The sequence below is a fragment of the Nocardia sp. NPDC058518 genome, assembly GCF_042719655.1.
Lineage (GTDB): Bacteria > Actinomycetota > Actinomycetes > Mycobacteriales > Mycobacteriaceae > Nocardia.
Genome location: NZ_JBHXNJ010000006.1, coordinates 102432 through 188922, shown reverse-complemented (window position 1 = coordinate 188922; position 86491 = coordinate 102432). Strand labels below are relative to the sequence as shown.

Annotated in this window: 85 protein-coding genes and 1 tRNA gene; 44 read left to right on the top strand and 42 right to left on the bottom strand. The window is 66.8% G+C overall.

Translation table 11 applies throughout. From position 1 onward, the window contains the following. Positions 1 to 35: 35 nt before the first annotated feature. From ACFWPX_RS13595 to ACFWPX_RS13575, 5 genes are all read right to left on the bottom strand, one after another. Entirely contained in the window at positions 36 to 3572 is a 3537-nt protein-coding gene (locus ACFWPX_RS13595; protein ID WP_378927664.1) for a TIR domain-containing protein, read from the bottom strand. Between the two features lie 5 nt (positions 3573 to 3577). Further along, a complete protein-coding gene (locus ACFWPX_RS13590; RefSeq protein WP_378927663.1) occupies positions 3578 to 4732 on the bottom strand; it encodes a S8 family serine peptidase in 1155 nt (384 codons plus the stop codon). A gap of 341 nt (positions 4733 to 5073) precedes the next feature. Next, on the bottom strand, positions 5074 to 5328 hold the full coding sequence (locus ACFWPX_RS13585; RefSeq protein ID WP_378921132.1) for a Txe/YoeB family addiction module toxin: 255 nt from the start codon (positions 5326 to 5328) through the stop codon (positions 5074 to 5076). Further along, positions 5325 to 5582 carry a type II toxin-antitoxin system Phd/YefM family antitoxin gene (locus ACFWPX_RS13580; protein ID WP_378921130.1) on the bottom strand — a complete coding sequence of 86 codons (258 nt, stop codon included), beginning with the start codon at positions 5580 to 5582 and terminating at the stop codon, positions 5325 to 5327. The genes ACFWPX_RS13585 and ACFWPX_RS13580 overlap by 4 nt, the downstream gene beginning before the upstream one ends. Positions 5583 to 5699: 117 nt before the next feature. Beyond that, positions 5700 to 5945 (bottom strand): hypothetical protein, encoded by a 246-nt coding sequence (locus ACFWPX_RS13575; protein WP_194828634.1) that lies wholly within the window; start codon positions 5943 to 5945, stop codon positions 5700 to 5702. A gap of 211 nt (positions 5946 to 6156) precedes the next feature. Here ACFWPX_RS13575 and ACFWPX_RS13570 point away from each other — a divergent pair. Next, positions 6157 to 6229 (top strand) — tRNA-Asn (locus ACFWPX_RS13570). A gap of 78 nt (positions 6230 to 6307) precedes the next feature. Here ACFWPX_RS13570 and ACFWPX_RS13565 read toward each other — a convergent pair. Continuing rightward, a complete protein-coding gene (locus ACFWPX_RS13565; RefSeq protein WP_378927662.1) occupies positions 6308 to 6448 on the bottom strand; it encodes a hypothetical protein in 141 nt (46 codons plus the stop codon). After that, positions 6445 to 7521: a hypothetical protein gene (locus ACFWPX_RS13560; RefSeq protein ID WP_378927661.1), complete on the bottom strand. Its 1077-nt coding sequence runs from the start codon at positions 7519 to 7521 to the stop codon at positions 6445 to 6447. Before ACFWPX_RS13560 ends, ACFWPX_RS13565 begins: the two co-directional genes overlap by 4 nt. 892 nt (positions 7522 to 8413) lie before the next feature. On the opposite strand from ACFWPX_RS13560, the gene ACFWPX_RS13555 reads away from it, so the two are divergent. The 10 genes from ACFWPX_RS13555 (at position 8414) to ACFWPX_RS13510 (ending at position 14671) form a co-directional block, all read left to right on the top strand. Beyond that, a complete protein-coding gene (locus ACFWPX_RS13555) occupies positions 8414 to 9913 on the top strand; it encodes a hypothetical protein (RefSeq protein WP_378927660.1) in 1500 nt (499 codons plus the stop codon). A gap of 148 nt (positions 9914 to 10061) precedes the next feature. Next, positions 10062 to 10832, top strand: coding sequence for a phosphotransferase enzyme family protein (locus ACFWPX_RS13550; RefSeq protein WP_378927659.1), 771 nt, complete (start codon positions 10062 to 10064; stop codon positions 10830 to 10832). 190 nt (positions 10833 to 11022) lie between these two features. Further along, the gene (locus ACFWPX_RS13545) at positions 11023 to 11208 is read left to right on the top strand and encodes a hypothetical protein (protein WP_378927658.1); all 186 of its coding nucleotides are present in this window, start codon (positions 11023 to 11025) and stop codon (positions 11206 to 11208) included. A gap of 232 nt (positions 11209 to 11440) precedes the next feature. Continuing rightward, the gene (locus ACFWPX_RS13540) at positions 11441 to 12061 is read left to right on the top strand and encodes a hypothetical protein (protein ID WP_378927657.1); all 621 of its coding nucleotides are present in this window, start codon (positions 11441 to 11443) and stop codon (positions 12059 to 12061) included. Beyond that, positions 12058 to 12315, top strand: coding sequence for a hypothetical protein (locus ACFWPX_RS13535; RefSeq protein WP_378927656.1), 258 nt, complete (start codon positions 12058 to 12060; stop codon positions 12313 to 12315). Before ACFWPX_RS13540 ends, ACFWPX_RS13535 begins: the two co-directional genes overlap by 4 nt. Next, positions 12315 to 12812 carry a hypothetical protein gene (locus ACFWPX_RS13530; RefSeq protein ID WP_378927655.1) on the top strand — a complete coding sequence of 166 codons (498 nt, stop codon included), beginning with the start codon at positions 12315 to 12317 and terminating at the stop codon, positions 12810 to 12812. The genes ACFWPX_RS13535 and ACFWPX_RS13530 overlap by 1 nt, the downstream gene beginning before the upstream one ends. Next, on the top strand, positions 12809 to 13270 hold the full coding sequence (locus tag ACFWPX_RS13525; RefSeq protein ID WP_378927654.1) for a hypothetical protein: 462 nt from the start codon (positions 12809 to 12811) through the stop codon (positions 13268 to 13270). The genes ACFWPX_RS13530 and ACFWPX_RS13525 overlap by 4 nt, the downstream gene beginning before the upstream one ends. A 192-nt stretch (positions 13271 to 13462) precedes the next feature. Next, positions 13463 to 13705, top strand: a complete 243-nt coding sequence (locus tag ACFWPX_RS13520; protein WP_378927653.1) for a hypothetical protein — start codon at positions 13463 to 13465, stop codon at positions 13703 to 13705. Further along, positions 13675 to 14139 (top strand): hypothetical protein, encoded by a 465-nt coding sequence (locus ACFWPX_RS13515; protein WP_378927652.1) that lies wholly within the window; start codon positions 13675 to 13677, stop codon positions 14137 to 14139. Before ACFWPX_RS13520 ends, ACFWPX_RS13515 begins: the two co-directional genes overlap by 31 nt. 187 nt (positions 14140 to 14326) lie before the next feature. Next, positions 14327 to 14671 carry an Lsr2 family protein gene (locus ACFWPX_RS13510; protein ID WP_378927651.1) on the top strand — a complete coding sequence of 115 codons (345 nt, stop codon included), beginning with the start codon at positions 14327 to 14329 and terminating at the stop codon, positions 14669 to 14671. 282 nt (positions 14672 to 14953) lie between these two features. Here the strand turns inward: ACFWPX_RS13510 and ACFWPX_RS13505 are convergent, their stop codons facing one another. Next, positions 14954 to 15214, bottom strand: coding sequence for a hypothetical protein (locus tag ACFWPX_RS13505; RefSeq protein WP_378927650.1), 261 nt, complete (start codon positions 15212 to 15214; stop codon positions 14954 to 14956). A gap of 52 nt (positions 15215 to 15266) precedes the next feature. Further along, positions 15267 to 15518: a nucleotide pyrophosphohydrolase gene (locus tag ACFWPX_RS13500; protein WP_378927649.1), complete on the bottom strand. Its 252-nt coding sequence runs from the start codon at positions 15516 to 15518 to the stop codon at positions 15267 to 15269. A gap of 313 nt (positions 15519 to 15831) precedes the next feature. Between ACFWPX_RS13500 and ACFWPX_RS13495 the strand changes: the two genes are divergently transcribed. The 3 genes from ACFWPX_RS13495 to ACFWPX_RS13485 all read left to right on the top strand — a co-directional run bounded on the left by ACFWPX_RS13495 (position 15832) and on the right by ACFWPX_RS13485 (position 21087). Beyond that, positions 15832 to 17745 (top strand): DNA/RNA helicase domain-containing protein, encoded by a 1914-nt coding sequence (locus tag ACFWPX_RS13495; protein WP_378927648.1) that lies wholly within the window; start codon positions 15832 to 15834, stop codon positions 17743 to 17745. 705 nt (positions 17746 to 18450) lie between these two features. Next, positions 18451 to 19173, top strand: coding sequence for a hypothetical protein (locus ACFWPX_RS13490; protein ID WP_378927647.1), 723 nt, complete (start codon positions 18451 to 18453; stop codon positions 19171 to 19173). Positions 19174 to 19197: 24 nt separating this feature from the next. Continuing rightward, complete coding sequence (locus ACFWPX_RS13485; protein ID WP_378927646.1) at positions 19198 to 21087, top strand: endonuclease/exonuclease/phosphatase family protein; 1890 nt, start codon at positions 19198 to 19200, stop codon at positions 21085 to 21087. Here ACFWPX_RS13485 and ACFWPX_RS13480 read toward each other — a convergent pair. Continuing rightward, entirely contained in the window at positions 21084 to 22019 is a 936-nt protein-coding gene (locus ACFWPX_RS13480) for a LysR family transcriptional regulator (protein ID WP_378927645.1), read from the bottom strand. The two genes, ACFWPX_RS13485 and ACFWPX_RS13480, sit on opposite strands and share 4 nt — an antisense overlap. Before the next feature lie 358 nt (positions 22020 to 22377). Between ACFWPX_RS13480 and ACFWPX_RS13475 the strand changes: the two genes are divergently transcribed. Next, positions 22378 to 23550, top strand: coding sequence for an MFS transporter (locus tag ACFWPX_RS13475; protein WP_378927644.1), 1173 nt, complete (start codon positions 22378 to 22380; stop codon positions 23548 to 23550). Positions 23551 to 23610: 60 nt separating this feature from the next. On the opposite strand, the gene dnaG is transcribed toward ACFWPX_RS13475, so the two are convergent. From dnaG to ACFWPX_RS13455, 4 genes are all read right to left on the bottom strand, one after another. Beyond that, a complete protein-coding gene (dnaG, locus tag ACFWPX_RS13470) occupies positions 23611 to 25536 on the bottom strand; it encodes a DNA primase (protein WP_378927643.1) in 1926 nt (641 codons plus the stop codon). A 25-nt stretch (positions 25537 to 25561) separates the two neighbouring features. Further along, positions 25562 to 26815 (bottom strand): deoxyguanosinetriphosphate triphosphohydrolase, encoded by a 1254-nt coding sequence (locus ACFWPX_RS13465; protein WP_378927642.1) that lies wholly within the window; start codon positions 26813 to 26815, stop codon positions 25562 to 25564. A 1-nt stretch (position 26816) separates the two neighbouring features. Next, positions 26817 to 27395 carry a YdcF family protein gene (locus ACFWPX_RS13460; protein ID WP_378918934.1) on the bottom strand — a complete coding sequence of 193 codons (579 nt, stop codon included), beginning with the start codon at positions 27393 to 27395 and terminating at the stop codon, positions 26817 to 26819. A gap of 119 nt (positions 27396 to 27514) precedes the next feature. Further along, positions 27515 to 28435 (bottom strand): LysR family transcriptional regulator, encoded by a 921-nt coding sequence (locus tag ACFWPX_RS13455; protein WP_378927641.1) that lies wholly within the window; start codon positions 28433 to 28435, stop codon positions 27515 to 27517. Positions 28436 to 28518: 83 nt separating this feature from the next. Here ACFWPX_RS13455 and ACFWPX_RS13450 point away from each other — a divergent pair, with 83 nt between their 5' ends. After that, the gene (locus ACFWPX_RS13450) at positions 28519 to 28935 is read left to right on the top strand and encodes a DoxX family protein (protein WP_378918890.1); all 417 of its coding nucleotides are present in this window, start codon (positions 28519 to 28521) and stop codon (positions 28933 to 28935) included. Between the two features lie 46 nt (positions 28936 to 28981). Here the strand turns inward: ACFWPX_RS13450 and ACFWPX_RS13445 are convergent, their stop codons facing one another. After that, positions 28982 to 29659 (bottom strand): MBL fold metallo-hydrolase, encoded by a 678-nt coding sequence (locus ACFWPX_RS13445; RefSeq protein ID WP_378927640.1) that lies wholly within the window; start codon positions 29657 to 29659, stop codon positions 28982 to 28984. 69 nt (positions 29660 to 29728) lie between these two features. Between ACFWPX_RS13445 and ACFWPX_RS13440 the strand changes: the two genes are divergently transcribed. Next, complete coding sequence (locus ACFWPX_RS13440; RefSeq protein WP_378927639.1) at positions 29729 to 31729, top strand: TPM domain-containing protein; 2001 nt, start codon at positions 29729 to 29731, stop codon at positions 31727 to 31729. An 80-nt stretch (positions 31730 to 31809) separates the two neighbouring features. On the opposite strand, the gene ACFWPX_RS13435 is transcribed toward ACFWPX_RS13440, so the two are convergent. Then, entirely contained in the window at positions 31810 to 33126 is a 1317-nt protein-coding gene (locus ACFWPX_RS13435; protein WP_378927638.1) for an acyltransferase, read from the bottom strand. A gap of 128 nt (positions 33127 to 33254) precedes the next feature. Continuing rightward, on the bottom strand, positions 33255 to 34655 hold the full coding sequence (locus ACFWPX_RS13430; protein WP_378918882.1) for a glycine--tRNA ligase: 1401 nt from the start codon (positions 34653 to 34655) through the stop codon (positions 33255 to 33257). Positions 34656 to 34843: 188 nt separating this feature from the next. Here ACFWPX_RS13430 and ACFWPX_RS13425 point away from each other — a divergent pair, with 188 nt between their 5' ends. The 11 genes from ACFWPX_RS13425 (at position 34844) to ACFWPX_RS13375 (ending at position 42238) form a co-directional block, all read left to right on the top strand. Further along, positions 34844 to 35194 (top strand): helix-turn-helix transcriptional regulator, encoded by a 351-nt coding sequence (locus ACFWPX_RS13425; RefSeq protein WP_067456316.1) that lies wholly within the window; start codon positions 34844 to 34846, stop codon positions 35192 to 35194. Continuing rightward, a complete protein-coding gene (locus ACFWPX_RS13420) occupies positions 35178 to 35648 on the top strand; it encodes a Fur family transcriptional regulator (protein ID WP_378927637.1) in 471 nt (156 codons plus the stop codon). The genes ACFWPX_RS13425 and ACFWPX_RS13420 overlap by 17 nt, the downstream gene beginning before the upstream one ends. Positions 35649 to 35755: 107 nt before the next feature. Continuing rightward, entirely contained in the window at positions 35756 to 36049 is a 294-nt protein-coding gene (locus ACFWPX_RS13415) for a type VII secretion target (RefSeq protein WP_378918878.1), read from the top strand. Next, a complete protein-coding gene (locus tag ACFWPX_RS13410; protein ID WP_378927636.1) occupies positions 36049 to 37908 on the top strand; it encodes an alpha/beta hydrolase in 1860 nt (619 codons plus the stop codon). The genes ACFWPX_RS13415 and ACFWPX_RS13410 overlap by 1 nt, the downstream gene beginning before the upstream one ends. Further along, on the top strand, positions 37905 to 38417 hold the full coding sequence (locus ACFWPX_RS13405; protein ID WP_378927635.1) for a hypothetical protein: 513 nt from the start codon (positions 37905 to 37907) through the stop codon (positions 38415 to 38417). Before ACFWPX_RS13410 ends, ACFWPX_RS13405 begins: the two co-directional genes overlap by 4 nt. 3 nt (positions 38418 to 38420) lie before the next feature. Beyond that, a complete protein-coding gene (locus tag ACFWPX_RS13400; protein ID WP_378927634.1) occupies positions 38421 to 39089 on the top strand; it encodes a DUF3558 domain-containing protein in 669 nt (222 codons plus the stop codon). Positions 39090 to 39099: 10 nt separating this feature from the next. Beyond that, on the top strand, positions 39100 to 39480 hold the full coding sequence (locus ACFWPX_RS13395) for a hypothetical protein (RefSeq protein ID WP_378927633.1): 381 nt from the start codon (positions 39100 to 39102) through the stop codon (positions 39478 to 39480). Beyond that, positions 39477 to 40811: a hypothetical protein gene (locus tag ACFWPX_RS13390; protein ID WP_378927632.1), complete on the top strand. Its 1335-nt coding sequence runs from the start codon at positions 39477 to 39479 to the stop codon at positions 40809 to 40811. The genes ACFWPX_RS13395 and ACFWPX_RS13390 overlap by 4 nt, the downstream gene beginning before the upstream one ends. Beyond that, the gene (locus ACFWPX_RS13385; RefSeq protein ID WP_378927631.1) at positions 40798 to 41550 is read left to right on the top strand and encodes an ESX secretion-associated protein EspG; all 753 of its coding nucleotides are present in this window, start codon (positions 40798 to 40800) and stop codon (positions 41548 to 41550) included. Before ACFWPX_RS13390 ends, ACFWPX_RS13385 begins: the two co-directional genes overlap by 14 nt. Before the next feature lie 41 nt (positions 41551 to 41591). Continuing rightward, complete coding sequence (locus tag ACFWPX_RS13380; RefSeq protein ID WP_378918865.1) at positions 41592 to 41855, top strand: type II toxin-antitoxin system Phd/YefM family antitoxin; 264 nt, start codon at positions 41592 to 41594, stop codon at positions 41853 to 41855. Beyond that, a complete protein-coding gene (locus ACFWPX_RS13375) occupies positions 41840 to 42238 on the top strand; it encodes a PIN domain-containing protein (RefSeq protein ID WP_378918864.1) in 399 nt (132 codons plus the stop codon). The genes ACFWPX_RS13380 and ACFWPX_RS13375 overlap by 16 nt, the downstream gene beginning before the upstream one ends. Before the next feature lie 121 nt (positions 42239 to 42359). On the opposite strand, the gene ACFWPX_RS13370 is transcribed toward ACFWPX_RS13375, so the two are convergent. Beyond that, on the bottom strand, positions 42360 to 43334 hold the full coding sequence (locus ACFWPX_RS13370) for a hypothetical protein (protein WP_378927630.1): 975 nt from the start codon (positions 43332 to 43334) through the stop codon (positions 42360 to 42362). 104 nt (positions 43335 to 43438) lie between these two features. Between ACFWPX_RS13370 and ACFWPX_RS13365 the strand changes: the two genes are divergently transcribed. Continuing rightward, the gene (locus tag ACFWPX_RS13365) at positions 43439 to 44047 is read left to right on the top strand and encodes a TetR/AcrR family transcriptional regulator (protein WP_378927629.1); all 609 of its coding nucleotides are present in this window, start codon (positions 43439 to 43441) and stop codon (positions 44045 to 44047) included. A 109-nt stretch (positions 44048 to 44156) separates the two neighbouring features. After that, positions 44157 to 44909 carry an LGFP repeat-containing protein gene (locus tag ACFWPX_RS13360; protein WP_378927628.1) on the top strand — a complete coding sequence of 251 codons (753 nt, stop codon included), beginning with the start codon at positions 44157 to 44159 and terminating at the stop codon, positions 44907 to 44909. Between the two features lie 4 nt (positions 44910 to 44913). On the opposite strand, the gene ACFWPX_RS13355 is transcribed toward ACFWPX_RS13360, so the two are convergent. From ACFWPX_RS13355 to ACFWPX_RS13335, 5 genes are all read right to left on the bottom strand, one after another. Beyond that, complete coding sequence (locus ACFWPX_RS13355; RefSeq protein WP_378918932.1) at positions 44914 to 45267, bottom strand: YbjN domain-containing protein; 354 nt, start codon at positions 45265 to 45267, stop codon at positions 44914 to 44916. 83 nt (positions 45268 to 45350) lie between these two features. Beyond that, positions 45351 to 46169, bottom strand: coding sequence for an isoprenyl transferase (locus ACFWPX_RS13350; RefSeq protein ID WP_378918857.1), 819 nt, complete (start codon positions 46167 to 46169; stop codon positions 45351 to 45353). A 116-nt stretch (positions 46170 to 46285) separates the two neighbouring features. Then, entirely contained in the window at positions 46286 to 47074 is a 789-nt protein-coding gene (gene recO / locus ACFWPX_RS13345; protein WP_378927627.1) for a DNA repair protein RecO, read from the bottom strand. 47 nt (positions 47075 to 47121) lie between these two features. Further along, on the bottom strand, positions 47122 to 47721 hold the full coding sequence (locus tag ACFWPX_RS13340) for a TetR/AcrR family transcriptional regulator (RefSeq protein WP_378918853.1): 600 nt from the start codon (positions 47719 to 47721) through the stop codon (positions 47122 to 47124). After that, complete coding sequence (locus ACFWPX_RS13335; RefSeq protein WP_378927626.1) at positions 47708 to 48574, bottom strand: alpha/beta fold hydrolase; 867 nt, start codon at positions 48572 to 48574, stop codon at positions 47708 to 47710. The genes ACFWPX_RS13340 and ACFWPX_RS13335 overlap by 14 nt, the downstream gene beginning before the upstream one ends. Positions 48575 to 48716: 142 nt before the next feature. On the opposite strand from ACFWPX_RS13335, the gene ACFWPX_RS13330 reads away from it, so the two are divergent. Then, positions 48717 to 50144 carry an amidase gene (locus ACFWPX_RS13330; RefSeq protein WP_378927625.1) on the top strand — a complete coding sequence of 476 codons (1428 nt, stop codon included), beginning with the start codon at positions 48717 to 48719 and terminating at the stop codon, positions 50142 to 50144. Between the two features lie 21 nt (positions 50145 to 50165). On the opposite strand, the gene ACFWPX_RS13325 is transcribed toward ACFWPX_RS13330, so the two are convergent. From ACFWPX_RS13325 to hrcA, 9 genes are all read right to left on the bottom strand, one after another. Then, on the bottom strand, positions 50166 to 53012 hold the full coding sequence (locus ACFWPX_RS13325; protein ID WP_378927624.1) for an ABC transporter substrate-binding protein: 2847 nt from the start codon (positions 53010 to 53012) through the stop codon (positions 50166 to 50168). Positions 53013 to 53096: 84 nt separating this feature from the next. Next, positions 53097 to 54008, bottom strand: a complete 912-nt coding sequence (gene era, locus ACFWPX_RS13320) for a GTPase Era (protein ID WP_378918846.1) — start codon at positions 54006 to 54008, stop codon at positions 53097 to 53099. Further along, positions 54001 to 54336: a cytidine deaminase gene (locus ACFWPX_RS13315; protein WP_378918844.1), complete on the bottom strand. Its 336-nt coding sequence runs from the start codon at positions 54334 to 54336 to the stop codon at positions 54001 to 54003. The genes era and ACFWPX_RS13315 overlap by 8 nt, the downstream gene beginning before the upstream one ends. After that, entirely contained in the window at positions 54329 to 55687 is a 1359-nt protein-coding gene (locus ACFWPX_RS13310) for a hemolysin family protein (RefSeq protein WP_378918842.1), read from the bottom strand. The genes ACFWPX_RS13315 and ACFWPX_RS13310 overlap by 8 nt, the downstream gene beginning before the upstream one ends. Beyond that, positions 55684 to 56232: an rRNA maturation RNase YbeY gene (gene ybeY, locus ACFWPX_RS13305; RefSeq protein ID WP_364410399.1), complete on the bottom strand. Its 549-nt coding sequence runs from the start codon at positions 56230 to 56232 to the stop codon at positions 55684 to 55686. Before ybeY ends, ACFWPX_RS13310 begins: the two co-directional genes overlap by 4 nt. 63 nt (positions 56233 to 56295) lie before the next feature. Further along, positions 56296 to 57360: a PhoH family protein gene (locus ACFWPX_RS13300; RefSeq protein ID WP_378918930.1), complete on the bottom strand. Its 1065-nt coding sequence runs from the start codon at positions 57358 to 57360 to the stop codon at positions 56296 to 56298. Positions 57361 to 57560: 200 nt separating this feature from the next. Continuing rightward, positions 57561 to 58301, bottom strand: a complete 741-nt coding sequence (locus ACFWPX_RS13295; protein WP_378927623.1) for a 16S rRNA (uracil(1498)-N(3))-methyltransferase — start codon at positions 58299 to 58301, stop codon at positions 57561 to 57563. Positions 58302 to 58305: 4 nt separating this feature from the next. Continuing rightward, positions 58306 to 59460, bottom strand: a complete 1155-nt coding sequence (dnaJ, locus tag ACFWPX_RS13290) for a molecular chaperone DnaJ (protein ID WP_378918838.1) — start codon at positions 59458 to 59460, stop codon at positions 58306 to 58308. Between the two features lie 130 nt (positions 59461 to 59590). After that, positions 59591 to 60625, bottom strand: coding sequence for a heat-inducible transcriptional repressor HrcA (hrcA, locus tag ACFWPX_RS13285; protein WP_101463915.1), 1035 nt, complete (start codon positions 60623 to 60625; stop codon positions 59591 to 59593). A gap of 352 nt (positions 60626 to 60977) precedes the next feature. Between hrcA and ACFWPX_RS13280 the strand changes: the two genes are divergently transcribed. Both ACFWPX_RS13280 and ACFWPX_RS13275 read left to right on the top strand, forming a co-directional pair. Then, the gene (locus tag ACFWPX_RS13280) at positions 60978 to 61391 is read left to right on the top strand and encodes a hypothetical protein (RefSeq protein ID WP_378927622.1); all 414 of its coding nucleotides are present in this window, start codon (positions 60978 to 60980) and stop codon (positions 61389 to 61391) included. Beyond that, positions 61388 to 62773, top strand: coding sequence for a hypothetical protein (locus ACFWPX_RS13275; protein ID WP_378927621.1), 1386 nt, complete (start codon positions 61388 to 61390; stop codon positions 62771 to 62773). The genes ACFWPX_RS13280 and ACFWPX_RS13275 overlap by 4 nt, the downstream gene beginning before the upstream one ends. A 66-nt stretch (positions 62774 to 62839) precedes the next feature. Here the strand turns inward: ACFWPX_RS13275 and ACFWPX_RS13270 are convergent, their stop codons facing one another. The 3 genes from ACFWPX_RS13270 to ACFWPX_RS13260 form a co-directional block, all read right to left on the bottom strand. After that, on the bottom strand, positions 62840 to 63082 hold the full coding sequence (locus ACFWPX_RS13270; protein ID WP_378918832.1) for a hypothetical protein: 243 nt from the start codon (positions 63080 to 63082) through the stop codon (positions 62840 to 62842). Positions 63083 to 63316: 234 nt separating this feature from the next. After that, entirely contained in the window at positions 63317 to 64504 is a 1188-nt protein-coding gene (gene hemW / locus ACFWPX_RS13265) for a radical SAM family heme chaperone HemW (RefSeq protein WP_378927819.1), read from the bottom strand. 84 nt (positions 64505 to 64588) lie between these two features. After that, entirely contained in the window at positions 64589 to 65017 is a 429-nt protein-coding gene (locus ACFWPX_RS13260) for an SgcJ/EcaC family oxidoreductase (RefSeq protein ID WP_378927620.1), read from the bottom strand. Positions 65018 to 65450: 433 nt separating this feature from the next. Here ACFWPX_RS13260 and ACFWPX_RS13255 point away from each other — a divergent pair, with 433 nt between their 5' ends. The 5 genes from ACFWPX_RS13255 to ACFWPX_RS13235 are packed head-to-tail and all read left to right on the top strand — an operon-like array spanning position 65451 to position 71011. After that, positions 65451 to 67235, top strand: coding sequence for a nitrite/sulfite reductase (locus ACFWPX_RS13255; RefSeq protein WP_378927619.1), 1785 nt, complete (start codon positions 65451 to 65453; stop codon positions 67233 to 67235). 20 nt (positions 67236 to 67255) lie between these two features. Beyond that, positions 67256 to 67975 (top strand): phosphoadenylyl-sulfate reductase, encoded by a 720-nt coding sequence (locus tag ACFWPX_RS13250; RefSeq protein ID WP_378918824.1) that lies wholly within the window; start codon positions 67256 to 67258, stop codon positions 67973 to 67975. Further along, positions 67954 to 68931, top strand: a complete 978-nt coding sequence (gene cysD / locus ACFWPX_RS13245; protein ID WP_266298608.1) for a sulfate adenylyltransferase subunit CysD — start codon at positions 67954 to 67956, stop codon at positions 68929 to 68931. Before ACFWPX_RS13250 ends, cysD begins: the two co-directional genes overlap by 22 nt. Next, positions 68931 to 70226 carry a sulfate adenylyltransferase subunit 1 gene (locus ACFWPX_RS13240; RefSeq protein ID WP_378918822.1) on the top strand — a complete coding sequence of 432 codons (1296 nt, stop codon included), beginning with the start codon at positions 68931 to 68933 and terminating at the stop codon, positions 70224 to 70226. Before cysD ends, ACFWPX_RS13240 begins: the two co-directional genes overlap by 1 nt. Continuing rightward, entirely contained in the window at positions 70226 to 71011 is a 786-nt protein-coding gene (locus ACFWPX_RS13235; protein WP_378918820.1) for a sirohydrochlorin chelatase, read from the top strand. Before ACFWPX_RS13240 ends, ACFWPX_RS13235 begins: the two co-directional genes overlap by 1 nt. Here ACFWPX_RS13235 and ACFWPX_RS13230 read toward each other — a convergent pair. Further along, the gene (locus tag ACFWPX_RS13230; RefSeq protein WP_378927618.1) at positions 70969 to 72585 is read right to left on the bottom strand and encodes an FGGY-family carbohydrate kinase; all 1617 of its coding nucleotides are present in this window, start codon (positions 72583 to 72585) and stop codon (positions 70969 to 70971) included. The genes ACFWPX_RS13235 and ACFWPX_RS13230 overlap by 43 nt on opposite strands. 111 nt (positions 72586 to 72696) lie before the next feature. Here ACFWPX_RS13230 and ACFWPX_RS13225 point away from each other — a divergent pair, with 111 nt between their 5' ends. Both ACFWPX_RS13225 and ACFWPX_RS13220 read left to right on the top strand, forming a co-directional pair. After that, entirely contained in the window at positions 72697 to 73347 is a 651-nt protein-coding gene (locus ACFWPX_RS13225) for a hypothetical protein (protein ID WP_378927617.1), read from the top strand. Positions 73348 to 73468: 121 nt separating this feature from the next. Continuing rightward, complete coding sequence (locus tag ACFWPX_RS13220; RefSeq protein WP_378927616.1) at positions 73469 to 74458, top strand: hypothetical protein; 990 nt, start codon at positions 73469 to 73471, stop codon at positions 74456 to 74458. Positions 74459 to 74558: 100 nt separating this feature from the next. Here ACFWPX_RS13220 and ACFWPX_RS13215 read toward each other — a convergent pair whose 3' ends face one another. Then, positions 74559 to 75182, bottom strand: a complete 624-nt coding sequence (locus ACFWPX_RS13215; protein WP_378927615.1) for a TetR/AcrR family transcriptional regulator — start codon at positions 75180 to 75182, stop codon at positions 74559 to 74561. Positions 75183 to 75284: 102 nt separating this feature from the next. Between ACFWPX_RS13215 and ACFWPX_RS13210 the strand changes: the two genes are divergently transcribed. Both ACFWPX_RS13210 and ACFWPX_RS13205 read left to right on the top strand, forming a co-directional pair. Next, a complete protein-coding gene (locus ACFWPX_RS13210) occupies positions 75285 to 76703 on the top strand; it encodes an MFS transporter (RefSeq protein ID WP_378927614.1) in 1419 nt (472 codons plus the stop codon). 13 nt (positions 76704 to 76716) lie between these two features. After that, the gene (locus tag ACFWPX_RS13205; protein WP_378927613.1) at positions 76717 to 77412 is read left to right on the top strand and encodes an SGNH/GDSL hydrolase family protein; all 696 of its coding nucleotides are present in this window, start codon (positions 76717 to 76719) and stop codon (positions 77410 to 77412) included. Positions 77413 to 77471: 59 nt separating this feature from the next. Here ACFWPX_RS13205 and ACFWPX_RS13200 read toward each other — a convergent pair whose 3' ends face one another. Next, positions 77472 to 78410: a helix-turn-helix transcriptional regulator gene (locus ACFWPX_RS13200; RefSeq protein WP_378927612.1), complete on the bottom strand. Its 939-nt coding sequence runs from the start codon at positions 78408 to 78410 to the stop codon at positions 77472 to 77474. A gap of 94 nt (positions 78411 to 78504) precedes the next feature. On the opposite strand from ACFWPX_RS13200, the gene ACFWPX_RS13195 reads away from it, so the two are divergent. Continuing rightward, complete coding sequence (locus ACFWPX_RS13195; RefSeq protein ID WP_378927611.1) at positions 78505 to 78903, top strand: VOC family protein; 399 nt, start codon at positions 78505 to 78507, stop codon at positions 78901 to 78903. Positions 78904 to 78907: 4 nt separating this feature from the next. On the opposite strand, the gene ACFWPX_RS13190 is transcribed toward ACFWPX_RS13195, so the two are convergent. Beyond that, complete coding sequence (locus ACFWPX_RS13190) at positions 78908 to 79705, bottom strand: HAD family hydrolase (protein WP_378918803.1); 798 nt, start codon at positions 79703 to 79705, stop codon at positions 78908 to 78910. Positions 79706 to 79820: 115 nt separating this feature from the next. Further along, positions 79821 to 82139, bottom strand: a complete 2319-nt coding sequence (locus tag ACFWPX_RS13185) for an Hsp70 family protein (protein ID WP_378927610.1) — start codon at positions 82137 to 82139, stop codon at positions 79821 to 79823. A 524-nt stretch (positions 82140 to 82663) separates the two neighbouring features. Here ACFWPX_RS13185 and ACFWPX_RS13180 point away from each other — a divergent pair. After that, positions 82664 to 83425 (top strand): glucose 1-dehydrogenase, encoded by a 762-nt coding sequence (locus ACFWPX_RS13180; protein WP_378918799.1) that lies wholly within the window; start codon positions 82664 to 82666, stop codon positions 83423 to 83425. A 58-nt stretch (positions 83426 to 83483) separates the two neighbouring features. On the opposite strand, the gene ACFWPX_RS13175 is transcribed toward ACFWPX_RS13180, so the two are convergent. Together ACFWPX_RS13175 and ACFWPX_RS13170 are read right to left on the bottom strand one after the other, a co-directional pair. Next, positions 83484 to 85070 (bottom strand): FAD-dependent oxidoreductase, encoded by a 1587-nt coding sequence (locus ACFWPX_RS13175; protein ID WP_378927609.1) that lies wholly within the window; start codon positions 85068 to 85070, stop codon positions 83484 to 83486. A gap of 12 nt (positions 85071 to 85082) precedes the next feature. Continuing rightward, complete coding sequence (locus ACFWPX_RS13170; RefSeq protein WP_378927608.1) at positions 85083 to 86096, bottom strand: diiron oxygenase; 1014 nt, start codon at positions 86094 to 86096, stop codon at positions 85083 to 85085. Positions 86097 to 86491 lie beyond the last annotated feature (395 nt).

Sequence of the window (86491 nt, the reverse complement as noted above, 5' to 3'; positions counted from 1 at the left end):
TCTCCCACTCTAGTGGGGCGGGCTGCTGATTTTGTTTATACTATCCCGGGGGTCTGGTGTGGTGTTGGGTTGTTTGGGGGGGCGGGGGCGTCGGCCCCCCCCATCGCCGCGCCCGATGTGGCATCCCAGAACCGAATTTCGGTCCAGGCGAGGGCTTGGGGGCTGAACCCGAGGGACTCCACCTGTGTGCCTTCGATTGTGTATTCGGTGGACTGGAAATTGCCGTGTTCGCCGCGGATCAGGGGACCGATCTGTGCCCCGGTGGCGATATCCCATTGCCGGACAGTGCCGTCCGCACCGCCAGAGACGATATGACTGCCGTTCGGGCTCACGTCCGCGCCCAACACCTTGGCGCCGTGGTGCATTGTTCGCCCGCCGCCTACCTCCCACTCGCGGAGGGTGGAGTCCAGACTGCCGGACAGGATTCGACCTGAGTCGGGGTGAAATGCGACGCTGGACACGACGAGTTCGTGCCCTTCCAGCGGCTCTCCGAGTTGCCGACCCGTCGTGGCATCCCACAGCCGGATCGTTTTGTCATCGCTTGCCGAGGCGATCTCAGTGCCGTCGCGACTGTAGGTCACTTGTTCTACAGCTGCGGTATGGCCGCGTAGCGGCTCCCCGATCGGCCGGTGGGTCCTGGTATCCCATTGCTGGAGATCGAATCCCGCGACCACGAGCCGGTCACCGCTCCGGTCGAAGGCAATGCTGTTCACCGCACTATCGGTGTACGCGGTCAACGGCTCGCCCGAGGGCAGTCCAGACTGAGCGTCCCACAGACGGACGGTGCCGCCGATGTCGCCCGAGGCGATCAGCCCGCCCTCGCCGAACGCCACCGATGTCACCGGGCTGGTGTGCCCGGTCATCTCACCGACCTGCTGGTGCGTCTCGGTATCCCAGAGCAGGAGGGTTTTGTCCCAGCTTGCCGACACGATGTGGCGGCCGTCCGGGCTGAATGCGGCGCCGACGATCGCTTCGGTGTGGCCGCGCATTTCGGCACCGATCTGCTGCTGGGACCCGGTGTCCCACAACCTCACTGTTCCATCGCGGCCCGCGGACACGAGGCGAGCACCGTCCGGACTGAACGCGATGCGTGTCACCTCGGACGCGTGACCCGTCAGCAGAGCACCAATCGGCTTCCAGGTAGTGGCGTCGAGCAGCTGGATCGCGGTACCACGGGTGGCCGCGATCCGTGTCCCGTCCGGACTGTAGGTGACACTGGCGACGTCGGCCTCGTTCATGTGGACGATTTTTCGGAGTTTTCCTTGCTGGTGAACAGCGTTGAGCAGAGCGAACTCCCGCTTGGTTTCTGTAGGAATGCGATACGCGGCCATGGCCATCTGCATTCCCAGAATGTCGTTGCTCTTGCCCGGCCACCTTCCCGAGAGCATGAGCTGCGAATTCGCCGACAACGCCAGCACTGTCGCGTGGCGGCTCTCCGCTACAGCGCGCTCCTGCGCCCGATCGGCACGCACCCACAGGAACCCCGCGACCAGCGCGGCAACCATGGTCAACGCCAGCGCCGCCCGCAGAATCCGCGACCGCCGCCGCAATGCCCGCGCGCTGCGCTGCGCGTCCTCCTTGGCCCGACTTTCCGTGGCCGCCAACGTTTCCGCCGCCTGCTGGCGTTCCCTGGCCGCCTTCAGCTCGCCCTCCCGGTGCCTGCGTTCCTCGTCGAATCGCTGGTCCTCAGCACGTCGCGAGGCCAGCAACAAACCGCTGACAGGGTTGAGTCGCTCCCGAAAGCCCGGCGTGGCCGCGAGCGCTTCGGCGTCGGTGAGCCGCGACCCCGACAACAGCCATTCGCCGCGCCGCCCGTTCTGTTCCCACGCCTGCGCGGCCCGCTCGATGTTGTCGGCGGCCTCCAGATCGGCAGCCTCCACCCGCAGCCAGTCGGCGAGCGTATCCCATTGGCGCAGCAGGCTTTCCAACGCGACCTCGACGACAACCGCCCCGTCACGCTCGTCCTTGACCAGCAGCCTGCGCGCGACGAACTCCTCGAGCAGCGGATGACTCTCCGGCGGCAGATCGAACCAGCGGGCAGGCCGGCGCATCGGCTGGTCGTTGCCGGAGTTGATCGTCGCCAGCCATGGCACGAATGCCCGTCGCAAGATCGCCAGCTGACCGGCACGGACCTCGGGATCGGTGTCGAGGAGTTCGTCGACCTCACGCTGCACGACCCGCCGCAACCCGCCCAGGGATTCGTAGTGCGCGAGAGTGATCTCCCCGTCCCCGTAGTCCCGATACAGCCGGGCGAGGGTGAGCGAGAGCAGCGGCAGGGTGTCGGCGCCGCGTGACCAGTCGTCGAGCAGACGTTCCACCAGGTCCGGGGCGAACGACAACGCCGCGCCCGCTTCCCTCGCCCGCCGCACCGGCCCGACGATGACCTCCTTGAACTGGGCCTGCGGCATCGGTTTCAGATCGTCGAACGGCCGCACCGCGACCGAGGCCAGCATGGGTGCGGTCTGCAGCGGTTCGTAGCGGTCGGAGCGGATGGTGGCGATCGCGACCATCGCGATCCCGCGCTCGCGGTCGAGCAGGCCGCCGAGCAGGGTGAGCAGCACCCCCGCCTGTTCACCCGCCTCGGGGCCGAACAGCTCCTCGGCCTGGTCGATCGGCAGGATCAGCGTCGGCGCCGGGTCCTCGGCCGAGTCGAGGAGACGCTCCCGCGCGGCCTGCTGGGCTTCGATCAGCCAGGCCCGCACCTGTTCGATGTCGCGGACGCCGTCCTCGATCTCGGTGAGACCGGGCCGGCGCAGTCCGACGCCCACGCGCAGCGCGTGGACAGACCGCGCGAATCCGGCGTCGCCGGTGAGCGCTTTACGGTGTGGCCGAACGATTTCCATGGTGAGGAAGTGGCGATCGTCGCGGGCCAAGCGCGGCAGCAACCCGGCGCGCACGAACGACGACTTGCCCACCCCGGACGGACCGAGCACGACGAACAGGTGGCCGCCACCGACGTTGCGCAGCCCGCGCACCGTGTCGATCGCCCGCCCGATCTGCGCGTCGCGGCCGAAATAGACTGCGGCGTCGACGGATTCGAGCGGTTCCCATCCGCGGTAAGGTGCGCGGCCCGGGTCGCCCGGCGGTGGCCAGCCGAAGGTGTCGGCGCCGATGCCCGCGGCCCGCAGGCCGTGCCGGAGCCGCTGCAACCCCTCGGTCAGGAACTCGACCGTTTCCCCGTCCACCGATATCGCCGTCTTGGGCCCGTCCCCGAACAGGTCGCAACGCTGCCATTCACTGGTCATGTCGCGCCCGGTCAACGGTTCGAGGCGGACGGTGAAGATCGGCTTGTTCAGGGTCTCGGCATGGCGGTATTCGACCTTGCACTCATGAGAACTGTCCCAATTGTTCGACAACAGGCAGATGACCGCCTCGCAGCGGTCGCCCGCCCGGCGCAAGGCGTCCTTCCATCGGACGCCGCCCGGAATCCCGGTATCCGGGTCGAGATCGAGGAAGATCTCGCCCGCCAGACCCGGCTCCGCCTCGATCAGCCACGCCCGCAGCGCGACCGCTTCGCGGCTGTCCCGGCTCGAATGACTGAGGAACAGCCTGGCCGACCGCGCGGCGTTCATCGCAACTACACCCGCGACCGGTCGATGCCCGCTTCGATCAGCGCCGACCTCGCGACATCCTTCGCGCAGGCGGTGAGCGCACCGAACGCGCTGATCCGGCTGAACGTCTGCCCGGTGTGAACGACATTGTCGTGCTCGTCGTCGCCATCCACGATCGGCACGGCGCCCGCCAGCAACCATTTGCGCACCTGCGCGACCGACGGCATCGTCCCCGCCACCCGCAGATGGAATTGCTGAATCAGCAACACGACGCCGGCGACCACGGGCGTGGCCTGACTGGTGCCGTGCTGGATCGACTCGCCGCTGTCGTTGCGGATTCCCGACGAGGTCGTCGGGGCGCCGGGCGCGAAGACATCGGTCGCGCAATCGCCACCCACGTTCGAGTGCAAGCGCTGCGAGAACGGCGTGATCCGGTCCGGAGCCGTCGACAGGGCGGTCGCCCCGGAGCCGTAGCTGAACGATCCTTCGTCGGCGTCGTAGACCGCGCCGACACTGATCGTCTCGCGGAAGATCGCCGGGTAACTCATGCCTTGACCACTGTTGTGGCCGAAGTAGTCGTTGCCCGCCGCGACACAGCAGGCGACCCCGGCGTCGGTGAGTTCCCGCATGGCGTCGCCGATGCCGTCACCCGCGAAATTCGCGTCCGAGGTGTTGTTGTCCGAGGCGCCGAGGGACATGCACACGACGGAAATGCCGAGCGATGTTCGATTGGCCAGCACCCAGCGCAGTGCGTCGCGGATCGCGAGGAAACTGCCACCGCCGGTGTTGCCGAGGACTTTGACGGGCACGATATGCGCGCGCGGTGCCATCCCGGTGTGCACGCCGCCGGCGCAGATGATGCCCGCGACGTTGGTTCCATGGCCCTGACCGTCGCCCGGATCGTCGGGCGAACCGTTGTTGTCCGAGGTGAAGTTCCGGCCCGCACGTACCCGGCCCGCGAAATCGACGTGCGTCGTGCGGAGCCCCGTGTCGAGAACGGCAACGGTCATACCGGACCCGTCGACGTTGAACTTGGCGCGAGCCTCCGCCGCACGCACCAGCAGATCGACCTCGAGCAGTTCCGGCATGAACGACAGGTCGGTCTGCAACGGCTTCTCGACGGGTACCACCGATTCGAACGCGACGCCGGCCGCCCGCTCGGCAGAGATGGTGTCGGACATGATGATTCCTTTCCTACAGAGCCGTGGCTACTCCTACAGACCAGTGGCTGCCGAAGGGCATCGATGTCGAGTCCTCGCGATCGGTGCGGGGTGCGACAGATGCGGTGGACATCCGTGCTCCTCGATTCCCGAGCGGCTCCGAACGCCGACGTCAGCCGCAGATTTTCTGTCCACTCTGAACGTACGAGGATGTGTGCGCGCCCGACGCGAGTACCCGGCTACCCCAATTTCCGGGGCGGTACTACGTCCTCGGATACACGGAACTGTCGGGGAGCCGATTCGCCATCAACGAACCGGTCGCACCGTCGAGTCGGGCGATGAACGCCACGAGTTCGGAAAGTTCAGTAGTGGTACCTGGCCTGCACGACCGTGACAGTCTCCCCCGAGACCGAATAGACCAACCTGTGTTCACTGTCGATGCGACGTGACCAGTAGTCCGACTTGTCGCCTCGCAGCGACTCAGGCTTGCCGAGACCGTTGAACGGATCGCGGGCGATGTCGTCGATCAGGCGGTTGATGCGGATCGCGACCTTGCGGTCGGTACTGACCCAATGTGTGTAATCTTCCCAAGCGACCTTGACGAAGACGACTCTCACTGGTCCCCTTCTGGCTGGAATTCCACAACATCGCCCGACTCCGCCTGCGCGATTCCCTGCGCCAACCGGGCCGCATTGGCAGGCGAGCGCAGCAGATACAGGGTTTCCTGCATCGAGTTGAACTCCTCTTCACTCAGCAGGACGGCGTTGCCCTTCTTGCTGGTGATGTGGATCGCGGTGCGGTCGTTGTTGACCTCTTCGATGAGCGGGAACAGCCTGTTCCGCGCTTCACTGGCAGACACGGTATCTGTCATTGGATTCCCATCCTTGTACGAGATACCTGTACTGTACCGCTTTTCCGTACAACTCGAGGTGCCCGGAACCGAAAACAGCCGCGCCTCATCACCGCCCAGCCCGCAGCAGGAGAGGGCTCAGCGCCGCAGTTGGTTGTGCGGGATCAGTACCGTGGTGCGCTCGTCGATCGGCTCCATCGGTTCCAGCTTCGGCTGCGTGCTCAACTTGTCCGACAGCTTCTGCCGACCCACCGACACCAGCTTGCGCGTCACCGGACTACCCGCGACCGCTCTCGAGGCCGCGGTGATCTGTTCGTAGCGTGCCCGACCGGCCTTCGTGCCAAGCACATAACCGGCCGCTACGCCGATGATCAACCGCAGCATCTCCTGGAGCTCCTCCCACGTCTGTGTGCGGGCTCCATCCTGCCCCAGCGGCCCCACCCCTGTCGATCCGGCCACCGTTCGACAGCACATCGTTATACGCCGCATGTCCGCAGGTAGCGCCCCGATTTGGGTTCCCGCGACACGATGCGCTAAAGTTTCATCTCGGTCAGCCCGCCAAGGCCGACCGCCTGAGTCTAACCACTCAGGGCAATCCCCTATAGCTCAATTGGCAGAGCAGCCGACTGTTAATCGGCAGGTTTCTGGTTCGAGTCCAGATGGGGGAGCATCTACCAGGGCAAACGTCACCGTTTGACCCTGGTTTTCTGCTTTTGAGGGCACCGCGTCACGGAAACGTCACGCTTTCATCGTTTCAGCTGCTCCAAAGTCTCCGTGAAGTCGGGGGCCTGAGTCGGTTGATCGATGTAGTGGCGGCGGGTCACCGCGTCGCCTGAGTGGCCGAGTTGGCGGGCTGCGTCCTCGGGACTGTGCACGGTCGCGATCATTGTGGCAACTGTCTTGCGGAAGGTCTTGGCGGTGATCCAGGCGAACTTCTCGCCCCGGGCCTGCTTCCACAAGCGGTTGAAGTTGTGCGGGTCCCAGATGCCACCGTCGCGGTTGGGAACACCAAGTCGAGATCGTTGGGAACCGCTTCGGATAGAACACGGCGCAGGGTCTCGACGACGAATGGCGGGATCAACACGGTCCGATAGCCCGAATCGGTCTTCGTTCGCGGTTGGCGGATCAGGCCCTTACCTTTGAGGCGAACGATGGTGCCGGCGAAGGTGATTCGCGGGGGCTGCGATTCGAGGTCGACATCGCACCAGCGGAGCGCCAGAGTTTCGCCCGGGCGCGGACCGGTACCGAGTTCGACGTCGACGACATCGAGGACTCGTTGGTTGCGCTTGGGGCCATACGTATAGCCCGCCGATCCGTCGAGTGGAGCACCATTGACCCAATCGGTGAGCTGAGCCCGCAATTGGGCAAGAGTCGCCATGTCGGCAGACCGGGGCTTGGCGTGCTTGCGCGGCAGGTCAGCGACCTCACGGACGGGGTTGCGGTCGATCGCGTCATGCCGGACGGCCATCCCCATCATTTCTGACAGGATGACTCGCTGACGGCGCGCCTTCTCGCGGTGACCGTTGAGCGCGATGCGTTTGATATGGGCATCCAGCCGCGAGGTCGATGCTTCCCAGATACGCAGACCACCTAGCGCTGATTTGATCTTGATGGCATCAGGCTTGGCGCGTTTGTCGGTCGAGACATCGATTTCTCGACGGTAGAGATCCAGAGTCTGTGGAGTCACACCCTCTTGTAGTGCCTTCTCTGCGAGCCAGAGGTCGGCGAGTTCAGTGAGCTTCGTTTCGCGGGTTATCAGCGTGCCGCGCGCGCCGGTGCGTTCTGCCAGTGCGCGGCGGAGCGCATCCTCGGCGAGGCCTTTCGTTGGGCCGAAGCGGTGAACAAGACGAGTTGCCCCATCCTCGTCGCGGTAGCGGGTCGCTGACCGCCAGCTGCCGTTGGGTTGCCGCTTGGAGCTGATCTTGCCGTATGTGCCGATCGGCAGGGCATGGCGAGGCATCGGGGTCAAAACCTCCTATCGGGGCATTGGATGTGACGAGGGCTCCCCGTGACCGCGAAACCGCCTGGGCATGCATCACCCACAGACAGGCACAACCGGGAGTGATCGAACGGTGGTCCGTGCAGTCAATGGCCAACGCTGGGCGGCGACTCAGGCCGGTTAGCGTCGAGCTGCGCCTGCTCCCATCGCTGGACGTCACGCAGTAAGTAGCGGCGGTACCGACCGATCTTGGCGAACCGCGGTCCGCGATTGGCAGATGCCTACGTAGCCAATGTCTTTGGTGGAATCTTCAGCCTCGCGGCGACCTCGTCGGTGGTCAGCCAGACCTCTTCGCTGGTCATTGGATCGCACCTCGCGCCTGTCCGTTCGGAATGGCGCGGTGCAGCTGGGACCGCTTCGGCGTATCAGGTGGGTAGCCCGCACAGAGGGCGGAATCGAGAGAGTCTTGCTGTTGACCGTTGTTCATAACGCAGCCTTAAGTAGGCCCGATCAGCGACTCTTCCCCTTACATGAAACCTCAAAAGGCGAGTTTTCGCCACAAGAATGTACTGGCATCGACTCACGTATCTGCACATCGGATCGAAAACTGTTAGTGCGCATATACTTTCAGTATCCGCATCGAAACGGACTCATCCGCCATCGCTCACGGTACGGATACATCCAGCCGCGCGAGGTCCGAGCTGCGCCGTGGGACAACCTGTCGGACGGGTCGGGGGGCGAGCGCGCCGCCTGAACAGCCGAAGGCAATCCAAGCACGCGCGAGTCACAATCCCGAATCCTGTTTGACGACAACGACCTTGGTATGGGTTGATTGCGATCGACATCGGGGACATCCCAGAGCGATCAGCCGACGGCAACCCCCTGAGAAGCAGGACTTCACGGAGCGTGCCGGATGCAATGCTGCACAGCGTGTGGCGCTGGACTTACCACTGACAACCTGATCAGTTGCGTAATCTGCGGCTCACCCCAACTGGTACCTGGTGAACAACCTAAGACCACCGAAGGGTTTCGCATAAGCTTCACCATTTTCGGATGCGAGGGCTGCGGGCAGGTCGTTGGCGTCGCGGGCCCGGCCGAGCAATGCTCGACGTGTGGTTCGGACCTGCAGCTTGTCGATGGCCAAGCAGAAGTTCGTGCACAGCATTACGCCACTGATCTGGTTTGGCTACAGGAACGACTCGAGTTCGTGCAGAATCTGGCGTTCACCGATAGCGGTGACCGCATGGCTGTCGACGAATTCCGGCAGGGGCTGGTGACAGCAATCGAAGCGACCTTGGGATGGGCTGATCGACTTCCACTGCATATGGGAGAAGGCGACTTCGACGATCCCGCCGACTCCGACACTGCGGTCGCTTGGTCAAACCTCCTAGCCCTGGCCAACGAGATGCTCGATCTCACAGTGGATCTCAAGTCGAGCCCTGCTCACCCAACTCTTCTCTCAACACATCGGGCGTTGACCGCCGGCGTATCGCTCTTCGGTGCTGCGGCGGTGGGGTTCTTTACGACGTTGACCGCGCCGACCGCTGAGGTGGCCCGCCAGCGGATGCATGACGGTCAAGACATGTTGGACGCCGCCTGCGAGGTGATTATCAAAGCGGCCAGCTTGATGACGCCGCTGGATACCGACGCGATTACCGCCACGAGCGGATCCTCGCTGGCATCGGTGTTTCCCGAACTCGCCGACGTTGCCAAGCGAGACCCGGTGATGCTTCGCCCTTTGATCCCTCTGGTAGCGGTCTCGAGAGGGATGCACGATCAACAGCGCCGAGCACGTCGAGCTGCGGCAGTCCAGACCGCGTTTGATGCTGCCGCCGCCGCGCATCCGCAATGGATTGATGACTTCGACTTCTTGTTGTCGACATGCTCGGCCGCCTGGCGGAAGCTCATCGTCCAGCATCAGCGGCTAACTCAACTGCTGGATACCGACGATCGGCTGCGCCCCGGATGGGTCGATGACCTACTCGATGTGGGAGCAAAGATGGTGGAGGGCCCGTATCGCGCGTACGGAAACGCCGTCCTAGACGCACTAAAAGTAGCGCGCAGCACGATCACTGTCCTCGACACCACCACGGCCGGAAGAGCGCCATTCGGCAAGGTAAGCAAGGATCTAGCTGTCGAGTGCCCCGAGTTGGCTGAGAATATTCGCCCGATTATCCGGAATGCTTCCGCGCACTACGACTACGAGGTTCAAGGCGAAGTTGTTCAGATACGACACATCTACGGCGGCAAACCGCCGATAGTCGAGACCCACACCTTCGACGATCTACTCGCTACCGTTTCGAACCTGTCCGAGCACACCATCGCGATGGCGATCGGCGTGACTGGGTGGGTATGGTCGCACAGCCCAGTTCCGGACCGCGAGCGATTTCGGCGGGACTGGCTGACCGCCTGACGCTTGATGGGTGTCTGGGTAGGCATCGTCGGGAACCAGACCGTGCGCGCGGGCGGCCTGCTTCGTAGTCTCGATCTGCCGACCGACTTCATCGCGACCTCCGATGACTGGGGAGTGTCGAAGCCTGACGTCGCGTTCTTCGACAAGGTTGTCGAGGCTGCGCACCGACACCGCCACCATCATCCGCATACACCAGCGCGGGGAACTCGCGACGGCGGTCCGGGAGCTACGCACCGCGGATTGGTTGCGTTCCCACCACGTTCGTGCACCCGAACCGCTGGTGCCCGACCCGGTAGTGGTGGCCGACCGGCCTGTCACCTTCTGGGAAGATCTCGGATCGGGTGGTCCAGCCGATGCTGCCGAAACCGGGACGATGCTCGCACGGCTCCACACGCTGCGCGTGCCCAACCACCTCGGGCTGCCCCGCTTCACCCTGCCCGACTTCACCGAGCACATTGACCAATGCCTTACCGACAACACGGAAAAGGCGTGGCTGCGGCGCTATGCCGCAGACCTCGCGACATGGTGGAACGCGCTGGAATGGCAGAGCCCGTGGTGTGTCATCCACGGCGACCCGTCCCCAGCCAACACCATGGCCGCCGCCACCGGTGGACACGTCGTCGACCTGGAACGCTGCTGCATCGGACCCCCGCAATGGGACCAAGCCACCGTCGCCTTCCAATCCGAGACCCTCTCGGACCCACTAGACCGATGGGAACGGTTTGCCAACGCCTACGGCTCCGGCGTCACCGATTGGAAGGGCTACCCGGTGATCCGCGACATCCGATCCTTCGAGCTGTGCCTGTCCGCGCTACGCCACGCCGAGGTCTCCGACCACGCCCGCCGCCAAGCCGACTATCGGCTGGGCTGCTTGCGCGGGCAACGAGGCCAGCGACCATGGGGATGGACCGCACCCTGAAGGAGTAGACAGCGCCGGAGTCGGGAACGTCGGAGCGAAAGTTCGCGCGATAATCGGGCACCTCCCCACGAAATCCCCTGCTCGCACATGGTTTTCGTGTCCGAATGGTGTGGCAGCCAGGGAAACTGTCGGTGGCCACCGCTACGCTCACCGAAACCGCAGCTCAGCCAACCATTCAGGGGGAACGACCATGGCCGACTTTTACCCGGACCATCCCGCATCGGTGCCGCTGTTCAGCGCCGAACGTCACGCTGACACCACGAAGGCGCACCCGAACCCCGTCGCCGCCAACCAGTTCCCGGTCTTCCTTGCCGCCGACGGCGCCGCAGCTCTTGAGCGAGCCGAGAGCGCATGGCCTGTCGCACCACGGCAGTGAAGGACAAGTACCGCGATCGCCCGCGAGTGTGAGCTGACCGTGCACTTCCTCGACTTCCTCAGAGTCCTGTTGGGCCAGTGGGCCGCCCGTACCCCGGACGACTGCCGCGATGAGGCCCGCATGCACGCCGGACAGCGCGCGCTGGGCTTTTCGACAACGCCCTGACCCAGCTCGCGCCGATCCGTGGCGCCCTCGCCGCTGACCTCGCCGCACGCCGCATCGGAGACCCCGCATGACCACATCCACGACCCACGATGCTGCGCGCGCGGCCACGCCGGGTTATCTGCCCAGCGAAGCCGAAGCACTCTGTGCGGCAATCGAGTCGATCGGACGACGCGCAGTGGGCACACTGACATCCGCGGTCGACGAAGTCCACTACGAAGCCTGCCATCGCCATCGCCCCTGGGACTTCGACTACGCCGAACGCACTCTCACCGGCGCCGATGACCCTAACGTCTGGGATCCCCGAGCGCTGATGTGGCTGCGGCACACTGGGGCATGGCTCAACCGCCGACCGCACCCCGCCGACCCGCCTCGACCAAACACCGGACCGAAACCGTCGCGGGTCGACCTCGGCGCCCGCGAGCAGATCGCGACCGTGCTGCGCGCCTGGACTGCGCCGGAACGTGGTGTGCCGGTCGCCGAATCACTGGCCCGCATCGTCAGCAGGTACGCCGATGAGACTCACGGTCCCGACAGTTGGCGACGCATCGCCGACCAGTGGCTGCCGCTCGTCAGCGCCCGCCCCTCCTGGGGGCCGGAATGTCACCGCTTGCTGATGGCCTGCTCGATCTACCTCTCTCCGCTCGACGACACCGCAGATCAGACACCAATCTCAGGGTGGCGACAGTGACCGATGCACCCAAGCCCGACGACCCGCGCGATATCGCGCCGTGGTCGCCGCAGACCCTGTTCTCCGAACTTCACAGTGCGACAACCGGTCTGGATCCGGGGCAGGTTCCTGGTTACGAGCTGCCGACCTTCTCTGCCGCACGCGATCGCGACCGCCGCCGAGCCCGCCGCATCAACACCGGCAACGGACACCGCTACCCGGCCACCCGCGCGTGGTTCCAGCAGACCCGGACCGTGCTCACCGAGGATCTCTGATGCGCTGCGCCACGCCATCACCGGCCCAAAACAGCCCCGAGCAGCGGCGCGATCTGCTGTTTCGAGGCTGGCCGACCGATGACCGGTCACACCGGTGCGAGCGTGCGGCCCTGCATCTGCTCGATACTGCGGGCCTGCTCGAGCACCCCGCGGTGCGCGAGCACACCGATATCGATTTCCTCAGCACCGGGGGATGGCCATGGTGGTACGCGAAGGTGAACTGGACGGCACTGCGCAGCGAGCCCACCGTCGCCGACCCCGACGGGGCGACCGGGCGCCTGCTGCGCTTGGCGGTAAGCCTCGCCACCGACAACCTGATCGACCCACACGATGTACTGGTCAACCTGGGCCCCGAGCATGCCCAGATCGTAGCTACCGCCCTCGCCCGCGCCACCGGTGTCGGCGCCGATCTTGCGATCGCCGCCAGCCCGTCCCGCTGCGACCACCGCTTCACGTACCGGTTCACGTCCACCAGCCCAGGAGAGCTCACCTCATGACCGATCCCATCACCGCCTCCACCGACAAGCTTCGCGCCTGGCTCATCACCGGCGGTGACCTCGCCGAGGGCCGACATCAGCGTGCCGCGGTCGAGCTGCTCGATTCTGCCGGGCTGCTCGACCGTCGCGGCCTCCGCGCCCACATCACCACCCGCCTGGTCACCGACAACGACGACAGGCACCACCTCATCGCCCGCGTGGGCTGGAGGGCGCTGAGCGCCGCCGACCTCGGCCCGCTCGACCGCGCCCAGCGCCGATTTCTGGACTTGGCCGTCAGCCTCGGCGGCGGTATCCCGGTCGACCTCCGCTTGGTGGTCTGCGCCGAACTCGGTGACGCCCACGTCCGCGCCGTCCTCGCTGCGGTCGCCCGGGCCCTCGGACTAACCGACGCCGTGCAGATCAGCGACACCCCCACCGACCTGCTCACCACCGGCGCACCCGGGACCGGACCCCGATGAGTACCGCGGCCGGGCGGCTACGTCGGTGGCGGTGATCACCCCGACCTGATCGACGCCGAGGCAGCCCCTGACTACTTCGCAGCATGGGAGGAATTCCATACCTGCTGCGGCGTCACCCGCGAGCTGACGTCGCAATGGCTGGGCGCGGAGGAGACAGAGGGCGACCTGTTCTACGCGCTCGGTCACTACGACGTGGCAGTCGGAAGCGACACCACCGTCACCGAGGTGGATGGTGGCCTGCAGGCAGAGATCATCTACAAGGTCTACGTCTACGACTTCTACAACTTCGACAAGCTGCAGAGAGAAGCGCTCAGCCTCAATATCGGGACCGATATCAACAACGAGATGCGCCAGCTCGAGGAGGCTGGATGGGCGCGCAGCTTTCGTTCCCGAGGTGAAGCGACATGGCTACTACGATGGATCGGAAAGCTGTGAGGCACGCCGTCACCCGAGTCCTCGGGCTCTGCGTATCCGTCTGCGCCACCACGATCGCCTTGAGCGGGTGCTCACAGGAAGCAGAAGGCCTGCGCAATATGTCCGAGTGCTCAGGTGTCATCTTCCCAGAGGGATCGAACACAGTCTGGTTCGACCGCGACGGCGGCTTCAATACATGGACCTCTGTAGCGGTGGTTGACATACCCCGCAGCTCGGTCGACGAGTTCAAACAGCGCTCCGGCTTCGCCCCGTTCGCTCCGGGTGTTCCATCGTCGTGGAAGTCGTACTGGGACGCGACAGGCATGGTCGATGCGCTGGCGAACAACGCCGTCAACGAACATTCGGCGAAAGACGACAAGGAACCTCGGCGGTACGTAGTCATCCATGACAGCGGCGGCGAGACGCGAAGGCTCTTCGTCCGCGCGAACTGCTGAGCACAATGCCAGTGCCAAGCGGTGTCGACACGAGCGCAGATCGAGGCGCTGACGAGCCCCGGGACTGCCCGGCGCACGCCGAACCTCTCGTCGAGCCGAACAGCATTACGATTGCCGACGACCGCGCTCAACCAGTTCGGGCGACGCGCACGCAATTCCTCGTACACAACGAACAGGACGTATAGCTATGGCGTGCAAAGTTGTTGTCACCCTTATCGACGACTACGACCGCGCCTCCGTCGCCGAAGATACCGGCGCCTTCGAAATCGATGGTGCTGCTTACGAAATCGACCTGTCCGAGGCCAACGCAGCCAAGCTGCGTAAATCATTCGACCAGTGGCTGCCTTACGCCCGACGGATCGGTCGGGGGAGGATCTCCGGTCGCCGAACGGCCGTGACAGCGGGTCCGTCCGCTCGCCGCGACGATCTCGCCGCCATTCGCGCCTGGGCAAAAGAGAATGGACACACGGTTTCGAGCCGCGGCAGGATCTCCGCCGAGGTCGTCGCGGCCTACGACGCAGCAGCGGTGTAATCGCAAGAGCGGTGACCAGGCCTCCCGCCGCGATCGAGATGAGCTCGGTCTTGTGCACGGTGTAAGCATCGTTTCGCGTCTACGCCAGAGCTCGCAATGTGACGCTGACAGGCCAAACTTCACCTGCGGCCAATGTCGCTGACATGGTCATTCCCCCGCATCCGGCTTGTGTCCGATCCATGCGAGCGGGTGAACGCAACTGCCCAATGCCCACCACGGAGACACCAAACGAGCACCGCCAGACAAGGCGCGACAGGGAAAGCCAACTCCCACATCAGCGCCTCACCAACCAGGAATCGACACCTCGAAACGCGTCAATGTCCCTCCACCGGAGAGAATTTGACGGTGCACTTTCACTCCCGAGGCGCGGACCGGATGTAGGGCAGCATCCAAGGTTGCGTCGCCGTGCTCGTGAGTTTCGACCACCTCGACGAGCAAGACACCCAAGTCCACAGGTCGAATCAGCCGCACCACCAACTGCTCGCCGAGCATGTCGACGTCACCACTCCACCTTCGCTCGGCCGGTCCGACGATCGCCACCATCTTGAGGTCTCTCGGAAACAGTGGACTAGCAGAGGTGGCTCAGGCCCCAGGGTTATTTGACAGCTCGGCCGTAGACCTCGGAAACAGGGTATCGATCAGCGTTCCTCCGAATCTTCGCTTCGACCACACCCGCTAGGTCCACCTCGAGGACATCCGCGAGGCGAAGCAAGTAGATGGGGATGTCGGCGACCTCGTCTTCGACGCGGGCTCGTTGACCCGGAGCTGCCATGATGGCCTGGCCTTGTTCGGGGGTCAGCCATTGAAAGAGCTCGGACAACTCACCGACCTCTCCGGTCAGCGCCATGACGAGATTCTTGGGCGTATGGAAGTTCTCTCACGCCCGTTCGGTCGCGAAGTCAGCGACCATGCGCTGGAGTCTGTCGAATGTCATGGGGGACGTTTCAGCAGGCGAGGTGATCCCACCGTCACGCAACCATCTGACAGGGTGGGGCGCGAATCAGCGGCGTACCCCTCACTCGATCCTCGGCCGACCAGCATCCTCGAGGTGAAGAGCTGTGACGCGCTAGCATGCTGATGTTCATCGGCGTACTCGGCGCACACGTCATGACAGAATGCTCAGCGCTGCAAACGATTTCAGGAATTAGGGGGCGGTCAAGGTGAAGCGTGGCGAGAGTGCCGCAAGACTTCGGACGTTTCGTTCGACGGCTCGGGAGGTAGTCGCGCTTTCCAAGAAGGCGAAGCTGGTGCCGGCCATCGTCGAAAACGCGGGGAAGAAGGGCAATCCGGCGGAGCGGCGGTCCTGGGAGGTCAGTCTTCCAGCGCTTGCCAAGGTGCTGATCAAGGCAGGCTTAGGGGAGGTTGCCATGCTGATCGAGTGTTCGCTGCCTGGCTCGAGCCAGCGGGTGGATGCGCTCTTGGCTGGGGTACACCCCAAGACTGGCGCGGACAACTACGTCCTCGTGGAGTTGAAGCAGTGGAGTCATGCGGAGTTGGGGTGGGGAAGCGACCGGCTCGTATGGTCGTTGCACACACGCGGGGACCAGCTGCATCCGGTCGACCAGGTACGGGGCTACTGCCGATACCTTCAACGGGACGTAGCTCTGCTTCATGATCGTCCCGAGGCTCTGCACGGAGTTGCCTACCTACACAACGCCGAAGAGAAGCTCGTGCGGCCACTTTTCGAACTCCCACCTGACCAGTTCGGACGCTTGTACACAGGCGACCAACGTGAGGGTTTCATAGAATTTCTGCGTTCCCAGCTCACCCCTACATCGGGTTTGTCTGCGGCCGAGCGACTGTTGGACAGTGAGATCCGGCAGAGGACGACACTGCTGAGGTCGACGCCAGCCGAGCTCTACGCTGCTGGCGATTCGTTGGTAGATAATCAGAGACTAGCGTTCGAAGCAGTCCTGAACCGAGTAACTCTCGCTTACCGGTCGAACCAGAAGTGCGTTGTACTTGTGACCGGCGGACCAGGCAGTGGCAAGAGCATCATCGCGATGTCGCTGCTTATGCGTCTACATAAAGACCGACGCAGGGTACGTTATGCGACCGGGTCGGAGGCAATTACAAAGACAATGCGAAGGGTATACGGTCGTCAGGAACGCGGGCTAGAGAAGCTGATCACCTACTACAAGAACCTGACCACGATGCAGGACCAGTGGCTAGATGTGGTCATCTGCGACGAGGCCCATCGCATTCGCAGAACCTCAACCGACAGGTTTACTCGAGCGATTGCCAATACGAAGCGCCCCCAAGTCGACGAGTTGATCGAGATCGCAAATGTCCCAGTCTTTCTACTCGATGAGAATCAAGTGGTTCGCCCCGATGAAGTCGGAACAGTAGACCTGATCCGAGACCACGCGGCGCGCGCGGGGAGGACAGTTTTTCAAATCAACCTCGACGGGCAGTTCCGCTGCGGCGGGAGCGCGGCATATGACGAATGGGTATTGAACCTTCTCGGACTTCGGCCTTTGGGCCCGACGCCTTGGAAGGGCGATGACAACTTCACCGTTAGGGTAGCAAACTCACCACAGCAGATGGAAGACTTCTTACGCTCTCAAATCACTGACAAGGTGAGCGCGAGAATAATGGCTGGGTATTGCTGGGAATGGACCATCGACCCGGATGCCGACGGCGCGCTCGTGGACGACATCAAAATCGGCAACTGGTCCAAGCCGTGGAACAGTTTTCAGAACAAAATCGGCGGTGCCGGAGATCCCCCACCGAAGTGGCTATGGGCAAATGATCCCCGCGGTTTCGAGCAGGTTGGCTGCGTCTATACGGCGCAGGGATTTGAGTTCGACTGGGCAGGTATCATTCTTGGTCCAGAGATCGTCGTAGAGGACCAAGCGCTCGTAATACGACGGGATGCTAACAAGGATAGAAAATTAAGAAGTCGGACACTCTTCGACGAGGAATTCGATATCCTTATACGAAATACATACAAGGTCCTATTGACCAGGGGTATGAGAGGGGTCGTCCTCTATGCCGTCGATGCGGCAACTCAGGAGTTCCTCTCCAGCCTCGTTGACAGACTCGAGTTCGTCGAACCGGGGGTTGCGGATTAAGTGCGAGTGTCGGCAGTCGGGCTGAATCCGGACCCCGTCAGACTGCAGGCGTCGCCCTCCTCGTCGTAGTTAGTTGCGTCAGCGCGAGCGCACTGGACGGAACCGGCACCGCTGCCGGGACACTGTCTTTTCGGATGTCCACGTACGCATCTGCCGAGCTTCGGCGCACGGGGAGTATTCAAACTGCGCACAATTCAGCAGAAATGCCGTTCGAATACTACAGCTCAGTCTCATCAGGATGTGTTGGTAGAGGTCAGGGCGGCTACACCGCCCGGCCCTCGGCTCGGCGCAGTTCCGCTGGTGGCGGGCCAGATCGCGCTCGACGGCGATGAGCTTTGCGCGAGTGATGACGCCGTTGAAGCGCATGGCACGAGCCGGATCCTTGGCGAGTTCGCCCTGTTCGTCGGCGGATGCCCACCGGTAGAAGAGCTCGTTGGGGACAGCGATCAGGTCGCCTCCGGTGATCCATTCCCGCGCGCGGACTTGCCGCAACAGCACTGCCTCCGGCGATGTCCGCGCCCATGCCGCGCTCGCCGTGCGCGCACTGCCGTAGGCGGTGGGCGCGGAATCGAGTACCGCACTACTCGCGCCGAGTGCCCAGCCCCGGACCGACAATCGGAGTCATCACCTGAAAGCGGCGTGTACCTCTCACGATGAGGTCCGGGGTGCACCGTCGCCGGCCGGGTGCGACCGAGGAGGTGCGCGATGCCGAACTTCAACGAAGATGTCGTCATCAAGGGTCATGATCTGGTGCTGAAACACGCGGGCGGCGACGTCATGGCCCGGCTCGACGAGAACGGCAGCCTGACCATGCACCGGGAGATCGCCGGGAAGGCCGTCCAGGTTCTTCAGTTCGCCGCGGGCCAGGTCTTCGGCGTCCCGTTCACCCTGCTGCTCGTCGGCGCGGAGCAGGCACCGGGCACCATTCAGGTCCGCGGCAGCATCGTCGTCAAGGACGGGAAGAACGAGGAACGGATCAAACTCGACGGCGACAAGGGCGACATAATTCTCAGCAATGCCGACGCGGCCGAGGATTTCGAGGTCGCCACCGGCACGGACGTGGCTGCCGGAATGGTCATGGTGCTGGGTGAGGACGGCAAGCTCACCCCGTGTACCAGCGCCTACGATCAATCGGTGGTCGGCGTGATTTCCGGTGCCGGTCGGTATCGCCCCGGACTCGTGTTCGACCGTGGCGCCGAACCCGACGACCATCGAGTGCCCATCTCGGTCATGGGCAAAGTGTCGTGCCGGGCGGACGCGAGCTTCGGCAGCATCCGGGTGGGCGATCTGCTCACGACATCACACAGCCCCGGCTGCGCGATGAAGGCCACCGAGCCGACGCGTGCGTTCGGCACCATCATCGGAAAGGCGTTGGGCCCCTTGACCGATGGCCGGGGTCTCGTCCCGATCCTGATCAGTCTGCAATAGCGCAGCTACGGCGGAGGCTCTGCCATGTCCATCAGTGTTCGTTCGAAGCTGTCGACGGCGACGTATCCCGTCAGTCTGAAGAAGCTCGCCGGGTGGTACGGCGTCACCGGCCTCCGCGCGATCCTCGACCACGTGTGGCTCGGCGAGGCGACCAGCGATGCCGCTTCGACCGACAGTATCGGTGGCACCTACCGCCGTTTCACCAACGGCGTTCTGTACCGCTACACCCACGACAACGGCAAACGCGTCGTCGGCGCGGTCCCGAAGGGCGGCGTGTACGGGCTGTGGACGAGGTCGCATCGGCAGCGCGGGCCGTTCGGCTATCCCGTCGGGCTGCCCGAGTTCAGCGAGAACAAGACGGTATGCCAATTCGAGGGCGGCACAATTACTTCGAGGGCGGAGAAACCTCGCCAGGTCATGTTCTACAACACCGCGCTGATCGGGGTGGACGTCCTCGGCGTCACGCAGGACCGGTTCACGGGGAAGATGTGGGGCGTCTCGATCGTCGACGAGAAGGTCTACGGGGGTCGCGGCCGCGCCAAGCAGCTGAAGGTGCTGATCGACAGGGTGTCCGAATCGACCGCCGATGTGGTGGTGCTCGCCGAGATGATGGGCAACAGCGACCGCGCGCAGCTCATCAGGGCGGTCAGGGCGAAGTTCCCGCACAACGTGGAAGGCCCCGACGAGAAGGACCCCGAAGAGGACAGTGGGCTGCTCATCCTCAGCCGCCACCCCCTCTCACCCCCGCTCGCCGACGCACGGCACAAGGGTGATGTGTGGGGCACCGTCTACCGGTCGTGCTGCGGCGTCGACTGCTGGGCCAACAAGGGCGCGTCGATGGTGCGTGTCTCGCCGAGCGACGGACCGGCGTTCTACGTGGTCGGCACCCACGTGCAGAACGGCAACTTCGACTGCGCCTGGCCGACCAACGCCGGCGTCGGCACCGGCGCGGCCGAGAAACGCGAGGCCCAGCTGCGCCACCTCGACTCCTGGATCATGGGAGTGCGCGACCTCGACCTGCCGGTCGTCATCGTCGGCGACTTCAATATCGACGCCAATGCGGCGACGGGCCGAGAGATCCTGTCGAAGAACCTGCCCGACGCCGACGACCTGTGGCTCGAACACAAGCGATGGCTGCCCGCGACCGCGGACCACACCGACCCGATCACCAGCCCCCACGACAGCGACAGCAATTACGAACCAGGCCGCCCCCGCCGCACCGGAGTATCGACGCGAAAGGGAGCGCGGATCGATCTGGCGTTGCTCGACCAGGGTGAACGCATCACCGCCCACGTCACCGGGATGGCGGTGGAGCCCTACGAGCTCGAGCGCGGCATCGACCTGTCGGACCACTTCGCGATCACCGCCGACCTCGGCATGTCGACGGTGACCCACAAGCTGACCAGGAAGGTCCGCACCACCACCGCCCGGTTGAAGTACCTGCACGCACTGGAACTGTCCGACGGCCTGTTCACCGGCGGCGTGCTGCAGCACTGGTCGAAGAAGGACCCGGACGAAATCGACGTCGCCGGGCGGATCTACAAAGGCAAGCCGGGTACCGCAGGCCGCCCGAGCGCCCGCGTCGGAGACACCGAGATCACCTTCTCGATGGGTGAGCGCCACAAGTTCGCTTCCGACAAGACGCTGGTCTTCGACGGCACCGACGACGTCCACCTGGAAATCACCGTCGAAGAAGTCGACACCGCGGGCCCTATCACCACGGACCGCACCGCGATCGGCCGAGACCGCGACGTAGTTGCCCCCAAGTCCTCCCAACTCCTCCACGCCGCCGCCGGCGGCCGCCGCTACGCCCCCCACGTGATGTACGGAAACGGCGCCGAATACGTAGCCATCATGGAGGTCGACGTCGCCCTTGACCCCTTCCCGCACCGCCGCGAGCGCCCTACCTCCTAGTCCGCGCAGCCGTTGACGACCTTTTGCAGGACGGCCAACTTCGCCGGAGCCGGGTTGCCCGGGTGCCAGGCGATGCCGAATGTGCATTCGGTGAGGTCTTCGACGTCGAGGTAGCGCAGGTCGGGTCGGGGGTAGAGATCGGCCGCGGACGCCGGTACGAAGGCGACCGATCCGCCGAGGGACACGGTGGACAGCAGTGACTCGAAGCTCGAGCCCGGGTGCGCGGAGTAGCGGACCGGGGAGCCGTCAGGCCGCGGATTCACCGACCAGAAGTCGTGGCCTGCCCGGAATGTCGGTGATACCAGGCTGATCACCCGATGGTCGGCGAGATCGGTCAGGCGTAGCGACGAGCGCTCTGTCAGCGGATCGGAGCTCGCGATGCACGCCAAGCGTGGTTCGACAGCGAGTGGTTCGCAGTGCAGATCGTCCGGCACCGGAAAATGGGCGAAGGCCGCGTCGATCTCGCCTGACTGCAAGGCAAGGAGCTGATCGCTGAATCGATCCAGCACTCGAATGTCCGGACCGAGATCGGGGTGGAGTTCGGTCAGCGCGGCGATGACGTTGCGGGTGGAATCCAGCGCGGCGAAACTCTCGCACACACCTAGCCGAAGCCGTTCGGACCCGGATGCCATACGGCGTGCGATGTTGCGCAACTCGTCGGCTGCGTCCACCACGTTCCGGGCGGCAGGCAGCACCGCGTGCCCCGCGGCGGTCAGTTCGACCCGGCGGCTGGATCGGTGGAACAGCGCGACACCGAGGCGTTCCTCGAGCGAGCGGATCTGCTGACTGAGGGCAGGCTGGGTCAGATACAGCCGACGTGCTGCTCGACCGAAGTGAAGTTCTTCGGCAAGGGCCAGCAGGAGTCGCAGCTGATGAGCGGTCGGATCGTCGATGTTGGTCGGGCGAATCCCGGATTGATCAATAATCGACACATTATCAAATTACACCAATTCTAATTGTTGCGCCATTGCTCGCTGGTGCGCCTGAATGGCAGGCTGTTGATACGGAAGGCCGGGCATCGCGAGGCTGCCGATCGCCGCCGGACCGATCACACGCTGCGCCGGAAGCGATTTCAGTCAGTCAACGGGACAGGGGATCAGCAGGGTCTCGCGGCGTGAGCGGGGTGGATTTCTAGATCGAGGAACAGATTTGCCATGCCTGCGAACACCTGCAGAATATCCGCAATTGGCGAAGATTTGTCCATTCATTTCATGATTTCAGAGTTCCCGACGAAGTCGCCGAATCGAAGCAATGTGGGGACCAATTCCCACTCGGACAGAGAAGAGAATCATGCGGTTGAGTCTTGCTTCACTTGTATTGTGCGTCTTCGGAATCACCACCGGCGAGTTCGTCATCGCGGGGATCCTGCCCGATGTCGCCACCGATCTGGATGTGTCCATCCCGGCCGCGGGGCTCCTGGTCACGGCGTACGCCATCGGAATGATCGTCGGTGGGCCGACGCTGACCGCCCTCACCACGCGGTTTCCCCGCAAGCCCTTGATGGTGACGTTGCTGGCGATCGCCGTCCTGGGCAATATCGCATCAGCGCTCGCACCGGCGTACGAGGCGCTGTTCGCGGCCCGGGTCGTCACCGCGCTGGTGACATCGACGTTCTTCGCCAACGCGATCGTCACCGCGGTGTCGACAGCACCGGAAGGCAAGCAGGCCTCGACGGTGTCGAAGCTGGTGTTCGGAATGAACGTGGCGATGATTCTGGGCGCGCCACTGGGCACCTTCATCGGTTCCCAGTATGGATGGCGTGCCACCTTCGCGGCGGTCGCCGCGGTCTGCGTGCTCGGGTTGCTGCTGGTGATCCGGCTGGTCCCCGCGGTGGCGAACGCAGGCGGCTCGGCGGTGGCCGAGATGGGTGTATTCCGCAGTCGTGATGTGCAATTGGCGATCTCGATCACCGCGATCGCCAATGCCGGAGTGCTGATGGTGTTCACCTACTTCTCGCCGCTGCTGACCGATGTCAGCGGCTTCACCAGTGGCTCGGTCGCCGGCTGGCTGCTGATCTACGGTGTCGGCGCGACCGTGGGCAATCTCATCGGCGGGCGCCTGTCGGACCGTGCCCTGATGCCTTCGCAGATCGGGTTGCTGACCCTGCTTGCCGGAGCGCTCGCACTCATGTGGCTGGTCAGCACCAACCCCGTGCTCATCGCGGTGATGGTGTTCGTCCTCGGGGCACTGGGCTTCTCGGTGATTCCCGGGATGCAGGCACGGGTTCTGAGCACCGCGGCGGCTGCGCCGACACTGGCCATGGCGGTGAACGCGTCGGCCTACCAACTCGCGCCAGCCTTCGCGGGCTGGCTGGGCGGGCGGGTCATCGACAGCAGCGGCTTACGATCGGTGTATCTGGTCGCAGCGGCCGTCACCATCGCCGGAATCGCCCTGAGTGGCGTGGCCTGGTACCGCGATCGCCTCGCAACCGATGTCGACGACGCGAAAGTGGCTGTGGCATGAGCGAATCGAGAATCCAAACGCGGAACCGCGTTGCCTCGAGACGCGATCCCCCCAGCGCTTTCAGGCCCCGGCCGCGTAGCCCTCGTTGCCCATCGCCTGGGCCGCGAGGCTCTTGCGGTACTGCTCCAGCGCCACCAGGTCGCCGAACAGGGTCATGTAGGTGTCGGGCTCCTCGCTGGCGGACAGTCGCTGCAGCTTCGATTTGAGCTCGGCGATCTGGCGGCCTACCCAGGCTTCCTGGGTGCGGGCGAGGATGCCGGTGATGAAGCGTGGGGTGTCGTTCTGGGTGCGGACCGGGAGCTGCTCGTTGGCCAGTTCGGAGACCAGGGCGCGGATCATCAGGTCATCGGTGTGGTCGGATACGGCGGCGACCCATTCCGCGCCGCTGAGCCCGGCCGCCGTGCCGCCCGCTTGGGCGATCATGAGGCGCAGGGCGATGTAGGCGGGGTGGGTGAAGGCGGCGGCGTCGATCGCGTCGAAGGCCACGCCGGCTATTCCCGGGTATTGCAGTGCGGCACTGAGGCTTTGACGTTGGGCGAACAGCACCGGATCGTTCGGGGCAGGCCGCACCGAGGAGCTCTCCTCGACGCGGGGCGCGGGAATCGACGCGGCGCCGGACTTCAGCGCAGGCGTGGCATTGGTGCCCATCCGGTTCTTCTTCGCCTCTTCACCGACCCGGCGCACGACCAGCTGGATGTCGTCCCAGCCGACCCAACCGGCCAGCTTGGTCGCGTACCCCTTACGGGTGGCGTTGTCCTTGATCTGGGCCACCACGGGCACGGTACGGCGCAACGCCTCGACGCGGCCCTCGACATCGTCGAGATTGTGTTCGGCCAGCAGACCGCGAATCACGAACTCGTACAGCGGGGTTCGCCGGGCCACCAGGTCGCGCACGGCACTGTCGCCGGAGTGCTGACGCAACTCGCACGGATCCTGCCCGTCGGGCGCGACAGCGATGTAGGTCTGGCCGGCCAGCCGCTGATCACCGCTGAACGCCTTCAACGCCGCGGCCTGGCCTGCCGCGTCACCGTCGAAGGTGTAGATGATCTCGCCGCGCCAGAAGTTGTCGTCCATCAGCAGCCTGCGCAACACCTGCAGGTGCTCTTCGCCGAAAGCGGTGCCACAGGACGCGACCGCGGTTTTCACTCCGGCCAGGTGCATGGCCATGACGTCGGTGTAGCCCTCGACGACCACGGCCTGATGCCCCTTGGAGATGTCGCGTTTGGCATGGTCGAGACCGAACAGCACCTGAGACTTCTTGTACAGCAACGTTTCCGGCGTGTTCACGTACTTGCCGGGCATGGTGTCGTCGTCGAACAGCTTGCGCGCGCCGAACCCGATCACCTCGCCGCCGAGATTGCGGATCGGCCACAGCAGGCGCCGATGGAATCGGTCGATCGGACCGCGCTTGCCCTGCTTGGACAACCCCGCCGCTTCCAGCTCCTTGAACTCGAAACCCAAGCGCTGCAAGTGCTTCGTCAGCCCGTCCCAGCCCGCGGGCGCGTAACCGCAACCGAACTGCTGCCAGGACGCCTTGTCGAAATTACGGTCCGTCAAATACTTGCGGGCGGCCTCGGCCTCGGGTTCGTGCAGCAGTGCCATGTAGTACTCGTGCGCGGCGGCATTCGCCGCGACCAGGCGGGAGCGCGTGCCGCGATCGCGCTGCACCGAGGTGCCGCCACCCTCGTAGTTGATCTGGTAGCCGATCCGATCGGCCATCTGCTCGACTGCCTCGACGAAACCGATGTGTTCCATCTGCTGCAGGAACTTGTAGACGTCGCCGCCCTCACCACAGCCGAAGCAGTGGAACAGTCCATGGTTGGGTCGCACATGGAACGACGGCGACTTCTCGTCGTGGAACGGGCACAGACCTTTGATCGAGTCGGCGCCCGCGCGCTTGAGCGCCACGTACTCACCGACTACATCTTCGATCCGGACACGTTCACGGATCGCCGCGATATCGCGATCTGGGATTCGTCCGGCCACGGTGAGCGAGTCTAGTCGGGTCTGGTCAGCGGCAGTCCAGCGAGGCGGCGACGCGTTCGAAGCGGCTCTCGGTGTAGGAGGCGATCTGGTCGATCACCACGCGCACGCGGGCGGCCTCGGTGGTCGCGGCGTTGAACCAGGGCAGCATCTGGTCGTCGAGGTGGGCAGGCGCGGTGGTGAGCAGGCGGTCGGCGACGGCCTGCACGCGATCGCGCTGGGTCTGCTGGCGGGCGAGGTGGCCGGGGTCGGAGCGCACGTAGCGCAGCGCCATGGTCTTGAGGACGGCGACCTCGGCGGCCACGATCGGTGGCACGATCAGGTCGGCCTCGTAGCGGCTGAGCGGGCCTTCGCCGTAGCGCTCGTGGGTGGCCGAGATCGCGGCGGTGGCGAAGCGGCCGACCAGTTCGCTGGTGAGTCGTTTCAGGGCCACCGAGGCGCCGAAGCTGCCGTCGTAGGTCGCGGCGTCGGCCACGATGTCGAGTTCGGAGAGCCGTTGCGCGGCGGCGGCGAGTGCTTCGATCGACTGGTCGGGGTGCTGGCCGTGACCCTGTTCGGCGAGCGCGGCCTGCTCGGCCGGATCGGCGAGGGCACGCAGGTCGATCCGGCCGACGATCACGCCGTCCTCCACGTCGTGCACCGAGTAGGCGACGTCGTCGGACCAGTCCATGATCTGGCATTCCAGGCTCTGTTTGCGGTCGGGCGCGTCTTTGCGCACCCACGCCAGGCGCTCGAGGTCGTCGTCGTAGGCGCCGAACTTGGTGCCGGAACCGCTTCTGCCCCACGGGTATTTGAGGGTCGCGTCCAGGGCCGCCCGAGTGAGGTTGAGCCCGAAGCTTTCTCCGTCGGCGTCGAGGATCTTGGGTTCGAGGCGGGTCAGGATGCGCAGGTTCTGGGCGTTGCCTTCGAAACCGCCGTATTCGTCGGCGAATTCGTCGAGTGCGCGTTCGCCGTTGTGTCCGTAGGGCGGGTGGCCGATGTCGTGGGCCAGGCCCGCGAGGTCGACGAGGTCGGGGTCGGCACCGACACCGTCGGCGATGCTGCGCCCGATCTGGGCCACTTCGAGGGAGTGGGTCAGGCGGGTGCGCGGGGTATCGCCCTCGCGCGGGCCCATGACCTGGGTCTTGTCGGCCAGTCGACGCAGCGCGGCGGAGTGCAGCACACGGGCACGATCGCGCGAGAACTCACTGCGATGGCCTTTGCCCGCGGCACCGGGCCACGCGGTCTTGCCCGGCTCGTGGACCATGCGTTCCTGGTCGTGCGGGGTATAGGTCCCTGTCATCTCACTGTCCCGCCTCGTAAGGGAAGTCTGCCGAGAAATGAGTGAGCTGATACCAGAGCAGCGCGCCGGTTTCGCGGGCGATGCCGTGGAATTGCGACTCCCTCGTGTAGACGGCCGGTCCGGTGCGGGTGGGTGCGGTCCACGCTTCCAAGCCCGCGTCGCGAGCCATCGTCCTGGTTCGCAGTGAATGCCACGGATCGCTCACGAGTACGGCCGATGACATGTCGCGCTCCCCCATCGCCGACGCCACCGCCTCGATGCTGCGTAACGTGTCGGAACCCGTTTCCACGGCGAGGATGCTCTCGCTGGGCACACCTTTGTCTTCCAAATACGCTTTGCCCGACGCGGCTTCGGTGTACAGGTCGCCCTCCTGCTTGCCGCCGACGGTGATCACCGTGGGCGCCACACCGGCTTCGTAGAGCCGCCACGCCTGATACAACCGCGCCTCGAAAACCGACGACGGCGTCCCCGAATACTGCGCCGCGCCGAGCACCACGATCGCGTTCGCCGGGGTGTAGTCGTCGATCCGCGCGACCTGCCAGACCCGGAACGCCGTCCCGGCGACCAGCACCAACGCCATCAGCACCGCCCCGGCGATCAACCGGACGAACCACACCGAGACCGTCGACACCAGCCCGCGCGGATGCCTGACATCCTGGGCGGGCGCTGAGGTTCGCGAGTATCCCGATTTCACCTTCGTCAGTCTGCCAGGTCGGTCCGACGCGTCGTGTGGTCAGCGGTCACCACCGGATTCCGTTCCGGTGAACGACCGATCGCCGCCGGCGAGATCGTCGCGGCGACGTCGATGAACGAGCGGATCAACGGGCTGTGCTCGGCGCTGTTCCAGGCCAGGACGAGACTGCTCGGCGGCTTGTCGACGAGCGGGACCACCACCAGACCGTCCGGGACCGGATGACCGAGCGGCGTGAGCCCGACGGTGCCGTTCCACAGAACGGTTTGCTGACATTCGTGGACGGTGCGCACCACCGGCCCGGTGTCCGGATCGGTCGGGTGCGACCAGTAGCTGCGCCAGATCGGGTCGGTGTCGGGAGGCAGCTGGAACCAGTGTCGATCGGCCAGGTCTCGCAGGTGCAGGTTCGCGCGGTCGGCGAGTGGATCATCCACGCGCAGTACGACACCGACGGGGTCTGTGCGCAAAACCTGGGTGGTGATACCTGTTTCGTCGAAGGGCGTGCGGGTGAGGGCGATGTCGACGCGCCCGGCGCGCAATCCCGCTGTCGGGTCGGCGAAGTCGCCTTCTCTGATGTGCACTTGCACGCCTGGATGCGCGTCTCGGTAGGCCGCGGCAAGTCGAGCGCCTGCCTGTTCGGCGAAGGTGCCGATGGTGAGGGCGGACGCCCCGGCGGCGACCGCGACCCTGGTGCGCACCCGATCCGCCTGGGCCAGCAGGTCGCGTGCCTCGTCGTAGAGCGCGGACCCGGCGGGCGTGAGGACAACGCCGGTCGATGAGCGACGCAACAGGTCATAGCCGAGGTCGGACTCGAGCTGTTTGATCGCCCGGCTCAGCGGCGGCTGGGTCATGTACAGGCGGGCGGCGGCGCGACCGAAGTGGAGTTCCTCGGACACCGTCGTGAAGTATCGCAGGAGGCGGAGGTCCATGAGCTGCGACGATACCCGCTCGGTATCAGGTTCGCCGGATCGGTCTTGGACGCGGCCGGTCTCGCGATGGTCAGGTGGAAGCCATGAGCGTCATAGTCCTGATCGGGCGAATCCTGTTCTCCGCGTTGTTCATCGGCGCGGCCATCGGCCATCTGAGTGCGGCGAAGGACACCGCGCGCTATGCCGCGAGCCGTGGGGTGCCGTCGGCGGTGTTCGCGGTGTACGGGTCGGGTGCGGTCATGCTCGTCGCTGGAACGAGCGTGCTGCTCGGGGCATGGGGAGACCTCGGCTCGCTTGCCCTGGTCGTGTTCCTGGTGCCGACGGCCTTCCTGATGCACGCCTTCTGGAAGGAAACCGATGCCGAGACGAAGCAACACGAGATGGTCCATTTCAACAAGGACATCGCTCTGGCGGGTGCCGCACTGATCTTCTTCGCGGTCTTCGCCTACACCGCTGAACTGGGCCTTACCCTCACTGGCCCAGCATTCACGCTGCGCTGATTCCGCCGATGACACTGCCCTGGCCCGCTTGTGCCTGGCCAGAACGTCACCAGCCCCGCGCGCGCCATTCGGGCAGGTTCGCGCGGTCGGCGCCGAGGGTGGTGTCGTCGCCGTGGCCCGGGTAGACGACGGTGTCGTCGGGGTAGCGGTCGAAGAGTTTGGTGGTGACGTCGGTGAGTAGGGTGTCGAAGTCGGCGGGACTGTGAGTTTTGCCTACCCCACCTGGGAAAAGGGAGTCGCCGGTGAAGAGGTGGGTGTGGCCTGCGTTGTCGGTGAGGGCGAGGGCGATCGAGCCGGGGGTGTGGCCGCGCAGGTGGATGACATGCAGAACCAAGTCGCCGAATTCGATGGTGTCGCCGTCTTCCAGGAGGCGGTCGGGGCGGACCGGGATGTGGTCGGCGTCGAGGGTGTGGGCGGCGGTGGGGACGGCGAGGGACTTGGTGACCTCGGTCAGCGCCTGCCAGTGATCGGGGTGGCGGTGGGTGGTGACGAGCTGTTCGACCTGGCCGGGGGTCTCGAGCGCGGTCAGTTCGATGATGCGCTCGGCGTCGTTGGCGGCGTCGATCAGCACGGCGGCGCCGGTGCCGGTGCTCTGGATCAGGTAGGTGTTGTTGTCCATCGGACCGACGGACATCTTCACGATGCGGGCGCCGGGGACGTCGCGCTGCTGGGCGTCCTCGCCCGCGGTGACGTGACCTGTGTACTGGCGAGCGACTGTGACCATGCGTCCGATCGTAGAAGCCACGCGCCGCGCTGTCGTGCTGGTGACGGTCGCGACGGTTAGATTCGACACATGCCGCTGTCGAGTTCGGCCCCACGATCGGTTTCGGTGCTCTGCGCGGTGTTCGCCGTGCTGAGTCTGCTGTGCGCGCCCAGTGCTGTCGCCGAGCCGCCCGCCCGGATGGGTCCGCAGGTGGTCGACACCGCGAATGTGCTCAGCGCGGGCGACGAAGGGCGTGTGCTCGACGCGGTCGACACCCTCTACCGCGATCACCAGGTGAAGCTGTGGGTGATCTATGTGCGCACGTTCGGGTCGATGGCGGCGCGGGACTGGGCCGCCCGCACCGTCGAACTCTCCGGTTTCAGCGATCGCGACCTGCTGCTGGCGGTGGCCGTCGACGATCGCGGCTACTGGCTCGACGGCGCCCTTCCCGCTGGTGTGACCGACGCCGAACTGGACTCGCTGCTCGCCGGTTCGGTGGAACCCGCTCTGCGAGACCAGAAGTGGGCCCAAGCCGCCGTCGACACCGCTGAAGGCATCGGTTCCGCCATGAAGGGCGGCGGCGTGCCGTGGGGTGTGCTGATCCTCATCGCGCTGGCCGTGGTCGTAGTGGCGGGCGGTCTGATGTTGTTCTCGCGCAAGCGCCGTGGCAAGAGGGAGCGAGCCGAACTGACCAACGCGCGCGAGCTCGACCCCACCGACTCGCCGGCCCTGGCGAAACTGTCGCTGCCGACCTTGCACGCGCTCTCCCGCGAGCGGTTGGTCGAGATCGACGATGCCGTGCGGACCAGCGGTGAGGAATTGACCTTGGCGACCAGCGAATTCGGCGACACGGCGGTGACCCCCTTCCGCTCTGCACTCGATGCCGCCCGCGCGGCCACCGCGAAGGCGTTCACGATTCGTCAGCAACTCGATGATGCCGTCCCGGAGACACCTGATCAGCAGCGCGCCATGCTCGTCGAGCTGATCGCGACGGCGGGCAAGGCCGATCGCGAACTCGACGCGCAGGTCACCGATTTCGACGCGATGCGCGATCTGCTCATCGACGCACCCGCCCGGCTGGACGCGCTCACCCGCGACATCATCGAACTGACCGCGCGCATGCCGGGCTCCGAAGCCGAACTCGCCAGGCTCGATTCGACCTACCCGCCCTCGGTCATCGCGCCGATCCACGACAACGTGCGGATGGCGCAGGGACGAATTACCTTCGCCGAGAACAACATCGACAACGCCCGCACCGCGCTCGCACAGCCCGTCGGGCAGCAGGGTGGCGCGGTCGCGGCGATCCGCGCGGCCGAGGGCGCGATCGGGCAGGCCAAGACCCTCCTCGATGCCGTCGACCAGGCGGCGACGAATATCCAGCAGGCGCGCGATGGTCTGCCCGCCGCCCTCGACGAACTGCGCGCCGACCTGAGCTCGGCCAAGAGCCTCACCGAATTCGGCGGCGCCGACCTGGCCTCCGCGGTTTCGTCCGCCACCACGGCCCTGAATGCGCAGAACGCCGACAGCGATCCTCTCGGCACCTTCCACGACGCGGTCACCGCAGACGCTGAACTGGACCGGGCGATCGCGGCGGCCTCGGATCGCAAACTGGCCGTGGAGGATCTACGACGCAGGCTCGACCGCACCCTCACCGACGCGGCCGCGCGGATCGACGCCGCGTCCTCGTTCATCACCACCCGGCGCGGCGGCATCGATGCCGAGGCGCGCACCCGGCTCTCCGAAGCACAGCGTCATCTCGACGAGGCACGAGGGCTCGCGGCCGGTGACCCCGAACGCGCACTCGTCAGCGCGCAAACCGCAGCCGACCTCGGCGGTCGGGCCATGCAGCAGGCACAGGCCAGCGTGCAGGCATGGGAAACCCGCCAGCCGATGTCGGGCGGCGGCTCCCAGACCGGCGCGGTGCTGGGCGGAATCCTGCTGAACGAGCTCCTGCGCGGCGCGATGACCGGCGGTTCACGGCGCGGCGGTTTCGGCGGAGGTGGTTTCGGCGGCGGAGGCGGCGGCTATCGGCCGGGCTCATTCGGCGGCTCCTCGGGATCGCGGCGGGTCAGCCGGGGCGGCAGATTCTGAGACATCGTGGCCTGCGGGTGGCCCGGACGATTCCGCAGCAACTGCGGATATCAGGTCGGTGGCGACCGCCCCGGTCGAACTCAGGCGGTCGCGGCTTCCCGGTCGGCGGGTGACCAGGACAACTCTGCGGCCACAGCATCGAGCAGGTCGGTGGCGAGCGCTCCCCCGCCCAACCGGCCGATGGTCAACCTGCCGAGATAGGTGTACACGAGGAAAGTGACCGCCGCGGATGCCCCGGTCGACGGTCGGGGGTGTGCGGAGAGGTAGACGATCTCGTAGTCGTCGAGGAACAGCCCGGCGGGGGCACGGAACGTGGGCACCGTCCCGGTATTGGTGAGGGCGATGTGGCCCGCGGTGGAGTGGATTCGGTTGGGTCCGAACAAGTCCGGGAAGTGCAGGACCGACTGTTCGATCACGCCGTCGGCCAGGTCGTTGTGCAGGCTGGTGCCGATCCGGCGAGCAAGGACGATGAGGTCCGCGGTGTCGGAGGAATCCGCGCGGAACGCGGCAAGGCCGGATAGGTTGGTGCCCGCTTCCGCGTCGACCGGCGGGTCGAGGCGCCTGCGCAGGTCGACCGGATACAGGCACGAGACGCTGTCCGCGCCGGAGAGATCGGCATAGGCCCGTAGCACCGCGGCGGTGACCAACCCGTTGACGCTCACCGCGTGCGCGCGAGCCAGGTCGAGCACCCGCGCGGTCGCGACTGTATCGAGCTGAATCCGCGCCGGCCGAGCCAAGGAGGCCGGAGCCGCTTCCGACCGCTCGACAGCGCTCATCGGGTCAGCGGCGACGAGCGGACGCGTCACCGGCTCGAGCCCCGACCGCCGCCCACGCCGGATCCCCCGGTGCGCCAGTAACACCTCGAGCGACGCCGGAAGCTCCCGCGCCACCCCCTCCGGCTCGGCGATGGTCGAGATGTCCGTCGGGGCCGCGTCGGCCGCGATCTTCCCGGTCTCCACATAGTCGGTGTAGTAGCCCCACAGCCGCGCGAACAGTTCGACGCAATGCCCCGCATCGGCCACGCTGTGGTGCACGAACAACGTGACCCGAGCCCGATCCTCTTCGGCGAGAACCACATCCAGATACGCCAGCTGAGCGCCGGGATCCATGGACTCGGCTGGAATCCGGACCTCGTCGGGCTCACCGAAACTCACCCACGCACCGACGGCCTCGATATGCCCGGGGCGCAACAGGATTCCGTTCTCGTCGGCATCCTCGACGATCCGGCACACCAGAATCGGGAATCTCCGCTGCAGCGCCGCGAAGGCCGCGCCGAGCCCCGCCGCGTCCAATTCCCCGAGCACCGTGACCGACCGCCCGGTGAACGTCGCGTGCCGCACGAATCGTTGTTCCGACGGGTCGAGCACCCGCACCACGTCTTCCGGTTCCCACAGCACAACGAAGATCGTGAGGCAAGCGCCCACCCAACGCAAACCGTCAGCTACGCGGTGTGATCAACCGCCCACCCCGCGGACGCGAAAGAGCCCGCACCGACTTGCCGGTGCGGGCTCTTCGACCTGCTGAATCAGGCGCCGATCAGACGTGCTGCCAGGTAGGACTCGACCTTGTCCAGGGCGATGCGCTCCTGGGCCATCGAGTCGCGCTCGCGGATCGTCACTGCCTGGTCGTCGATGGTGTCGAAGTCGACCGTGATGCAGAACGGCGTACCGATCTCGTCCTGACGACGGTAGCGGCGGCCGATGGCACCCGCATCGTCGAAGTCGACGTTCCAGTTGCGGCGCAGCTGGGCGGCGAGGTCCTTGGCCTTGGGGGTCAGGTCGGCGTTGCGCGAGAGCGGCAGCACCGCGGCCTTGACCGGCGCGAGGCGCGGATCCAGACGCAGGCTGATCCGCTCTTCGGTGGTGCCCTTCGCGGTCGGCACCTGATCGACGGTGTAGGCGTCGACCAGGAACGCCATCAGCGAACGAGTCAGACCGGCCGCCGGCTCGATGACGTAGGGCGTGTAGCGCTCACCGGTGGCCTGGTCGCGGTAGCTCAGGTCGACGTTGGAGTGCTCCGAGTGCGTCTTGAGGTCGTAATCGGTGCGGTTGGCGATGCCCTCGAGCTCACCCCACTCGCCGCCCTGGAAGCGGAAGCGGTACTCGATGTCGGTGGTGCCCGCCGAGTAGTGCGACAGCTTTTCCTTCGGGTGCTCGAACAGGCGCAGGTTCTCCGGGTCGATGCCGAGGTCGGTGTACCAGGCCAGACGGGTCTCGATCCAGTACTTGTGCCACTCGACGTCGTCGCCGGGCTTGACGAAGAACTCCATCTCCATCTGCTCGAACTCGCGCGTGCGGAAGATGAAGTTGCCCGGCGTGATCTCGTTGCGGAAGCTCTTGCCGATCTGGGCGATGCCGAACGGCGGCTTCTTGCGCGCGGTCTCCTGGACGTTCTTGAAGTTGACGAAGATGCCCTGCGCGGTCTCGGGGCGCAGGTAGTGCATGCCCTCTTCGTCGTCGACCGGGCCGAGGAAGGTCTTGAGCAGACCGGAGAAGTTGCGCGGCTCGGTCCACTTGCCCGGCTGGCCGGTGTCGGGATCGTTGATGTCGGCCAGGCCGTTGGCGGGCGGGTGGCCGTGCTTGGCCTCGTAGGCCTCGATGAGATGGTCGGCGCGGTAACGCTTGTGCGTGTGCAGCGACTCGACCAGCGGATCGGAGAAGGTGGCCACGTGGCCCGAGGCCTCCCAGACCGGGCGCGGCAGGATCACCGAGGAGTCGAGGCCAACGACATCGTCGCGGCTGGTGACCATGGTCCGCCACCACTGCCGCTTGATGTTGTCCTTCAGTTCGACGCCGAGCGGACCGTAGTCCCACGCCGACTTGGTGCCTCCGTAGATCTCACCGCACGGGTAGACCAGACCCCGGCGCTTGGCGAGGTTGGCAACGGTGTCCACCTTCGACTTGGGTGCCACGCGAGATTTCTCCATCCACTGCGAGTCGGAATGTCCGCTACGTCGGCTCTATTGCACTACGACGTAGCGTTCGTATTGCAATAGAGCGTATCGGCACCCGTCCAGTGAGTTAGCAGCACCCGAGGTGTCCAGCGCGGCGCGTCATTTGACATGCGCAACCGTGCATATCAAAATGGAATCTGTTTCCATTAAGGAGTTGGTTCATGACGACCGAGGCTGCGCCCGCGCACCCGCACAACCCGTACCACTCCCCTGCCCCCGCCGCCGTGCCGTCGCGCACGGTACTCGAGGACGCGGGCGAGCTGCTGCGGGCACTGGCCGCGCCGGTACGCATCGCCATCGTGCTGCAGTTGCGTGAGTCGCCGCGCTGCGTGCACGAGCTGGTCGACGCGCTCGGCGTCACCCAGCCGCTGGTCAGCCAGCATCTGCGCATTCTCAAATCGGCGGGCGTCGTGCACGGCGAACGCTCGGGCCGCGAGGTGCTCTACGAACTCGTCGACGATCATCTGGCGCACATCGTCGTCGATGCCGTCGCCCATGCCGAGGAAGGATAATCCGTTGGCAGACAACACCTCCGCGAAGCAGGTCGGAGTTCGCAGTACCCGTCAGCGCAGTGCCATCTCGGCCCTGCTCAGCAATATCGACGAGTTCCGTTCGGCGCAGGAACTGCACGACGAGCTCCGCAAACGCGGCGAGGGCATCGGCCTGACCACCGTCTACCGCACCCTCCAGTCCCTCGCCGACGCGGGCATGGTCGACGTCCTGCGCACCGACACCGGCGAATCCGTCTACCGCCAGTGCTCGAGCGGCCACCATCACCACCTGGTCTGCCGCCATTGCGGCCGCACCGTCGAGGTCGAGGGCCCGACGGTCGAGGCGTGGGCCGAGACGATAGCGAGCGACCACGGATTCACCGAGGTGAGCCACACACTCGAGATCTTCGGCACCTGCCGCGAATGCGTGCACAGCCGGGCCGACGCGGACGAGGACGAACCCGCATCCGTGTGACTCACATCACATGATGGAACCTTCGCTTCGCGTGCCCCGTCCAACCTTCACGAGGGGACCGGTCCACACGGGCGCGTAGTCCTTCGGCATCGAAGGAGGGGGACATCGTGAGTGGGACCCTGGGCGTCGAGCCCGATCAGCTGAAGACCATGGCGACGACCTGGCGCCGGGAGGCAGGCGAAGTCGACGCGCTGAGCTGGGCGACCGCCGGCGAGGCAATCGGCGACGGCAGTGACGTACTCGCCGCCGTACGCGGACTGGCCGACCCTGCTTCGCAGGCGATGGACTCGATCGCGACCCGGTACACGACGCTGGCCGACCTCGTCGACAAATTCTCGGCCGATATCCAGGCCAAAGATGCCGAGACCGCGGGCGAAATCGGGAAGCTCGGTACCCGCTGATGCGGCCCACGATCCCCCAACTCGACACCTGGAATCTCGAGGGGCTGCACCGCGCCGCCGAAGCCGCCCGTGCCAACGCCGACGTCCTGTCGACCTCGGTCGACGACTGCTCGCGCGCGGTCTCGACCGCGGGTAGCTGGCACGGCCACACCAAGGACGCGGCCTCGCGACGCATCGATGAGGAAGTCGATCACGGGTACGAGGTGCGCACCGTGCTGCTGCGGGTCGCCGACGACGCCGAAGATGCCTATCAGGGCCTGAAACACTCCAAAACCTATGTGCTGGAACAGAAGAACCTCGCGGTCGCGCAAGGATTCGCCATTGCCGCCGACGGACGGGTGACGCATGCCGATCCGGAAAAGGAAGGCGCCGCAGGGGTTTTCCAGCTCAACCTGTTGAGCGGGCTGGACGAGATCGAACGCCTCGACAATCTGTTCGGTGCGCGTCTGCGCGAGTCTGTCGGCGACCTCGGCGCGATGCGCGACGGTCAACCCGACATCACCCTCGCCGACGGGTCGGTCCAGGATCCGGAAGCGGTGGCGATCCAGCTGGCGTCGATGTCGCCGGACGAGCGGGCGACTTTCCTGGCCGGGTTGAGTGCCGAAGCGCAACGTCAACTGGTGATCGCGGCGCCGGAGAAGCTGGGTAACCTGAACGGGGTGCCGTTCGTGATGCGGATCGAGGCCAATGAGATCAACGTCCGCAACGCGCTCACCTCGGAGAAGGCGAAGCCGAACCGCGACGAATCCCGGGTGAAGCAACTGGAGGCGATGCTGGCGCCGATCCCGAATCCCGAAGGCGCGGGCACTCTCGACACCGCCGCGGCCGCGACCGGCGACAAGGCGACAGCGCAACTGGGCATGGTCGACCGCAAGTTCGTCATGTTCAGCACCGAGGGCAACGGCCGAATGATCGAGATGGTCGGCGAGATGAAGTCGGGTGCGCCCGGTGTCGGGGTGTATGTGCCCGGCACCAGCACGAATCTCAACGGTTCTGGGTCCAATCACGTGGCCGCGTGGAATCTCGCCGATCAGACGGGCGGCCCGATCCTGCTGTACATGGAGGGCGACTTCCCGCAGAGTCTGACCAGCCTTTCCGACGGTGCGCCGAGCCCGAAGTTCGCCGCGGACATGGCGCCTCGACTTGTCGACTTCGGCCGCGAGATCGACCGGGAAGTCGCGGCGTCCACACCGGGAACGCCGGTCTCCTACGTGGGGCATTCCTACGGTGGTTCGATTGTCGGCTCGGCCGAGCAGTTGGGTCTGCGGGCCGACCGCATCCTGCACGCTTCATCGGCGGGCACCGGCGTGTTCGACACCGGGTGGAACAACGCCAACCCGAACGTCCAGCGGTATTCGATGACGGCGCCCGGCGACCTGATCGGCGTGGTGCAGTCGTATCCCGAAGGCGGACTGAATATTCCGGGCGCGGTGTCGCTGCCCGGCAATCCGCATGCGTCCGAGGCGCTTGGCGGCGATCCCGATGAAGTGCCCGGAGTTGTTCGGCTCGACACCGGCTACTACAGCGACGGTTTCCAGGAACACCGCAACGAGGTTGTCTTCGGCACCGACGGGCACGGCAAGTATTGGGACGACCCGAAGTCGACGGCGTTCCAGAACATCGTCGGCGTCATCAAGGGCTCGGAGGCGACAGGATACGTCGAGCGTGGGATCGAAACACGTTATGTCGATATCGGTTTGGGCGACAACGGCGACGGCGGGAGGGAAGCCTTCGACGCCGCGAAAGCAGCCGGTGCCGCGCGACTCGCGGCTGCCCTCGGCGACCCGGACCTCGACCCGTACGCGAACCCGCGGATCACCGACAACCCCGGCCTCGGCTCGACGATCGACATCAGATGAAGACCGCGAAGACCGCTCTCGTGGCGCTGACCACCGCGACTCTCGCCGGATGCGGCTCCCTCGTTCACGAAGGTCCGACCGACCAGCAGATCAAAGACCGGACCGGGCTGACCGTCGCCGAGGCGAGCCCGATAGTCGCGCACAACTTCGGGCTCATCTGGCCGGAACCGGTGTCGGTCGGCATCAGCGATGTCACCACCGTCGGCACGGGCTGTCGAACCAATCCGAACTCACTGCGTTCCGAAGGCCCGCCGTGGCGGCCACGGTATGTGATGGAAGAGGTCAACCCGCCCCAGGTGTTCATCGACCGGGCGATGGCCAATCTCGAAGCGATGACCACGCGCGGGTTCACCCTCGAACCGAGCCAGCGGCCGGACAAAGACCCCGTGAACCGGGTGTACCGCGACTCACGTGGCTATACCGTCTCGTCGTTTCGGCTCTTGCCGGGAGGCGACCCGACCGACGTGCGGTTCTCGATGACCGCGTCCGCACCCTGCGCGGCGGAGTAAAACGTGAGCTTTCGCGATGCACAACAGCGTGACTACGATCTCGGGAGCGGGGACAGCATGAACGAGCACCGGTTCTGTGGGAGGGACGAAGGTATGGCAGTTCGAGGTAGTGCGGCGAGGGTGGTCGGCGTTGTCGTGGCGGTGGGGCTGGCTGTCGCGGGGTGCGGGGATGGGGAGCAGGGGACGGCTACTCCGCAGACGAGCGGTGTGAGTGTGGCGGCGAGTCCTACTTCGGTGGATGCCGAGGCGAAGGTGTGGGATCCGTGTTCGTTGCCGGATTCGGCTGTCAGCGGGGCTGGGCTGAATGTCGGGAGCAAATCGAAAGACGTCGCCGGGGTGGACTTCACGGGGTGGAAGGTTTGCGCGTGGAAAGATCCAGGCAACCAGTACAGTTTGGCGCTCATGTCGTCCGAGCACACCTTGGCCGAGTCTCGTCAGCGGACAACCGAGTACACCGGGTTTACCGACGTGACGATCGGCGCGCACAACGCACTACAGTTCCGGCCAGTCGGCTCTGCGAACGACCTTGCGTGCTATGTCAGCATTGAGATCCCCAACGGATCAGTCGATTTCCACCTGCAGAACCGCGTCTCAGCGACGAACCCGCCTGAGCCGTGCGCCGAGGCGACTCGACTCAGCACAGCTCTGGTCCAGTACCTCCCAGCGAACTGACGAGGTGGCGATGGTGCTGGGAATCGATCCGAATCAGTGGAATCAGCTGCTGACTCAAGCTAATGCGGGTGAGTTGGCACTCGATCCGGAAGTCGGCCGCGACCTCGACCGTGTGTGCGATGACCACATCGATCGACTGGAAGAGGTGTTCTTGTCCGTCGAGCGAGTGAGTCGTATCTCAGGCTTCGGTTCGTTCGACTCGAGCGCGATCCTCGAGAAGAAGTTCTCGCAGACCGCATCCGGCGGCGATCGCGCGTTGGATACTGTGCTCCGGCAGCACATCGAGGCTGTCCAGACCGCGAAAGAGGTTGTCGCCAAGGCGATTGCGAACTTCGTCGCCCAAGACGAAGCAACCGGCGCCGAGATCTCCGCGGCGGGAGAACACCTGTGACCTACGAGGACTACAAGAGCAAGGTGATCGCCGCACAGGAGCAGTGGAATACCGAGCGGGCCAAGATCTATGACCGACAGCTCGCGGGCAACTACTCCACGATCTTCGGCGGCGACATCCAACCACCGCACATCACCACCCCTGACAGCTACGACAGCATGACCCTCGAGCAGATGCAGGCAGCGGTCGCGGCGATGAAACCGCAGCTCGTCGATGACGCGGTCACCGCGTGGGCGAATATCGGTGGTGCGCTGATGGGCACGTTCATCGGGTTCAACCAGCAGTTCGCCCGCACCATCACCGGCGCCGACGGCCACAGCGGGTGGACGGGCGCGGCGGCTTCCGCCGCGGTCACCGCTGTGAACAACTATGCCCAGCAATCGATTCCGCTGTCGCAAGCCGCGACCGCGATCAGTCTTAAACTGAGCGAGATGCGCACCGGAATCGAGCAGACCCAAGCGTTGATGCCCGGCCTCACCGAGCGCACCAACGTCACCGGCAAGTTGCTGCCCGCCGACGGCGTGATGAAGGTCGACGACCACAACCGCGACGAGGCCACCCAGGAGGGCAGACGGATCCTGCGCTCCGTGTACAGCCAGGTCGCCGGTCAAACCGACAACGGCGTCCCCTTCCTCCCTGCAGCGCCGACCATCGCCGGCGACGACGGCGGTCCCGGTAGCAACGGCGATACGAACACCGGTGGTACCCAAGGTGGTTCGACCACCGATGGCACCACACCCGAAGACCCGACAGCGGATACGCCCGGCGACGGCGCGACGCCCGAGGAATCCGGTACCGAACCGTCCTCCACCACACCGTCTTCGACCGAACCAGGCTCGACCACGCCTCAAAGCACAACCACGACAACAACACCGACCGCCACAACGCCGACCAGCCCCGGCGTGGCATCTCCGGGCACCGGCAACCCCGGCCTCGGCGGCTCAGTGGTCGGCAGCCCTGGTGGCAGCGGCTCAGCCGTCGGCAGCCGCGGTGGCAGCGGTCAGGGCGGGAGCGGCTCTCCCCGCGCCGGCGGCGGCACCCCAACGAGCGCATCCCCCGGCAAAGCCGTCCCGGGCAGCCAGTCCCCCGCAGCAGCGACCGCAGCCGGAACCCGCTCGGGCACAACTTCTTCCGGCACCGGTCGCGGCGCGGCGGGTATCGGTGGCATGGGTGCTCCCGGCGCGGGCCGCGGCAACTCCGACGAGGAACGAACCAAGGCCATCCCCGACTACCTGATCACCCAGGAAAACGCTGACCTCCTGCTCGGCACAGACGAGATCAGGACCGTACCCCCCGTGATCGGCGGAGACGACGACAGTGCACCGAACTGAATTCACCGGAATCGAGTTCGAGATCCTGTGGTCCGGCTACGGCCGCGACCGCCTCCCCTACCCTCTCCAATACCGCACCGACATAGCCGAATTCGACGAGCTGAAGCAGCACCGGGAAGCGGCCGTGGAAACCCTCCTGCGCAAGTACGACCCCGCGGTAGAGCGCGCCCTGTCCGTCCTGCTCGACCCCGAAGCCAGAGTCGAATCCAAAGGCTATGTAGGCAAGGACAACTCGAATATCATCCGCTTCCACGGCGCGATCCGCGGCGCGGTCGGCGCCACCCTGCAACAAGCACCGGGCACCACGGAGGACACCGGCGCAGGCGTCACCCTCACCTACTGCACCCCCATCCAGGTAGCGGCCCTGACGGTAGCCGCCCTCCCCCGCACCAAACCGGGCAAGAAACCCCCGGTCGAGGTCCGCCGAGACCAACTGGCCGCCGAAGAAGACCACTTCGAATACCGAGCGGGCCGGCTCACCTCCGCCGACCAGCTCAACCGCCTCTTCCGCCGCCCCCGCCAAGCCTTCGGCGAAGTCTCCGCCCTCTCCGGCCCCGCCCTCGACGCCCGCCCCACCCCCGCCCGCACCTTCTGGTGGATGGACTACCCCGACGGCCGCTACTACGTGAAAACCGGCGACCCCATCGTCGCCGAACCCCTCCCCACCGACCGCATGATCGCCGGCATCCACCGCATGCTCACCCGAGCCCAGCGCTACCACCAGGAGTTTCCGGCCTGAGCCCGCTGGCCGGAACGAGCAAATTCAGATAATCTGATTTCATGACCACGATGTCTGCCGCCGAGGCATCCCGAAACTTCTCGGCCGTTCTACGCCGCGCCGAACACGGCGAGACGATCCGCATCGTCCGCCACGGGCGAACGGTGGCAACCGTCTCTCCGCCGACGAAAAAGACCGGCCTGGCACTACGGCGCGCGCTGGAGGATTCTGACGCGCCGCCCTTCGACGACGACTTCGCTACCGACATCAACGACGCGCTCGCCATGGTTGCCGATGATCTGGAGGACCCATGGGGCGACGACTGATCCTCGACACAGGTCTCTTGATCGCCTACGAGCGCGGAACCATCGATCGAGAAGCGTACGACGACGACGAATTGGCAATAGCCGCAGTGACGGTCGCCGAGTTCCGTGTCGGCATCGAACTCGCCGACACGGCTGAACGTGCGGCACAACGTTCCCGCCGCCTTGCCGTCCTCCTCGACGACATCGACATCCTCGAGTACACCGAGCAGACAGCAACCCGCCACGCACAGTTGCTCGCGCACATCCGCCGATCCGGTAAACCGCGCGGCGCGCACGATCTGATCATCGCGGCACACGCCGCGGAATCGGGTCGCACTGTCGTCTCGCTCGATACGAAGGCGAAGTTCGGCGACCTGCCGGGAGTCACTGCAATCACTCCGTGAACCTGCCTGCTCCGGCTCACACAGGTCGGCGTGTAGAAACAGTACCGGTGGAACTTTCACAGCACAGCCCAAAAATGCTCCGCACGAAAGTTGTTCGTGCGGAGCATTTTTGCGTGGACGGTCAGGCAGGTACGGCCATCGGTTCAGGAGTTGTGGCAGAGGTGCTCACCTGGCGGGAGCGCACTGCGGCGATGCCGAGGAGAGCGACACCCCCTGCTGCCCAGGCCAGTAGGACGGTGAGCGGGGCGATGGCGCCCGCGCCTTCGAAATAGGCGACCGAACGGAGCAGGGAGGCGGCGGCGCCAGGGGGGAGCAGTTGGCCGAGGGTGCCCCAGGGCTGGGGCAGGAGTTCGGGGGCGGAGGTGGCGGCGGAGAAGGGGTTGCCGACCAACAGCATGGTGAGGGCGCCGAGGCCGATTCCGGGGCGGCCGATGGCCGCGGCCAGGCCGACGATCGTCGCGGAGACGGCGAAGGAGGCGAGGCCGGCGATGGCGGCCAGTTCGAGGTAGGCGCCGGGCAGGATCGAGAGCCAGGTGTGGAAGACCAGGGTGCTGAGGAGGCCGCCTGCGATGCCGAAGGTGGCCAAGCCGGCGAGGCGGGCGCCCAAGGAGGGGATCAGCAGGGTGAGCAGGACGCCTGCGGCGATGCCGGACATGACGAGCGGGAGGACCATCGAGCCGAAGCCTGCGCCGCGGGGGTCGTCGGGGTCGGTGGCGATCACGTCCTGGACTTGCGCGGCGGGCAGGCCGCTGAGCTGTTGGGCGACGGCGGTGAGTTGCTGGGCGACGGCCGGTGAGGCCGCGGAGGCGACCAGTACCTGCGGTGCGCCGTTGCCGGTGACGATGGCGCCGTAGATCTCGTTGTCGGCCAGTGCGGTTCGCGCCTCGGAGGCATCGGCGACAGTGGTGATCTCGAACGCCTCGGAATCGCGCTGCCGCAGTTGCTCGGCGACTTGGACGGAGCCGGGACCCGCGACGGCGATCGGCAGGTCGCGCGGGGCCAGGTTGACGGTGGGCCAGGCGAAGGCGATCAGCATCATGGCCTGGATCGCGGTGGCCGCGAGGCCGAGAGCTACTGCTCGGCGGGTGATCGTCATGGCGGTTATCCCCTTAAAGCGAATGTTCGTTCTTTTTGGTGTTTCCACCGTGACACCACCCACCCCCGCTTGTCAAGAACGGACATTCGTTTTACGTTTGACCCATGCCCCGAGTCAGCGAAGAACACCTGGAACGCCGCAGGCAGCAGATCCTCGACGCCGCGCAGCTGTGCTTCGCCCGTAAGGGGTTCCACGAGACATCGATGCAGGATGTGTTCACCGAATCGCAGATGTCGGCGGGTGCGGTCTACCGGTATTTCACCAGCAAGAACGAGATCATCGGCGCGCTCGTGAACCGCACGATGGGGCCGTTGCGCGAGCGGCTCGCCGAGATCATTCGCAGCGAGGACCCACCTCCCCCAGCGGAGGTCATCCGGCTGCTGACGACCGAGATCGTCAAGCGGAGTGGACCCGAGGGGCCGCTGCGGCTCGCCCCGCAGGCATGGGCGCTGGCCCTGGTCTCGACCGAGGCGGCCGTCCCGGTGCGCACAGCCATCGCGTCGATGCGCGAGCTGTGGTTCGAGTACGCGGACCGGTTGCGCGAAACCGGCTGGCTGCCCCCCGGCACCGATTCCGACGCGATCGCCAAGACGATCATCGGGTTGCTGCCCGGGTTCATCCTGCAGCACCTGCTGCTCGGAGATGTCGCCCCGGACGATTTCGCCCGCGGTGTCGAGGTGATGCTGCCGGGACCACCCCATCACCCCCGGTGAGCAAGGCCACTGTTGCCACCGGCGCCCAACGGGTAGGTTCGGGTGCGGCACCGGAGGGGGTCCCGAGCGCCGGACATCGTTGAATACCGATCCGACCAGGGAGTTTCCTGTGACATTGCACCGTCGAAACCTTCGATCACGCGGCCTGGCCGCGCTGGCGACCCTCACCGTCGCGGCCACGCTGCCCGCGGCGCTGGCAGGCACCGCGCAGGCCCGGATGATCGGCGGATTCGAGGTGGGCGGCGCGATCGAGGTCGAATACGACCAGGCGGGCGGCCCGGCGCTGGGCGAGCCCACCTCCCCGGAAGCCGACGCGGCGGCCGGTGGCAAGTACCAGACCTTCGCCAACAACGCGGCCATCTACTGGCATCCCGACACCAACGCCAACACCGTCGCGGGCCAGATCCGCGACAAGTTCGCCCAGACGGGCAACGAGTCGGGCAAGCTCGGCTACCCGATCACCCGCGAGCAGTCCACCCCGTCGGGCGGCGGTCGCTACAACCACTTCCAGAACGGCTCGATCTACTGGTCCGTCGGCACCGGCGCGCACCAGATCAGCGGCCCGATCCTGGACAAGTGGGGTGCGCTGGGCTGGGAGTCGAGCCCGCTCGGCTTCCCGCTCACCGACGTGTCCGCGGCAGGCAAGGGCGACGGCCAGTTCACCATGTTCCCGACCGGCGCCATCTACTGGACGTCGAAGACCGGTGCGCACGCGGTCTGGGGCAACATCCAGGCCGACTGGATCCGCGCGGGCGCAGAGGGCGGCCGCTACGGCTACCCGACCAGCGACGAATACGACTACCAGGGCGGCAAGGCCCAGGATTTCCAGGGCGGCAAGATCACCTGGAAGCCCAGCAACTGACGCGTTACGGCGCGAGCAGTCCCTGACGGGCTCGGCTCGCGCCGGACAGGGTCAGCAGCAGCATGGTGGTGAGGGCGCCGTCGTCCAGGCCTTCGGCGGGGAAGGTGTAGCGCAGGATGACGTCGCCCAGCTGGCCACGGGCGATCAGCGTGACCGAACCGAACTGGATCTCGTTGTTGCGCTCGGCGACGCGCTTGTGCAGGGCCGCCTTGAGCGGACGATCCCAAGCCAGCACGCTGGTCAGCGACAGCACGGTGAGGCCGGGGGCGAGGGTGACGGCGCGGATCGAACACAGGGCACCGTCGTACTCGAATCCCAGCGACCGGTCGTTGTCGACGCGGACTTCGATGTCCTGCATCTGCAGGCAGGCGCCGGCGCGTGCTTGCAGGTCGAGTTCCGGGGTCAGCAGCGCATCCATGTCGGCTCCGTCGTGACTGTCGCTCATTTGGCGCCACCGAAGCGGCGATCGCGCTTGGCGTATTCCAGGCACGCGTCCCACAGGTTACGCCGGTCGAAGTCGGGGAAAAGCGTGTCCTGGTAGACGAATTCGGCGTAGGCGGCCTGCCAGATCAGGAAGTTCGAGCTGCGGAACTCGCCGGAGGGGCGAAGGAACAGGTCGACGTCGGGCATGTCGGGTTCGTCGAGGTACTTCGCGACGGTGGCCTCGTCGACCTTCTCCGGGTCGATCTCACCCGCGGCTACCCGGCGCGCGATTTCCCTTGCGGCGTCGGCGATTTCGGCACGGCCACCGTAATTGACGCACATGGTCAGCGTCATCACGTCGTTGTCGCGGGTGAGCTCTTCGGCCACCTCGAGTTCCTTGATCACGCTGCGCCACAGGCGCGGTCGGCGCCCGGCCCAGCGCACCCGCACTCCCATCTCGTGCATCTCGTCGCGGCGGCGACGGATCACGTCGCGGTTGAAGCCCATCAGGAAGCGCACCTCGTCGGGGCTGCGCCGCCAGTTCTCGGTGGAGAAGGCGTAGGCCGAGAGCCACTTGACGCCGATCTCGATGCAGCCTTCGACGGAGTCCATGAGCACGGCCTCGCCGCGTTCGTGTCCGGCGGTGCGCGGCAGCCCACGCTCCTGGGCCCAGCGGCCGTTGCCGTCCATCACCAGCGCGACGTGGTTGGGCACGAGCTCCGGCGGGATCGCGGGCGGGCGCGCGCCGGAGGGATGCTGGGACGGCGGGCGCACGGTGCGGGTGCCGTCCGGCTTGCTCGCGGGAGAAGAGTCACGACGCAGGATCACGGCATCCATCCTGCCTGATCGCCGGGTGCGGGCTGCACGGGCTCCGGGTTGACGGGTCGTTGCTGGAGCTACTCGTGGGCATCGTGCGCGGCGACCGGCCTACGGACGCGGGGCGTCGACCCTGATCAGCCGACCCGACCGACGACAGCTGCGTCGGACCGATCCACGGTCGGGGATTCGATGCGGGATCGCTCGATCAGCGGCAGCGTGCGCAGCTGACGTTCCAGATGCCACTGCAGGTGGGCGGCGACGAGACCGCTGGCCTGGCGGCGGACGTTGTCGGGGACGCTGTCGATGTAGGCCCACTCCCCCTTCAACAGGGCGACGAGCAGATCGAGCACCCCGGTGACAGGCGTGCTCGCGCCCGGTGGACGACAGTGCACACAGACCGCGCCGCCCGCTGCCACATGGAAGGCGCGATGCGGGCCGGGGGTGGCGCAGCGGGCGCATTCGTCGAGCGCGGGTGCCCAACCGGCAAAGCCCATGGCGCGCAACAGGTACGCGTCGAGGATCAGTTCGTGCGGGCGCTGCTTGGCGGCGATGGCGCGCAGGGCGCCCGCGGTGAGTACGTGCAGCTTCGGGGCGGGTGCGCGTTCTTCGCCCGCTAGGCGTTCGGCGGTTTCGAGGATCGCGCACGCGGTGGTGTAGCGGCCGTAGTCGTCGATGATGTCGGCGGCGAACGCCTCCACGGTGATGACCTGGGTGACGATGTCGAGCGTGCGGCCCGGATGCAACTGCACGTCGATGTAGGAGAACGGCTCGAGCCGCGCCCCGAACTTCGACTTGGTGCGCCGCACCCCCTTCGCCACCGCCCGGACAAGACCGTGTTGCCTGGTCAAGAGCGTGACAATGCGATCGGCCTCGCCCAGCTTGTGCTGGCGAACCACTATCGCCTCATCCCGATACAACCGCACGTGGCCAGTCTTCCATGCGTGCCCGACACCGGGGTCACGGACACGGATCAGGACCGGAGCAGGCCGGCGATGAGCAGCAGCAGCGATTGCTGGGTTTCGAGACGGGCGCGCTCGGGGTCGTCGGCGTGGGCGACGATGAGCGAGGCTTCGGTGATGGCGCTGAGCAGTAGTTGCGCGAGTACCGGGACCGGGGCCACCGGGATCAGGTCCGCGTCGGTGGCGCGTTGCAGTTCGGCGGTGATGAGGCCGAGCCCGTGGCGCGCTTCGAATTCGCGGAAAGCGGGCCAGCCGAGGACGGTCGGGGCGTCCATCAGCACGATGCGCAGCATTTCCGGGCGGGCGCAGATGTCGAGGAAGCGGGCCAGACCCGCGGTCATCCCGCCGATGATGTCGGCGCGGTCGACCGCGGCGACCGCGCTCGCGATCTCCTCGGTGGCCTCGGTCTCGACCTGTTCGAGGACTGCGAGGAACAGTCCGCGCTTGTCGCCGTAGTGGTGGTGCAGGGCGCCGCGAGTCACACCGGCGGCGGCCACCAACTGCTCGGCCGACGTACCGGCGAAGCCGCGCTCGGCGAACAGGCTGCGGCCTGCCTGCTCGAGCGCGGCTCGGGTAGTGCGGGAACGATCCTCCTGACTACGGCGCTGCATGCAGCCGAGTGAACTCCACGATCAGTTCGGTGAGCAACTCCGGCCGGTCCTCGGGGACGAAAGTGTAGGAGTTGTCGATGGTGCGCAGGCTCGCCCGCGGTAGATCGGCGACCAGCCGTTGCGCCAGCGCCATCGGGAACAATTTGTCCTCGGTCGACCACACCACGAGCACCGGCACATCGACCGTGGGGAAACGTTCGGCCGCGGCGATGGTGCATCGGTTGTCCACGGCGGCGGCGAAACGGCGCAGGTCGTCGCGGATGGCGGCGCTGCGCCGGGCGGGACCGAGGTAGGACTGCGCGATGTCTTGCGGCAGTTCGTGTTTGGTCACCCAACCGAAGCCCAGTGGCAGGCGCTGCGCGAACTTCCAGCGCATCGGCGCCAGCAGCGGACGGATCACACCGGGAATCTTCGCCACCTTCAGCAGACTCGAGAAGGGCTGGGGCGGGAACACTTCGTAGCAGTCGACGGCGGCCAGGACGACGCGGCCGATCCGTTCCGGTCGGCGGGTCATCAGGATCTGGGTGAGCGCGCCGCCGGTGTCATTGGCGACGAGGGTGACATCGGTGAGGTCGAGTGCGTCGAGGAACTCGGCGATCAGGTCCGCGATGCCGACGGGGCTGAGGTCGGCGTCGGGCATCGGGATGGAGTGGGATCCGAGTGGCCAGTCGGGTGTGAGGCAGCGGTGTCCGGCCGCGACGAGGCCGGGTACCACCCCGCGCCAGATGTCGGCGTTGACGAGCAGTCCGTGGACGAATACGACCGGCGATCCGGTGCCGGTGTCGTGATAGCGGACGCGGCCGGACGACAGGGCGATCTCGTGCGCCGGGCCGAGTGCTGAGCTGATTCCCATGGGGTCCTCCCCTGGTCGAGTACTGGACCCGTCCACTGTTACATACATTCCGTATGTATGTCTATACCCACCCTAGGGGATGTGGACGGGTGACCAGTTACGCGTTACGGTCGAGCCACGTACCAGCAGAGACGGAGCTCACATGTCCGCGCCCGACCACATCGCGCCGAATTCCTCGGCCGACCTCGGCCTCACCGACCTGTCCGCGGCCATTGCCGACGGCAGCGTCTCCTCGGTTGCCGCCGTCGCCGACGCGCTAGACCGGGTCGAGGCATCGCAGCCGACGCTCAACGCGTTCCGGGTCGTGCGTCGCGAGGCCGCGCTGCGGGAGGCGGCCGAGGCGGACGCGCGATGGGCGGCGGGGGTGCGGCTGCCGCTGCTCGGCGTGCCGATCGCGGTCAAGGACGACACCGATATCAGCGGTGAGATCACCGCGTTCGGGTGCGGTGGGGAGTTCGCGCCGAAGACCGCGGACGCGGAATCCGTGCGCCGGTTGCGCGAGGCTGGTGCGGTGATCGTCGGCAAGGCCAATACCTGCGAGCTCGGACAGTTGCCGTTCACCAGTGGTGACGCGTTCGGATACACCCGCAACCCGTGGGATCGCGCGCGCACGCCGGGTGGGTCATCGGGTGGGTCGGCGGCGGCGGTCGCGGCCGGATTGGTCCCTGCCGCACTGGGTTCCGACGGTGCGGGGTCGGTGCGCATCCCGGCGTCGTGGACGAATCTGATCGGGATCAAGCCGCAGCGTGGGCGCATCTCCACCTGGCCGCTGGCGGAGGCGTTCAACGGACTCACCGTCAACGGCCCGCTCGCGCGCACCGTGCGTGATGCGGCGCTACTGCTCGACATCGCCGCCGGGCCGCACGACGGCGACCGGCACAAGCCCGCGCCGATCGATGCGAGCGCGGCCGTGGGGCGCGATCCCGGCAAGCTCAGAATCGCTGTCTCCCTGAGCATTCCGTATACCGCGACCAAGACCGCGCTCGATCCGCAGATCGCGGCGGCGGTGCACGCGCTGGCCGCCACTCTGCGCACGCTCGGCCATACCGTCACCGTGACGAACTTGCACTACGGGCTGATGATCGGTGCGTCCTTCCTGCCGCGCTCGCTGGCGGGGATCAGCCGGGTGCACCGGAATATGCCCGGGGTCGTCGTCGACCCGCGGACCACCGCCAATGCGCGCATCGGCCGAGTGCTCAGCGGGCCCGCACTCGCCGCGGCGCGGCTCGCGGAACCGCTGCTGCACAAGCGAATCGGTTCATTCTTCGACGACTACGACCTCGTGTTGTCGCCGACCACCGCGACCCCTCCCCCACAGGTGGAAGAGATCGACGGCATCGGCGTCGGCGCGACCAACAATCTGATCACCGCCGCGTGCCCGTACACCTGGCCGTGGAACGTTCTCGGCTGGCCGAGCGTGAACGTGCCAGCGGGCTTCACCGAATCCGGGCTGCCGATCGGCGCGCAACTGATGGGCACCGCCGACAGTGAACCGCTGCTGATCTCTCTCGCGGCCCAGCTGGAATCGGAACTGCACTGGGACCGGCACCGGCCCGAGCGGTGGTGGTGATTCACCAGGTGCGCACGAGCGCTACCTGGCCGGCTCGACCCACCCTTCGAGATCGCTCTTCGTGCCCGACGGACAGCCGTCCTGACCGGTCTGCCGGGGAAACATCATCAGGCAGCGCTGCGGGCCCGATCCGCCGACCGCGGTGGTGACCAGGACCGCGATCGACGAGCCATCGGCGACCCGACTGGTCGAGAAGCCGAGCGTGCCGGTGACGCCGCGATAGTCGGACTCGCGCAGCTGGACCGCTATGGCGGTCCGGTTCGGCGGGAGGTCGGCGAGGACGCCACGGCTGTTGCGCACAGCCTGGAGGAACAGGCCGCTCACGTCGAACGCCAGACCGGTGCGGTCGCCTGCCCAGGTGGGCCGGTAATCGGTGAGGTCGGGGTAGCCACGAAGTTCTTCGATCAACCCGGCCAGTTCGGTGCACAGCTGCTCGTGTTCGAACGGCACCGGCTGGTCGCCCAGTTTGCCTATGCCCCTGACACAATCGGCGCCGCCGAGCATGACCGGCGAAGCCTTGGACACGTAGCGCACGGTGAGGTTGGCGGGCAGTGCCGCGGTGGCTTTCGGATCGGTGATCAGCCTGGTCACCGCGTCATTGCCGAGGATCGCCGGGCCCGCGCCGCTGATGCAGCCGCGACTCACCGATTTGGCGAAGGTCGGGAAGTCGTCGTTGCGGCCCGCGAAGAACAGCAGGGTGCGGCGGTCGAATCCGGCGGTCTCACACGGCGCGGGGAAGCGGTAGAGCTGCTGCTGTTCACGCCAGCTCATACTCTGCTGCGCCACCCCCCGTTTGGTGAGTTCGGCCTGCACATCCTCGACCAGCGTGGTCACGTACAGGTCACCGGCCGCCTCGGGGTGATAGATCGCCACCTTGTCGTAGCGGGGTGCGCCGTTGCGATCACGGGCACCCTGCACGTAGTCGGCGACGAGGCGAGCCTGCACTCTATTGCTCGGTGCCGCCTGGAAATACAGCGGAGATGCCTGTTCGAGACCATCGGCGGACAGTGTCGTGGCTACCGCGGGCACGCCGAGTTCGCCGAGACGGGCGATAGCCCTGCGGGTTTCGTCGTTGCTGCGATCGATCCCGACGACGCCGAGCACGCTGGGGTCATCGGCCACGAGCTCGCGCAGCGAATTGTCGACTACCCAACCGGCGTGGCGCATATCGGAACCGCCATTGGCGATGATGATGCGCAGCAAGGGTTCCGATTCGTCGGAGGCCAGCAAGGCGCGACGCTGCTGCACCGCCAGGCCGGCGAGTTCCTCGACCTGAGCGTGCGGGTAGCGAACGTTGGTGTCGACGTAGCTGAGGCCGGCGAAATACACCAGCGAGACCAAGGGCCGGTTCGGGTTGCTCGCGCGCGCATCGGCCGCGGCGACATTGAGCCGGAACACTTCTCGCTGCATCGCCGACAACTCGGGATCATCGGCGAAGGTCTGGCGGGGATTGTCGCTGTAGCCGACACATTCACCGTCACGCAGACTCACCGAGACTCCGCCGGTCCACGGCCAGTGCGAACATTCGGCACCACGCAACGGCGGGAAGTAGACCAGGGTCGCGGCCACGGCGAGCACGATCGGGATCAGCACACACAGACCCACGAACCAGCTGCGCGCGGCGAGCGGCGGCGCGGGCGGCAGTGCGAGACCACGGAATCGGGCATCGCTGACGCGCGGTGCGGTGTCGGGAGGCAGGATCGCGCGCAAAGGCAGGAACCACGCGTCGGCCTGGCGATGAGTGCGCCGGTTGTCGATCTCGCGCACCCACTCCTGCAGCGGATCGGGCGGCTGTGGGGTCGGGGCGTCGGCGAGACTTTCCAGGGTGCGCAGCGGCCGCAGATCGCTGATGTGCGAGAGCTCGCCGACCTCGCGGCTGGGCCCTTCGTCACGCAGCGCCACGACCACCAGCGGATCGAAAAGGCCGGTCTCGTTACGAATTTCGTTGATCCAGGTGAGGATGCGCGCACCGTCGCTGCCCTCGGCCAGACCACCGAGCAACGCCACCGGATACGCGGTGCGCCGCCAGCTCGACGGGCGCCAGATCCGGCGCCGGTAGGCGTCGCGCAGGTCCTCGAGAAACGCGTGCACGAGGAGCTTGGCGACCTGCTCCTCGTTCTCGTCGACCCGGTGCGACGCCGTGAGCCGGGACGCGAAACCCAGGAAACTGCCCGACAATTCGGGTGCCAGGTAGCGCTGGTGCAGGAACCACCGCGTCACCTTCGACATACCGGGAATGCGCCCGGACACCCACAGCCACAACCGCAGCACCGGCCACAGGGCCAGTACACCGAAGACCACGCGCGAAAGCGTGTCGCCCGCAACGCCTTCGGCGGTATCGGAACGGCTGGTCGGCGAGCCGCTGCGTAGTAGTTTGGGCAGCCTGCGGCGCAGTTCGTCGGGCGCCTCGGATTCGTCGGAGGTCACCCGCTGGCGGGTCAGCCAGTCGGCGGTGCGGTAGCGCGGGAACTTGATCGCGCCCATCGCGGTGTCGTCGGCGGCGAAACCGGCAACCAGCTGCTGGACAATCGGGAGGCAGTGGCCGGGGATCTCCTGATCATTGGCGTGCGGGCCCGCGTCGATCGCGTTGAGGTCAGGGGTGAGCTGAGTGCGCGGCAGGTCGGGCGCGTGCAGGTCGATCTTGACGCGCGGCGTCGCCCGCCTGCCACCGGATTCACTGAGCCAACTGTAGATTTCGGCGATCAGCGCCGTATGCCCGGCGACGCCGACCACTTCGACGATCGGGCGTGGCAGCGCGCGCCGCCCGTGTACCAGTGCGCGCAGCACCCGCGGGCGGGCGTCGGGAATCTCGAGCGCCCGCAGCAGCTCCAGCAGCTTGCCGACATCATTGGCATCGGGCACTTCCACGGCCTCCCCGGACGATCAGCGAAGCACGCCGAACGAACCGGCGTGTTCGCCGAACGATACCCCGAACCGCCGACACTCAAACGGTCAAAAGCCCAGCTTCCCCAGCTGTTTCGGGTCGCGCTGCCAATCCTTGGCGACCTTCACGTGCAGGTTCAGGTAGATGCGGGTACCGAGAATGTGCTCGATCTGCTTGCGGGCATTGGTGCCGACCTCTTTGAGGCGGGCGCCGTTCTTGCCGATGATGATCGCCTTCTGGCTGGGCCGCTCGACATACAGCAGGGCATGCACTTCGAGCATGTCCTCGTTCGCCGCGTAGGGCTCGATGTCCTCGATGACCACGGCCAGCGAGTGCGGCAGTTCATCGCGCACACCCTCGAGCGCGGCCTCGCGGATCAGCTCGGCCATGAGGGTTTCCTCCGGCTCGTCGGTGATCTCGCCGTCGGGGTAGAACGCCGGCCCCTCTGGCATCTGCGAGGCGATCACGTCGACGAGCACCTCGACCTGTTCACCCTTCACGGCCGACACCGGGACGACCTCGGACTCGGGACCGAGCAGCTTCACCAGCGCCATCAGCTGGTGGGCGATCTCGTCGCGGCCCACCTTGTCGATCTTGGTGACCACGCCGAGGATCTTGGTCTTGGGCGCCATCATCTTGATCTGCTCGACGATCCAGCGGTCACCGGGACCGATCTTCTCGTCGGCCGGGATGCACAGCGCGATCAGGTCGACCTCGGAATAGGTGTCGCGGACCAGGTCGTTGAGTCGCTGGCCGAGCAGGGTGCGAGGGCGGTGCAGGCCGGGGGTGTCGACCAGGATCAGCTGGGCGTCCTCGCGGTGCACGATGCCGCGGATGGTGTGGCGGGTGGTCTGCGGGCGCGAGGAGGTGATCGCGATCTTGGTGCCGACCAGTGCGTTGGTCAGCGTCGACTTGCCGGTGTTGGGCCTGCCGACGAAACAGACGAAGCCGGAATGGAATTCCTTGCCGGAATCAGCCACCGTGCACCTCGCTCAGCACGGCGCCGGTGCGGTCGGTGCGGACGACCGTGGCCGACGGGGAGACCTCGCGCACCGCGTCGATGCCCGCGTCGCCCGCGTCACCGCCGACGACGACCGCCGCCTCGAAACCCTCCGCGCCGCTCGAGATCGCGGCGGCAACGGCGGCCTGCAGTGCGGTCAGGCGCAGCGCGGTCAGCGCCACCTCGCCCGCGGCGTAGGTGCGGCCGTCGGTGTCGCGCACCGCAGCACCGCTCGCGCCGCCGGTGCGGCCCAGCGCGCCACGCGCCAGTACCAGCAGTTTGTTGTCCTCGGCGTCCAGTTCACTCATGGTTTTCTCCGTTGTCGTCGGGCACGCGCACCTGGTCGGTGTCGGCGGTTGCCTCGTCGTTGTTGCCCTTGCGGGGCTTGTCGGTCTTCTTCTCTTTATCGGCGGCCCGGCGCACCAGCACGGTGTTGACCCGCATGCGCCCGCGCGCGTCGGCGCCGCCCTCGCCGCGCAGCACCAGCCCGTAGACGGTCACCTTGGAGCCGGGCAGCGGCACGCGGCCCAGCTCGTGCGCGAGCAGCCCACCGACCGTGTCGACGTCGTCGTCCTCGATGTCGAGGCCGTACAGCTCCCCCAGGTCCTCCACCGACAGCCGCGACGAGACGCGGTAGCGGCCGTCGCCGAGGTCTTCCACGGGCGGGGTTTCGTCGGTGTCGTATTCGTCGGCGATCTCACCGACGATCTCCTCGAGCACATCCTCGATGGTCACCAGTCCCGCGATGCCGCCGTACTCGTCGACCAGCAGCGCCATGTGATTGCGGCGGCGCTGCATCTCGTCGAGCAGTTCGTCGAGCGGCTTGGAATCGGGAACGAAGACCGCGGGCCGCATGACATCGCGCACCGATACCTTGCGGGCGCGATCGGCATAGGGCACAAGGTCTTTCAGGTAGACCACGCCGCGTACGTCGTCGACGTTCTCGCCGATCACCGGGATTCGGGAATGGCCGGAGCGCACGGCCAGTGACATCGCCTGGGCGGCGGTCTTGTCGTCCTCGATCCACACCATCTCGGTGCGCGGCACCATCACCGCGCGGGCCGGGGTGTCGCCGAGTTCGAAGACCGACTGGATCATCCGGCGTTCGTCGTCGGCCACCACGCCGCGCTCGCGGGCCATGTCGACCACCTCGCGCAGCTCGATCTCGGAAGCGAAGGGGCCGTTGCGAAATCCCTTACCGGGGGTGATCGCGTTGCCGAGCAGAATCAGCAGCCGGCTGACCGGGCTGAGCACCGCGCCGATGATCTGCAGCGGCACGGCGGCGGCCAGCGCGATCGAGTAGGCGTGCTGGCGGCCGAGGGTACGCGGGCCGACGCCGATCACGACGTAGGAAACGACGACCATCAGCGTCGCGGTGACCAGCAGCGCCGTGCTCTCGTTCCACAGGTCCAAGGTCGCTGCGGCCAGCAGGACGGTAGCGGTGATCTCGCACAGAATGCGCAGCAGGACAGCGAGATTCACATAACGCGGGCGGTCGTCGACGATCTTGCGCAGTCGCACGGCGCCGGGGCGCTCCTCGCGGACCATGTCGTCGAGCCTGGCCCGTGACACCGTGTTCAGTGCCGAGTCCACACCCGCGAACATCCCGCCGATGCCGATCAATCCGATCGCCAGCGGGATCAGGGTCAGTGCTGTCACGCGGGGCCTTCACCGGGTGCGGTGAAACCTGCCTTGCCGAGTAGTCGGTCGTCACGCTCGGCCAGCTCGGCGCGGCGCTGTTCCTCGCGCAGGCTCACGTACCACTCCTCGAGCAGCTGTGCCTGCAGCGCGAACATCTCCTTCTCCTCCTCCGGCTCGGCATGGTCGTAGCCGAGCAGGTGGAGCACGCCGTGCACGGTGAGCAGGGCCAGCTCGTGGTCGAGCGAATGGTCGGCCTTCTGCGCCTGACCCATCGCGAACTCCGGACACAGCACGATGTCACCGAGCATTGACGGGCCGGGCTCCGGGCTGTCGGGGCGACCGCCGGGCTCCAGCTCGTCCATCGGGAACGACATCACGTCGGTGGGGCCGGGCAGGTCCATCCAGCGCACGTGCAGGTCGGCCATCGTGTCGAGATCGACGAGCACCATCGACAGTTCGGCGGCCGGATGTACGTCCATCCGGCCGATCACGAAACGTGCGACGCTGACCAGGTCTTCTTCGGGAACGTCCATGCCCGATTCGTTGGCGATCTCGATGCTCACCTGTTCAGGGTACGGTGCCGACCCGACGCCGCCGGGAGCGGCATCGGGCCAGCGTGGCGCCGGTTAGCGCCGGTCGGTGCGACCGGCGGCCCTGCGCTGGGCTCGATTGCCCGGGTAGTGCGGACCCGGCACGGCGCGGGTGTCGGATTCGAAGCGGTCGTAGGCGTCGACGATGTCGGAGACCAGCCGGTGGCGGACCACGTCGGCGCTGGTGAGCTCCGAGAAGTGGATGTCGTCGATATCGGTGAGGATCTCCGCGGCCGCCCGCAGACCCGAGCGCTGCCCGTTGGGCAGGTCGACCTGCGAGATGTCACCGGTCACCACCATCCGCGAGCCGAAGCCGAGGCGGGTGAGGAACATCTTCATCTGCTCGGCCGTGGTGTTCTGCGCCTCGTCGAGAATGATGAACGAATCGTTGAGGCTGCGACCACGCATGTACGCCAGCGGCGCGACCTCGATGACACCGGACGCCATCAGCTTGGGAATGGCCTCAGGGTCCATCATGTCGTGCAGGGCGTCGTAGAGCGGGCGCAGGTACGGGTCGATCTTGTCGTTGAGCGTGCCGGGCAGGAAGCCGAGCCGCTCACCCGCCTCGACCGCGGGCCTGGTCAGGATGATGCGGGTGACCTGCTTGGACTGCAGGGCCTGCACCGCCTTGGCCATGGCCAGATAGGTCTTGCCGGTGCCCGCGGGGCCGATGCCGAACACGATGGTGTTGTCATCGATCGCGTCGACATAGCGCTTCTGGTTCAGCGTCTTGGGGCGGATGATTTTGCCGCGCCGCGACAGGATGTCCAGGCTCAGCACCTCGGCGGGCGATTCGTGCACGCCCTCGTCGGTGAGCATCGAGATGGTGTGGCGGACCGCCTCGGGGGTGATCACCCGGTTGCGGCCGGTCAGCGCCACGAGCTGCTCGATGACCCGCTCGGCCAGCGCCACATCGCCCGCTTTACCGGTGATGGTGACGGTGTTGCCGCGGACATGGATGTCGGCAGGAAGCAGTTTCTCCAGCTGACGCAGGTTCTGGTCTGCCGAGCCGAGGAAACCGAAAACCGACTCCGGGGCGAGCTCGATGCTGGAACGCACGGTTCGCGCCGCGGGACCAGCATTGTTTCCGCCTGTGCCGATGTCTGATACGGGGTTGGTGGGGTTGCCGATCTCGCCTGAGTTCTTCAAAAGTGGCTACAGCCTGCTTCCGGTTTCGACCTGGTGTTCGATGAGATCAGTTTACCGCCGAGCACTGACACCGCACAGTGGTTAAAAATGTGCCCGTGGTATGCGGTTCGCGACACCATGGGAATACCCGATCCCGGGCGGTCCACTCCTGCTCACCAGCGTGCGGTCAACGCCCCCAGCGCACCGAGCGCGACCGCGGCCGCGGTGGAGGTGCGCAGGACGGTCGGGCCGAGGAGGACGATGTCGGCTCCGGCCTCCGCCAGTGCGGCCAGCTCGGCGTCGTCGAGGCCGCCCTCGGGGCCGACGATCAGCACCACTTCGCTCGCCTCGTCCAGCGGCAGTTCGGTGAATTTGCCCGCGCCGGATTCGTGCAGGGCCGCGACGATCGCGCCGTCCGCCTTGGCTTTTCGCACCAGCTCCACCAGGTCGCGGGTGCGGTGCAGTCCGGCGATCTCAGGGATGTACGCACGACGGGATTGACGCGCTGCGGACTTGGCTGCCGCACGCCACTTCTCGATGCCCTTGGCGGCCTTGGCTTCCCAGTTCGCGACGCAGCGCGCGGCCTGCCACGGCACGATCAGGTCCGCGCCCGCCTCGGTCATCAGCTCGACGGCCAGCTCGGAGCGGTCCGACTTGGGTAGCGCCTGCACCACGGTCACCGCCGGGGTGGGCGGCGCGGCGACACGACGGTCACAGACCGCTAACTCGAGCCGATCCTTCTGGGCCGCAACGACTTCCGAGTCCGCCAGTATCCCGTGTCCATCGGACAGCGTGATCGGCTCACCGACCTTGATCCGGCGCACGGTCGCGGCATGGCGACCCTCCGGACCGTCGAGCACCGCGACGGCACCCGGCTCCGGCACCTCATCGAGATAGAAGACCGTCGCGGCCACGGGCTCAGCGTCCGCTGAACGACGCGCGCAGCCGGGCGAACAAGCCGCTGTTGTGCTCGGACTGGGTCGACATCACCTCGGCGCGATCCTTGTCCCGCATGCCCTTGAACTTGCGCAGCAGATCGGTCTGCTTGCCGTCGAGCTTGCTCGGCACGACGATGTCGAGGTGGGCGAGCAGGTCGCCACGCGCACCCGAGCGCAGGCGCGGCATGCCGTGCGCACGCAGCTGGATCACCTCGCCGGGCTGGGTGCCCGCCGCGATGGAGAGCTCGGTGGGGCCGTCGAGGATGGTGTCGACGACCACGGTGGTGCCGAGGATCGCGTCCACCATCGGCACCCGGACGGTGCAGTGCAGGTCGTCGCCGTCGCGAACGAAGGTGTCGTGGGGCTGCTCGACGACCTCGACGTAGAGGTCACCGGCATGGCCGCCACCGGGGCCGACCTCGCCCTGAGCGGCCAGGCGAACCCGCATACCGCTGGCGACACCGGCCGGGATGGGCGCGGCGATCTCGCGACGGGCGCGCACTCGGCCGTCGCCACCGCACTTGTTGCAGGGGTCGGGGATGGTCTCGCCCGCGCCACGGCAGGTGGGGCAGGGACGCGAGGTGAGCACCTGGCCGAGGAACGAGCGCTGCACCGACTGCACCTCGCCCGCACCGTCGCAGGTCTCGCAGCGGATGGGCTTGGAGTTGCCGTTGGTGCCCGAGCCCACGCAGACATCGCACAGGATCGCGGTGTCGACGGTCAGGTGCTTGGTGACACCGACCGCGCATTCGGCCAGGCTCAGCCGGGTGCGGATCAGCGAGTCGGCGCCGGGCTGCACGCGGCCACGCGGCTTGCGCTGGCCACCGCCCTGGCCGCTCATCCCGCCGAAGAAGGCCTCGAAGACGTCGCCGAGACCGCCGAAGCCCGCGCCGTTGAATCCTGCTCCGCCGCCGCCGTTTTCGAGCGGGTCACCACCGAGGTCGACGATCCGGCGCTTCTCGGGGTCGGTCAGCACCTCGTAGGCGGTGGAGACTTCCTTGAAGCGGGCCTGCGCGCCCTCGTCCGGGTTCACATCGGGGTGCAGTTCGCGGGCCAGTTTGCGGTAGGCGCGCTTGAGCTCCTGGTCGGTGGCGTTCTTGCCGACGCCGAGCAGTCCGTAGTAATCCCGTGCCACGTGAGTTCTCTAGTCCTTGGTCGCTGTGGGCCGGCCGAGCGCCGGGCGCATCCCTTAGTCGAATCCACTCAACTTTACCGGCCGAAGTCTCGACCTTAACAGTCCGGTTGTTGTGGTTCCCGAGCTGGCTTCACCTTTCGGCGAGCACCTCACCGATATAGCGGGCGACGGTCGCCACCGACGCCATGGTGCCCGGGTAGTCCATGCGCGTGGGGCCGAGCACGCCCATCCCGCCCAGTACGGCACCGGCCGCGCCGTAGCCGGTGGAGACCACCGAGGTGCCGCGCATCTGCTCGACCTGGGTCTCCTCGCCGATCTGCACCATCACCTGGCCCGGTTGCTGCGCGGCGGCGAGCAGTTTGAGCACGATGACCTGTTCCTCCAGGGCTTCCAGCACGGTGCGCAGGGAGCCGGGGAAGCCGAAATCGGCGACATTGCGGGTGAGATTGGCCGTGCCGCCGAGGACCAGGCGTTCCTCGGGATGTTCGACCAGCGTCTCCACCAGGACGGTGGAGACCCGGACCAGCACGTCGCGGATCTTGGCCGGTGCGCGTTCGGGCACCCCGGCCACCGAGGCGCTGGCCACCGAGAGCAGTTTGCCGTCCATGGCCCCACCGAGCAGGCCGCGCACGGCGGCGAGGTCCTCGTCGGAGATCACCGCGCCCAGGTCGACGATGCGCTGGTCGACGCGGCCGGTGTCGGTGATCACCACCAGCAGCAGGCGGGCGGGGTTCAGCGCGACGACCTCGATATGGCGCACGATCGACGCCGAGACGGTGGGGTACTGCACGACGGCGACCTGGCGGGTGAGCTGGGCCAGCAGGCGCACGCCACGACGCAGGACGTCGTCGAGATCGACACCGGATTCGAGGAATTCCATGATGGCCCGGCGTTCGGCGCCCGAGAGCGGTTTCACCTCGGCGATCCGGTCGACGAACTCGCGGTAGCCCTTGTCGGTGGGGATGCGGCCCGAGCTCGTGTGCGGCTGGGTGATGTAGCCCTCGGCCTCGAGCACCGCCATGTCGTTGCGGATGGTGGCGCTGGAAACGCCGAGGTTGTGCCGTTCCACGAGGGACTTGGAGCCGATCGGTTCCTTGGTGGCGACGTAATCCGCGACGATCGCTCGCAGGACCTCGAAACGTCGATCTTCGGTGCTCGACGCCATCGACCCCACCTTCCTCGCTCGTGCTGTACGTCATGCCTACCGTGCTGCGTTCGCACAGGGTCGCACGCGGACGCTCGCAGCGTCTCGTTGTCCAGTCTAATTGTCTTGTTCCCGATCGCCGGATCGCACGGCTGTCCGGCATCGAACTGTCATCCGGCGATATTCCGCCGTGGGGGCGGTGTTCGCCCTGTTGACGCGGTCGAGCACCGCGGAGAGTTATCCACAGGCCCGAGTTGTCCACAGTTGGGGTTTCGGGGGTTGTGGGGCTCGGGTAGCCGACGTAGGTTCGGGACTGAATCAGGGGATCTACCAGCATTTCTCAGCTATCGACAAGTTGTGCGGGGAGGCAACAGTGGTGCGTCCGGGTGGGGTCGGCGAGGCGTGGCATATCGGGTCGAGCGCGGTCGCGGTGCGGCCGGCGGAGTTCGCCCGGATCGATGATGCGTGTGAAGAATTTCTGCGGGCGATCGCGCAGATTCGGGCACTTGCCGTGGAAGTCGGCGATCAGGTGCATTGGGGATTGGGCGAGGGGGAAACGCGGTTGATATCCGCTGCCACATTGGTAGCGCGATTGCGTGGCGTTGCGGCGGCGAAGGAGAACAGCATCACTGCCGTAATGGAAGGGCATTCCCGGATCGTGGGCGATATTCGCCAGTCGTTGCGGAACGTGCGCGATCTGATGATGGTTGCCGACGAAGAGTGGGCCGATCGGCTTCGGTCAGTGGAAACGTCTGTAGGGCAACATATTTCCGTGGAGTCAGTGTGACTCGCCCCGAGCCGGGCGGCATTCTCGGCGGCGGGGAGAACACGCATTCTTGGCGACACCGGGAGATAGTCGCTGCGTTCGAGTCGCTCGAGGTCGCCGATGCGTTCGCCCAAGCGGATCGGTTCGAGCAGATCGCGCGGTGGTGGGATGACGGTCTGCGCGCTTTCCGGCACGCGATGAACGGGACGCTCCCGTTGGCTTGGTCGGGCGTGGGCGCCGCGGCGGCCGGTTCCGCGGTCGACCGCTACGTCGCGCAAGCCCACGAGCTGACTGTGTCGCTGGAGGAATTGCCGCGGGTGGTCCGGGCGGCGGCCGAGGCGATCGTGGCAACCAAGTACGCGGTCGGGTCGCCGGTTGTCGAGGAAACCGGGGCTTCGGCGTTGGCGGTGAGTGGAGCGGTCCACGCCACGGGCTCGGCATCGACGCACGGTGCGGCTTCGGTCGCGGAGGAGAATGCGCGAGCCGCGATGCGGCAGCGATATGTGTTGCCATTCGCCGAGCTGGTAGCCCGTATTCCATTGCTGTCCATGCCGCTTCGGCCGTTCGACTCCGGCGAGTCGGGCGATCGACAGTCGCTGATCGGCGCCGCGGGGCAATCGCCGGGCGGGAGACGTGCACAGTCGCCGGTCGAGAATTCGGCAGACACGGAGAACGCGTCCGCCACGACATGGGAGAGCTCGGCCCCGCACCAGGCGTTCGGGGATTCAGTGGGACGTGGTGGTCGCGGAACGGGCGTTCCCGCCGACGGTTCGGACGGGATCGACAGCCGGGCGGCGGAGTCCGATGACGGAGCGGCGCATTCGGGCAGCGCAACGACGGTGGCCTCGGCATCGACGGTCGTCGCCGGTGTGACACCGCCGAGCGGTACCGCGGCGTTGACGACATCTGGCGGCCCAGGGTTGCTCACAGCGCCTACGGGGACTTCCCCGGCGGCCATCGACCCCGCGGTCGTTTCGACGGTCCGCGGTCCATCAGCTGACCCAGTGGCAGGGCGTAGGAGGCCGACCGTCACCGCGAGCGGGGCGCTTGACCGAACCTCAGGTGGCGCTGCGCGGTACCGGCCGCCCGGTCAGCACGACGTGCCGAGGCCGGGCACCGGGCACAGCATTCCAGGATCGACAGGCCCGGTCATCGGCGTCAACCCGCCATCGGGGCATACCCCAGCCAGGTCGGGTGATCGGTTCTTCCATTGCGGCGGAGCACCGCCGACAACGCCGGCACCGGACGCGGATGCAATGCGCGACCTGCCGGAGTACTTGATCACACTGGCGAACACCGCGGAACTGCTCGGCGAGCCACGACCGGCGGTAGCAGGTGGAGTGATCGGGGGTGGCGATGACATCGTGCCCGGCGAGCAGCGCTCACCGGCGACTCAGGACTGACGGCGATGTCAGCGAGTCGACCGGACTCTTCAGCATGGGCTGCCCAGGCGGGCGGCCCATGCCGAATCAGACTCGGGCAGCTGCGCCGCAGCGAGCGGCCGAGTCGGGAGCGCCGACCTCTTTGCCCGCGAGGGCATCCAGGCCGAGCATCGCCAGCAACGCGCCGCAGTCGTCGGCGTCGTTGGAGTGCGACGCGACCGTCCTCGCGGCGACCGCGCACTGACGCGCGTTCTCCGCCTTCTCAGCGGAGCGCGCTTCAGCGAATTCGCTCTGCTCGTGGACGAGGGTGATGTGCCGTTCGGTGGACATATAACTCCCTAGGATCGAGTTGAAGCCTACGCCCCTAATCGTTATCTTCCACCCCGAACCCACCGAACATACCCTTAGAGCACCCCACTGTTCCGGGCCTCTCACCAGATGTGCATTGGCTTGATACACCACGATGACCGGGCAATCTTTGGGTTCGATCCCAAGCCCGAGAAATCTCGAAATTCAGATCACGATGACATCACCGCCCGCGCGATTCCCCGGCGGGCGAAGTGATCAGTCGAGAAGGTCGCGGACGATGCCGTCGGCGAGGAGACGGCCGCGGTCGGTGAGGACCAGGTTGTCGCCGGTGATGTGGGCGAGGCCGTCGGCGAGGATCCGGTCGAGGGCGGGGGCCGCGGACGGCGCCAGGTCCGCGAGGGGCAGGCCGGTGCGGAGACGGACCGTGAGCATGAGGTGTTCGGTGTAGCGCTCGTCGTCGGTGAGGGCTTCCCAGCCCGCGGCGGGGAGTCCGCCGAGGGCCACCCGGTCGGCGTAGCGGGCGGGGTGTTTGACGTTCCACCAGCGAACACCGCCGACGTGGCTGTGCGCACCGGGACCCGCGCCGAGCCAGTCACCACCATCCCAGTAGCCGAGGTTGTGCCGGCAGCGGGCGGAATCGCTTGCGGCCCAATTGGAGACCTCGTACCACGTCAGACCGGCGTCGGCGAGGCGTGCATCGATGCGTTCGTAGCGGGCGGCGAGGACATCGTCGTCGGGTGCGGGCAGTTCACCACGGCGGACCTTGCGTGCCAGCGCGGTTCCGTCCTCGACGATCAGGGAGTAGGCGGACACATGATCGACACCGGCGGCCAGCACCGCGTCCAGACTCAGGTCGAGATCGGCATCGGTCTCGCCAGGGGTGCCATAGATCAGATCGAGGTTCACGTGGTCGAACCCGGCCGCGCGGGCTTCCTTAGCCGCGGCGACCGCGCGACCCGGGGTGTGCGTACGGTCGAGCACCTTCAACACGTGCTGCGCGGCGGACTGCATGCCGAGCGAGATCCGGGTGTAGCCGGCCGCGCGAAGCCGCTCGAAGAACTCGGGCGAGGTGGATTCCGGGTTGGATTCGGTGGTCACCTCGGCATCGGCGGCCAGGGTGAAGTTCGCCCGCACGGCATCGAGCACCGAGGCCAGCCCGTCACCACCGAGCAGCGACGGTGTCCCGCCGCCGACGAAGATCGTCGACACCTCGGGGGTCGCGCTCGGCAGTGCACCGAACTCGGCCGCGGCGGTCGCGAGCTCTCCGCGCAACGCCTCCAGCCACGACTGAGGCGACGCCGAGGTACCCAGCTCCCCCGCCGTATAGGTGTTGAAGTCGCAGTACCCGCACCGGGTGGCACAGAACGGCACGTGCACGTACACCCCGAACGCGCCGCCCCCGAAATCGCGCAGCACCGGGCGATCGGCATCGGCCGGTGTCACGCCGGGAGCCCCGGGAGCAGCGCTGGTAGTCACCCCTCCAGTCTGCCGGGCCCCGGTATACCGTCCCGCGCGGCCCCTCGCACGTCAGTCCGTCACGACCGGCGTGTTCTGGTTGGCGGTGAGCACCCAGGCGCCGTCTTCCTTGGTCATCACATACATCGGCGTGCCCTGACCGGACAGCTCGCCGTCGAGGGTGAAGTAACTCTGGCGGATCTTGACGGCGGCGACATCGGGCCGCAGGAAGAGCACGTGCTCGACCTCGTAGGTCGCGCTGCCCTGCGTCGTCGCGCCGGGCAGCACCTGCGCGGTGAACTCGGCGATGGCCGGGCGACCGAACAGTCGCTTGCCGTGCCCGGTGGTCCAGATCGCGTCTTCGCGGAAGACGGCGACGAACTCCTCGGCCAGTTCGTTGGACTGGGCGTGGGCGATGGTGTCGACGACGGCGCGGATGGCCGCGAGTTCGGTGTCGAGATCGGTGGGGGTCTGACCGGCGGCAGTGGCGTCGTTGCTCATGGCACTACTGTGCAACCTCGAGCGCGCTCCAGGTCAACCGCGCTGTGCGGCACCGCACACGCGTCGGCGCGGCGTATCACAGGTCGGTTCCGAGCGGTGGGCTATGACCCCCGTCACAGAACAGGACGGCCGTCCAGGGAATTTCCCCCAAAAGTGCGGGAAATATCTCCTTGCGGTCGGAACGACCCGGTTGACGTGGCACAATAGGCGCATGCACGCAACTGGAGTACGACTCGTGGCCCGCCGCCACGTCGACTTCCAGCGTGTCTGTAGCGCCTGCTGTCGGCCCGGTTTCCACCGGTAGCGCAGCGGCGTCCACGCCCGGGTATCCCCCGGTGCCTTCGACTTTCATCGGCCCGCTGACCGCCTGACGCGAGCCAGCCCCTCGCGCCTTCAGCACGGATGTCCAATCACCCCGCAGGAGCGACCCACCATGACGTCGAGCACCGACGCCGGTTCGACCGAACAGTCGACGGCGCAGGCCCGCACTGAGCGTTCAGCTGCCCAGCGCCCGGCCCGCCCGAGCACCGATGCCCCGGTCGCACCGCGCGCCCGCACCGGCAAGCCGGTCCGCCGCCGCTCCGAAGGCCAGTGGGCCCTCGGTTACCGCGAGCCGCTGAACCCGAACGAACAGTCCAAGAAGGACGACAACCCGCTCAACGTCCGCGCGCGCATCGAGAACATCTACGCCAAGGGCGGCTTCGACTCGATCGACAAGGCCGACCTGCGTGGCCGTTTCCGCTGGTGGGGTCTCTACACCCAGCGTGAAGAGGGCTACGACGGCACCTTCACCGACGACGACAACATCGACCTGCTCGAAGCCAAGTACTTCATGATGCGGGTGCGTTGCGACGCAGGCGCGCTCAGTGCCGCCCAGCTGCGCACCGTCGGGCAGATCTCCACCGAGTTCGGCCGCGACACCGCCGACCTGTCCGACCGCGAGAACGTCCAGTACCACTGGATCGAGGTCGAGAACGTCCCGGAGATCTGGCGCAGGCTCGAGTCGGTCGGTCTGCACACCACCGAGGCGTGCGGTGACTGCCCGCGCGTGGTCCTCGGTTCCCCGCTCGCGGGTGAGTCGCTCGACGAGATCATCGACCCCACCTGGGCGATCGACGAGATCGTCAAGCGCTACATCGGGAAGAAGGAGTACTCCAACCTTCCCCGCAAGTTCAAGACCGCGATCTCGGGCCAGCAGGACGTGGTGCACGAGATCAACGACATCGCCTTCGTCGGCGTGAACCACCCCGAACACGGGCCTGGACTCGATCTGTGGGTCGGTGGCGGTCTGTCCACCAACCCGATGCTCGCTCAGCGCGTCGGTGCCTTCGTGCCCCTCGAAGAGGTGCCGGATGTGTGGGAAGCGGTCGTCTCGCTCTACCGCGACTACGGCTACCGCCGCCTGCGCACCAAGGCCCGCCTGAAGTTCCTGATCAAGGACTGGGGCATCGAGAAGTTCCGTCAGGTGCTCGAGGACGAGTACCTCGAGCGCAAGCTCATCGACGGTCCCGCCCCCGCGCAGCCTGCCAAGCCGATCGACCACGTGGGTGTGCAGAAGCTGCGCAACGGCCTGAACTCCGTCGGCTTCTCCCCTATCGCCGGTCGCGTCTCGGGCACCATCCTGAGCAAGGTCGCCGACGCCGCCGAGAAGTACGGCTCCGACCGCATCCGCTTCACCCCGTACCAGAAGCTGATCGTCCTCGACATCGCCGACGACCAGGTCGACGCGCTGATCGACGAACTCGAACCGCTCGGCCTGCAGGCCCGCCCGTCGGTCTGGCGCCGAAACCTGCTGGCGTGCAGCGGTATCGAGTTCTGCAAGCTCTCCTTCGTCGAGACCCGCAAGCGTTCACAGGTGCTGGCACCGGAACTCGAGCAGCGCCTCGCCGACATCAACGCCGAACTCGATGTGCCGATCACCATCAACATCAACGGCTGCCCGAACTCGTGCGGCCGGTCCCAGATCGCCGATATCGGCTTCAAGGGCCAGCTCGTCGATGACGGCACCGGGAATCAGGTGGAGGGTTTCCAGGTTCATCTCGGTGGCAGCCTCGGTCTGGACAGCGCGTTCGGCCGGAAGTTGCGTCAGCACAAGGTGACCAGCGTCGAGCTCGGTGACTACATCGATCGCGTCGTCCGCAACTTCGTCAAGAACCGGGAATCCGGTGAACGCTTCGCGGTGTGGGCTGTGCGCGCCGACGAGGCCGACCTCCGATAGTCGATGAGGAGATCCCCACTGTGACAACCAATCTCGCGGCCAAGCTGTCCGAAGACGAACTGCGCGCACTCGCCGAGCAGGGCGCGGCCGAACTCGGCCCCGATGCCTCACCGGCCGATCTGATCGCCTGGACCGACCGCAATTTCGGGAACGGCTACATCGTCGCCTCGAACATGCAGGACGGCGTGCTGGTCCACCTGGCCGCACAGACCCGCCCCGGCGTCGACGTGCTGTTCCTCGACACCGGCTACCACTTCGCCGAGACCATCGGCACCCGTGACGCGGTCGAGGCCGTGTACGGCGTGCACGTGGTCAACGTGGCGCCCGAGGCCAGTGTCGCCGAGCAGGACGCGCTGCTCGGCAAGGATCTGTTCGCCCGTGACGCCGCCGAATGCTGCCGGCTGCGCAAGGTCGTCCCGCTGAAGCGCTCGCTGAGCGGCTACAACGCGTGGATCACCGGCATCCGCCGCGTCGAGGCGCCCACCCGCGCCAACGCGCCGCTGATCTCGTTCGACGAAGCCTTCGGCCTGGTGAAGATCAACCCGATCGCACCGTGGTCCGACGACGAGATGCAGGCCTACATCGAGGCCAACGGCATTCTCGTCAATCCCCTGGTGGAGGAGGGTTACCCGTCCATCGGCTGCGCACCGTGCACGCGCAAGCCCGAGCCGGGATCCGATCCGCGCAGCGGCCGCTGGGCCGGTATCGCCAAGACCGAATGCGGATTGCACCAATCATGACCATCACCACCACTGGGAGTGAGCCTGTGAGTACCAACACCACCGAACGCGAACTCGGCCTGACCGAGTTCGACACCCTCGCGGCGCTGGAATCCGAGGCGATCCACATCTTCCGTGAGGTCGCGGGCGAATTCGAGCGCCCCGTGATCCTGTTCTCCGGCGGCAAGGACTCCACCGTCCTGCTGCACCTGGCGCTCAAGGCCTTCTGGCCCGCGCCGCTGCCGTTCACGCTGCTGCACGTGGACACCGGGCACAACCTCGACGAGGTGCTCGAGTTCCGCGACAAGGTGGTCGAGCGCTACGGCCTTCGCCTGCACGTCGCCTCGGTCGAGGAGTACCTGGCCGACGGCCGCCTGACCGAGCGCCCCGACGGCATCCGCAACCCGTTGCAGACCGTCCCGCTGCTCGACGCCATCACCGAGCACCGCTTCGACGCGGTCTTCGGCGGCGGCCGTCGCGACGAGGAGCGCTCGCGTGCCAAGGAGCGGATCTTCTCGCTGCGCAACGCCTTCGGCCAGTGGGATCCGAAGCGTCAGCGTCCCGAGCTGTGGAACCTCTACAACGGCAAGCACGCGCCGGGTGAGCACGTGCGGGTGTTCCCGCTGAGCAACTGGACCGAGCTCGACATCTGGCGCTACATCGCCCGCGAGGACATCGACCTGGCGTCGATCTACTACGCGCACGAGCGTCCGGTGTACTCCCGTGACGGCATGTGGATGACGCCCGGCGTGTGGGGCGGCCCGAACGAGAACGAGGTCCTCGAAACCCGTTCGGTGCGCTACCGCACCGTCGGCGACGGTTCCACCACCGGCGCCATCATCTCCGACGCCGCCGACAACCAGGCCATCCTGGCCGAGGTCGCGGCGTCACGACTGACCGAACGCGGTGCTACCCGCGGCGACGACCGTGTGTCCGAGGCCGCTATGGAAGACCGCAAGCGAGAGGGTTATTTCTGATGTCCGACCTATTGAGGCTGGCCACCGCCGGTTCTGTCGACGACGGTAAGTCCACCCTGGTCGGGCGGTTGCTGTACGACACGAAGTCCGTGCTGGCCGATCAGATCGACGCCGTCACCCGCGCCTCGGTCGACCGTGGACTGTCCACGCCGGACTTGTCGCTGCTCGTCGACGGCCTGCGCGCCGAGCGTGAGCAGGGCATCACCATCGACGTGGCGTACCGCTATTTCGCCACGCCCAAGCGGTCTTTCGTGCTCGCCGATACGCCGGGGCACGTGCAGTACACGCGCAACACGGTGTCGGGTGCGTCCACCGCGCAGCTGGTGATCCTGCTGACCGACGCGCGCAAGGGTGTCATCGAGCAGACCCGTCGCCATGCGGCCGTGCTGGCGCTGCTCGGTGTGCCGCGTCTGGTGCTCGCGGTGAACAAGATCGACCTCGTCGACAACCCGGCCGAGGTGTTCGCCGAGATCTCCGCCGAGTTCAACGACCTCACCTCGAAGCTGGGCTGGGCCACCGAAGACGTCATCGAGATCCCGGTCTCGGCGCTGCACGGCGACAATATCGCCAGCCGCTCCGAGAACACCCCGTACTACGACGGCCCCTCGCTGATCGAGCACCTGGAATCCGTTCCGGTGGACGCGGATTCGACCGGCACGCACGCGCTGGGTCTGCGTTTCCCCGTGCAGTACGTGATCCGTCCGCGCACCGCCGAGTACCCCGATTACCGGGGCTACGCGGGTCAGATCGCGGCCGGTTCGGTCTCGCCCGGTGACGAGATCGTGGTGCTGCCCTCGGGTAAGAAGACCACCGTCGAGCGCATCGACACCCCTGACGGCGAACTGGCCGTGGCGCAGGTCGGGCGCAGCGTGACGCTGATCCTGGCCGACGAGGTCGACATCTCGCGCGGCGACATCATCGCCTCGGTGCACGACGCGCCGGAATCGATCGACTCCTTCGACGCGACGGTGTGCTGGCTCGGTGACAAGGCCCTGCGTCCCGGTGCCCGACTGCTGCTCAAGCACGGCGCCAAGACCACCCAGGCCATCGTCGGCGCGCTCGTGGAGCGGTTCGACGAGCAGACACTCACCGCGCAGCCGAGCCCGGAGTCGTTGGAGCTCAACGACATCGGCCGTGTCTCGCTGCGGCTGGCCGAGCCGATCCCGGCCGACGACTACCGCACCAACCGGCACACCGGGTCGTTCCTGCTGATCGACCCCGCCGGTGGCAACACCCTCGCGGCCGGCCTGGTCGGCGATGTGCTGACTTCGGTCGAGGTCGGTACCGCGGTCTGATGAATCGCACGTTCGCCCCGCTGCGCGGCCCCGCTGTGGTGCCGCGCGGCGGGGGCGAGCCCGCGCTGATCCTGGTCGCCCACGGCAGCCGTGACCCGCGTTCCGCGGCGAACGCGGCGGCCGTGCGCGATCGGATCGCCGCCGCACGACCGGATGTTCTCGTGCGGCTCGCCTTTCTCGATCTGAACGCGCCGTCCGTCGACCAGGTAGTCGATGCTGTCGCGGCGCAAGGATGTTCGCACGCCATCGTGGTGCCGCTGCTGCTGGGCAGCGCGTTCCACGCCAGGGTCGATCTGCCCGGCCTGCTCGATGCCGCACGACGCAGGCATCCGCTGCTCGACCTGGTTCAGGCCGATGTGCTCGGCCCCGATCCACGACTGATCACCGCCCTGTGTGCGCGGATCACCGAGGCGACCACGGGCTACGCCCCTGGCCGGATCGGTATCGCCGTCGCCGCGGTCGGTTCCTCGCGCACCGGCGCCAACGAGCGCACCGCCGAGATCGCCGTCGCGGTCGCCCGGCGCACCGGGTTGCTCACCGAAACCTGCTTCGCGACAAGCGAACCCACCGTCTCTGCCGCGACCGAACGACTGCGCGCCCGCGGTGCGGAGCACATCGTGGTCGCGCCGTGGTTCCTGGCACCGGGTCTGCTGACCGACCGATTACGTGCCACCGCACCGGGACTCGTTCATACCCCGGCACTCGGAGCCCACCCGGCGCTGACCGAGGTCGTGTGGGATCGCTACGACACCGCGCTCGGCGCCGAATGGGAACTCTCCGCCTGAGACACCGGCGGTTCGGCCGAGTTCGCCTCGACGACGGCATCTGCGCTCGACCCGGCTTCCGCGACGATGTGTGGGGACGACTCCGTGCTCGACGCGACGGTGCCGGTTGTCGATTCCATTGCGGACGTGACGGTATCCGTGGTCGACGGTGCCGAGCCGGGTCCCGTGTGGTCGATCACAAGGCCTGGAGCGGCGGGCGCAATGGGGAGATCGGGTAGCGCGAACGCCGGAATCACGATCGACAGCGCCGGTGGCCGGCGGTTACCGGCTGAATCCGGCACCCCCTGCGAGTCGGGCAGCGGCGCACTCGGCGAGCCTTCCTGGACGAGCTCGACGGCATCGACCGCGGGCGACATCGTGGACGGGTCGATACCAGGCAGATTCGCCGGAACCGAGAGAGCCCCTTGCGTTCGAAGCGACTCCGGCACAACGACCGCCGCGCGGGGGTTCCACCACATCGCCGGGAGCTGGCGCGGCAGGGTCGCGACTGTGCCCGGCAACGGCGCCGGTGCCCCGGCCCGCCCGTCGGCAGGCCGGCCAGGCAGACTGCGACCGGGTGACGCCACCACGCCGGACCTGTCGTCGTCGGCACGTAACAGCCCGAGCACAGCCGGAATGAGCAGTGGCACAGCGAGCGCTGCGCCGGCGAGCGCGGTGCGCGACATCGGGCGCCGGACCGGCACCAGCACGGTGCCGGTGGCAGACCGCCGGGCCCCGAGCAGTGCGGCACCACGGGCGACGGACTCGGCGGTCACGGGACCGCGAACGACCGGGCAGCCCAGCGCGTCGGCGAGTGTGTGCGCCACCTCGAGCGGCGAGGCAGCGCCACCGGCAAGGAGGAGCGCACCGAGGTGCTCGGGGGAAAGTCCTGCGGTGCGCAGGCATTCGTGTACCAGCGGCAGCGAATCCCGCACGAGCTGCGCGCGAACCGCCGCCGTCCGGACGGGATCGGGCGAACCGGCGACCGGTTCGTCCGTTGGCGCCAGATCGTGATCCATGGCGGCTACGGCCGCGGCGGTGGACCGGCCACCGAAGGCATAGGACCGAATCGGCCGACCGGCGATCCGATGCCCCTGCCGGTCGCGCACAACCACGGTGAGGTCCAGGGAGGTCGCGCCGAGGTCGTACACCAGCATCGAATCCGTGGCGTCGCCGGATTTCTCGTTCGGTTCCGCCGGCTGTTCGATCGGGTCGAGGGCCACCGCTGCCGCGATCGGCTCCGCCACCAGCTCGACCTCACCCAGTTGCGCCCGCACGAGCGACCGCCGCAGCGCGGTGACGTGCTGCTCGGTGTAGACCGCCGGGTGTGCGAGCACGGTGTGCTCGGCGACAGCGCCCGCGGCGGCCATCGCCGCACCGAGAACCCGGGCGACAAGGTCGGCAGCCTCGGCGGTCGGCGCGAAGGACAGCTCGGCCGCGAGGGTCAGATCAGCGAAGCCGAGAATCCGTGGGTTCGCACCGAAGCTGTCCGCCACCGTGGTGCGACCGCTGCTGATCACCGGATCGGTGCCACCGCCGACTGCCGCGCAGACGATGTTCCGCGCTCCGATGGACACTCCCCAGCCGACCGTCATCCCTCACCAATCTCTCGCGGCCGAAGTGCGACCGGAGAACGTTTTTACTAGAACCGAAAATCTAGTTTAGCCTCTCCTAACATTTTGTTGGGACACCAGGCGGAGGCATCCATGCCACAGGGTTTGCTGGTCATTCGACCGAATATCGTGATGACACCGACGGTCTGGGGCACGCCACATGCCCCGGCCCCGATACCGCGCGGTGGTCGCTGGCCGGCCCCGGAACCGTCGCGGCCGATCGGCCTGCTCGACTCCTGGTGGCTCGTCACCGCCGCCGCGCTGGCATCGACGGGACTCCTCGGCGCGGCACTGTGGATCGCCACCCACGTGAACCCGGACCCGGCACTGCACACCGCGGGATTGTTCGTTCACCTCGCCGGGCTGACGCTCGGCTTCGGCGGCGTCCTGATCGCCGACTATCTGGCCGCCCTGTGGCTGCTCGGGCGCAGCACCCTCGCCGAGGCGATGGCCGGAGTCTCCCGGATGCACGTGCCGATCTGGCTCGGTCTCGCGGCGCTGGTTGCCAGCGGCTGCGTACTGGAACCGAACCTCGACTCCCCACTGACGCAGACCAAGATGGTGTTGACCGCGCTGCTCACCGTCAACGGATTACAGACCACGGTCTTGAGCAGGCGCCTGGCCGACCACTCGGCAGCACCACTGCCACCCCGATTACTGGTTTGGGGCGCCACCTCGGGCGCGATCTCCCAGGTCTGCTGGTGGGGAGCGATGGCCATCGGCTTCTGGAACGCCCAGCGCTGACGGACCACGTCCAGCCGACCCACCCTCCGTGATCCAGATCACGGAGCCACCCCTCTTGTTTGTATACCCCCAGGGGGTATAGTTCGTGGCAACACACAGCGAACTCAGAGAGGCGAAAACGATGACCACCAACGCCCACGCCGGACACCACACCCACGCTGACGCCGCGACCCAGCCCGCGCACGCCGGACACCATGCCGCGCACGGAATCGATACCGACGACCATGCGGCGCACCAGCATCACGGCAAGCACGCCGCGCCCGAGCAGACCGACCCCAACGGTGAGCACGCAGGTCACAGTGACGCCCACGCGGGCCACGCCGCGGGAGCTCCCGGCGGTCTCCTGATCACCCAGGACGGGTACACCCTCGACCCCGAGACCACGATCGCCGAGCCGGGCGGCATCGACTTCCGGTTCCGGATCCTCGGGCCGGACGGATCGCCCGTGACCGAGTTCGATCCGATTCACGATCGGGAACTGCACCTGATCGTGGCGCGACGGGAGCTGACCGGGTTCTGGCATGTGCATCCCCAGCGGGAAGCGGACGGCACCTGGGCGATCCGATTGGAACTGCCGGAGGCGGGCGCCTACCGCGTGTTCACCGACATCGCCCCGCGAGCACTCGGCCGCACGATCACGCTCGGCGCCGACCTCGCCATCGCGGGACACTATGCACCGCAACCGGTTCCGGCGATTGCCCGCGCCACCGAAGTCGACGGCTACGACGTGACCGTCGATGGCGAGTTGCGCGCCGAGGGCGACCTGCTGACGCTCACCGTGCGCAAGAACGGCGAGCCGGTGACGGATCTACAGCCCTACCTGGCGGCTTTCGGCCACCTCGTCATTCTGCGCGCAGGAGACCTCGCGTACATCCACGTCCACCCCAACGGCGAACCCGGCGACGGCATCACCCCCTCGGGACCCGAAATCACCTTCCACACAGCAGTTCCCGGCCCTGGCACCTACCGCCTGTTCCTGGACTTCCAACACAACAATGTCGTCCGCACTGCCGCCTTCACCCTCGCTGTTCCGCCTCTCCGGGTATTCGAGCCGGGTTCAGGTGCGACACCGGCAGCGTTGGCGGCCGACGGTGTGGCGCGGGGTAAGTGAGCCCGTTCCCGGTGAGTTACCCATGTGCTCTGGAGATCAGCGGGTCTGACGTGGCGGTATTCGCCGCGTCAGACCTGAGCGCACCCGCCATCCCTACTGGCTAGGTCCCGCTCGGCGCGTTCGACAACAAGCGGTTCGCGATTGTGCGCGCGGCCTCGACGCGGGCCGAATCGCCGGTCTGGCGGGCGATATTGGCGGCACTCAGGATCGCGTCTAATTCGAAGACCAGGAGATTCGCGTCGGCGTCGGCGAGTTCGCCCATGGCCTGGGCCTTACGGACCTCGTCGGCCAGGAAGGACAGCCAGTCGTCGTGGTCGGCTACGACGGCGTCGCGCACGGGGCCGGGCTTGCTGCTGAATTCGGTGAGGGTGGCCACCCGGAAGCAGCCGCCGGGGAAGGGCGGATTCTCGATATGGGCGAACCAGCCGTCGACCATCGCGCGGACCCGGGTTCCGCCGCGTGGGGCACGCAGGCCGGGCGCGATGACTCGTTCGATGAAGATGTCGCGCCCGGCCTGGACGGCGGCGAGCTGCAGGGCTTCCTTGGTGCCGAAGAGAGTGGCGATGCCGCTCTTGCTGATGCCGAGGTCGGTGGCGAGCCGACCGATACTGAGGCCGTCGAGACCTTCGACGGAGGCGAGTTCGGCGGCGCGACGGGCGATGGTGGCGCGGGCACGGGCGCCCTTGGCCAACCGCTGGTCGCTCGGTTCCGTCAGCTGGGTCATGTGAATCATTGTTCCACCGCGGGGTTGCAAAGGCGAACGATCGGTCGTACTTTTATTTACGAACGATCGTACGTTCTTATTTCTCCCCTCGAAGGATTCCGCATGACCGACGTGTCAGCTCGGCCCGAAGATCCGCTCCGCACAGCGACTCCAGACTCCAGCGCCGCAGGCCGCACCCTCGCAGTGGCCGCGGGCGCGGCATTCATCGCCTTCCTCGATCTCTCCGTTGTCAACATCGCGTTCCCGACGATCGCCCTGAGCTATCCCGGCACGTCCACCGGCACGCTGACCTGGATCGTCAGCGGTTACGCGATCGCGTTCGCCGCGCTACTCACGCCCGCGGGGCGCATCGCCGACGCATTGGGCCGTCGGCGCCTGTTCGCCCTGGCACTGGCCGGATTCGCGGTCACCTCCCTGCTGTGCGGGCTCGCACCCGGCGCGGACTGGCTCATCGCGGGACGGGTCCTGCAGGGCATCACGGCGGCGTTCATGGTGCCCGCGGCACTCGGACTGGTCCTGGAAGCCACGCCGCGGGCGAAGATCGGCGCCGCCATCGGCGCTTGGTCGGCGGCCGGCGGGTTCGCGGCTGTGGTCGGTCCGGCGCTGGGTGGTGCGCTGGTCGAGGTGTTCGGCTGGCGCGCGGTCTTCCTGATCAATGTGCCGATCGCGTTGGTGTTGATCGTGCCGGGGCTGCGGCTGCCCGGCGGTGGCAAGGCCTCGAGCGAGACGGCGCTGCCAGATCCGCTCGGCACGGTCGCCGTCGCGATCGGACTCGGTGCGATCGTCGCCGCCGTCACCGAAGGTCAGTCATGGGGTTGGACCGCGCCCGGCACGCTCGTCGCGTTGCTCGGCGGTATCACGCTGACGATGTTCGCGCTGGTTCGCTCGCGTCGGCATGCCAATCCGGCTGTCGCCGTGACGCTCTGGCGTGATCGGCAATTCGCGCTCGCGAACGCGGGTTCGTTCCTGTTCGGCGCCTCGATGTTCGCGTGGCTGCTGGCCGGGCCGCTGTTCCTGAACGCGATCTGGGGCTATTCCGTCCTCGAGTCGGCGGCCGCGCTGACCGTCGGCGCGGTGGCATCGATGGTGACCGCCGTTGTGACCGGCCGGATTACGACACCGCGCGGCCAGCGGTGGGTGGGAGTGTTCGGTGGTCTGATGTCGACGGCCGCGCTGGCCTGGATGAGCACCGATGCCTTCGGCCCCGAACCCGCGCTGTGGACGGCGTGGGTTCCCGCCGGTGTGCTCGGCGGCGGCGGGATCGGCATCGTCGTCACGGTGCTCGGCACGGCGGCGGCGAATTCTGTTCCACCGCAACAATTCGCGGCCGGGATCGGGATGAACCTCACTGCTCGTCAGGTGGGAGGGGGACTCGGCATCGCCGTACTGGCGGCGATCTTCTCGGCGACGGCCGACGACCCGCTCCGCGGTTTCCACCTCCTGTTCGCCGTGTGCGCGGGGATCAACATCGCCGTCGCCCTTGTCCTCGCCTTGCCTTCGCAGGCCCGTTCGACCAACTGAACCAGGAGTTGATATGTCTTCCAGCACACCACTATCCGTGAAATTCACCGTCGAAGCCGACGACCCGCTGGTGCTGGCGCCGGAGCAGACCGCCGCGCTGCTCGCGGGGGCGCCGTGGCAGCGTTTCGCGGTGCTCGGTGATTCCATCGCCGCGGGGACCGGCGATCGGAGTCCCGGTTATGCCCCGACCGGCTGGGCCGATCGGGTCGCCGCGGACCTCACCGCGGTCAATCCCGCACTGGCCTACCGCAATACGGGCCGGATCGGGGCCACCAGCGGACAGGTCATCGACCGGCAGCTGTCCGAAATCCTGGACTTCGCACCGGATCTCGTGCATGTCAGCTGTGGCGGCAACGATCTGTTCACGGCGGGCGGTGATGTCGATCAGCTGCACGCGAATCTGTCGACGATCCTCACCGCGCTGGCCGCCACCGGGGCACAGCTCTCGATTTTCACCATGGCAGACGTGTGGGCCGTCGAGCGGATGGCGCCGATGCGAGCCATGCGCCCGCGAATGATCGCGCTCAACGAGGTGCTGCGGGCGGTGGCCGCCGAGTTCGATGCGGTCCTCACCGAGTTCTGGGACCATCCGCTGCGGTCGCGACCCGAGTTGATGAGCGCGGATCTCATCCACTTCACCACGAGTGGGCATGCGGTGGTGGCCAGTGAAGTGGTCAGGTCGCTGGCCCCGCTCATCGACAGGTCCTAGGGGATGCGGGGCGGCCGAAGGGGGATCGCCCCGCACAACACTGCGCAGGAACGCGGCGCTCACCTGTTGTCGCGCACCAATCGAGTGCCGAGTGCCACCAGTTCGGATCTCACCTCGGCAGGACCGATCACCTCCACGTCGCCGCTCCAACCCGCCAGCTGCCGGGCGACCATTTTCGCGGTGTCGGCGGTGATCTGTGCGCGCACCCGACCGTCAGTCGCTGGGCCGAGCAGAGTGCAGTTGCGGCCCTGTTGGTCGGCCAGGATGGGCGCGAGCTCGGCGGAGACGAGAATCGTCGCGGAAACGGCGGCGCGACGACCCTCCATCTGCTCGACGATCTGAGACCACTCGGCGTGAAGATCGAAATCCACTGGCCGGTCGGCTGTCTCGTCGAGCGTGGTGACCTCGGCGATGCGGTCCAAGCGGAAGGTTCGCTGCCCACGGTCGGTGCCCGCGATGAGGTACCAGACCGTTTCCTTCTCGACCAGGCCCCACGGATCGATCGTGCGGACCGTGCGTTCACCTTTGCGCAGATATTCGATGCGCACGCGGCGGCGATCCACCACCGCGCGCCGCACCGTATCGAGGACAGCGGGCGCCGCTGGATCGGGTCGCCCCCAGCGGGCCGGGTCGACGACAACGGCGTCGGCCGCGGCGGCGGCATCGGCGCGGAAGGTGTGTGGGAGGGCCCGAACCAGTTTTCGGAGAGCCGACTTCAGTTCGGGGGCGGCCTGGGCGGCGGGGCCCGCGAGCAGGAACAGCGCTCTGGTCTCCCCCGCCGTGAGTCCGGAGAGGTCGGTGCGGGCGCCGCCGATCAGCGACCAACCGCCCCCGCGACCCGATTGCGGGTAGACCGGGATGCCCGCGGCCGACAAGGCCTCCAGGTCACGCCGGGCTGTCGCCACCGAGACTTCGAGTTCGGACGCGACCTCGGCGGCTGTCACCCGCCCCCGCGCCTGCATCAACAACAGGGTGGCTACCAATCGGTCGGCTCGCATACTCGGCAATTCTGCCGAATAAAGTGCTCATTTGGTGAGCACTTTGGCTGGCAAAGTCGTTTTCACACCGAAGCGACAACCGAATGGAGCAGACATGCTGCGCGGAATGGCCACCACCACCTACTACGCCGACGACCTCACCGCCGCCAAGGACTGGTACAGCGAGTTCCTCGGCATCGCACCGTATTACGAGGTTCCCGGTGGGTACTACGAGTTCCGGCTCGGGCCGTTGCAGGCCGAGCTGGGAATCATCAATCGCGCGTACGCACCGGCGGGTGCGCGCAATGCGCCGGGCGGAGGTGGCGTGGTCTTCTGGCAGGTCGACGATCTCGCGGCCACCTTCGCCCGGTTGCTCGAGCTGGGCGCCACCGAGTACGAGCCGATCACCGAGCGCGGGGAGGGCGCGGGCTTCGCGACCGCGGCGGTACTCGATCCGTTCGGCAATGTGCTCGGGATCATGGCCAACCCGCACTATGTGGCGATGACGTCCTAGGGATTCAGGCGAACCAGCGTTCGAGGACGGTGGCGACACCGTCCTCGCTGACGTCGCCGGTCACTTCGTCGGCCAGGGCGAGCACGGCATCGGGCGAGCCGGCCATGGCCACCGAATGTGCTGCCCAACGCAACATCTCGCGGTCGTTGAAGCCGTCACCGATGGCCAGGGTGGCTTCGGCCTCGATGCCGAGAAGAAGCCGAAGTTGTTCCAGCGCCCAGCCTTTGGACACCCCACGGCGGGAGACGGTGAGCCACGGGCCGTACTCACCGTGTACCCAGGACGCATCGGGAACGTCGAAGGTCTGCAGCAGGCGCAGCATCTCATCAGGGCTGCCGTCGGGCCACCAGCCGTTGAGGCGCGGCGTCGGCACACTGCTCAGCTCGAGGTGGTCGACGAGCTGGAAATCGCCGATCGAGAACTCTCCCGGCCCGTGCCCGGTCGCCCAGGTGCCGACGCCTACCCGTTCCGCGGCGAAGATCATCTCCGGGAACAGCGCGCGCAGAGCGAGCACCGCCGGTCCCGGATCGAACGATTGGACCGCGACCGGCTCACCACGTGCCACATCAATGTGCACGGCACCGTTGGAACACAACGCATGTCCCTCGGCGAGGCCGAGCTCACTCAACACCGGGCGCGTGGTGAGCAGGGTTCGCCCGGTGGTCACCACCACGTGCGCCCCCGCCGACACCGCCGCGCGCACCGCGGCCCCCACCCGCGCGCTGATCTCGAACCCTGTCGCCAGCAGGGTCCCGTCTACATCGAGCGCGATCAGCTTCGGCGCTCCCCCGAGTACAGCCACCGCCCTATTGTGCCCGCCCCCACCGACACCCACCCCCGTTTCACCACCGGCGCAGGCGGGACTACCCGGCATCCGGTGCGGCACTTACCGTCGCGGGCCCGACGTGGCTGGTCGGTCAGCGGCGAGAACCGCCGCCACCACCGCCGCCACCACCGCCTCCACCACCTGCGGAGCCGCCCGACGACGCGCCACCCGAAGACGCGCCACCCGAAGACGCGCCACCCGAAGACGCGCCACCTGAAGACGCGCCACCTTTGGAGCTGCCACCAGACGATGTACCGCCAGACGATGCGCCCCCGGAAGATGCGCCGCTGGAGGACGCCCCACTGTCCGATCCGCCGCCCGATGCTCCACCACCCGAAGTACCACCGGAGGCGCCCCCACCCGAAGCACCACCGGAGGCGCCCCCACCCGATGCGCCCCCACCGGAGGCACCCCCACCGGAGGCACCGCCACCGGAAGCACCACCGTCAGATCCGCCACCGGAAGCACCACCGCCCGACGCACCACCGCCCGACGCACCACCGCCGCTACCGCCGGTCGATGCACCACCACCGGACGCACCACCACCCGACGCACCACCACCGCTACCGCCGCTCGACGCACCACCACCGGAAGTGCCACCGCCCGAAGCCCCACCGGAAGTGTCTGTACCGCCGGTGGTTCCACCGCCGGTCGAACCTCCCGTGGCACCGCCGCCGGTGGTACCGCCGGTCGGTGTCCCACCCGAGGTACCGCCGACCGATCCGCCGGGATCGGAAGGTGTTGTGCCACTACTGGTTCCACCGGTCGGCGCAGATCCCCCGGTTTCGACGGAGACACCACCCGTGCTCGGTGCCGCTGTCCCGCCGGTCGGAGTGGATGTACCACCGGTCGGTGTGGATGTGCCGTCCGTCGCCGCTGTGCCGGGCGTCGGCGCGGTACCGGCCGCCGGAAGAGTGCCGGGATCTGTTGCGCCGGGAGCGGTCGGGATGCCAGGTGCTTCCGGAGTGCCTGGGACCGTGATCGGGCCGCCATGGGGAAGTTCGGGCGCGCCGGGGTTGGTCGGCGTGTTCTGGGGTTGGGCGACCTGCGGGCCGAAGGGTAAGGGGTTGATGAAGCGGGCCGGGTCGCCGTAGGTGGTGCGGGCGAGGACCGGCGACTTGCAGTCGTTGTCGACACCCTGGTGGCCGGGACCGCCGCGGTCGGCGCCGCTGCCGGCGGATCCGCCGGGACGCGACTTGCCGCCGGGCGCGGTCGCGGGGGCGATGAGGTTCTCGTAGGCACTGCGGGCCGCGGCGATGCCCGCTACCTGGATGCGGCCGGTGACCGGGTCTACACCGCTGACCAGACCCGCGGTTCGCGCGGCGAGGAGGTCGGCGCTCATGTCGTAGAGCAGCGCGTCGACCGGGGCGCCCAGCACGGGGAACCGCTCGAGGACCGGCATCAGGCCGGGATCGAAGGGACTGCCGAACACCGTCATGGCCGACATGGCGAGCGCGGAAACGACTGCCGCGCTGGAGAACACCGCCACGTGCGGCACCGGGCCACCGGTCTGCTGCTCGGGTGCGAAGGTGCGAGCCGCCAAACCTGCCGCGCCCGAGGCGATCACCTGGCCGGGGTCGGCCACGGTGACGAGCGGAACGCCGAGTTCGGCGAGGGTGCGGGCGACTTCGGGTGGGCGCGAGGCACCGCCGACGACGAGGATGCGCGACAGGTCGGCCAGCCGCAGACCCGCCGCGGCCACACTCTTGCTCACCAATGGGAAAGTGTCACGGATGTGTTCGGCGCGCAGCGCGTCGATGTTCACCATGGAGGTGAGGGTCTGGGTCGCGCGGCCAAGACCCGGTTCGCCCGCGTAACGGGCGACCATCTCACCGAGCGGCTTGCCACCGAAATCGGTGGACCGCGTGGGTGTTCCGACCATCGGATGGTGCGGCCAGTCGGGACCCACGCGCAGCACGGTGAGGTCGAGGCTGGTGGCGCCGAGGTCGTAGACGAGCACGAAGCCCGGCTCCAGTGGGCCGCGATCGATCTCCAGCCATTCCGCGGCGGCGACCGGTTCGGGTGCGAGCAGGACCTCGCCGGCGCCCGCGAGATGCAGCGCCTGGCCGAGTAACGAGACCTGCTTGTCGGTGTAGACCGCCGGATAGGTCAAGACGATCCCGGCGGGTGGTTCGGCCAGCTCGATCAGACCGGTGACCACCGCGGCGATCAGATTGGTCGCCGAGTAGAACCGCCCACCCATCACCATCGGCTCCGGTTCGCGGGTGAGGTCCGCGAAATCCGTGATCGCCGAGGCGAATTCGTTGATCGCGCCGATGCGGGGCCTGCCCGCCTCGTCGAATGTCAATGCGGTGCGTCGTGTGCGCACCGCCGGTTTGGCTGGATCGTCGGCGACTACCGCCGAAATCGCATTGACCGCACCGATACTCAAGCCCAGACCTCTGGTCATGTTTTTGCTATCCCGTCAACGCACCGTGACCACGTCCAGCACGCGAGCGCACCATGTGGCCGCGGTCGTCTTCCAAACAGCTCGCCTAGATTAACTGGCACGTCCGCGAATTGCTGCCGGATTGATACGTAATCCGCAACCATGCGCCACCACAAGACGATTCGTGCAGGTGAGATGGTTGAAGGCTAAATATCCACCCCCCTGAACGACCCCTCGGTGATTCACAGACTCCGAGAGGCAGCTACCTGCGAGTAATCGGACAGAGCCCCCATTAAATACATTCTTCGAGTTTGTTATCCCGACCATAAAGCACACTTACCGACCGGTAACCAATTCATTTACTGCCGACGCGATTTAACTGGCGGCAAATTACATTCCCTCATTTCGGAGTTGACCCACTGTTCAGTGACACGTCAACGCAGCGACCGATTCCCGCCAGCACGGCCCAGCGCCCGCCGGTTGACTGAGAAGGCGGAGAGACACCGACCGGATCTCGAAACACCAAGGGAAAGAAGGCACTACGCATGTCCACTCGATTCGCCGACCAGGTCGTACTCATCACCGGCGCCGGCTCCGGCATCGGCAAGGCGGTCGCACTGCGGGTCGCGTCCGAAGGTGCCGCCGTGGTCCTCGGCTCGCGCGGCAAGGACCAGGGCGAGCAGGTCGCCGAGCAGATCAGGACGGCGGGCGGACGCGCGCTGTTCGTCTCGACCGATGTCACCATCGACGCCGACGCCGAACGACTCGTCCAGGCCGCGCTCACCGAGTACGGCCGCCTCGACGCGGCCTTCAACAACGCGGGCGCGGTGAACGCCTTCGGGCCGATCGCCGAGATCGACGACGTCTCCTGGCGCGCCGACATGGATCTGAACCTCGACGGCGTCTTCTACGGTCTGCGCCACCAGGTTCCGGCCATCACCGCCGCCGGCGGCGGCGCGATCCTGAACAACGCCTCCAACCTCGGCGTGGTCGGGATGGCTCAGGTGGCGCCGTATGTGGCGGCCAAGCACGCCGTCGTCGGACTCACCAAGTCGGTGGCGCTCGAGACCGCGGCGGCGGGTGTGCGGGTCAACGCGCTGGTCTCCGGTGCGGTCGACACCCCGGCGTTCCGCGCGTCGATGGGCGCCACACCGGAGGGTGAGGCAGCCATCGCGGCGCTGCACCCCCTGGGGCGAATCGCCCAGCCCGACGAGATCGCCGCGCTGTGCGCGTTCCTGCTCAGCCGCGAGGCGTCCTTCGTCACCGGTGCGGCCATCGCCGCGGACGGCGGCTTCACCGCACAGTAGGAAAACGAAAGGCCCGCAACGTCTCCCAGTGACGTTGCGGGCCTGCGGTTTTCAGTTCTCAGCTGCGAGCGAACAGCCGCTTCACCGAGCGTTCCCTCGGGGCCACCGCACCACCGGCGACCGCTTGCGGGCGACGGGCGCGCACGAGACGGCCGAACTCCTGCGCGTTGCGAACGGGCTCACGCAGCCTGCCACCGTTGAAATCATCGGCGAGCTGCTGCACGGTCTCCTGCGCACACGACTTGTTGGTCCCGATGAAACCGGTCGGGCCGCGCTTGATCCAGCCGGTCACATACGTGCCGGGGTAGACCTCGCCACCGGGCGCGGTGAGCACCCGGCCGGCGTCGTTCGGGATCACCGCACGAGCCTCGTCGAACGGCAGACCCGCGGTCGGCACCCCTCGGTAGCCGACCGAGGTGAGCACGACGCCCGCCTCGAGCAGCGCGGTATCGCCGGTCGGCGTGGCGGCCACGCGACCTTCGGCGTCGGTGACGAGCTCGTTGCGCTCCACCCGCACCCCGGTCACAGTGTCGGTGCCGACGATCTCCACCGGCGAGGACAGGTAACGGAACACGATGCGCTTGCGTGCGCCGAACGGGCGATTCGCGACGCTGTGCAGCAGGCGCAGCTTCTGCTCGACCTTGTAGGGCAGATCGGGCGTGACCGCGGGCAGCTCACCCTCGATCGCGATGTCGATATCGGCGGCCAGCAGGCCGACGAACTCGGGCACCGTGAACGCCGACTCGGCCGGACCACGACGGCCGAGGATCACGACCTCTTCGATCTTGCTCTCGCGCAATGCCTTCAGCGCGTACGGCGCGATGTCGGTGTCGGCGAGCAGGGCCGGATCGACGGTCAGGATGCGGGCCACGTCGAGGGCGACGTTGCCGTTGCCGACGATGACGACCCGCTTCTGGTTCAGATCGAACCGGTCGTCGGCGTGGTCGGGATGGCCGTTGTACCAGGCGACGAAGTCGGTGGCCGACACATTGCCTGCCAGACCCTCGCCCGGGATGGCGAGCTTGCGATCCGAGGACGCGCCGACGGCGTAGATCACGCCGTGGAAGTGCTCGAGCAGCTCGGCATGGCTGATGTGCTCGCCGATCTCGACATCGAGATAGGTACCGAAGTCGTCCTGCTTCGACATGATGTCGAACAGGTCGGCGACCTTCCTGGTGTGCTTGTGATCGGGCGCGACGCCGAGACGGGCCAGACCGTAGGCCTGCGGCAGGCGGTCGAACATCGTGACCGCGACGCCGGGCTGGGTGAGCAGCTCGTCGGCGGCGTACATCGCCGACGGGCCAGAGCCGACGATGGCGACCCGCAGCGGGGAGCGCTGCGTGTCGATCGCGGGCGGCATCACCGGTGCGGCCAACGTCGGCCGGTCCCGCTGCACGCGGAAGAAGTCGGCGTTGATCTCGATGAAGGGCTTCTGCTCGTCGGTCAGCTTCTTCGACGAGGTGATGGCGTCTACGGGACACGCGGTGGCACAGGCGCCACAGTCCACGCACGCCGCCGGATCGACGTAGAGCATCTCCGCGGTACGGAAATCCGGCTCATCCGGGGTGGGATGAATGCAGTTGACCGGGCATGCGTAGACGCACGAGGCGTCACTACAGCATGACTGGGTGACAACATATGGCATATCGCTATCGCCTCAGGCGGCGTGCTTGGCGGAGCGCTTCGGCTCCGAGCGGTAGCGGCTCGACGGTCCGTCGATGCCGAACATCTTCCACACCCAGCGGGCGACCGGGTTCATCAGACCGATGTCCTCGGCGAGCGCGCGCACGTCGATGAAGTAGTCGGCGAAGACCTGCTTGGCCTCCTTGGAACCGTAGAACAGCTCCTTGCGCACATCGGCGGGCATGTCGAACTGCTTGAAGAACGTCTTCGGCGGGGTCGCGATGGCCCGGCCGAGGATGAACATGATGGTCGGCATGGCGATCGACAGCACGAACTTGTTGAACGAGCGCTGCGCGGGCACGTTCTTCTCGAGGAACGCGTGGGCGAAGGAGATGTGGCGAGCTTCCTCGGCCACGTGGATCGCCATCACACCGCGCATGATCGGGTGGATGTCGTCGCCCGAGCGCAGGATGTCCTTCTGGATGTGGTCGATCGGCTCCTCGCCGGCGAGCACGGCCATGAAGAACAGGTTCGGCATCAGGGCGCCGACCGGGGAGACCAGGTGGCGCAGCTGACGCACCAGCGGGTTCATGCCCGGCACGTCGGCGACGCGGTTCACCATCTCCTGGAACATCAGGGTGTGGTTGTGCTCTTCGATCATCTCGTGTGAGCAGTACCGGAATTCCGGGTCGTTGTTCTTCAGGTTGAAGATGTGCTGCATCATGCCGACGATCAGGATGGCCTCGAACTGCAGACCGACCTTGGCGACATTGGCCTGACGGACCTTGCCGATCTCGATCCTCTTCTCCAGCGGCAGCGCCTGGTACCAGGGGTGGCGACCGATGGGGTCAGCCGAGGTCACCAGGACCCAGCGCTCGGGCTTGCAGTTCGGATCGAAGTCGGGGGCGTCCCAGTCGATGTCCTCGAACGGGTCGAAGTGGCGATCGACCGATGCCTCGGACAGCATCAGCAACTTCTCGGCGTACGCCTGAGCCTCTGCGACTACAGGATCGACGTCAGGGGTGGTGGGCGCAGACATCGTCGTCACTGCCTCTCCTCTAGGGACGTTTACTGTTTCCAATGGTTACACCTACACCGAGTCACGTCAACTCTGCGCAGTGCCGAATTTCGCGTGCTCGGCGCGCCGAAAGCCCTGTTGAGGAAGCTACTCGCCAGTAAAAGAGCTTCTACCTGTGACACTGCGTCATGCACAGTCTTCGGGGGTCTGCGGTAAGTCGCGGAAAATAGTTGTCCGCCGAGCGCGTCGTTCCGGCCTGCGAACCACCGGTACCGGTTAACCTGCGCCGATCCGCGTCGATCGAGGGTTTCGTCCCGCCGGCGAATCCCCCGGCAACGGGCGGCAGGGGGGCGCGGCCGCGGAGGGGGTGGGGGGGGTGGGGCGCGCCGGGGAGCTGGTGTGAGTGTGAGTGGGTGGGAGAGGGG

Bases quoted from the DNA above. Each gene is read 5' to 3' on its own strand.
- ACFWPX_RS13595 (WP_378927664.1), bottom strand. From the start codon at position 3,572: ATGAACGCCGCGCGGTCGGCCAGGCTGTTCCTCAGTCATTCGAGCCGG.
- ACFWPX_RS13590 (WP_378927663.1), bottom strand. From the start codon at position 4,732: ATGTCCGACACCATCTCTGCCGAGCGGGCGGCCGGCGTCGCGTTCGAA.
- ACFWPX_RS13580 (WP_378921130.1), bottom strand. From the start codon at position 5,582: ATGACAGATACCGTGTCTGCCAGTGAAGCGCGGAACAGGCTGTTCCCG.
- ACFWPX_RS13575 (WP_194828634.1), bottom strand. From the start codon at position 5,945: ATGCTGCGGTTGATCATCGGCGTAGCGGCCGGTTATGTGCTTGGCACG.
- ACFWPX_RS13565 (WP_378927662.1), bottom strand. From the start codon at position 6,448: ATGATCGCGACCGTGCACAGTCCCGAGGACGCAGCCCGCCAACTCGGC.
- ACFWPX_RS13560 (WP_378927661.1), bottom strand. From the start codon at position 7,521: ATGCCTCGCCATGCCCTGCCGATCGGCACATACGGCAAGATCAGCTCC.
- ACFWPX_RS13555 (WP_378927660.1), top strand. From the start codon at position 8,414: ATGCAATGCTGCACAGCGTGTGGCGCTGGACTTACCACTGACAACCTG.
- ACFWPX_RS13545 (WP_378927658.1), top strand. From the start codon at position 11,023: ATGGCCGACTTTTACCCGGACCATCCCGCATCGGTGCCGCTGTTCAGC.
- ACFWPX_RS13540 (WP_378927657.1), top strand. From the start codon at position 11,441: ATGACCACATCCACGACCCACGATGCTGCGCGCGCGGCCACGCCGGGT.
- ACFWPX_RS13530 (WP_378927655.1), top strand. From the start codon at position 12,315: ATGCGCTGCGCCACGCCATCACCGGCCCAAAACAGCCCCGAGCAGCGG.
- ACFWPX_RS13525 (WP_378927654.1), top strand. From the start codon at position 12,809: ATGACCGATCCCATCACCGCCTCCACCGACAAGCTTCGCGCCTGGCTC.
- ACFWPX_RS13515 (WP_378927652.1), top strand. From the start codon at position 13,675: ATGGCTACTACGATGGATCGGAAAGCTGTGAGGCACGCCGTCACCCGA.
- ACFWPX_RS13510 (WP_378927651.1), top strand. From the start codon at position 14,327: ATGGCGTGCAAAGTTGTTGTCACCCTTATCGACGACTACGACCGCGCC.
- ACFWPX_RS13505 (WP_378927650.1), bottom strand. From the start codon at position 15,214: ATGGTGGCGATCGTCGGACCGGCCGAGCGAAGGTGGAGTGGTGACGTC.
- ACFWPX_RS13500 (WP_378927649.1), bottom strand. From the start codon at position 15,518: ATGGCGCTGACCGGAGAGGTCGGTGAGTTGTCCGAGCTCTTTCAATGG.
- ACFWPX_RS13490 (WP_378927647.1), top strand. From the start codon at position 18,451: ATGCCGAACTTCAACGAAGATGTCGTCATCAAGGGTCATGATCTGGTG.
- ACFWPX_RS13485 (WP_378927646.1), top strand. From the start codon at position 19,198: ATGTCCATCAGTGTTCGTTCGAAGCTGTCGACGGCGACGTATCCCGTC.
- ACFWPX_RS13475 (WP_378927644.1), top strand. From the start codon at position 22,378: ATGCGGTTGAGTCTTGCTTCACTTGTATTGTGCGTCTTCGGAATCACC.
- ACFWPX_RS13465 (WP_378927642.1), bottom strand. From the start codon at position 26,815: ATGACAGGGACCTATACCCCGCACGACCAGGAACGCATGGTCCACGAG.
- ACFWPX_RS13460 (WP_378918934.1), bottom strand. From the start codon at position 27,395: ATGGCGTTGGTGCTGGTCGCCGGGACGGCGTTCCGGGTCTGGCAGGTC.
- ACFWPX_RS13455 (WP_378927641.1), bottom strand. From the start codon at position 28,435: ATGGACCTCCGCCTCCTGCGATACTTCACGACGGTGTCCGAGGAACTC.
- ACFWPX_RS13450 (WP_378918890.1), top strand. From the start codon at position 28,519: ATGAGCGTCATAGTCCTGATCGGGCGAATCCTGTTCTCCGCGTTGTTC.
- ACFWPX_RS13445 (WP_378927640.1), bottom strand. From the start codon at position 29,659: ATGGTCACAGTCGCTCGCCAGTACACAGGTCACGTCACCGCGGGCGAG.
- ACFWPX_RS13440 (WP_378927639.1), top strand. From the start codon at position 29,729: ATGCCGCTGTCGAGTTCGGCCCCACGATCGGTTTCGGTGCTCTGCGCG.
- ACFWPX_RS13430 (WP_378918882.1), bottom strand. From the start codon at position 34,655: ATGGAGAAATCTCGCGTGGCACCCAAGTCGAAGGTGGACACCGTTGCC.
- ACFWPX_RS13425 (WP_067456316.1), top strand. From the start codon at position 34,844: ATGACGACCGAGGCTGCGCCCGCGCACCCGCACAACCCGTACCACTCC.
- ACFWPX_RS13420 (WP_378927637.1), top strand. From the start codon at position 35,178: ATGCCGAGGAAGGATAATCCGTTGGCAGACAACACCTCCGCGAAGCAG.
- ACFWPX_RS13410 (WP_378927636.1), top strand. From the start codon at position 36,049: ATGCGGCCCACGATCCCCCAACTCGACACCTGGAATCTCGAGGGGCTG.
- ACFWPX_RS13405 (WP_378927635.1), top strand. From the start codon at position 37,905: ATGAAGACCGCGAAGACCGCTCTCGTGGCGCTGACCACCGCGACTCTC.
- ACFWPX_RS13395 (WP_378927633.1), top strand. From the start codon at position 39,100: ATGGTGCTGGGAATCGATCCGAATCAGTGGAATCAGCTGCTGACTCAA.
- ACFWPX_RS13380 (WP_378918865.1), top strand. From the start codon at position 41,592: ATGACCACGATGTCTGCCGCCGAGGCATCCCGAAACTTCTCGGCCGTT.
- ACFWPX_RS13375 (WP_378918864.1), top strand. From the start codon at position 41,840: ATGGGGCGACGACTGATCCTCGACACAGGTCTCTTGATCGCCTACGAG.
- ACFWPX_RS13370 (WP_378927630.1), bottom strand. From the start codon at position 43,334: ATGACGATCACCCGCCGAGCAGTAGCTCTCGGCCTCGCGGCCACCGCG.
- ACFWPX_RS13365 (WP_378927629.1), top strand. From the start codon at position 43,439: ATGCCCCGAGTCAGCGAAGAACACCTGGAACGCCGCAGGCAGCAGATC.
- ACFWPX_RS13355 (WP_378918932.1), bottom strand. From the start codon at position 45,267: ATGCAGGACATCGAAGTCCGCGTCGACAACGACCGGTCGCTGGGATTC.
- ACFWPX_RS13350 (WP_378918857.1), bottom strand. From the start codon at position 46,169: ATGGATGCCGTGATCCTGCGTCGTGACTCTTCTCCCGCGAGCAAGCCG.
- ACFWPX_RS13340 (WP_378918853.1), bottom strand. From the start codon at position 47,721: ATGCAGCGCCGTAGTCAGGAGGATCGTTCCCGCACTACCCGAGCCGCG.
- ACFWPX_RS13335 (WP_378927626.1), bottom strand. From the start codon at position 48,574: ATGGGAATCAGCTCAGCACTCGGCCCGGCGCACGAGATCGCCCTGTCG.
- ACFWPX_RS13330 (WP_378927625.1), top strand. From the start codon at position 48,717: ATGTCCGCGCCCGACCACATCGCGCCGAATTCCTCGGCCGACCTCGGC.
- ACFWPX_RS13315 (WP_378918844.1), bottom strand. From the start codon at position 54,336: ATGAGTGAACTGGACGCCGAGGACAACAAACTGCTGGTACTGGCGCGT.
- hrcA (WP_101463915.1), bottom strand. From the start codon at position 60,625: ATGGCGTCGAGCACCGAAGATCGACGTTTCGAGGTCCTGCGAGCGATC.
- ACFWPX_RS13270 (WP_378918832.1), bottom strand. From the start codon at position 63,082: ATGTCCACCGAACGGCACATCACCCTCGTCCACGAGCAGAGCGAATTC.
- ACFWPX_RS13260 (WP_378927620.1), bottom strand. From the start codon at position 65,017: ATGAGCAACGACGCCACTGCCGCCGGTCAGACCCCCACCGATCTCGAC.
- ACFWPX_RS13255 (WP_378927619.1), top strand. From the start codon at position 65,451: ATGACGTCGAGCACCGACGCCGGTTCGACCGAACAGTCGACGGCGCAG.
- cysD (WP_266298608.1), top strand. From the start codon at position 67,954: ATGCGGATTGCACCAATCATGACCATCACCACCACTGGGAGTGAGCCT.
- ACFWPX_RS13240 (WP_378918822.1), top strand. From the start codon at position 68,931: ATGTCCGACCTATTGAGGCTGGCCACCGCCGGTTCTGTCGACGACGGT.
- ACFWPX_RS13235 (WP_378918820.1), top strand. From the start codon at position 70,226: ATGAATCGCACGTTCGCCCCGCTGCGCGGCCCCGCTGTGGTGCCGCGC.
- ACFWPX_RS13230 (WP_378927618.1), bottom strand. From the start codon at position 72,585: ATGACGGTCGGCTGGGGAGTGTCCATCGGAGCGCGGAACATCGTCTGC.
- ACFWPX_RS13225 (WP_378927617.1), top strand. From the start codon at position 72,697: ATGCCACAGGGTTTGCTGGTCATTCGACCGAATATCGTGATGACACCG.
- ACFWPX_RS13220 (WP_378927616.1), top strand. From the start codon at position 73,469: ATGACCACCAACGCCCACGCCGGACACCACACCCACGCTGACGCCGCG.
- ACFWPX_RS13215 (WP_378927615.1), bottom strand. From the start codon at position 75,182: ATGACCCAGCTGACGGAACCGAGCGACCAGCGGTTGGCCAAGGGCGCC.
- ACFWPX_RS13210 (WP_378927614.1), top strand. From the start codon at position 75,285: ATGACCGACGTGTCAGCTCGGCCCGAAGATCCGCTCCGCACAGCGACT.
- ACFWPX_RS13205 (WP_378927613.1), top strand. From the start codon at position 76,717: ATGTCTTCCAGCACACCACTATCCGTGAAATTCACCGTCGAAGCCGAC.
- ACFWPX_RS13200 (WP_378927612.1), bottom strand. From the start codon at position 78,410: ATGCGAGCCGACCGATTGGTAGCCACCCTGTTGTTGATGCAGGCGCGG.
- ACFWPX_RS13195 (WP_378927611.1), top strand. From the start codon at position 78,505: ATGCTGCGCGGAATGGCCACCACCACCTACTACGCCGACGACCTCACC.
- ACFWPX_RS13185 (WP_378927610.1), bottom strand. From the start codon at position 82,139: ATGACCAGAGGTCTGGGCTTGAGTATCGGTGCGGTCAATGCGATTTCG.
- ACFWPX_RS13180 (WP_378918799.1), top strand. From the start codon at position 82,664: ATGTCCACTCGATTCGCCGACCAGGTCGTACTCATCACCGGCGCCGGC.
- ACFWPX_RS13175 (WP_378927609.1), bottom strand. From the start codon at position 85,070: ATGCCATATGTTGTCACCCAGTCATGCTGTAGTGACGCCTCGTGCGTC.